Source organism: Novipirellula galeiformis (assembly GCF_007860095.1).
GTDB classification, from domain to species: domain Bacteria; phylum Planctomycetota; class Planctomycetia; order Pirellulales; family Pirellulaceae; genus Novipirellula; species Novipirellula galeiformis.
Map to the genome: position 1 here is coordinate 167,132 of NZ_SJPT01000008.1, position 115,343 is coordinate 282,474.

The window sequence follows — 115,343 nt, forward strand, 5'->3', positions numbered from 1 at the left end:
TGCGTTGTTGCGTGCCGACTTGAACGACGCGTCCGGTTTCCTTTTGGACTTTGCGAATCAGCTTGCCTTCATCGATCGTCAACGTCAGCGGTTTTTCGCAATAGACGTCTTTGCCCGCCAACATCGCTTCGACCAGCGGTTTGGTGTGCCAGTGGTCGGGCGTTGCGATGTGAATCACGTCGATATCGTCGCGCTCAATCAGCTCGCGGTAGTCTTCGTAGACATCGGCTTTGCCAGCGGCGAAGCGTTGGTTGAAGCTGTTGCGATGTCCTTGGTCGACATCGGCGATCGCAACGACATCGAGCCACTCTTTTGCCGTGTTGATGTTTCCCGATGCCATGCCGCCCGCGCCAATCACCCCGATCGTCATGCGGTCGTTCTTGGTTTTTGCATCCTCCGCAAACGTTTTCGGGTTCGAGAAAAAGTAAGGGGCCGAAGCCGCTGCCCCCGCAACTGCAGTCGACTTGAGGAAATCGCGGCGGGCGTTGGGGTGGCTGTTGCGACCGTTTGAGGGGGTGTTTTTTGAGTGATTCATGTACGCAAACCCTATCTGGAGCGATGGTGGGGTGGGGGGGATCGTCAGAGCAGTATACCCGCAATTGACAAAAAGGTGGATTCAAGTCACCCAAGAAGCCGATTGATGGCATGGATTGCGGTGTTAGCGGTTTTTGTCGGACTTATTTGCCGAGCTGCCGAGCTGCCGAGCTGCCCGGTGGGACGAGCGTCCGGGGGGGCAGTGAAATCCAAGGGCGGTTAAATCCCGCCCGATTCGCGGAGCGACGCCATGCCGAAGGGGGAGCCTCATTGTCGCTCCGAGCCCGTGTGTCGGGATTCGCTGGTACGGTTTCGCTGGGCATCTGATCTTCGCTGGGCATCTGATCAACAGTCGCTCGGCGTGATACACTACAGAATTGCCAATTCAGAGCATCTTTTCCGTTTCTTGAACTCATTACCGAGCCTCGCGTCCATGACTTTCCAATCCAATGTCCAAGCTTTGGATGCTGCGATCGCCGAACGCAACGCCCAAAAAATCCGTTCCATCCTGCTGAAGCTTGATTTCGTGTTGATCAATATTGACGACGAAGAGGAGGCTGATGGCGACGAAGAGAGCATGGGGGCATTGACCGCAGAGATCGAGGAGCACGATGTGCTTGTGGCCTTCTCGTCCGAAGAAAACGCCGGGCTTTTTGTAGGCGAAATGGGCGACCTGTTCACCGAAGAGGACGAAGTCCAAGGCTTCGTCGTGGACGGGGAAACGTTGCTGGAGTTCTTGCCTGAAGGATTCGGGTTGCTGATCAATCCCGAAACGGAATTCAAGCAAATTATCGATCCCGAATTGGCGACCGAAGTCCTTGAGTTGGGCGAACCGATGGAAGGTTAAGCAGCGGCTTGGTTTGCCGCGGAAGTTCTCTTTTCGCGGCAAAACCGACTCCAGCTACCGACGTTTTGCCCTCTTAACGTCATTGCTAACTCCCGATGCCACCGCCCATCATGCCACCGCCCAGCGCGGTGGGGTCGCGATGGCGTGGCATGGACTGCGGCGTCGTTTTTATGACGTCTGTTTCGGTTTTACTAAGCAGTGAAATCCCACGCAGGGCTCCTCCTCTTCTCGCTCGTCCGTTGCCGCTTGCAATAAATCTTGGACTTGCTGTAGCCGTGCGGGATTGAGCGCCGCGGAGACGACCCGTTGTTGGCCATCGTCGCCGACCACCACGGTCGTGATCACCGCCACGGTGTCTTCGTGCTGCAACGCTTGGATGATGTGCTCGCCGACTTGCTGCTCTGCATTCTTGATCGTGGTCACAAACTGGGCGATTTGATTTGAATCGACATTGTTGGTGACCTGTGCCAGCGACTGTGTCTCGGCAGCGTCGGGTGAGTCTGTGTCGGGTGAGTCTGTGTCGGGTGAGTCTGTGTCGGGGTCGTTCTCGGGCGGAAGGTCACTCGGGGTGGAGGCGTTCATGCAGTTGGAAATCCGGAGTTGCTAGCAATAAAAGGAGGAACTGGGGGGAGAGCCACGGGGATTTCCACATCCTAGCGGTTTTATTATTTGTTTGCCGAGTCCAGCGTTCGTTGCCCAATGCAAAAGTCGATGGGCCCGATTCAAAAGTCGATGGGGCGAAGCAATCGATGTTGACCGCGAGTTGGCGTATTTCGTAAATCTCAGCAGCATCCGATTTACGGTTCCGAGGCATCGTCGCCATTGGCAGATCGAGCCAAGCCCCCCCAGCTTTCGACAGGGAGTCGAGTGCATGATTCGAAGTTTTTCACAGTGGAAACGACAGCGGAAGGAACAACGCCGTCGACGTGAACTAAACGACCCCTCTCGATACCCTCTCGATATGCAGCGGGATGTCGTCAGTACCATGGTTGCCGTCAAAGACTACACGATGACCTCGGTCGACCGACTGCACGGACTATGCGAGGCGGTGCGTTATGTGTCCTCGGCCGGAATTCCTGGCGATATCGTCGAGTGCGGCGTGTGGCGAGGCGGCAGCATGATGGCGGTTGCGAACATGTTGGCCCAATTCGGTGATACCGAACGCCATTTGCATCTGTTCGACACCTTTAGCGGAATGAGCGAACCGACGAGCAAGGACGTCGCGGTCGATGGTCATGTCGCCGAGGAATTGCTCAAGATCGAATCCAAAGAAGACCCCAAATCGGTTTGGTGCGTTTCCGCGTTGGACGAAGTAAAAGCCAACATGAAACAAACCGGCTACGACGAAAGTCGAGTTCATTTTCACGAGGGGATGGTTGAAGAGACGATCCCAGGTCATGCGCCCGAGAAAATCGCACTGCTTCGCTTGGATACCGATTGGTACGAGTCGACACGGCACGAAATGGAACATTTGTTTCCTCGGCTTGCGGATGGCGGCGTTCTCATTATCGATGATTATGGTCATTGGGAAGGTGCCCGAAGGGCGGTCGATGAATACCTTTCCAAGCACGGCATCGGCATGATGTTGCACCGTCTCGATTACACCGGTCGCATTGGAATCCGTCACAATGCAGTGAAGCTGGCGGCGTCGCAACCGGATACCGGTGCAGGCACTAGCCTCGTTCATCAAGGATCTCGTCATGACGCAGCCTAGTGCGTATTTGAATGTCGGATGTGGGAACTGCTACCATCCCGATTGGACCAATGTGGATTTAGTCGCCAGTGGTCCAGAGGTGTATCAGTGTGACCTGCGTCGCGGCTTGCCTTACGAAGCTGAGCAGTTTGCAGCGGTGTACCATTCGCATGTGCTGGAGCATCTAACTCCCGACAATGCCGCGACCATGCTACGCGATTGTTTTCGCGTGCTGCGTCCAGGCGGGATTATTCGTGTCGTGGTGCCCGACTTGGAAGGGATCGCGACCGCCTACCTGCAAACGCTGAACGAAGCGGACGGAGGAGACGAGAAAGCCATCGCGAATCATCAATGGATGACGCTTGAACTTCTCGATCAAATGACGCGAGCGAGAAGCGGTGGTTTGATGAAGCTAGCGATGGAAAACCCCGCTCAGATCAACCGCGATTTCATCCGGTCGCGAATTGGCGCGGAAATGGATCCGGCAAAGAAGGCGAAGAGAACGTGGCGCAACCGTCTGTCGCGTTGGGGGCGTTCGACCAGGAAACAATTGGCTGCTACCGCGGTTGCGATCGTGCAAGGCAGGTCGGGACGCGATGCGTTCCGCGAAGGTAATTTCCGAGATTCAGGGGAAATCCATCGCTGGATGTATGACCGTGTTTCGCTTGCTCGATTGTTGCGAGAGGTGGGCTTCGAAAACGCGAGTGTTGTTTCTGCCAACGAAAGCCAAATCGAATTGTTTGATTCTTTTGAGCTCGATTATGTTGGTTCGTCACCGCGAAAGCCCGACTCGCTTTACATGGAAGCGACGCGTCCTCGAGATGCCAAACAAACGAACGTTGGTCTGTCCCGAGCGGCCTAACTTAGGTGTTGCGGCCTTGCGAATGCAGTGAGTTTCAGAGGACTCAAATATGATCGTTGACCAACTTTGCTATGGTGTTAGCGGCGGCGCCGCAGGTGCCGCCCAAAGGATCCATGCCGGACTATTGGCTGCTGGGGTCGATAGTCGGTATTGGCATTCACCCAAGCTCAGCCGTTCGGAAATGCCCGAGACGCAACCTCTTGTTTGGCCATCGAACACTGACGCTCGCCCTTTAAATCGAGCCTTCGACCGTCTCTCTCGTACCGCTTCGTTGACGTGGGCAAAACGCCGTCACCGTCCTGGGCCCAGTCCAACACGCGAGTATTTCAGCAGCGGAAGGCTGCGTCACGCAACCCCTTTTCCGACGTCCCAATTGACCGGTGACGTGCTGATGATCCACTGGGTCGGTAAGCTGTTTGACTATCCGACTTTTTTTCAATCGCTACCTAAACAGCGGCCGATCGTTTGGGTTTTGCATGACATGAATCCGTTTACCGGTGGATGTCATTTTTCAGCGGGTTGCGATCGCTTTGAAAGAGGGTGTGGAAGTTGTCCACAGCTGGATCATGCACATGCGTCGGATCCGTCGGCGCGAACGATGGCGATGAAGACCGAACTGTATCGTGAACTTGACTTGCATGTCGTCTCGGTGAGTCATTGGATGAGCGAGCAAGCGAAACGATCGATGCCGATGAGGAATGCGGCAAGTCATCACGTCATTCCGCTAGGAATCGACATCCAAGCGTTTGCTCCGATCGAAAAATCCCAAGCCAAAGCGGCGCTAGGGCTTCGTTCCGATCGAAAGGTGATTGCCTTTGGTGCCGACGTCGCGACGAATCGTCGCAAAGGGTTTCATTGTTTGATGGAAGCTTGGCCGAGACTTGATCCCAATCAAGTCCAAGGGATCATGTTCGGAGGAGGCGATGCTCCGCAGTTGCCGTCCAATGTCGCTTCGATTCGTCATTTTGGTTACATTCGTGACGCGCTGCAAAAGCAGTTGTTCTATTCAGCGGCCGACATGTTCGTGATGCCATCGCTCGAAGACAACTTGCCACAAACCGGGCTCGAAGCCTCGGCCTGCGGCACCCCAGTGGTCGCTTTCGATGCTGGCGGAATTCCAGATTATGTTCGGCATCACAACACGGGTTTGCTGGCTCCCACCGGCGACAGCGAAGCGTTAGCAGTGCAGATCAAGTGGATGCTTGACCATCCTGAGCAACGACTCGCGATGGGAGTCAAGGCGCGCGAGATGATGCAGCAGGAATTCACTGGCCCGCTCGAAACGTCTCGTTACCAAGCGTTACTGCAACAAGTCGTACGCGGGGCCTCGGCCGCGGGAAAACGGGTCGCATAGGAACCCCAGCGACAAATGGGTCGGCAACGTTGGTCGGCAAAGCAGATTCGGCATGAACCGCTGGTCACCAGCGGCGTGACGCCAAAATCGGTGACGGCAACTCGGTGACGGCAACTCGGTGACGGCAACTCGGCGACGACGTCGATTTGCTCTCGCTCGCCGAATTGATGGTCCAATCTTTTCGCCCACGGCCCCACGTTTTTTCCTGGGCCCACCGTGCGGGGGGGGGCTTCTGTGTCGCTGTGGGATGCTTCCGCGAGGTTTGGCGAGGGATTTCAGCGAGAAAAGTGGCGATAAAAATGTGAATCGTTCGCGAAAGGAAGCGAAGGGTGGTGTCGAGGCCCAGCATGGCTAGCAATTCGATGAGCAGGTCTTGTGGCTCAGCTTGTTTACGGTAGCCCATTTAAGCGTGATTCCCGCTCGTTGCTTTCGCAATTTTTGCTGGGTTTGCGTGCTGAGGTGGGGGATCCAGGGTGTTAGAATAGGGGTTTGGCGCATCCGGCGAGGTGTTGCAGGCTCTTTTTTAGGCGACCGAGAGCGTTTCAGACGGCTTGCATCGCGTAGCGGAGGCGAAGAAATGCGTGGCCGCAACCCGCCATTGGCCTCGACGATTCTGCGGTTTGCCTGCTACATTGCCCCGCTTGCCCAACACGGCGTCTTCCGACAATCCAATTCCATTCACAGGCCACCTCACGCCGTGATCGTCATTCTGCAAAGCAACGTTACGGACGAGCAAATCGATCACGTGCTTCAGCGTATCGAAGCGCTCGGGCTCCAGCACCACCTGAGTCGCGGTACGTTTCGTACGATTGTTGGCATTATCGGTGACGAAGAAAAGCTGCAAGCCGAGCCGCTCAACGCGATTCCTGGGGTCGCTCAGGTGATTGCGGTCATGCAGCCGTACAAGCTAGCCTCGCTCGAAGCTCACCCCGAACCGAGCATCATCGATGTTTCGGGCGTGAAGATCGGCAAGGGGCATCTCGGCATGATCGCGGGTCCGTGCAGCGTCGAAGATCGCGATCGCATGTTCCGGATCGCCGAAAGTGTTTGTGAATCGGGAGCCAATCTGTTTCGAGGCGGCGCCTACAAACCACGCACCAGCCCGTACGCGTTCCAGGGGCTCGGCGAAGCGGGGTTGAAACTGCTCCGCGAGGTCGGGGACAAATTCAATGTGCCCGTCGTCACGGAGGTCACCGATCCCCGATTGGTCGAATTGGTCGCCGAGCACGCCGATATGCTGCAAGTCGGTGCCCGAAACATGCAGAACTTTGCCTTGCTGACGGAAGTCGGCAAATCGCAACGTCCCGTGTTACTCAAGCGGGGGATGAGTGCGACGATCAACGACTTGTTGATGTGTGCCGAGTATATTTTATCGCAAGGCAATATGAACGTGGTGCTGTGCGAGCGTGGCGTGAAAGGCTTTGATAACGTCACCCGCAATTTGTTCGATGTGGCGGCCGTTCCGGTGCTGCATGGTTTGACCCATCTGCCTGTGATCGTCGATCCTTCGCATGCGACCGGTCGACCCGACTTGATTCCGGCCTGTGCGCTTGCCGGCTTGGCGGCGGGGGCCGATGGGGTGCATATCGAAGTTCACGATTGCCCCGAAGAAGCGAAGAGTGATGGGCCTCAAGCCCTACTACCCGATCAATATCGTCAGCTTGCGGTTCAAATGAAGGAACTCGCCAAGCTGTTTGGAAAAACCGTATCCCCTCTCCCGGAGAAAAAGGGTTGAGTCGTCAAACAATCATTGCTGGTAACTGGAAGATGAACACCCGTTGCGAAAGTGCCGTTGCACTCGCAAAGGGCGTCGTGGCTGCGGTGGGCGAAAAGCCGACCGTTCAAGTCGTGCTCTGTCCGCCTGCGGTTTACCTGCACACCGTTGCCGACGCGGTCGCGGGAACGGCCGTGGAGCTCGGAGCCCAAAACCTTTACGCGGCTGAGGATGGTGCCTTCACCGGCGAAGTCAATGCCGCGATGTTGACCGATGTCGGTTGCGGTTACGTGATCCTAGGGCATAGCGAGCGTCGCGCCCTGATGGGAGAAACCGATGCGGACGTTAGCACCAAGTTGCACGCCGCTTTGGCAGGCAATTTGGTGCCGATCGTGTGCGTAGGCGAAACGCTCCAAGACCGTGAAGCCAACCAGACCGAAGCGGTCATCGAAACCCAAATCCGCGGTTCGTTGGCGGGGCTCGACGAAGTTCGAGCGGCCGGCATCGTCGTCGCCTACGAGCCCGTCTGGGCGATCGGGACGGGAAAAACGGCATCGCCCGAACAAGCCGAAGAGGTTCACGCGTTCATTCGCTCCTTGTTGGGCGAGTTGTTCACAACCGACGTAGCGGCACAAATCCGTATTCAATACGGTGGCAGCGTCAAACCGAGTAACGCCAAGGAATTGCTTGGGCAACCGAATATCGACGGCGCCTTGGTTGGCGGAGCTAGCTTGAAAGCGGAAGACTTCGCTGGAATCATCGCGGCAGGTTGAGCTTGCTTCGCGAAACACACCCCTACACATCGTTTATTTGAAGGACGAACCTGTCATGACCGCTCTGCTCGTTGGTTTTTTGCTGCTTGCTTCTCTCGAGGGAGCCATTTTGGGCTTCTTGATGGGATTCCTGTCGTTGTTTTTGATTCTGTTGGTCTTGATCCAACGCGGAAAAGGGGGCGGGTTGACCGGAGCACTTGGGGGTCCCGGGGGACAAAGTGCATTCGGTAGCAAAGCGGGTGACACCTTCACCGTGATTACTGTCGTCGTGGCGACCGTGTGGGCGTTCTCATGTGCCTTTACGATGTGGTTGCTCGGCACTCACGCTCCATCGACGACCACGGTCGATTCTGCGGTTTCCGCGGTCGGAGACGACTCGGCGGCGAGCAGCGAAACCTTGAATTTGCCCTCGTTGGATGCGGACGGGCTGAGCGGCTTGGAAGCGGAGCTTTCGGGTGGTGACGATGCCAAAACCAATGCCGTTGAATTGACACCGGCAACCAGCGGCGACGCTCCGGCGATGGAAGCTCCTGCCGAGGAAGCTCCTGCTACGGAAGCTCCCGCTACAGAGAAACCTGCTGAGGAAACTCCTGCGGAGAAGAAGCCTGCTGAGGAGAAGCCCGCCGCGGAAGCGGCCGACGCGAGTGCAACCCCTGCACCTGAAACGCCCGCGGCAACCGAAAAAGCAGCAGAAGCGGCCGAGAGTGACGGCGACAAGTAGACAGCATGAGCTCTGTGATCATTGAAAACGCGCGCAGCATGACGGGCCAAGGTCATGCCACCCAGCAAACGGATCTCGGTACGTTTGTGGTGGAGGTGCGCACCGTGAATAACCGCGGCTTTAAGTGCGCCCTGAGGTCCACCGATTCGCTGTCGTCGTTTGACAGTCGGGTGGAGTCGCTGGTGCGAACCTTGATTCACCGCGGCAGTGTGAATCTAGCGATTAGTTGGAAGCGGCCGCCCGCAGAAACGCTTCCGCAAATCGACTCGGAAGTGTTGGGGGCTTACTTCTCGCAATTGCAAAACGCCAAGAATACCTTTGCTGGAGAAGGGGCCACGATCGATCTGGCTCAACTTGCAATGCTTCCAGGCGTCATTGTCCAGAAGACTCAAGATCGGCGTGACAACGCGGTCCTGTGGGAAACCGTTCAGCAAACGATCCGCGACGCCGTGCAGAGTCTGGATGTGATGCGGGCTCAAGAGGGAGCCAATATGGCTGCGAGTCTTCGCATGGATTGCGAGCTGATTCGTCAACACGTCGCTCAGATCGCGGAGCTTGCACCGCAAAGTGTGGACGCCTACCAAAAGCGGCTGGAGACAAAGATTCAGCGGGTCTTAGCGCAGCACGAGATCGATGTGCCAATGATCGATCTGTTGAGGGAAGTCCAAATCTATGCCGATCGTGTGGACTACAGCGAAGAGGTCATGCGGTTAGGCAGTCATTTGCAGTTGTTTGAGCAGACGCTTAGCGGCAAGGTCGCTGGCGATTCGCAGCCGCCCGCGAGCCAAACGGACGCAGGCCAGATTGACGCGAGCCAAGCTGACGCGGGCAACGATCGGGAGCCATCGGGCCGCAAGTTGGAGTTTATCGTTCAGGAGATGTTGCGAGAAACCAACACGATTGGCAGCAAGGCGTCGCAAACGGAGATTTCGGCGCATGTGGTCGAGATCAAGTGTGCGATCGAACGGATGCGAGAATTGGTCCAAAATCTCGAATAATCCTACGAAAGCAAAGTATGAGTGAGGAAGGGTGTGGTCGATTGGTCATTGTTTCGGGTCCGAGTGGGGCGGGGAAATCGACCGTCTTGCGCCGGCTGAGATCGGAATGCGAATTGCCGCTCCAAATGAGCGTGTCGGCGACCACCCGGCCGCCTCGCCCCGGTGAACGAGATGGAGTGGATTACTTTTTTCTTGATCACGAAGAGTTTGAACAGCGACGCCAAGTGGGTGATTTCCTCGAGTGCAAAGAGGTTTTTGGCCGCGGGCATTGGTATGGAACGTTAAACGAGCAGGTCGCCACTGGCCTGAATGCCGGAAAATGGGTTATTTTGGAGATCGATGTTCAAGGAGCGCTGGCAATCCTCGATCATCAAGAGTTCAATCCGATTACACTCTTCATTCACCCGGGCGGAACCGAGGAGCTTGAGCGGCGACTTCGCACGCGTGCAACGGAGTCCGAGGCTGCGATTGCGGCTCGGCTCGAAACAGCCTGTCGAGAGATGCAGTTCATGCATCGCTATCAATACGAAATCATCAACGAGTCGGTCGATCAAGCCGTCTTGGATATCTGCCAAATTTTGAAAGACCAAAAGGAAACAAAGCCATGCTCGAAGAGCTAAAAGAAGAAGAGATTGTCAACAAGGTCGGTGGCCGTTTTAAATTGAGCACGCTGATTCAAAAGCGATTGGTTCAATTGAACCAGGGGAGCCGGGCGCTCGTGAACGTCGACACCCACGACAAGATGACGATTGTTTTGCAAGAGATCATGCAGGACAAGATCGTCTTGAACATGGACAATGAGATCCAGACGCTCGAGGATCTGACCGCGGCAGCCGATGCCGCCTCGGACGGCCCCGATTTGGATGCATCCGATCTATGAGTAAGGAAGGGCGAGCGATCTTGCTCGCCGTCGGCGGTGGCATTGCAGCCTACAAGTCTGCGACCGTATGCAGTCGGCTCGTTCAATCGGGCTACGATCTGCGTACGGCGATGACTTCGTCGGCGACTCAGTTTATTGGCGCGGCAACCTTTGCGGCGCTCTCGGGAAAGCCGGTCGCCCAGGATTCGTTTGATTCCCCTCGTTTTCCGTTGGGAGCTCATATCGAGTGGACTCGCGACTTGGCATTGATGATTGTAGCGCCGGCCACCGCTAATCTTTTAGCCAAGTTTGCAACGGGGCTGGCCGACGATCTTATCAGTACGCTGTACCTGCAAGCGGAGTGTCCCGTGCTGCTCGCCCCGGCGATGAGTGCATCGATGTGGAGCAAACCGTCGGTCCAGCGGAATGTGGAAGTCCTGCGCGGCGATGGGTGCCATTTTGTCGGACCCGAGTCAGGTTGGTTAAGTTGTCGCGTTCGCGGAGAAGGACGCATGGCGGAGCCCAATTCCATCGTCGAATCGGCTATGCTTCGGATTGCTTCGCATTAGCTTGCTTGCTAAATGTGTGGATCCACTTCTAAATCTCTTTGCTGCGTTTCGCGGTTCGAGCTAAATCATGACTCTGTTTGTCTTTGGGCACCGCAATCCCGATACCGATGCGATTTGCAGTGCCATTGCGTACTCCGATTTCCTCAAGCAAACCAGTCGCCCGGATGCAATCGCCGCCTGTTGTGGTGCTCCGAATCAACGTACCGAGTTTGCCCTCCGCAAAGCCAAGTTGCCGCCGCCGCGGATCATCATGGACGTGCGTCCTGAGATCGAGGATGTGTGTCAGCGTAATGTGATCTTCGCGCGCCAAACCGAAGTCTTTTTCGAAGTCTACCAACGGATGAAAGAGCATGGGTTGAGCGCGATTCCGGTCTTGGATCATGACGACAAGGTGCTTGGGATTGTGACCTTGCTCGATCTGTTGGAGCTCGTGCTGCAAGGCGATGTGGATCCGGTTCACTCCCGCGAAGTGTGTAGCAATCTCAGCAAGGTCGCCTCGGTTCTCGATGGTGAGTTCCAACATAGCGTCAAGCCTGACCAGACCGACGAATTCGTCGTGATCGTGGGGGCGATGAGTGCGGAAGGATTCACCAAGCGAATGAAGCAATTTCCCGCTGACCGCTTGTTGGTGGTTAGCGGTGACCGTCCCACGATCCAGTTGCCAGCTCTGGAGATGGGCGTGCGAGCATTGGTGATCACGGGCGGCTACGAGTTGTCGAGTGGTTTGTTGCACTTGGCGGAAGCCCGAGGCGTTTCCGTGATCGTGAGCCCGTATGACACCGCCACGACCACGATGCGTATCAAGGCTGCGCGGTTGATCGATTCCGTCGTTAACGATGAGTTTATTTCGTTGCCAGCCAAGATGCCGGTCGCAACGGCGCGTCAACAAGTCTTTCGCACCATGCAAACCGTTTTTCCCGTGGTCGACAACGGCAAGCTATTTGGAGTGCTGAGTAAAAGTGATTTGGTGAATCCACCGATGCCTGAATTGGTGCTGGTCGATCACAACGAGTTGTCACAGGCGGTCCAAGGGGCGGAGGATGCGATCATCAGCGAAGTGCTTGATCATCATCGCCTCGGAGGTTCGCTGAAGTCATCCAATCCCATTCGTTTCACACTAGAACCAGTCGGGTCCACGTGCACGTTGGTCGCACGCAAGTTTCGTCAGGCGAACTTGGAACCCACTTCGGGGGTGGCGCTGTGCATGGCGTCAGGCATCATCAGCGATACGCTGTTTTTACGCTCGCCAACGACGACCGATGTGGATCGAGACATTTTGGCTTGGTTGCAACAATTTTGCACGCTTGATTTGAAAGAGTATGCGACGGAGTTCTTTGAGGTCGGGTCGGCACTGCGTAGCGGAGAAGCGGAACGCGTGGTGCGCGAGGATTGCAAAGAGTTTGAAGAGGCGGGAGTCAAGTTCTCCATTTCTCAGATTGAAGAAATCGGCTTTGATCTTTTCTGGGATCGTAAAGGCGAGCTTGTGGCCGCGCTGGAACAGCTCTCCAAGGAGAATCAGCTCGATTTTTCAGCGTTGTTGGTCACGGACATCGCCAGCAACGGCAGTTTGTTGTTGATGAGCCGCGAACCCGATGGCTGGGACGAGATCAACTATCCCGAGCTCGAAGAGAATCTGTACGAATTAGAAGAGGTGGTCAGCCGCAAAAAGCAACTGTTGCCCTTGATCATCAGTCTGTTGGATTCCGCGCCGGCATCGAGCAGGTAAAAAATCTCCTGGCCGTTCGAACCATTGATTATTCGCGAAACGATTGCATGGGAGTGACCTACGATCGACATCATTAATGAATCCATTTACGACCATCCAAAGTACTACGACCTCGTCTTTGGTGCCGATTGTGCAGCCGAAGTGAACTTCATCCAAGCTTGCGGAAGCGAGTGGATGGAGCGTGCGCCGAAGCGATTGTTCGAGCCTGCGTGTGGCACCGGACGGCTGTTGTACGCGTTGGTGAAAAAAGGCTTTCGAGTCGATGGTCTCGACTTGAATCCCAAAGCGGTTGAGTTTTGCAATGCAAGATTCCGCCGACACGGAGTGCGTGAATCGGCGTTTGTTGCTGACATGTCCGATTTTTCCACGACCTGGAAATGCGATCTGGCGTTCAACACGATCAACAGCTTTCGGCATCTCTGCAGCGAGCGAGAAGCACGCGGGCATTTGCAGTGCATGGGGCAGGTCGTTCGTCCCGGCGGGCTGTATTTGCTCGGCGTTCATCTAACGCCAACGACGGTCCCGCCGAGTGAGACGGAGTCGTGGTCCGCCCGCCGCGGACATTTGGCAATCAATACACACATGTGGACGAACGAGCGAGATACCGAGAGCCGTATTGAGCGATTTGGAATTCGTTTTGATATTCACAGTCCCTCGAAAAGTTTTCGCATCACGGATGAGCTCGTGCTGCGAAGCTATACCCCCAAGCAAATGAATCGATTGATTAAATCGAGCAAGTGTTGGGATGTCGCTGCAACCTATGACTTTGGATACGACGTACATCAGCCGATTGACGTCGACGCATCGACCGAAGATGTGGTTTACGTTCTGCGTCGCAAACCTGACGCGAGTTGAGTGGGTCGCGCGATCGCTTTCCGCGGCGCTAGCGATGGTTCGTGTGCAGCAAAGCGAAGCGGGGAAAGCGACGATACGCACCCCCCCCTTTTTTGGGTGGATGGCTTTGCCCGGCGCTGCGATCCCGGCGCTGCGAAGAGGTTTGCGGTCGCAATCGCCCGCGGCACCGCGATGCCCACGGTGGGCTTCGCGTACCAAGTGTCTTCTAGAGAGACGGCGAGCTACGGTCGTCGCGATCGTCCGGATGACGCAAAAAAAATGGCTCCGGCGAGCGTAAAAATTGAGATCCCTCCAGCGATCATGGCATTGTGGCCCCAGCCATCTTTGTCTTCCTGGATTTTCTTGTAGAGATAGGGCGAGGGAAGTTCCAGACTGGCCTCTTCCATCTGTTCGTACTCGCGGAGCAGTTCGGCGGGGTTCCGGGTGGGGTAGATTTCGCGGATCTCTTGGACGTGCCGTTGCGTCGTCATCGGGACCTCAATCGTGGCCCAGCGAATGCCGCAGTATCCGGCAATCAATAGACTTGCGGTGCAAATCAGCCCCAACGCAACCGTCCCAATTCGCTGGGCAAATCCAGGCTCCTCGAAGGGGGGGGCTTCGCGATCCGAGGAAGCGGTTTGGGCTTCGTCCTGGGGGAGCTGTCTGAGCTCACGGAGCCTTGGGATAGCGACCGTTTCGCCACAGGAGGGGCATTGCGTCTGGTCGCCCGCCTGGGAGGGAGAAACCGCAATGACGCTCTGGCAATGAGGGCAAGAAAGTTGGTACATGAAGATTAATTGAAAAAGAATTGAAGACGAAGTGGGTGGACCGATGAGGCAACCTGACTAAAATCCAAAGTGTGCAAACGGCGCCACCGCCAACCTATACCGCTCCCACCAGCTAACGGAGTCAACGTGCGACTTGTTCTCACTTCCTCCAGCCCTGTGTCGGACACCTTCTTCGGTGGCTCGCGGTAGCAATAGCGAACTGTTTTGTTCGTCCAGGTGAACCCGAAGGATCGGAATCCACCTACAAGAGTGGTTGTTTGCTGAATGCTGCTTGGATGGCAGTAAAAGCTGCAGGACTTCATTGGAGGTCATGAAGCTTGAGAAAGTATGGACGGGGGGAAACTCTTGATTACGGCATCACCGTTGTGTTGGTTCACATTGGGTGCGTTCTGGCAATCGAAGGTTGAGTGGACGGTGGAGATGTGGTCTGAATTCTCTGCGGTTTCACTGAGTTCGCTCCTGTCTGGCTGGTCTTATTGTGTCCCAATTCCGCTTCACGCTTGTGTTTCTCTACGTTGATCCATCTAAAACTCATTCCTGTGAATTGTTTCTGTAGCGGTTGATTTGCGATTAATGCAAACAACCTGTACATCTAGAAACTTCTTCCAATTGAAGTACTGTCGTAATAATGAGTTCACCATGGTGTAGAGTTAAGAAGCAACTTTGTTCTCAAGCAACTCGTCAACAATCAATCGGATGTGATTGAAAATTCGAATGACACCTCCGCTAATCACCTCGCTCATTCCAACTTAGATAGAATTTTCAAGATTGCCCTTCATCACATGATTGCTGGTTTCGTTTGAAATCATTCGAAACGCGTTTTTAGCCCTTATATCTCACAAACTGTTCCGCTAGGAGTTCCCCTTTGTTCGATACACTCTTGGACGAATTTGATGACGTAACCGTCCAAAGCACGGAAGCCGTGACAGGTAGTTTTCGCAAACTGCCTGTTGACGACAGCGATGATAATGACGCTGCCGTCGCCATGGCTTCCGCTGCAGATGGCGAAGTCCAACTCGAAAGTCCGGATGAACTGCTTGCTGGTGACGAAGCCGAGACGTGGTCCGATGACCCGGTTCGGATGTACTTGACCCAAATGGGCGAGATTCCACTGCTCACGCGAAAGCAAGAAATTGAGCTTGCCAAGCGCATCGAAGAAACTCGACGTCGATTCCGCACCAAACTGCTCGAAAACCATTACGTTCTTGTCGAAGCTTACAAGACACTCAAGAAGGTTTACCGCGGCCAATTGCCTTTCGACCGTACCGTTCAGGTTTCGGTGACCGACCATCTCGAGAAAGAGCAAATTGTGGGGCGTTTGCCTCATAATCTTCGGACGTTGCAAACATTGCTGCGTCGGAATCGTCACGATTGGAAAGTGTCGCTTAGCAAGGCGGCCTCGCAGCGTCGTCGCGTCGAAGCGTGGCGTTCGTTGGCGCGTCGTCGCCGTCGCGCGGTGCGTTTGATCGAAGAACTCGGTCTGCGTACTCAGCGAATCGAAACACGCATCGATCTGCTCGAAAAGTTCTCGCATCGGTTGTCCGAAATTGACGAGATGATCTCGGATCAGAAACGCACCAAACATGGGCGTGAAGTGCGAGACAAATTGCTTCATGAGCGACGTCAAATTTTGACCGCTTGCCAGGAAACACCAACCTCGCTTCGCAACCGGGTTGCGATGCTCAATAAGGTTTACGCAGAGTACCAACAAGCCAAACGCGAACTGAGCGAAGGTAACCTTCGTTTGGTCGTGTCGATCGCCAAAAAGTATCGCAACCGTGGTTTGTCCTTCTTGGATCTGATTCAAGAAGGTAACGCCGGTTTGATGCGAGCGGTCGACAAGTTCGAATACCGTCGTGGTTTCAAGTTCTGTACGTACGCGACTTGGTGGATTCGACAAGCGATCACGCGTGCGGTCGCAGACCAAAGCCGAACGATTCGTATTCCTGTTCACATGGTCGAAACGATGAGCCGCGTGCGGAACGTCGCTCGTCAATTGCTTCAGGAACTCGGACGTGAACCTACGATCGAGGAAACCGCACGTCGCGCCGACGTCACGGTCGAAGAGGCACGTCGTGTTTTGACGATGAGCCGTTTCCCGATTTCGTTGGATCGTCCCGTCGGTAATAGCGAAGACAGTCAATTTGGCGACCTGCTACCCGATGGAGCAGCAGAGAGCCCACAAATTGGGGCGACCCAGGAAATGCTGCGTGATCGCATCACAGGCGTCTTGAAGTCGTTGTCCTATCGTGAACGCGAAATCATCAAGTTGCGTTACGGACTTGGCGATGGTTACAGCTACACGCTCGAAGAGGTTGGTCACATCTTTAAGGTGACGCGAGAGCGGATTCGCCAAATTGAAGCCAAGGCGGTTCGCAAGCTTCAACAGCCAAGCCGGAGTCAAGATTTGGTCGGGTTCCTCGACTAGTCTCAACGTAATACGTTTGCATTAACAACTGATGGCGATGTGCTTGCTCAAGTACGTCGCCATTTTTTTTTGTAGATTGGGGCCATCGATCATTGCGTCCCCGAGGAGTTCAGAATCACGATGCCAAGCGTTCAGGAGTTGCTTCAGCAGGGTTGGCAGCGACATCAGTCCGGCCAGCTCGACGAGGCAATGCAAATCTATCGGCATGTGCTCGCTCATGCACCGCGGAATGCCGACGCGCTGGTGTATCTCGGGATCGCCTTTTTCGATCAGCGAGATTTTGAGCAATCTGTTGCTGCCTATCGCGATGCCCTGGCGATTCGTGCATCGTTCCCGATTGCTTGGAACAATCTCGGAAACTCATTGCGAATGCTGGGTCGGATTGACGAGGCGGAGCAAGCGTTGGCAACCGCACTGAAGCAGAAGCCGGGCTATCTCTCGGCGCTGAAGAATCGGGGGACGTTATGGATTTGGGCGGGGGAGATCGAGCGAGGGTTAAGGTGGTACGAAGAGGGGTTGGTCATCGATCCTCGGAACGCAGAGTTGCATCGAAATCTCGGCGTCATCAATCTGTTGTTGGGTAACGACGAAGTTGGCTGGCGCGAGTATCGTTGGCGCTGGGCGATGCCGGGAACGTATCGCCCCCAGGTGATGGCTCCGGTTTGGCAGGGCGAGGATTTAGGCGGAAAGTCGATCCTGTTGTATCCCGAGCAAGGGCGTGGGGATGCGATTCAGTTCGTTCGCGTTGCTGCGGTCTTGAAGCAATGCGGTGCCACTGTCTACGTCCAGTGCGCGGCCGAGATGATGCCGTTGATTGGATCCACCCCCGGCATCGAATTGTTGCTGCCCAGCGGTTCCGTGGTTCCCCCGATCGACTATCACGCATCGTTTCTCGACGTGGTTGACTTTTGGTATCAGCAAACAGGTGAGCTTGCCGTGGGCGCTGATCTTTTCGCGGAGAGTGCTGGCTACCTTTCCGCGAGCGGTGCCCAATGTGAGCGCTGGGCACAGTGGATGACGCAGCACGTCCCCCGTGGCGCCGGTTCCGCGCCGCGTCGCATTGGGATCAATTGGCAGGGCAATCCAGAGCATCATGCCGACGTTTATCGCAGCCTCTCGCTCGAATCGTTCAGACCGCTGACAACGCTCTCGGATTGCGCCCTTGTCAGTCTGCAGTTTGGGTATGGAACGGAGCAATTGAAGCGTTGTGATTTCGCAGATTCGATCGTGGGTTTACCGGCGGGGATCGATGCCACACAGGGGGCGTTTACCGATACCGCCGCGATTCTGAGGAACCTAGATGTGGTGGTGACTAGCGATACGGCGATCGCCCACTTGGCCGGCGCGTTGGGCGTCGAGGTGATCGTGATGTTAGGGAAGGTTCCCGATTGGCGTTGGCGCAATGTCGGGGAGCGAACGCCGTGGTATCCAAGTATGAAGCTGATGCGTCAAACCGAACTGGGGCAATGGTCAACGGTGATGGATCGCGTCGTGCAGCATTTGAGCGAAACGCGGTAGCCCGGAAATTGCATCGGACCGAGCAGAAATGTCTTAGCGGATTACTCAGCAACGTGTTAAGCATTTTAAATGCAGTGCGCAAACAAAATCACAGCCCGACGCGTTAGCGAGGGACCGAGTCAAGGGTGATCGTTCCCTCGCGTACGCTTCGGGTTATGGAATATTCGCGTTAGAGCCATTTGATAAATCATGTAGGATTCAAGCCGTAGCTGCGTTCGCAAGAACGCGGTCCACCGTCTAGCGAGTGGAGAGCTGATCGCGTCGGAGCAGCGTATGCCTTGTTCCGTAGACCTATTCCATAAAAAAACGCTCAAGAGGAGAAGCTCTTGAGCGTTTCGAGTTTCGCAGGATCAAGTTCGCCTAGGAATCGATTTCGACTCGTTCGCCCTGGGCGTCGCGGCAATCCATTTCGAGATGCTCGGGGAACAGGCCTTCGCTACCGAGAATCTGGACAGCCATCTTGCCGATGTCTTCGGCCTCCATCACATCGCGACGTTTTTTGTTGTTGAGGTATGCCGCAACTTCGTCGTTGACGCGGATTGTGACGCGCTCGATGTGAGTATTGCGGACGGCAAGGGCGAGCATGCGGATGACCTCGATCGACATGCTTTCGGCCGTTTTGACCAATCCGCGTCCTTGGCAACAAGGGCAATCGGTGTAGATGCTACGTTTGAGGCTCGGGCGAATTCGCTGGCGAGTCATCTCGATCAAGCCAAAGGGACTGGTTCGCAAGATCTTGGTTCGTGCTCGGTCGCTTGACATTGCATCGCGCAGGGCACGCTCGACCTTGCGGCGATAGCTTTCTTTTCGCATGTCAATGAAGTCATTGACGATCACGCCGCCGAGGTCACGCAAGCGGAGTTGGCGGGCAATTTCCTTGGCCGCAGCCATGTTGAGGCGGAACGCGTTTTCTTCGGCGGAGTCGTTGCCGCGGAAGCTGCCGCTGTTAACGTCAATCGCGACGAGTGCTTCGGTGGGGTCGATGACGATCGAACCTCCATCGGGCAATTGCACCGTGCGTTGATTGATCATCATGATTTCTTCTTCGAGCTTGTGCTTGTGGAACAGCGGTTCGCTGCCTTCGTAAAGCTTCAAGCGGTCGACCACTCGTGGCATGACCATCTTCAAGAATTCGCGTGCTTTCTCGTAAGACTCGGGTTCATCGATCAGGATCTGGTCGATTTCGTCGCAATAGATATCGCGGATCGTACGAATGATCAAGTCGCTCTCTTCGTAGAGCACGCCAGGTTCCGTTAGCGTTTTGACGCGACGAACAATGGCCTTCCAAAGTCGCAGCAAGTATTCCATATCACGCTGAAGTTCGATCTCGCTTCGCCCCGCACCGGCGGTTCGCACGATGAACCCAAGTCCCTTGGGTGGATTGAGCGAGAGTAAGCAGCGTTTGAGCCGTTTGCGATCGTCATCGTCTTCGATTTTGCGGCTGACCCCAACCCGGCAAAGTGCCGGCATCAAAACGAGGTAGCGACCGGGGATCGAAATGTAGGTGCTGAGGGTGGGCCCTTTGGTGCCGATGCCTTCTTTGATGACTTGCACGAGCACTTCGTCGCCACGACGGAAGATCTCTTGGATGGGCGGTTTGACGCGAGGGCGTCCCCCTTTGAATGCATGTTTGCGGCCGTGGCCGGAATCGCGAGCTCGCTTGGCTGCGGCTTCCGCCATCTCGTCCGATTCTCGCATTACCTCTTCGGGGTCGTAGCCACCTTGGCGAAAGTATTGAGGCTCGACATCGCTGATATGCAGGAAGCCGTTGCGGCCCACACCGAAGTCGACAAACGCGGCTTGAATGCTTGGTTCTAAGTTGACGATCTTGCCGCGATAGATGTTCCCAGCAAACGCTTCGACACTTTTCCGTTCGATGTACAACTCGTCGAGTCGGTCATCGGCTAACACTGCAATCCGACATTCTTCGGGTTGCAGTACGTTGATTAGCATTTCTTTCTTCATTAAAAGTCACCTTTCAGGTGGTTTTGTCAGCTGAGTGCAAACCAATCAGTTGCGTTCGCATGGACGCTGACATGGTTAGTATTCGGTTATTGTGTTGGTGCTGCGTGGGTCGCCGTGGCGACTTCGGCAGGGTGGTTTGAATGGAATTCGGTTTCCAGGATCACGTGCTCGCGGATCACCAGAGATCCGTTTTCGATCCAGTCATCGAACCCGAGCAAGTCCAGGACGTCGTGAGCCTTTAAGGATGCTGAATCGGATGCGGCAAGCGTTAGACGCAAGAGACCGTCGCACAATTTGAGCTCGGGGATTTGCTGGGCGACGTGGGCAACGAGTGTTTTGTTTTTGCGTTGGAACGAGACGGTGGTTTGGTTCCGTAGTTGCGTGATCGCGGTTTCGATGGAGCGAGTGTCCGCGTGCTCAGGCAGCGTGATGCTGAATTTACTTTCCTGTAATTGGCCTTTGCCAAATCCTTGGGGTAGACGGCTTACGCTGTTGATCGAGAGACCGGGTTGGTGGTCGTTTTCGAGTCGCTTGAGTAGTTCGCAAGGCGAAATGTTTTCCGCCAGCTCAAGTTCGACCACTTCGTCTAGACCTTCCACGCCGAGGGCCAGTGCCGAGGGGAAGCTGATCCGCGGTTTGGGATGGAATCCTTCCGTCATCGACAACTCAAGCATCGCACGTCGGGCAATTCGCTCCCAAAGGGCTGCTAGGTCTCGGTGGCTAATCCAGCGCAACAAGCCTGTTTTTTGAAAGCGAACGCGATACCGAATTCTCAACGGAGCCTGTTCCCTTGGCTCGGCGTTTGTCGATTTTTTTGGAGCGGGAGATTCAGTCACAATACGCATTCGGTTTCAGGGCGGGTCATCAATACGGGCGGCGAATCAATGAACGATCAACTCCGGGACGAGGTCGCTAAGCCGGTCTTGAAGGTAGAGATCGACATCGCGCGCCGAATCGAATGTCATCACGCGCTCGGCGATCTGGGTGCATTGTTTCAAAGTGACGCTGCGGATCGCCTTCTTCACGCGATGCAGCGATGACGGAGGGACGCTCAAGTTGCGAACGCCAAGACCGATCAGCAGTAATGCCCTCCCCGGATTGCTGCTCATCTCGCCACACACTGCGAGCGGCGTGTGGTTTGCATCGGCAATCTTGACGCTCGTGGCGATCAGCCGCAGGACCGCCGGGTCGCAGGACTGGTACAGGTCGGCGACATATTCGTTGCTGCGGTCCACCGCTAATGTGTATTGAGCGAGGTCGTTGGTGCCGATGCTTAGGAAGTCGATTTCCTTGACAAAGTGATCCAGCATGATGACGGCCGCGGGAACCTCAACCATCATGCCTACGGGAATGTCCGAGCGGTAAGGGATTCCCGATTCGCTGAGGTCTTCGGCGACAACGTTTAGTAGCATCCGAGCCTGACGCAGTTCCGCAATCGTCGTGATCAGCGGGAACATGACCCGCACATCGCCGTGTACGGCCGCGCGAAGTACAGCCCGAAGTTGAGGGCGGAAGAGATCCAGGTTTTTCAGGGACAGACGGATGCTGCGGAGCCCCAGGAATGGGTTGTGCTCTTGTTCGGCCAGCGGCCGGTGTCCCATCTTGTCCGCGCCTAGATCGAGTGTGCGGATGACGACCGGGCGGCCGTTCATCTCTCGGACGACTTGGCTGTAAGCTTCGTAGTGGTCTTCTTCGCTCGGTTCTTCGGAGCTTGAAAGGTAGAGGAACTCCGTTCGATAAAGGCCGATTCCGTCCGCACCACGTTCCAAGCAGGACTCGGTTTCGTACGGGAACTCGATGTTGGCGCTGAGTCCGATGCGTACCTTGTCCACCGTTTCGGTGGGTAGATCCTTTAGTTCGGCCAGTCGTGCCGAAAGCGATTCACGCTGCTGCAACCGCTCGGTGTATTGCAGGATCGTTGCTTCGTCGGGGTCGATGATCACGCGACCGCGGTCGCCATCGACGATCACGCACGCTGCGCTGCCTATGTTTTCCATGAACGGTCCAATGCCGACCACGGCGGGCAGTTCAAGTCCTTTGGCTACGATCGCAGTGTGCCCTCCGGGGCCGCCCGTTTCGGTGCAAAAACCATGCACGTAGCGGCGGTCAAGGCTGGCCGTTTCGCTGGGGGTCAAGGAGTGCGAAAGCACGATGACCGGCTCGGTCAACTCAGAGAGCGGTTGACGGGAGACCGCACCGAGTTGCAGTAGGAGTTGCTTTTCGATGTCGAGCACGTCTTCGGCGCGGTCGGCAAGCAACGGGTTGTCGAGTCGGCGTAGGGCGGCGGCGTAGTTGTGTAGCACACGGCTAACCGCATAGGCGGCCGCTTGGTGCTCCTCGCGGATGCGTCGCCCCAGTTCGGCATGCAGTCGCGGGTCGTGCAGCATTTGCAGTTGAGCAGCAAAAATATCGCCCGTGTTCACCCCGGCCACGGCCGACGTGTTCAAGCGATTCGTTTCCAGCAGCGCGGAGACTCCCTCCACGGCGGATTGTAGGCGCGTGAACTCGCTCTCCGCATCTTCTGCGGCAACGAGACACCTAGGGATTCTGTAGCCATCCGCGTCCAAGACGAGCGCAGGACCGATAGCCACGCCCGGTGAGACGGGAATGCCTTGTAGTTCGACCATCGTTGGCCGACGGATCGTTGACGAGACTCAAAGGGACGCTCGTGATGTCTTTTCGCGGAAGCTCCGCTTTTGCATCGTTGGTCAATCAGACGACCGGAGAGTCACTTGCAGTTTCGCAATACGATCCATCGTTATGTTCGGTTGAATTTGGGTTGATCAATTGAAGAGATCAAGCACTGTCCGCTCTAGGCTTGGGTTCGGGGTTCCGTTGGATTTTGTCCATCGGGTCCTGCCGCTCAAGCTTGAGGCATTGGCGTTGAGATGGTTTAAGGGTCTGCAACGGGCCTGACGTCTTCCTCGACTGTCTTTGCGGGTTCGTCGAATTTAGCTAGTTCGTCGAATCCGGCTTCGAATAGATCCGCAATCGCTTGAATCGCCGCTTCCGCATCCGGGCCATCGGCGCTGAGCGATAGCTCAGTGCCAGCGCTGGCGCCGAGCGTCAGCAGCGACAGGATGCTTTTGCAGTCGACTTGCTCGTTGCCCTTGCCGATCAAGATGACCGATTCAAACTGGCTAGCCAGTCGGACCAGCAGGTCTGCAGGGCGCGCGTGCAACCCTTGCGGGTTTTTGACGACAACGATTCGAGTAAATGGGGATGTGCTCATTAGCCAGATACGAACTGGTTGTCATCCGCTTCTTGCAGCAATTGACTGATGTCGTCTGGGGTTTTGCTTTGCTTTAGGAAGCGGCAAAAGTTTTCATCGCGAAGTTGGCGAGAAATGTTTTCCAGCGCTCGGAGGTGGTCGCCGGGGCGTTCTGGAGGGCTGATCAGCAAGAAAAAGAGCTGCACGCGTTCGCCATCGAGGGAGTCGAAATCGACCCCTTCAACGCTCACACCGACCGTGCCCACCAACTTTTGGACGCTAGGGTGTTTCGTGTGAGGAACCGCCACGCCACGTCCGATCCCGGTGCTACCGAGTTCTTCACGCTTCATGATCGCAGAAATGATGTCTTGTTGTTGGTCTGCGTCGATTTGGCCCGAATCCAGTAAGGACTGGACGAGTTCTTGGATGACCTCTTCCTTCGATACGGCCTTCAGGTCCGCACGAATGGCTTTGGTGCTGATAAAGTCTGCAAACTTCATGAGGATGTGATTCCTTTGTGAAATCAATTAGATAAATGTTTCAGGCAATCGAGGCGAATCATGGCGTTTTCAAACCAACCATGGTTGCCGATGCCGAGCGGTTGAAGCATAAGAAGACTGAAGCGGGCCGAGGAATTCGGTCAATTTCTCAGTCTTCGTCGGTGTCAACCGTTGTGTCGATGTGTTTGTGTCCCGTGGCGCGGTGCCCGGTTTTCTTCTCTTTGATTCTTCGCAGTTGTTGCTCCACCTTGGGAATCGCTGAATCCAACGCCGCGATCACGGTCGTGGCCTCAGCGGTCGCAACGCTTTCGTCAGCGTGTTCTGCAGAGACTCGGATTTCCACTCGGGGTTTGTCCAAGTTTTCTAAGTCGACGGTGACTTCGATCGCGTTAATTCGATCAAATAGTCTTCGCAGTTTTTCAGCTTTTTCAACGATAAGTTGCTGATCGCCTGGTTGAAGACTCCCGTGACGCGTCGAGACGCTAACCTGCATCGTGATGACTCTCCGTAAACGGTAGAAAAGTGGAAGTGCGGGGCTCAATCAAATGAGCGTGGGTGTTTGCTGACTAATATCTTACTGATCGTCACCCCGACCACAAACGATAAGCATACGCGAGAATTCGGAAAAAGAATAGCGATACTTTGCCGCTCGCAACGGCGAGGAGCATTTTTTTTCGCTCGCTCGCTGCCCCGGTGACAACTCGCTGCTTTCTGGTTACCCTAGCTAACGTAAATGATACCCGATTCGTTCCTCGCTACCCCTCATTTTTCACATGGCCCGAAAGGTCGTCAGTCGTAAAGCGAAAGCTGCAGAGGCAGAAGCTGCAGAAAAACTGGCTACGGCCAAGAAAAAAGCCAGTAAGAAAAAGGCTTCGACTCGGAAAAGCAAGAAAAAGCTGGCCGAAGACGTTCGCCTGAAACTCTACTGGGGCGTGTTCAGCCAGAATCTTAAACGCGTCGCGGTTTTCGAATTCGATCAGAAAGACGATGCCGAAAAGCGAGCGGTCGAGCTGAGCAAGGGGGGGAAATCGCCTCACTTCATTCAAAAAGTCAAAGAAGAAATCAAGTTCGAGTAGGTCGTTCTTGGACCACTGAACGGATTTCCAGGTGGAGTTCGCCGCTTGAATCGTCGCACGCCCGCTGAGTGGGAGCCGCAAGAGGCGGTCTGGCTCGCTTGGCCTCATAGCCTCGAAACTTGGCCCGGTCGGTTTGATCGGATGCCCCTATTCTTTGCGAACTGGGCTCGGCTGATGGCCGAAACGACCCCCGTGCGGATTCTTGTTCCTGAATCGCTGGCCAAAAGTGCTGCGCTCGTACTGCCGGGAAATCGTCGCATCGAATGGGTTGTCGCTCCCACCAATGATGCCTGGGTTCGTGACTATGGACCCACCTTTGTGCATGATGCCAGCCTCGGGGGGATGGTGGGAATCGATTGGCATTACAATGCATGGGGCGGAAAATATCCCCCTTGGGATGACGACGATGCGGCCGCGGCGCTGATGTGTAACGCGATCGGTATTCCACGAATTCGTAGCGAGTTGTGCCTCGAAGGGGGGGCAATCGAAACCGATGGCCGAGGACGGTTGCTGACCACGCCTGAATGTTTGATCACTGAAACGCGAAATCCAGGCTGGTCGAGCGAGAGGATCAGCGAAGAATTGTGCAAGCAAATGGGGGTGTCCGAGGTGGTCTGGCTCAGCGGCGGTGGCTTGGTGGGGGATGATACCGACGGGCATATTGATCAATTGGCTCGCTTTCTCGATCCTGAGAACATCGTGGTCGCAGTCTGTGACGACCCCAGTGACCCCAATCATGAGCCGCTTGAGGCAAATTATCGTCAGCTTTGTTTGTGGGGCAGTTCGACGGAGCCCCAGGTTCAAATCCATCGTTTGCCGATCCCCGCGCTGCGCGAAATTGATGGCCAACGAGTTCCCGAGAGCTATTGTAATTTTTTAATGTTGGGGCGTGAGCGATTGCTCGTTCCTAGCTTTGGTCAGCATCAAGCCGATGATCACGCTCGGTCGTTGTTGAGTGAATTGGCCGGAGGGGCGACCGTCGAGGCGATCGATTGCCAAGATTTGATTTGGGGCCTCGGGGCACTTCATTGTGCAAGTCGGGATCAGCCTAAGAGGCTCTAAGAGAGGCGATTGCGTAAGCTCGCTAGTCGCGTGCGGGGTTTCAGGAGTGCGAGGGTTCAGGGCTGCGAGGTTTCAGGAACGCAGTTTTCTTGCGGGAGCCGATTTTCCTGGTGCTGCGGCGGTCTCCGGCGGCGCGTTTACGATGCTTATGCGGTTTTGCAGCTACCTTCCCGTTTAGGCTTGACCCTCTCGGTTATCCGGGTCCTTCGTGAATGACGCCGCAAATTGCGACTCGAAATACCGGTTGCCTGAAAACTGCTCTTGTCACGAGGGGGTTGCTGCTTTTAGTGTGTTTCAGGAAAGGGTTGGCGGGATTCGCCATCCAGTACAGGAAAGCGAGCAATGTTCTTGAACCATCACCATCAAATAGCGAAGCAATCGAGCAGTTTTCTGCTGCTGGTCGCGTTGTTGGGAACGCTCGGTTGTAGCCAAAACCCTTACCTCGCAACTTCCGCGGGAAGTGTTTGGAATGGTTCTGGTGGAGTCGCGGCAGCCGTTGATCCCACCGAAGCGAGGCTTGCCGAGTTGAATCGACGTGTTCAGTTGCTGGACGATAACAACCGTCAACTCCACACCCAGCTCGCTCAGAGTGAACAACAGGCTTTGGTCTATCGAGACGAGCTTGATCTAGTTCGCCGTCAACTTTCCGATACCAGCTCGAAGCTGGAGTCAACGTCGATTGCCGCATCCGATGCCGAGAGTCGAGTGCGAGGGTTTCAGGCGTCGAGCCAGATGCGGGGTGGGGCTTCGATTCGGGCCAACACCGATTTGCTTCAAGCCGCCAGCAGGTTGAATCTTGGCGGAGTTCCGGTCGAGCAGAATGGCGATGTGATTCGCATTGTGGTCCCCGCGGACCAACTTTTTCAGCCAGGCACGTACCAGATGTTGCCGCAGGCATCGATGACACTCGATCCGATTGCGGCTCAGTTGCGGAGTTTGTTCCCGCGTCAACGGATTGGCATTGAAGGCTATACCGATGATTCGCCGCTGTACGGAGGCCAAGTTGCAACCAGTCATCAATTGGCCGCGGGGCAATCCGCCGCCGTGCTCGAATTGTTAACGCGTCGAGCGGGGATGCCGCCGAACCAGTTATTCACCGTGGCTCAGGGGGCCAATAATCCTCGCCAACCTAATACGACTGCGGCGGGGCGATCGGCAAATCGCCGAATCGAGCTCGTGATCTATCCCGACACGTTCTAGGTGACCCGCTAGCAGCGGAGGTCGTAGCTAAAGACTGCTGAATTGGGATGCAGCAGCGACCGGAAAAGTCAGCCTGTTTTCGGCGGGTACGATCATCGGAGACTCGTTTTCGGTTCGGCTGAGGCGGATCGCCCGCCATTTTGAGTCTTTTTGACAACGGTCGTGCTCTCGTGCGTCCAGTTCGCTAGCGGAGTGCAGGCGAGTGTAGTCACCGCCGCTTAATCGCTCTATCATGCGCTCATTCGCCTCACGCATGATTACTGGAGCTGTTTGACATGTTTACTCGAGTTCTTCTACTTGTTGTCGTTGTAGCCAGTCCTCTTTTTGCTTGGGCCGATGATCCTGCGGAGAGCGATCCGGTCGTCACGCCGGAGCAGCCATCGTCGGAGCAGCCATCGTCGGAGCAGCCATCGCCGGAGCAGAACGGCACGCCGCAGGATGCACCTGAGTTTGTGCTCCGCGATGACGTTCGCGATGTTCTGCAACCCTTTTTTGCCTCCATCGCTAATGCGGATGTGTCGCGAGTGACGGTGGAGATGTTGACCGAGTCGCTCGTGCAAGGCAAAGTCGTTGAGTCTCAGAAGGCGACTTATCAAATCGCTTCGAAGCATCCGAACAAGTTCACCATCTATCTAAAAGAAACCGAACAACGGACGCGGATTTACTGTGACGGCAAACAGATTGTCGTGGCGCTCTCTCCGGAGGCATACTTTCGCGTTGACGAATCGCTTGATTTGCAGGATGCCGTGGCGACGTTGCCGATTGCGATGGGGGCCTACCCCGAGCCGGTGATGGCGTTGTCGTTGGCCGGGGTCGATCCGTCGTTGAGTTTTTTGGGAGGAATGAAGTCGGTTGAAATCGTCAGCCGTGCCAAGTTCCGAGGACGCGTCCCCGCGATTCATGTTCATGGGGTCCAGAACGATGCGGTCAGTTGGGATTTGTGGCTAAGCGAAGAGGAGCCGACCAAACCTTTGCGGTTGCTTGTCGATTTGACTGCGATGCTGCGTGCGACCAAGCAAGTTCAAGTGCCACGAGATTTCAAGTATCAGATCCAATTTGACTTCCTTTCGTGGCGCATGACCGGAGAGGTCAATGATTCCTTGTTTGCGTATCGCCCGGCCGACGATGCCACCGAGTACAAGTCGCTAGCGGATTACATCGAATCGGTGGCGGGGGCGGTCGCGGTGCATCCGTTGCTAGGTGAGCCCGCGCCCGACTTCACGGGCGAGACGTTGGCGGGGAAGTCCGTCTCGCGGGATGCCGCGAAAGGCAAGGTCGTGGTGATGGACTTTTGGGCAACCTGGTGTGCACCCTGTACCGCAGCGACCCCTGTGATCACCGAAGTGACAGGCGAGTTCGCGGATAAAGAGGTTATCTTCCTGGCGGTGAATGTGGGGGAAGATGCGGGAGTCGTGAAGCGTTTTCTGGAGAAACAAAAGTTCGATTTGGATGTCGTGATGGATCCCAAGGGGAAAATTGCGGATTCGTTCCGCGCCGATGCGATCCCACAAACCGTTGTGATTGGAAAGTCGGGCATCATTGAATCCGTTCACATGGGGTTTCCCGGTGCGGATGAATTGAAGCAACGTCTCCGTGACGAGTTGAGCGTGTTGAGCGTCGGAGGCCGTATCGAGAGTGCTCGCCCGGAAGAGGGGGCCAAGGAGGACGTCGACGAGGGCGAGGACGCTGCCAAGGGCGAGGACGCTGCCAAGGGAGAGGGGGCGGAGGAAGAAGAGGGCCAGTCGCAGAATAAATAGGTTCTGCACTCCACTGCGGTTTAGAATCGGTGCCCCGTGAACTGATCGGGGAATACTGTTTTTTGCGACTTCCGGACGCTCTCGTCCGCACGTGCCGATCGTGCTTCGCAAGAAAATTCTTTTTTGGCTCACCGTGTTGACCAGACGTGTCATCGCTCCGGGTGATGCTGTCTTCCAACCTGTGATGACCCCGCTTGGAATGCCATTGGGGGCTTAGCTTGGACGCCCAGGCAGTCGCATGCGTGTGGGCTTCGACGGAACCACGGTCGGACGTCGGTCGAGCCAATGCTAGCGGTCATCATGGAAATCCTCGTTCGATGACTCTCTGAAGGAGCGTACTGATGACCGATTCGATTTTGGAACCTGTTTCGCAATCCCCGTCGCCGTCCCCGTCCCCGTCGCCGTTGCATCGGGGCGTCCCCGTGCCCTCCGAGGCCGTCTTCGTGAACTCCGAGGCAAGGTTTAGCCCCAATCGGCTAGACGGATTCTCGGTAGGGGTGCGTGGCGCGCTCAGAGCAATGTTTGCGGGGTGTGCGGTTCAATCGCGGCCTTACCAGCATCGTATCATTGAATCCGCGGTGCGTATGTTGGGGGGGACTTATCTCAAGCGTGACGGCCAACTTGCTGCGAAGGCATCGAGCGTGTTGATTGAAAGCCCCACCGGCAGTGGAAAAACGGTGATGGGGTTGGCGACCGCCGCGTTGATCCAACGTGTCACCGGGGCGCGTGTGGGATGGGTTGCCATGCGACGGAATTTGTTGGCGCAAGCCGAGGCCGAAAATCAAGCGCGCCGTTTCGGCGTGCGCATGCACATGATCAGCATGTTTGAAAAATCGCCTCCTGATGTTGATTTGCTGATTGTCGATGAGGCGCAGCATGATGCGGCAACCAGCATGGCTAATCTGCACAGTCAGATCCAACCGACGTGGACGCTCGGGCTCTCCGCGACACCCTATCGAAGCGATCGTATCAAACTCTGTTTTGATCAAGTCATTCGTGATGCCGGCATCGCGTCCTTGATTGCCGATGGGTATCTGAGTCCGTATCACCACTACACCATTCCCGAGTACACCCCCAACCGGATCGCAAAATTGTTGCTTCGCGATCCCCAGCGTTGGGGGCGATCGTTGGTCTTTTTTCATCGCCGAACCGAGTGTGATTTGTTGTACATGTTGTTACGCCAAGCCGGGGTGGCTTGTGAAGTTGTTACGGCAACAAGCAATCGTGAGCAACAAATCGAAGCCTTTGCCTCGGGGAAAACGCAGGTCTTGATCAACATGGCAATTCTGACCGAAGGTTTTGATTGTCCGGAGTTACAAACGGTGTTTTGTCGTCCCAGTGGAAAGGGGTGCACAATTCAAATGGCGGGGCGTGTATTGCGGCCCTGTCATCAAGTTCCCATCAAGCAAGTCGTCCAGTGCAATCGGACGCCGCATCCAATACTTCGCACCGCCCCGGCAGCCGAACAGTATTTGTGGACCCATGAAGGATGGCGAAGCATTCGCCCCAATCGGATGCTGGACCAGATGACCGCGATTGCTCGCAATCGTGTGGCCGAAGCGGAGGTTTCTCTCCCCAAGCTTGTGGCAATGCATCGCAGTAAAGCCACACGTTCATGGTTTTCACGCGTTCAATAGATCGCGTGACCTTTCTTCTTTTGTTCGCTTCTCGTCCACCGGAGTATGCTCGCGATGTCTTCTGTTATCACCCCACCTCAAATGCAGTCCTCAAAAGTTAGGCCCCGTTTTAGCTACGGGCTCGCCACCGTCTCCGATTTGAAGGTTCGTCAGGTCGAGCGTACCGAAAAGGGACGCGTGATGCTTCGCAATCTTGAGATTGATGGTCGCTTGGTGACTGCCTCGCGGCGGTTTTGGCGTTCCTTCTTTACCCGCTTTGGAATTGCCGAAAACGTGTTCCGATACTTTTCGCCCGAGGAAGTGTTTTCGCGGATCAGTCAGCAGAACTCGGATGATGCGTTCCGTTTTTGCATTGCGGAGCATGCTGGCGGGGAACGGGAAACCGAAGGCCACTTGTTGGCCGTTACCAACGTCAAACGTCCCGTGATACGTTATCACGAGATCGCTGAGTTGGTGGAGCGTTACGGCGGCCAGGATGTTCGCTACCACGAGGGGCTTGTGATTAGCACGCATGAGCCGCGCGGCGGTTCGCGTTCGCTGCAGATCGGCGGAGACCAATTTCACGATCGCTTTTGTTTAGAGACACCGGTCGATGGTTATGGGCACCCGCGACTATTCTTGTCGATGTTGAGACTGGTGTGTCAGAACGGCATGATTGGTTACGCCAAGGCCTTTCGGAGCGATATTCCGGTGGGTAAGCAAATGAATTACTGCATCGCGCGAGCGTTGGAGTCGTTTGACAACGGCGATGGCTACGCGGCGATTCGCCAACGGTTTGAATCGAGTCAGAATTCATGGGCATCGGTGCATGAGTGCTTGCAGCTTGGCGCCGTCTTAGACAAGGCAAAACGAGAGCAACAGCTGACATGTGATGGGTTGATGGGCCGTTTTCGCAACTTGGCTGGAGATCTAAGTGAGTTGTATGGCTTAGCCAATCTCGAAGCGCTGAGTGATAAGCGTCGCCGGATTTTGCCCAGCAAGGCGCGTGTCTACGACCTGATCAATTTTGCCAGCGAGGTGGCAACGCATCACGCGCTGCCCGAAGGAGCCAAGCGGCTTCAGGCCCACATTGGGTCGCTGATTTCCGATGAATACGACCTGGAGGGAACCGCCCAGGGAGCGCCCGATTTTGATGCTTTCTTTATCGAGGACGCGAGCGCGGGGGTGCGTCAAAGCTTGAACTAAGGATGCCTGGTCCCCTCTGGATTGCCGTGGTTGACTCGATGTTGATCAGGGGGGGGCAGGATAGCTTTATTTATTTCGCTTTTTATTGCTGGCTTGAGCGAGGCTTTTGTCGCCGTTATCTCGGTTCTGAGCGGTGAACGGTCGCCGTTGGCTTGGTTGGCATGCATCTTAAAGATTCCTTCATCATTCCCGCGCTGAAAAGCAACACTCACTCGCTTTAATTCCGCTCGTTGGTGTTGAAATATTGAATCAGTCTTGATCAAGGAATTTTTGAATGTGCGTTAGGCAGAATGAAGGCCAAGTTACCCAGGCCCGCTCACGGTCTGGTTTCACGCTTGTGGAATTGCTGGTGGTGATCGCCATCATTGGTGTGCTGGTGGGGTTGTTGTTGCCCGCCGTCCAAGCGGCTCGCGAAGCGGCTCGGCGGATGCAGTGCCAAAACAATATGAAACAATTTGGCTTGGCGATGCACAATCATATGTCCGCTTTTGGAGCATTCCCTCCGGGGAACGTTAACTACGACGAATCGAGTAACCGTTACAAAACCGGTGGTTGGCAACACGGACAAAACGAATTGGGATGGCATTGGTTGCCGATGTTATTTCCCTACATGGAACAGCCCGCGATGTGGGAATTGGTCCAAAGTTGTGAAGAGGATAAAGCATTCTCTCATGAACAAAATCCTTGTGATCACTGTGAAGCTTTAGCTTCGACGAATCATCTCGGTCGCGAGCAACTTGGTGCGTTCGCTCAGTGTCCTTCGGCTCCCGTAGTGACCGGTCAATTCTCGGACGGCAGCTATGGTCTCGAGGCGCTCGCCAAAGGCAATAACTATGCCGTCAGCTGGGGCTCCGGCGACATGTTGTCATGGGAGAGTCGAGAAACACGCGGTGCGTTTGGAACCTTTTGGACCACTCAAGAAAAGATTATCCCACAGCCGAGTGTCGCGGGGGATCGTTTCCAAAATCGCAATGGGATGAAAAGCCGAGACTTCCTCGACGGGCTGAGCAATACCATGGCGATGAGTGAAATCATTGCTGCGGAGTCAACGACCGATATTCGCGGCGTTTGGATGTCGCCCGCCATGGGAGGAACGATCTTCAGCGCATTCCAAAGTCCAAACTCGGACGAGAAGGATATTTTGGCCGCTTGTGGTAGCGATATCCCCGACGATAACTCGATGCCACGCTTGGCATGTGAAGAAGAGCGAGACACCGCGGCGATCTATGCCGCAGCGAGAAGCTATCACACCGGTGGAGTGAATGTCTTGATGGCCGATGGGGGAGTCCGCTTTGTCAGCGACTCGGTCGACAACCTCAATATATGGAGACCGATGAGTACGGCCCAAGGTGGTGAAGTGATTCAGGAATAGAAAGGGAACCGAAGGGAGGACGCGGTGACACGTTGCCGCGTTCTTGCACTTTCTTTGCTCATATCGAAACGGTGACCCACTGCCCTCGCTGCGATTGAATGTGGGGGCTTTTTAGTCCGCCTTCGTTGCGGAAAAACTACCTAGCTATTGGATTGAATAATGAAGTTGAAACGTTTGTTGGTGATCGCTCTGTCGTTGTGGCTGGTTCCGCTAGTTGGTTGTGGAGGCTCCGCTACCGTCAAGTTGACCGAAGAGCAGAACGCCTTTGCCAGCGTTGAAGGGTTGGGCGATCTTGCCGGTGATGATGCCATGTTTGCCAGTGCGTTTGTTGCCGGGGCCGCTCCTGAAAATCGTAAAGATTACGGAGAGCGAGGGTACCAGGTTGCTGGAGTGCCAACGTTTGACGGAGATAGTGTGACAGTTCCCGTCAAGATCTTTGGTGGAGTTTATTCGACATCGTCCCGAGATGGACGTCGCAGTAAAGCGAGTTCCGTTACCGAAACCGAGCAACTGTGGACGTTGCAGCGAGTCGATGGCCATTGGAAGCTCAAAGACGCTCCGCTTGGCTAGACGCTCCGCTTGGCTAAACGCTGATAAACAAAGGGGGGCGGTCCGTTCGGCCCGCCCCCCCCTGAGCACACAATCTGCTGGAGAACATTTCGATCAATCACGTTTCCCTTTCCTCGAGTCGAGCTTCTGTGAAGAGCATTCGTGTTCGCGCCTTGCTGGGATGGGGCGCGTTGGTGTTTGCGGGTATCGCCGCGGGTTTGTTGTGGATGGTGATTGATGCGTTTCAAGCTACCGTCGTGACCGCGGAGGCAATGCCCGGTATGAATCCTTCGGCGGAAAGTCCAACGGATGTTTCGCGACGTTTTTCCAGCAACTTACCGCCTCAGCTGCAGCAGGCGGTGGCGGGATGGAATCAGTTGATTTCAGCAAATTTCGCGGGCGATCAAGCGTGTGCCGAGTGTCATGAAAAAGAATTCCAGGCCCATCGTCGCTCGGGACACTCTCGCACGTTGACCCCGATTGATGAGTCGTCGTTGGCAAGCAAACTTGTCGAGTTGGGCCGTTATCAAGACCCACAGCGTGACCAGGTCTTTGAATTCTCACGGGCCAAAGACCCGTTGTTGGTTCGAGAGGTCACGAATGCCGCCGGCGTTGCGGTTCCCGTGACCTGGTTACTCGGTTCGGGAACGCACGCACAGACTCCGATCGCGGTCGACGAAAGGACGCAGAGCGGGGTGGAGTTGCGGTGGTCCTATTTTTCCTCGAATGATCAGCTGGGATTGACCCCAGATCATGAGCGTTTTGACAATTTTGCGTCGGGGACGATTGAATGTTTTGGGCGTCCAATGGATGCCGCCGACATTCGAGCGTGTTTGGGGTGCCACAGTACGCTGACGCCGCCACCATCGTTGCCGATCATGAAATCCTGGGTGGTTGCTAATGTGGGTTGTGAGCGTTGTCACGGGCCCCGGAAGAAACACGTCGAGCTCGCTCATCTCGGGCACGCTGAGGAAGCCAAACCGATGCTGCAATATGAAACCGCCGAGGCCTACATGGATGCTTGTAGCACTTGTCATCGCGATGAGTCTTCGGTCAAACCCGACGCAACGCCTAACGAATTGGTGCGTTTTCAACCGTATGGCATCAAACGCAGTCGCTGCTATCTAGAGTCTCCCGACAAAATGACCTGTTCCACCTGCCACGACCCGCACGATACCGTGTCGCACAATCGTGTCGTCTCGATTGATCAATGCAAACAATGTCATGGACATGCATCGTCGAGCGAGTGTTCGCATCAGCCTGTGGGTGATTGTATTGAGTGCCACATGCCGGCGGTCGAGTGGACGGCAGGGATCTCGTTTCACGATCACTGGATTCGGATCCCCGATGAGATCCCGGGCGAGTTCCGCGGCGTCGATTCCGCCGGCAGCCTCACTGCGAGCGATTCGCCGCACAATGACGGTGGGGAGTGATTGGATGATTGTTTCTCAACCCCAGCATCAATCACGTTCGACGGTACCCGCAGATGTGGACGAACGTGATCGCATGCCGAACACGGTCGACGTGGCGGAGCAAGTACGCCGTCGCGAGGCTTCGCCCTCGGTGCCGCGACGCACTCCGGTTGCGGCAGGATTTCTGTTCTCGCCCGCGATCGATTTGTTCTTTGTCGCCAACGCGTTTTGGCCGTTATTGTTGTTGGTCGACCGCTTGGGCGGGATTGCGACGCATCAAAGTTTGCTGTTTTGGCAAATCTATTTTGTGACCGCACCGCATCGCTGGATTACCCTGATTTTGGTCACGGTCGACCACCATAAAGGAATCGATCGACGTCGGCAATTTCTTGCGTTTGGCACCGCGATTCTGATCGCATGTCTCTGTTTAAAAATGGGCACCGGATCGCTGTTGTGTTTAGGCGTGATCGATTACATCTGGAACGCGTGGCATTTCGCGTCCCAGCATCACGGTGTGTTTCGCATTTATCAACGCAAATCTAAAGCGTCCACACCATCAAGTTCACCGGGGACATTCGGTTCGGTTGCGACGAAGCCCTTGGCACCGTCGCTCGAGAAAGCGGTGTTTCGTTGCTTCATGCTCTACGTGATCGCTCGCGTTGCCGGTTGGGGATGGAGTGAAGGTCCCTTCGACGGCTTTCAATGGGTTTCGTCGGTGGATTGGTTTGTCTTGTTGATTCCGGTGGCGTTTGTGGGGCGACAGTGTTATCAGTATGCCGTGACCGCTAAGGCGTCGTTGGCCAGTGTGGCCTATTTAACGAGTGTGATGACGTTGTTCGCGTCCCTTTTATTGGCTTCACATTATGAAAACAACCAATGGGTGGTTCAGCTAGCACTGGCCTCGGCGGTCTTTCATTCATTGGAATACATGTCGATCGTCACGTGGTCGATGAACGGGACGCGGTCTCCGGGCAACTCGAATGCGTTGGCGCGACTCTCCAAGATGTGGTTGCTGTTCTTGGTCATCTTTGTGGTCGTGATTGGACTGGGGAATTACCTGCTTTCGCGAGGCTATTTTGAATTGTGGGTATTCGTCAACATTGTGGTCGCATTTTGGCATTACTGTTTTGACGGCATGATTTGGAAGTCGCGTAAACCGTCACCGACTGCTTCCCCTTCAGCGGCGATCGCATCATGACACCCTCACCGTTTACGTTTCGTCCGGTCTGGCTCGTCCATTTTGGGATGACGATCGGAGCTGTGGTGATCTCTAGCATGCTGCTTGCCTCGGACGGTGTCGTGCAAGTGTTTGGACGTTGGGACGTGGTCGGCTGTGCCTTTTTGGCGGCGCTACCACTGGCGTTATGGGTGGCCCAGTCGTTTTGTGAACTTGCTCGTTGGCAGAAACTGGTCATCGCATTGGGGGGGATCGTCACCGCAATGGCGATTGCGGTGTTTGCCGCGTCGATCACTCAGCTTCCTGACCAAAGTGTCGTCACGCTGACGGTGTGCCGTGCCTCGATCGCAATCGTTGTGATGTTGTCCGTGGTGTTGATGGGGGCGGCCGTGATGACACCGCCCCGCTCACCCGTGTTGGTGAAGCAAGCGTGGCTGTCCGCTGCAATGCTCGGTGTATTGGCGTTGTTGGTTCCCGCGGCCTATGTGGATGCGGTTGCCGATGGGATCCGTATTGATCTCGAACGATCACTCGAAACGCGCCGTTTTGCCTTGGCGAATCAGCAAGCATCGCAGTTCGCCCAGTTGAATCCGGGTGGAACGGTCCATCAGAAATCGGTGCGAATGGTTCAGCAGGAGCTCTCAGCGATCGTGGCAAAGCTCAAGGCAGACGTGCGGCGGCCGATCGCTGCCGAAGCGTCGGTGGCTGCGTTGGGGAGTCGAATCACGGTGCTGATGCACTTGGATCGAAACCAGGAAGCGTTGCGGCTACTCGAGCCTTTGACTCATGGCGAGCGTTTCGAGCCGATCAGTCTGGATTATAAGGGGCTGTGCTACCAGAGACTGCAGCAGATGTCGGCGAGTTTAGAGGCGTACCAGGCGGCGGTGGCGTATTGGGAATCGCAACCCGCGAGCGACACGAAGCAATCAAGCCTCGCGAGTGCATGGAAGGGGATTGGGTTTGCCGCCAGACGACTGGATCAGCGAACGTTGGAGGAACAAGCGTATCGCGAGTTAGTCGAAGTCGCCCCGTCCGCGGAGAATCATTTGTTGTTAGCACAGTGTTACCGCGAGCATCAAAAGACACGCTTGGCGGCGGAGCATTCAACGATGGCGATGCAGTTAAATCCTGCCCTGCAATCGCAATCCGAATCGATTTTGTCGTCGATGTCGATGGATCATTTTGGATGTCTGCAAATCCCGCGTCGCTAGCGAACGCGTCAGGGTGTCATTTTTCTAAGCCCGACGTTTTCTAAGCCCGGCGTTTTCTAAGCCCGACGCTCACAGATGAAGACCCATCGTGGCCGGTGGGGATGCATGACCCTCTAGGCGTGATGGCGGACGCTCCCTATCAATGTCCATCACTGTGGTGTTCACGATCACCCTGGTGGTCTGATGCCGGCGAAATCAATGCCCGTCTTGCGTGAGAAGTATCACAGACAACGTCGGTCGCCCCGGCTTCAATGGTTCAAAAGGCTTGGGCGTTCCAACTCATCTCAAGGAGGCGTGTGTATGTTAATGTTGAAGCTAAAGCGTGGTGAAACGTGTGATGTCGTCGACGGTATCGAGATCGCGGTTGATCGGGTCGTTCCAGCGGAGGTGCGGTTGGTTCTGACGGTCACCGACGCGATGCATCCCGAGCGTGCTACGTCGACGTTGATGGGGGTTCGGTGCCAAGGGGTTTGTCACTGGTACTATCCTCTCGGGGGGCCACGTGCTTTAGTTCTGCGTTGTAAAACGGGGCAAAGTATTTCGTTTTCCGACGGGACAGAAATTCGACTGCTCAATGCGGTTAACGGTTGTGTCACCGTTCGGCTGGATCGACCGACACGGGAGCAAGCGAGAGAAACACCGTTGGTTTTTGGAGCGTTTTGTGTTGTAGGGCAGGGCGAAATGCAGGATGCGGAATTCGCTGCTTGTTAAAAACAAATTGCAAAACATGACAGAGCACGTGCCTTGGGTAGGGCTCGGCGGGTGGTGAGACCGTTCACCGTTCTTGAAATGATGACGAAGAAATGGCTGTGGGGTAAAATGCGGTGGCTGGCTCGCTCTTATCAAGGGAATCACCCGTGACAAACGATGGCATATTTATAGCCGTGGATTGACACGGCGAGAGACCTGCGGGGCGGGCGGGATCGAGACACGAAGGGTTTGCATTGTTTGCAACACTTTCTCAGGGGCCACATAACCATCCATGCGAGCCACCAAACGCCGATCGGGAGTGAAGATCAGCGTGGCGGGATAGCCGCTAATCTGCATTGATTTGATCAAATTGCGATGTTGATCGTCAGTTAGCTTTAGCGGCACATACTCCGATGCGATCGCCCTCGCCACCGTTGGGTTTCGCCAGACATCGCGATCCATCTTTTTGCAATAGTGACACCAAGATGCGCCCACCGATACGATGATCATTCGTTTCGATTGGTTTGCCCACTGAACCGCTTGCTCGGGCGAGTGTGTCCACTGAACATCCTGGGCGGACGCGGATTGAAACTGGCAGGCGAAAATGACTAGCAGCAGCACGATGGAAGTCTTTAGCTTATCAACATGGCTCATAGGGATTCCTTTGGCGATCTCTTCTTGTTGTTCAGGAAGGGCGACGACTTGTTGCAAGTCAAAACTGAAAAATCGCCCAGTGATGCAAGAAGAGGATCGTCTAATGGACAAGTCGAGTCAGTATGTTGGCTCACACGATGAATCAGAACCGCAGAGATTTTTTAGTGAGCTGTGCTCTGGGGGAAGCCTCGGTTATTCCAGGGCTGATGAAACGGAGGAGCTGCAGAAATTGGCACAATCTGCAAATTGTTGCTTCACTTGAGCACCATCCCGCGGTGGCGATGCTTAAATCGTTCGGTTTATGGGGTGCGGCGAATTGGCACACCGCGTGCATCCTCGCTAATTTCGCCGAGTTCTTGGACGGACTCGCTGCCGTGCGTTTGCCACACCCTCTTTGGAAAATAGGAAACCGCTATTATGTTTCGCTCTTCACTCGTTCTGTCGTTACTCACCGCGATGTTTGCTGCCGATGTCTCGCCTGTGTCCGCCTCGCCTCATGCCAACTCGGGTTCGACTCCGATGCAAACACAGAGCACGCCGGCCGAAGAGCCAAGCGAAGAAAAGAAGATCGTAAACGATGCTCGGCGAAGCCTCGGCCGCGAGCTGCGTAACTTGTGATCGAGTTGCGATTTGTTCCGTCACTTCGCCGGTCGAGGCGAGCGAGGGAGAGCGGGAGGACCAAGTTGGTAGATTCGGATTCGAGCTGGATGGCTGGGGATCTAGCTTGGAATGTTTAAACCTTTTGCTCGTTACCGATCGGGGGCCACGTACGATGCAAGAAGGTGTTTTTATTGCGGGGTGAGTGCTGCGTGCTAAGCGATTCGCATGCGACGGTAACGAACATGCTGGGACGTCACGACGTCGGATCGGCCAACTCGGAATTGGTTATGCTCTCGTTGGCGAGTGTCATCACACTCGGTATCGCGGCATCATCAGCGGATGCGGCGATCGATCTTGCTGGGTTGTAGCAATCGACATCGCAATGAAGGTGTCGCGAGTGGCATTGTTGGGCAACGGCTCCGATGCAAGCGATGCCGTGGGCGAGTCAGTGCGGGATGCCGAAGTCTCGAAAGAGTGAAAGCGTCTCGAAAGAGTGAAGATCATCGGAATAGGTCGCGGGGGCTATTCAGCGGCGAAGCGGATCTGACCGAAGCGACCTTGTCGATGGAGGTGGGGTCACCAACGTGATCATGGCCATCGCGGAGGTGTCGGTGTCCGCCGTGTTTGCACTTGGGCTCGGCAAAATGGGCAACCGCCCCGGACTCACGTCCGGGGCGGTTGCCTGTCGTCGCTTCGTGGCTCAAATCCAGTTGGGTTGCTGACTGGAAAATTGCCTGCGGCTCAAATTCAACACATGCTCACATGTGGGGACTACAGCCGGATCACTTCTTGTTCGTGAACGGTTTGCGATTTTTGCTCGCAGCGAGCGGCCAGTTCGAACTCGACACTCCAGCGACCATTTTCGTCGCCGGTGACAATCCAGTGAGGTTGCACGCAAACGCTTTGGTGGACAAGTTCGAACCCTGATTCGCTTTGACTAACCGTTTGAATCGGGAACGCCCAAATACTACTTGGACGATTGATCTCGAGTGCGACATCGATGCCGAGCCAGCGGTCCGATAGGCTCAGGCCAAGTGCATTTTCGAGGTCGAGTTCTTCACCGAGTTGTCCGAGGCGATCGCCGTTGACATCCGAGAAGTAACGATCATCGGCACCCGATGGCAGGCCGGCAAAGTTCATCTCGATGGCAAAGTGCAGCGGTTGATTTTGTGGCACGTTTTCAAGCAAGTAGGTGATCGTCAAGCGATCGCTCCCGGCGTACATGGTGACCGCTTTGGTCAACGTGATCGGAATTCCCCAGGCATTGCCATCGCGTCGCATTTGGACTTGAACGCGATCGGAGCCGCGCCGCAGTTTGGTTTCGAACGGAAGTTCTACAAAGTCGCCTCGTTCGGTCGCTTCACCGCGTGCGACGTTTTGAAGGTCGGCGTCGTTGTCGTAGAAATGGTCCATCAAACTCTTGCGAGCGAATCGATCGTATTGAAGTCGTTGATCGAGATCGGCTTGTTTGAAGACAACGCGGTCGTGGATGCTTGCCACTTGGTCACCGCCATCGTTGGGGCCTGCGAGCACTTTGCGATGGTAGCTTTCGGGCCGCCGTTGCAGCGTCGCCAACAAGTTGTGTTGAATGTCACGCACATCAAGTTCGTACATCCGTCCGCCGCGCCCCGGCGCGATCCAGGCACAGAGTCGGTTGTTGCTCAACCGGACTTCTTGGAGTCCGTCGAAATTATAATCGGCAGCGCTGGCTTCGATGGTTTGCTCGTTTGCGCCGCCCAAATGCTGGATTTGGTTATCAGCCGCAATCAAGTGTTGGAACACTGCGTTGCGCAAGTGAGGCAGGTAGATACCGCCAAACGCGCCGTGCCAGTAAGGGCAGTTGCATTGTCCGCGATACAAGTCGTCGCGAATTTGAGCGATCTCGCCAGTGCCGTGTCCGCTCGCTTCGAGTTCCGCAAGTTGGCGGCTGACGTGCATCATCCGCGCGTACATTTCATTGGTTTCTTCGTACTTGGTTTTAAAGTTGCGCCAGTAGCCTCCGCGTACAAAGTTTTTGAGTTCTGTCCACTGCGGTTGATCGTCCATCGCGTGGCTGACGTCGTCAAACGTTTCTTGAGCTTCCACCGGAAGGGCCCAGTCGGTCATTTCACGGTAACTGCAATCGGGCAGGTACACCTTGCCGACCGGCGCGGTTTGGCTAACCGCTTCTTCGAGGGTGACCGTTTTCAGCCATGCGGAATTTTCGCACAGCGATTCAAACAGCGAACGCAGCCATCCGTTTTCATAAACGTGAACTTTGGTGTCCGGCCATGTGCCGAATTTTTCACCGTCGTCGCCGAAGGTCAGGACCACGCCCGGCGAGCGGTGCGCTTGTTCGCGACAATGCTCAATCGTGGCGTCGACCGCTTGGAACGGGATCGTGTAACGAAGGGGTTCGGAGCCTGGGAAGACGCGCAGCACGCGGCCGTCATCTTCGGTCAAGTAATAGCCGGTGAGTTGCGGGTCGCGAAGGCCCGCGGCGCGGAAGTGGAAATCGTCAAGCACGGTGTACTCGATGCCTGCGTCAACGACATCGCTTGTCAGCGAAGATTCCCAGACGCGTTCGGGCGTCCACATCCCACGCGGGCGGACGCCGAGCGTTCGATGCAGCCAGTTGCCGTATGCCTGGATTTGCCCGATGCGATCGCGACGTGGCAACATCGCAAGGATCGGTTCATATTGCGGGCCACCGATAATCTCAACCCGTCCCGATTCGACAAGCATGCGCAAACGGTCGATGTACTCGGGGTGCCGATCGGCCAACCACATCATCAACGGGCCGGAGGTATGCAGCGAAATTCGTAGCGATTCAAAAGGCTCGAAAACCTCCAAGAACGGAAGGTAGCTGTCCTGGTAGGCTTGTTCGAAGACGCCATCGAAGTTGCCGATGGGTTGATGGTTGTGGAGAACCAAACACAGGTAAGCGTGCGGCGTCATTGGCTTGTTGATTGGGTTGGAGGGTCCGAGTCGATCAATGGCAATCGAGGTGCCCCGATTTGGCCCCAACGTTCGGTTTCACGAACGTTAGGCGGTGCGGTTCAACGAACCGCGGCACTCTTGATGCTTGTATCGGTCAGAACGATCCGATTCGTTTACCCAATCTGTGTTTTCGTTTTGGAACCGCAACGGGGTTCTCTACAGCACGCGTCGAGGATTCTCGGCGGCGACGCATTGGCGGTATTTTTCCGTTGCGACCTCCGGAAGTACCGTGTTGATCATGCATTGGCTGCTCCACTCGAAGCCTGCCACGCGTGAGATCCGCGGGAAGAACTCCAGCGACCAATGGAATGCGTCCGGGTTGCCGTGGGCACCCGGGGGACGTGTGTGAAGTAGCAGGTTGTAGGAGGCGTTGGGGACGAGCGATTCAAGCCAGCCCGTCATGCGTTGGATCAATCGAGCGAGTTCATCGAGCACGTCAAAAGGAAGTTGGTCAAAATGATCCAAGTGCTCCTTGGTCGTCACGCGAAGCAGCATCGGCAAATGGCTGGCATAAGGACAGTAAGCAACAAGCGAATCCGTCTGCGCCACGATCCGTTGTTTTTGCTTCAGTTCGGCGCGAACGATATCACACTGCAAACAGCAGCCCGTGCGGGCTTGGTGCGACCGCATCCGTTCGTTGATCGTTTCCACCGAATTGGGCATTTGGTCAGTGGCTAGCAATTGGCTGTGGCTGTGTTGAAGCGAAGCACCCGCATCGCCACCGACATTCTTGAACACGCTGATGTATTGGATGCCTGGCTGGTTTCGCCAGTATTGCAGACGCTGTTGGTAGGCAAACAGCATCAGTTTGATTTCCGGCAAATCCAATTCGCTGATCGATTGAACGTGGCTTGGTGATTCAATGATCACCTCGTGTCCGCCTACGACCTCGCGACTAAGAAACAACGGGTTGCTGCGTGCCGGGGGATCGTGGAGAGGTTCACGAGTCGCGGTGCCTGTTACCGCAGGGTATTTGTTGGGAACGACACGGACCGACCAATCCGCGATGTCGTATTGGGATGCGGGGCCATCGTTGGGTGAAGGAGCGAAAGCCTGAAAGCTTTCATCCGGGTTGATTTTGGCAACCCAAACCGGGGCTGGGGTGGAGAGTTCTTCGCCAGCACAAAACGGGCAATCGATTCCAACGCTGGGTGAGTTGCGAAGTTCGGATCCGAACTGATCCGGCCGCGAATCGCGATGAGGGGCAAAGATGGTCCAATCACCCGTGATTGGATCCATTCGCGATTGGGCACAGGCACGTGCATCCGTCGTGATCGCGGTTGCACTGCGAATACCGGTCACACTGCGAACCGATGCATCCATCTGCATCGTGCTTCGATTTCGGCTTCGCGTTTGGGCGTTGTCGATCAAAGTAACCGTTCCCGACTAGGTTCAAGTCTGCTGGCACCAGCCTCACATGGGGGTGCGTGGATCGAACGAGATCGTAACTGATTTTCCGGTGCATGGGCGCGATAAAATGAACGAAAACTAAATCAGTGCGTCGGAAGCTTCGCAGTCGGGTAAAGCTGTGCCTTTCTTAAGGGCAATCGTTCTTGCGTAAAGTTCAACGTATTGGTCCGCGCTGTTCCGCCAGGAGAAATCTTGCGCCATTCCGGTTTGGATAATTTGTTCCCATTTTTCTTTTTCATGATAACGCAAATGTAAAGCTCGCCCGATTGTTTCGTCTAGCGATGCTGCGTTCATCTCAGGCACGAAGAATCCCGTCGCGGTGCCGTCGGCGAGGGTCGCGTCGCTGCAATCGACCACGGTATTCGCTAATCCGCCCGTTCGCGTAACGACCGGAATGGTGCCATAACGAAGACTGTACAATTGGTTTAAGCCACACGGTTCGTACAAACTCGGCATCAGAAAGATGTCCGAGGCCGCTTCGATTTGATGAGCCAATTCGTCGCTGAATCCGAGGTACAGCGCAAAGTGCTTCGGGAAGGCTTGTGCTAGCTTACGAAGCTCTTCTTCGTAGCGGGCTTCTCCGCTACCCAATACAACCCATTGCGTTGGGCGATCTTCCGTTAGGTGCGATCGGATCACGGGTAAAATCATGTCCCAGCCTTTCTGGCTGGCGAGGCGTCCGACCAGCCCGAGCATGGGCAGCGACTCGTCGGGCTCTAGACCGAAGCGATGTTGGATGGCACGCTTGTTCGCGAGTTTGCCTTGTTTGTAAAACCGAGTGTCGTAAGTAGCGGCCAGCTTCTTGTCGGTTTCTGGGTTCCAAACGGCTTCATCGATCCCGTTAATGATTCCCGAAAGGCGCGACGAGCGTCCTCGCAGCACTTCGTCGAGACCACAGCCTTGCTCGGGTCCACAGATCTCGTCGGCGTATTTGGGGCTGACCGTCGTGATCATGTCAGCACTAATGATGCCGGTTTTTAAGAAGTTTAAGTGGTTGTAATACTCGAATTCATTGGAATTGAAGTGTTTCCAATCGAGTCCGGTCCAGCGAAACGCTTCGCGATCAAAATGTCCTTGATAGGCCAGATTGTGAACGGTGAAGATGGTGGCCGCGTTTTTGATCCAAGGGGACGCATCGGGCTGGGCCGCCATCATCGCGGGAATCAAGCCGGTTTGCCAATCATTGCAATGGACGATGTCGACCGGCCATTCAAGCCGCGCGATCGTTTGCAGAGCGGCTCGACAAAAGAAGGCAAATCGCTCGGCATTGTCCGGGTAGTCGCCTGTGGAGGTCCCATACAGCGATTCGCGGTCGAAATACTGTGGTTGGTCGATAAACCAAACCGGCACCTGCTGTTCGGGCAAGTGCGATTTGAGCAACCTCGCTCCCACGAGTTTTTGCCGACTCATGGGGACCGCAAAACTGGTGTCTGTCGACTCGATTGGCAATCCCGCGCTGCGAATGCTGCGAAAGGCCGGCATGATCACCGCCGTTTGATGCCCCAAGGCGGCGACCTTCGAGGGAAGGGTGCCGCACACGTCGGCAAGACCGCCCGTCTTGGCAAACGGGACGGCTTCAGTCGATAGGAAGACAATATTCAAGGTTAGCTCAACGGTGCATGTTCGTGGCGGGGGATCGGACTCGGGTTGCGTTCCTAAAATTCTAGCGGGATTCGAGGAAATGCTCTACGTTGGGCAACCGTGGACGCGGCCTGACGCTTGCCCACTTGGGTTGCCTGCTTCGATCGACCCGCTTCGATCGCCGCACGCGACCCGCCGTCGGCGCATCGCACACTACGATCGGCGAATCACGGGGCGGGGCTGTCCAAGATCGCTGTGTTTTCCGATCGGGGGGGTGTCAGCCATCCATCATGGTTTTCGCCACCGCTGCACGGCGGTCCCGTAGGGCGACCGCGGCACCCGCAGGCTAAGTGGACTTCGGGGCACTTGAATTGCGTTCACCATAGAAACGTGTTCCGGAAATGGCGTTTGTCGACCAAAATAAAGGCTCCCGCAAACCGTGGTCGGCTGAAAACGGCTGATCGATTAGACTATCTCGTGGTGGAAAGCGTTTTTCTTTCTCCCCGGTTCCTTCTCGACACTGAAATGTTGTTTATTCATGGCGGTCGCACTTAGCGAGTTCTGGACAAGGTTGGTTCGTAACGGCGTAACCGATGCGTCAGGCTGTAAGCGTTATGCAGCCGGTTACGCTGAGAAAACGGGTGGACTGCCTCCCGATGATGCCGTCTCCTTGGCAAAGTATTTGGTCAAGACGGGAGCGCTGACTCCGTTCCAAGCAAAGTCGCTACTGGGGTCCGAGGCGGTGCCGATTCTGCACGGACGTTACCTGCAAACCGCGTTGGCCGCCGCAGTTCCGTTGAGCCGTTGGTTGCCGGTGGTGCGCCAAGAAGCCGGCTCGGCCAAACCAGCCGTAGGCGTGCTGTTTCGTACCACACCGGAACAGCTCAGCGGCGGTCGTGACCAATGGGTTGCCGCCCATGCGGGGGTCACCAGCGATACACTCCAGTCCATCGAATTGGATTCGGTCGACGACAACATTGTCGTCTATTCACCGCTGCCTAGCGGTGCTTCGTTATCGGCATCGTTGAAAGCGGGGGCGAAGCTGAGTCCCAAAAAGGCTTGTGAGATCGCGATTGCGGTTTGCGATGCGTTAGCCGCTTTGCATGCGAGTTCGTTATGGCACGGCGAGGTGCGGACCGATCGTGTGTGGATTGGCAAAGATGGTTCGGTTCGGTTGTTGCGAGATCCATCGGGACCGGCGGTTTCACCGCAATTGGAGAACCCTTTTGCTTGGCTGGATCGCTCTGAATCACCGACCGCTTATGCCGCCCCCGAACTGACCGATCCCTCGGCTGCGTGCAGTGCCGCCAGCGACATTTATTCGTTGGGGTGTTTGATCTATCGCTTGGTGATTGGCGAATTGCCTTTCTCAGCCGATTCGCCTGCCGAGATGATGTCGCAGCATGCCACGGTGACCCCCGCGCCGATTGCCGCAGCGGTTGCCGCAGGTGAGTCAGGCGATCCACTGCTGCGCGTGGTGGCGTTCGCGATGGCCAGGAATCCAGCATCCCGCTTCGCCACGGTCTCGCAGTTCGCCGACGCGCTCCGCGCGACCGCCACGATGATCGAGTCTGCGGCGGCGGAGCCTGCGGCGGCGGAGCCGACTTCGTCATCAAGGCCGGTCGTCACCGAGACGGTAGCGCCAGCGTTGCTCACACCCACACCTGCACCCGCTCCCGCTCCCGCGATTCGCACGCAATCCGAAGCGGAGTCTGCGGAAACGCCCGTGGTTGCGATCGATCGAGACGACTCACCAGCCTCCCAGTCGCATGCTCCGCCGGTCGCGGTTTCTGAACCATCCGAGCCCGATTCGTCACCGTCCCTGCCTCGACGTCGACGCCGAAAGCGAAAGTCGAACAAAGCACCGTTCATCCTGGGCGGTTTGTGTGTTGCCGTTTTAATGCTGATGATCATGTTGCTTGTCGGAGGCACTGGCAAACAACAAACCGTTACAAAGAAACGCACCCGACCGCCGGTGCCCGATCGTGTTCCTTCGGTGACCGGAGCATCCCGCAATTCCGAAACAAAGCAGCCCGCCAAGTCTGCTGGAGTTCAAACGCCATCCGATACGTTGGGTTACCAAGTGGTTGACGATGATCGTTTGTTGTGGCTGCCGCCGTTTGCAACAGAGACGTCTGCGCCGTTGTCAATGTTGCCGCCGGGGCCTGCGGTGATTGTTTCGGTGAATCTCGCCTCGTTGCGCTCCAATCCCAAGGGCGCCTTGTTCTTGGATTCGCTCGCTCCGGATTTACAAGGGTTGCTCGATCAATCGGTTGCACGTGCGAAGGTTCCAATCGAAAAAATGAATCGGTTGTCGATGGCGATGCACAAAGGCAAAGAGGGGTGGCCCGAAGTCTCGCTGGCGGTAACACTTCGCGAACCCACACCGCTCGATTCTCTCGTCAAGGCGTGGGACGTTTCCGCCTCGCGTACGCCGGAGGGGGTGACCTTGTATGCAGGAGACGAAGTTGATTCCGATGCTTATTTTGTCGGGGATGTCGATGCCAACGGGAATCGTGTGACTGCGTTCGCCGTCGCATCGATTGCCCGAACCAAGGAGGTCGCGGAGAACGCCGGAGCCAATATTCTCTTGCCACGAAGCATGCAATCGCTGTGGGATGCGACCAGTGCGGAAACTGACTTTGTCGTGATCGCAACTCCAAATTTCCTGTTCGCCGATGCACGCAACTTGTTGCTTGATGGAGCACCGCGATTGGTCGCTCCGCTGAAGTCGTTTTTGATACCCAATGTTGCGGCCGCGATGATGCTCGCCCATTTTGACGACGAACGGCTTTATGCGGAGGTGCGTTTGTCACCTAGTGGCGGTATCAGCGAAGCGTCGTTGATGAAACACTTGAATGAAGCGGTCGATGCGACGCCGCAGTGGGCTAAAGACTTTGTGCTCGATGCCGTGCCTGACTCCTCATGGCGGCTGTTGGCGAACCAGTTGCCTGCGATGATGAGTTTTCTCAGCCGTTATGCTCGCTACGGTGTGGCGGATCGAGCCGCGATCGGCAACGCCTATTTGCCTGCCGATGCCGCCTCGCAAATCACGTTGGCGACGCTGTTTGCCATCAATACGACGGGTAATGCAACAGGGGTGGTGGCTGCGACGGCTTCCAAGAAGACGCTCACGGTGGAGGAGCTCCTCTCGCAAAAAATGTCGGTAACCTTTGAGCAGGAATCACTCGAGTTCGGGATCGATATTATTGCCGAACAATTCGCAGCCTTTCTGCCCGAGGGGACTGAAGTGCCACCGATGCGGATCATCGGGGGCGATTTGCAAAAAATGGGGATCACTCAGAATCAGCAAATTCGCGGCTTTGCGAAAAAGGATATGCCGTTTCGGCAAGTGTTGACCGATCTACTGCTGGGCGCAAATCCCGATAAGACCGCAACCGGCTCGCATGACGCGAAGCAGGCTTTGGTTTGGGTGGTCGCCGATGATCCCACTCGCCCTGGCAAGAAGGAACTCTTGGTCACGACACGGCAAGCGGCCGAGGGCAAGTATGAATTGCCCGCCGAATTCGTGCTCCAGCCTTAGCCCGCGGGAACCGCCGTTATCGCAACAGGCGTGCCAGCCGATCGGCTGCCGTTGCGATGGTTGGGATTTGTGCAAAGTTGCCTGCGCCGGCGAGCCGCATTCTGTTCTTCAAGCGATCAGCGGCTACAATCGCAAGCAGTTTACAGCAGCGGACTATTTCGATTCCAAGACAAAGCAGAGATTCTCATGCGAGTAATAGTGACAGGGTCAAGTGGATTGATCGGTTCTGCGGCCGTGCGTCATTGGGATGCGGCGGGCGACCAAGTGATCGGAATCGACAATGACATGCGGGCGACGTTTTTCGGCCCCGATGGCAGCACGCGATGGAATCAGAGCCAGCTTGAATCAGAAACCAAGAACTTTCGCACCGAGTCAATCGACATTCGCGATCGTGAGCCGATTCTCGATTTGTTTAAAAATGAGCCACCCGATTTGGTCATTCACTGCGCCGCTCAGCCATCGCATGACAAGGCTGCGGCGATCCCTTTCTTAGACTTCGAAGTTAATGCCGTTGGCACCTTGAATCTGCTTGAAGCGACGCGTCAATTTGCACCCGACGCAGTGTTTTGTCACATGAGTACCAATAAGGTCTACGGGGATGCGCCGAACGAGTTGTCGTTGAAGGAATTGGAGACGCGTTGGGAATACGCCAATCCCGAAGATTATAACGGCATCGATGAATCGTGTCGGATCGACCAAACGATGCACTCCTTGTTCGGTGCGTCCAAGACGGCCGCAGACGTGTTGGCGCAAGAGTACGGTAGGTATTTTGGGCTGAAAACCGGCGTGTTCCGAGGGGGATGTTTGACCGGAGCCAGCCATAGTGGAGTCGAGCTGCATGGTTTCCTTAGCTACTTGGTCCACGTCGCGGTGATCGGAAAACCTTACACCATCTTTGGTTACAAAGGGAAACAGGTCCGTGATCAAATTGAGTGCAGTGATGTCGTCAAGGCCTTCGAGGCCTTTGCCAAGGCTCCCCGCCCCGGCGAGGTTTACAACATCGGCGGTGGTCGCGACAACGCCGCAAGCGTGCTCGAGTGCATTGCACTGATTGAAGAGATTGGAGGCTATCAGCTGAACTTTTCGCTCGCCGACGACAACCGGAAAGGCGATCATATCTGTTATATCAGCGATTTGTCCAAGTTACGGGCTCATTATCCCGATTGGGATATACGGGTTTCACTGCGTGAAATTCTTGGACAAATGATTGCATCCGCAGAGCAAAAGGTGGCGTGATCGCAGCCTGATTTGCGAAAATGGCGGCCAGGGGACTTCGTTTTTTGTCTTCTCTGCTTCGCAAAATGGTCTGACGGGGAGGCGATGATATCGGCGGAGGGGGATCGAAAACCCGTAAATCCGTTGCTGGTGTCGCTTTCGGGACGCTTTTATTCGCGATGGATTCCGCTGATGGCGGGGGTTGGTGCGGGTTAAGACGATTGGGTATGACAAACATACCTAGACTGGTGGATAAACTTTGGCTTTCGAAGTAGAAGACACCGACCGTTGTGAACGTGCGTCCTAAGGTTTTATCGATGCCCTCGGGTGAGGGTGGCGATGAGAGTTTCATAGGCACATGTATCATGCTCGCTGTGGATTACCTACCGATTAGTGTCGCGACTTTGCTTCCCGCAAAGACGGTGGGACTCGATCTGTTCCAAAGGGAACAAGATTCAGGTCGGTACGTTCTATACCGTGGAGCAACTTACCCTCTGACGCTGGATGATCTTGAGCGACTACGCGGTCGCGGGATTCATCTGTTGTATATCGGGAAAGATTCCGGACCACGCTACCAAGCGTACCTCCGGCGTCTATTGGATACCGACTTGGGAGCCGTCGACGTCGCGCCCCAATTGCAAGCGGGCGCCTTGAATGAGGTGGTTCTCGATTCCCTGAGATCCGCATTTGGTAGTCGCGATTTAAATGAAGCTGTGGCAACGATTAGCCAACTAGGTGCTTTGACCGCCGAGATCATTACACGCGACGAATTCGCTGCGAGTGACCTGTTTCGTGTCCTCCATCACGACTACGCAACCTTTACTCATTCCACTAACGTCGCGTTTTATGCGGCGATGTTGGCGGCCGGTTTGGGGTACTCCGCAGAAGAGGTTGAGCAAATCACGACTGGCGGTCTGTTGCACGATCTCGGCAAGCTCGACATTGATGATCGAATCTTATCCAAGCCTGGGCGGCTCGATGAATGGGAGTTTCGACAAGTCAAGCGGCACCCCGGTTTGGGGTTTCGTAAGTTGGCCAAGCGAACCGATTTGAATGAGGGTCAATTGTTGATGGTCTATCAACATCACGAGCGAATGGATGGGCATGGGTATCCGGTAGGATGCGTCGGCTCGGAAATTCATCCATGGGCAAAGATTTGTGCGGTGGTGGATGTGTTTGAAGCATTGACCAGCCAGCGTCCTTACCGAAAACCTTTATCGCGTAACAAGGCCCTTGAGGTGCTTGAGCGAGAAGGTTCCGCGTCATTCGATCTCGAGGTGTTGGAATGTTGGAAGTCGATTATTCTCAGCGCCTAAATTTGCTGATAGAACAAGTGCAATGGGACATCCAGATGCCGGACGAATTGTCCCGTTACTTCGCGAGTAACGGTGAGGCGTCGGCGTCGTTTCCCAATGATGAGCGTAGCAATCAACGGATTAGCATTCGCACACGCTCGCTGGCTTGGTCCGAAGTTTCCTTGCCGTTCCGGCTGCGAGCGAGTGACCCGATTGGGATTTATACTCGAGATTTTTCCAGGACCGGAGCGGGGTTTTTAGCGTCCATCCAATTTTACCCCGAGGAAGAGTTGCGGATCGTGTTGCCCACATTTTGGGTGCGGGTGCGAATTACACGGGTGCGACGCATCAACGAGCAATGTTACGAAACCGGCGCGACGCTGCTGCGGAAGTACGATCCCAGCGCTGAGGCGTTTATGCCTAGGGAGGCGACGGTTGCTTAGCAACACCGCCGCCCATCGCCTGCGGATGAAATCAGCACTCGCTACGGGTTGGAAACCACCGTCACATTGTCGATGAAGATTTCCGCATTGGTGGCGTTACCAAACAACCCTGGGCTGCCCCTTCGGTTGGGAGCTTCATCGATTGCCGTTAACGTCCATTCGTTTGGCTCGCTTTGATCGCGTGGCCACACTTTGGCTCGAATGATTGCGTTGGTGCTTTCCACTTTGGTTTGCACCTTCAACGTGTACCAAGTGTCGGCTTTCCAGTCGAGCGATACGCTTTTCGCCATTCGCAGTTGCGCGGCCCAGGTGCGAATTTGTAGTTGCTGAGACTCGCCCATCAAATCGAGCGTGTAGCGTCCATTGATCAGACCGATGTCGGGCAGTTTCGCGGTGTTCGCGGCCGCTTTGACATCCGCCGTGACGGTGTAGTCATGTAGGTCCGCTGGCCCCATCCAGGTTTGGCTGCGGGTTCCTTTAGGGATCGTGGTGATTTTGACGATGGCGGGGTTGCCGTCGATTTTGCGTGCTTCATGGCGATAGCGAGCACCGATCCAAGTCACCGGAACTTCGTTCGATGCGAAGTCAAACTTCCAGGGCAGAGCCGGGATCACTCTTAGCCGAGCTTGTTGAGTGATTGCTCCACTTCGTACGGTGATGATCGCAGCTTGATGGGTGTTGGCGCCGGACGAATGGAATACGCCCTCCGAGTCGACCGTGCCACCATCGCCGGAAACCGCGAATTCGAGATCCGTAGGTAATGATTCGAGCCGTTGACCGAGGGTGTTAAACGCAACCACCTTTAAAGGCAGTTCGCTGCCTTGGCGAACGATCGCTTCGGCCGGAATCAGTTGCAATTGAGCGACTTGGGTGTCTTCGCTGGTGGCGACTTCGGCGGGGGCTGATTCGCTCGCCTCCGGACCCATTGCGGGTTTGAGGCCTTCGGATCCGAGACAGAACAAGCCGCCGGTGGTGGGCAAGTAAATTCGTCCATGGGACACGATTGGGGATCCGCCTACGTCGTGACCGCTGGGCAAGCGGACCTTGAACCGCGTCGTGACTCCGTCATCGCTGGGCTCTAACACGTAGAAATAGCCTGTTGCGGTGCAAGCATAAATTTTCCCATCGGCGTACAACAGACTGCCTCGCATCGCCGTACCAAGCTTCAGTGGCTTGCCAATTGCTTTACCGCTTTCGGCATCCAATACATGCAGCCGCGATGAATCTTCGACCACGTAAATCCGGTCGTTGACCTTCAGAGGTGAGCTCTTTCCAACCGTCAATTCTTCGGTGCGCCATCGTTCCGCCGATGCCGATTCGAGTGACGCGAACGGGGCATTGATTTGTACCACCGCTCCCATTGCGGTGCCGACGGGGTTCTCTTCACCATGAGCGGCGTAGACCTTGCCTTGGTGATCCACGGTGACGCTGGTGTTGACCCCGCGGCGCGAAAGCAATTCGTGCCAAAGCACCTTGCCGGTGCGAGGTTGGATTCCGTGAATCGTACCGTCGCCTGAACCGGTGACCAAAACTTGTTGCCCATTGATCACCGCGATGGTGGGAGTGCTATAGGTGGTGTCTTCGGGCAGCGGACGCGTGCTGGTGATCCAAACCAAGTCGCCGTTGGTTTTGTCAAAGGCCATGAATCGGTGTGCCGGTCGTGCGGTTTCGTCCCAGCCGGTGGTCACGCCGCTAATGATGACAAGGTTTTCAAACACGACCGGTGAGTTCGTGCGCCCACCGTAGGTGCTTAGCATTCCGTATTCTTCGCTCAACGAGCGTTCCCAGATCGTTTTTCCGGTTTCGCCATCGATGCAATTCAGTAAACAGCAAGCCCCCAGTGCGTAAACGCGATTGGTTTCGGGGTCGCCACAAACGTTGGACCATCCGACTCGTTCGGCCGGAACGTCCGAGAGAAAGACGTTGTAAATGTTCTCCCAGATCAACTCGCCCGTGACGGCATCGAGACAGATGACTTTCTCGGCGTCTTTGGGGGTGCCTGGTGAATCGCGAACGATCGTGTAAAGTCGTCCGTGCATCACGATCGGAGTGGAGATGCCTGCGGCCGCTTCGCTCTTCCACAGCACGTTGCTGCCCTTGCCGCCTTTGGGATTGAACTTTTCGATCAGCCCCGTTTCGCGGGAGGTGCTGTTTTGCTGAGGACCTCGCCAATTAGGCCAATCCATTGGGTCGATGTCCGCCGCGGATGCGGAAGGGGCGCCGAGCGTGATCGCAAACAGGGCGGCCGAGAGGGCGAGCGTGAAGCGGGTGGGAAAAAATCGCAGGTGGACGTGGTTGCGTTGCGACGCAAAAGTGTCCAAGAGATGCCAGTGAGCCACAGAACGGGTATCCGACAACATGGTGAGTGACGTGACGGAACGATTGCCGTCTCCACGCGAGCGCCGCGTGAACCAACCGGGGCCGCTTGTCAAGCGTTGTGCAAGCCCAGTCATCTTCGTCATTTGACGATTGATAATTGATGCGAGCGGTCGCAATGTCAAGGGAGCGAATCAAGAAACAAGGGAACTCAAGTGCAAAAACAATTTGACGTCATGGGAATCGGGGTCTCGGTCCTCGACACCGTCATGGTGGTCGATGGTTTTCCCGCCGAGGAATCGGTGGTGCGTGCTCAACAGCGAGCCGTAGGGATCGGTGGCGGCATTGCCGTAGCCACGGCGACCGTCGGAGCGCTCGGTGGTCGTGCCGCGTTTGCCGATTTGCTCGGGTTTGATCCGATGTCCGAGTCGATTTTGGCCGCGCTCCGCGCCGCTGCGGTGGATGTGCAATGGGTCCAACAAGTTGAGGGCCAAGCCGCTTCGGTGGCCACCATTTGGGTCAACGCCGCTTCGGCGTCCGCGTCGCGAACGATCGTCTTTGCACCGGCAAACGATCGGGAACTACCTTGGAGCGACGAATTGGCGAGAGGGGTGGCTGCAGCCAAAATCCTGCACCTCAATGGGCGACACTTGCAAACTTGTTTGCGGGCCATTGAGGTTGCCAAACAACACGGCACGTTGGTTTCGTTTGATGGCGGTGCCCATCGCTACCGCAACGAGGTCCTGCCGCTTGTCCGAGCGAGTGACCTTTTGATTGTGTCCGAGCATTTTGCTCACGCCCATTTCCATGCCCAGACAAAATCCAGCTGCCACGTTGCACCCGCCGAGCTTGTTGCGTTTCTGCAAGCGGAGTTCGGTTCACGTTGCGTGGGGGTGACATGTGGCGAGCGGGGCAGTTGGATTGCCCAGCGTGATGAGACGCCATGGCATCAACCGGCAACGCAGGTCACCTCGGTTCGAGACACGACCGGTTGTGGCGACACGTATCACGGTGCGTTTCTGTTCGCCTTCTCCAAGGGATTCTCGACGCGCGAGTGTGCTCGGGTCGCGTCGCTCGTTGCTGCGCAAAACGCGACCGAATTAGGAGCGTTTGCATTGGATGCCAAGCAGGTTTCCGCGATGCTGACGTCGCATGCAACGGAGGGACTGCAGCGGCGGTTGGGGAAACGGCATTAATCCAAGGGGGGCGCGATCCGAAATTGATCGTCGTTGCTATTGGGAATTTGCACCAGCGCGTGCCCCGTTACAAATGCTAGGGGGCTTGCCGAGTGCGGGCTTGCGAAGTGCTTTCGCCAACACTGACGCCTTTCGCTCCTCGCAAACATTCGTTAAATCAACGGTATCGCTCGGTTTTTGGGCAAAGGGGCGTTCGCAGCCGAATCGCGGGCCAGCGGAACCTGGGGACGCTTAGCGGGTTAAAACGAGCGATGGCCTCGCTGACTTGCACTTCATCTTTCTTGCTTTTGGGACTGTTTTTGTGAGATTACCCTATTTCATCGCGTCTGCTGCATCTGCCTTGATCGTTTGCATGGGCGTTCCCAGTTCGGCCCAGGAATTGGGTTGGCCGCGTTGGCGTGGACCCAATGCGTCGGGAGCGGCGAGCAATGGCAATCCGCCGATTCAGTGGAGCGAAACCGAGAACATCCGCTGGAAAATTGAGGTGCCCGGCGTGGGGAGCTCGACCCCGATTGTGCTCGGCGACCGCGTTTATGTCGCCACCGCGGTGAAGACCGGTCGGGTGAACGAAGGAGCGGACGCGACGGCGGCGGAAAGTGAATCCGGGGCGTCCGAATCGCAGCGAGCTGAGCGTAGTGACGCTCGTCCTGGTAGAGAGCGGGCCGGTAGAGAGCGGGCCGGTGGCGTTGGACGCGGCGGGCGTGGCGGCGGCGGACGTCGTTCCGGGGGTGGAGCGGCACCAAACCATTACTACGCGTTCATGGTTCTGGCTTACGAGCGAGCAACCGGAGCGGAGGTATGGCGGAGCACGCTTACTGAGCAAGTGCCTCACGAGGCGGGGCATAACACGAACACGTTTGCATCGGCGTCGCCGGTTAGCGACGGCGAGCGGTTGTATGTGTCCTTCGGGTCGCGCGGCGTGTACTGTTTGGATCTAAGCGGAAAAACATTGTGGACTCGCGATCTTGGCAAGATGCAGACACGATCCCAATTTGGCGAAGGAAGTTCGCCCGCGATTTTCCACGAAACGCTTGTGGTTCCCTTCGATCACGAAGGCGAATCGTTCATCGTGGCGCTCGATGCCAAATCGGGTGAAGAAAAGTGGCGTCAAAATCGCGACGAGCGAACGACTTGGGCGACCCCTTTGATCACCGAGTTTAACGGACGCACTCAAGTCATCACCAACGGCAGCAATCGGGTTCGCAGTTACGATTTGGCAACGGGAGAATTGATTTGGCAGTGTGGTGGCCAAGCGGGCAACCCGATTCCATCCCCGGTCCGATTTGAAGACAACGTGATTGTGATGACCGGGTTTCGGGGTTACGCGATTTACTCGATCCCGTTGAGCTCCAAAGGAGATATCACCGACAGCGAGACGATCACTTGGATCGAAGAAGACGCCGCGCCGTATGTGCCATCGCCGCTGCTGTATCAAGGCCAGCTCTATTTCGTCAAAGCCAACAACGGCGTACTGGTTTCACGCGATGCCAAAACGGGCGAATTGCGGATCGATCAAACCCGGCTGCCCGATATCTCGACCGTTTATGCGTCTCCCGTTGCGGCGAATGGCCATGTTTATCTGACCGGCCGTGACGGCATGACGTTGGTTTTGAAGCATGGTGATTCGTTTGAGGTGCTTGCCAAGAACAAGCTTGACGAAGAGATTGATGCCTCGGCGGCGATTGTCGGTGACGAGATCTTCTTTCGCGGCAAGCAGCACCTATACTGTGTCGCCAAGTAGGTGTCGCCAAGTAGGTGTCGCCAAATTGAAATGAGGGTTGCCTTTTGAGTTGCATGAAACTTTTGTGTTGCATGAAAGCGGTGCTCCCCATCAACGTCGCCTCACGCCTCACGCCTCACGCCTCACGATCTCGTGGGCGTTGTCCAATTTGTACTTCCATCGCTGTCAGAAACCGTAGATGAAAAAAACGATCCAAATCGAAGGTCTCTCGTTCACTCGTGGTGAGGATGGGGATGGCTGGTGTTGTGAAACGAGCCTGAACGGCTGGAACGGTCCCGAGAAGCCTTGCGATGTGGTGATCGAGATCGACACGGACGACGAGTTTTCCTGGGCGGCGTCGGACGTCGAGCGACAACCGACCGAGGCTCAGGTCGCGGCCGTGAAATTTTTGCTGGAAAATCAGTCGCGAATCATCGAGCGAGTGCTTGATGCGTCGTTGTGTTGGGCGCGTTATTTCATGCAAAACAACGAAGATTGGTTCGACGACGATGATGCCATCGAAAGTCTTGCGGATCTGCGCGACAACTTGGGGGGACTCGATATTTTGGTCCGTCCGCAAGCCGTTGATGGATTTGCCTGGATCGGCTTCAGTACCGACTGCGAATGGGACGAAGAGCACGGGCTTGGTATCGCGGTTTGGAAAGACATCGTGATCGATGTCGGGCAGGCTGATGTTTCGTTTTCAACGCCTTGTGGCGGATTTGACGAAGTGTTGCCCGTCGAAGAAAAGGAGATTCGTGAACATCTTTTGAGTTCGCTTGAAGAGCAGGAGCAGCAAGCCGAAGCGGCATACCTCGCGTCGCTTCCCGACAGCGTCAAGTTGGTCCATGCGATTTGTATCGGGGATGGCGACGAAGTGCAGCGGCTGAAGCAGGGCGGTGCCAAGGTCAGCGAGGTTCCCGCACAGTTTCCCGCACCCATCTTTATGGCGATTCAGTCGCAAGACCCCACGGTGGTTGCAGCAATCATCGACGAAGGGGCGTCGTTGTCGGTCAAAAACGAAGAGGGCCAGACGCCGGTCGAATTCGCAGAACAAATGGTGGAAAACTTCAAAATCACGGCGCGGATGCAAGCCGGGGATACCGATGCGATCAACGCCATGCTGGGCGGTTTGTTGGGTGGGGACAGCAGTGATCCGCTGCAATCGATCCAAGACACGCTCGATGAAATCCGTGGTCTCGGAGGTGAGTTTGCCGAAGCCGCCCAGGACATGGGTGAGTTGTTTGACGCATTGACCGGCGAATTGCCGTCCAGGGTTGACGGGGGACCGGCGCCGCGGGACGCATCGCATGATGATCCTCGGCAAGCCACGCTCGATACGCTTGAGCAATGGCAGCAAATTTTAAAAACGCTGAAGCAGTCAACGTAATTCGCGGCACGCGTAATGGGATAACCAAGCGTCGTGCGGTGAAGCTCGGTTGCGTTAGCGGGCGTCGGTTAGCTGCATGATGCGAATTGGATGCTCGGGATCGTCGGCCAATTCAATCTTGTGCTCGGTGTAAAGCCAATCGTGTTTTTGGATCCATTCGCGGAATTCATTCGCGATAAAACGGTAGGGATCGCTCAACAGTACCTGGCCACCGGGGGCGAGGTGTTGACGCAAGCAAACGTCGAGCTCGGGCCACAATTGACGCAGGTACGTCACGTCCGAGCCCAAAATGATCGGAAAGGATTGGTCTTCGATCTTGTCGATTCCGAATCGCAATCGTTGGATGGTGCATTGGTCTCGTTGTTCCCACACACTCATCCGGACAAGCAGCAAAGGGTCGTCAACGCCATCGGTTAGTGTGACTTGGGCACCTCGCAGCATCGCAGCGATTCCCGCATGTCCCGTGCCGCAACCCAGTTCAAGCACCGGAGTGTCTTTGATCTCCACTTGATCGAGGAAGCGGTCGAGCCCCGCAGCGGCTCGCCACGTGGTAGCCCAGAACGGGTCGATGACACCCTCTTCCCCCGCATCTTGACGCTCGCATGCGTCGATCAACATGGCATCGGGATCCGATGCAACGGCGAGTTTAAAAGGCTGGTCGGCAATGGAAATCTCGTCCCATTTCCAAGCAAATTTTTCGCTTACCGCTGAGGTCAATTGGTCGAGTGTCGTGTTTTCGAGATCGGAATTCATGATCATGTTATCGCGGGAATATGGCATTACGGTTGGAGCAGGCGTGCGGCTTCTTCGGCAAAGTAGGTCAGGACTCCATCGGCACCGGCGCGTTTGAACGCCAGCAAGCTTTCGAGAATCACTTTGTCACGATCGAGCCAGCCATGATTAGCGGCCGCGGAAAGCATCGCATACTCGCCACTGACTTGGTACGCGAACGTGGGAACGCCGAACGTTGACTTGACGCGATAGACAATGTCGAGATACGGCATGCCCGGCTTGACCATCACGGTGTCGGCGCCTTCGGCCAAATCGAGGGCCACTTCGTGCAGGGCTTCGTCGCTTTGGGCAGGGTCTTGTTGATAGGTGTTCTTGCTGGCCGTGCCAAGATTTCCCGACGAGCCAACGGCATCGCGAAACGGGCCATAGAACGCACTGGCGTACTTGGCTGCGTACGACATGATTTGCACGTTGGTCTTGCCCGCGCTTTCGAGCGTGTCGCGAATCGCTTTGATGCGGCCGTCCATCATGTCGCTCGGAGCAATGATGTCGCATCCCGCTTCGGCTTGCACCCGCGATTGTTGACACAAGACTTCGACTGTTTCGTCGTTGATCACGTAGGAATCACGCACCAACCCGTCTTGCCCATGACTGCTGTAGGGATCCAACGCAACGTCGCACAACACGCCGAGTGCATCGCCCGCTTCTTGCTTGATCTTGCGCACGGCCCGGCAAACCAAGTTGTCTGGATTGGTGGCCTCCGCCGCATCGGGCGTCTTGAGGTCACTGGGGGTGGCGGGAAAAATCGCGATCACGGGAATGCCCAAGCGGCACGCCGACTCCACCGTGGCGGGGATTTGATCCAGTCCGATGCGGTCGACACCGGGCAAGCTCTCAACGGGTTGGCGACCCTTGCCGTCAAACACGAAAATGGGCCAAATCAAGTCGTCGACGCTCAAATGGTTCTCGGCGACCAGTCGTCGCGACCAATCGTGACGGCGGACTCGGCGCATGCGGGTGGCAGGAAAATTGGCGCGTGAAAACTGGCTCATTTCGTGCAAGACTTTCTCGGGGACGGTTCGTTCGCAGAATCGGGGGTTTCTCGGGGACTCCGCTAGAATCGCATCGCAAAGGGAGTCGCGTCGCATCGGGGGGCGTATCCGATCAAGGGACCTATCTTAGGCAACCACCGCGGGTTGATATATCCCCAGCCGGATCGGGATACTCTCGCTTCCCCTCTTGAGAGCCTCGGGAGCCAAGTTCTTGATACAATGGGAAACCCTGTTAGGGCTCCGCGGACGAGCCCGCTTCGTGCCGATGGCCCGCTTCGTCCTGTTGTCCTGGGGGGGCCCGGAAACTCACTCTCCCGCACTTTCGAATGGAACCTGATGCGAATGATCCCCCGAAAACCGTTCTTTCAACGACTGCTGGTTTGTCTTGCGTTGGTGGCGAGTTTTGCTTCGCAGGCGTCTGCCGAAGAAAATTCGAAGATCCTTTCGGTCTTGTTGGTCGACGGTCAAAATAACCATCGCTGGCAAGAGACGACTCCGTTGATCAAGCAATCGCTTGAGGATTGTGGACGTTTCAAGGTCGATGTCGCCACGACGCCTGCGAAGGGGGAAGACATGAGCACGTTTGCTCCCAAATTCTCGGACTATGACGTCGTCGTGTCCAACTATAACGGCGAACCTTGGAGCGAATCGACGCAGCAAGCATTTGAAGATTACGTGGCCGGTGGCGGCGGTTTTGCCTGTGTCCACGCGGCCGATAATGCCTTTCCAAAATGGCCCGCCTATAACCGGATGATCGGGCTCGGCGGTTGGGGGGGACGCAACGAGAGCGATGGCCCGTATGTGCGTTGGAAAGAAGATCTGAAGCGGTTTACCCGTGATACCGCGCCGGGGGCCGGGGGCGCTCACGGAAAACGAGTTCCCTTTGTTGTCGTCGTGCGTGATGCCGAGCATCCGATCACCCGTGGCTTGCCCGGTTCGTTTATGCAAACCGAAGACGAGTTGTACGCAAAATTGCGCGGCCCCGCGGAGAACATGAACATTTTGGCGACCGGGTTTAGCACCAAAGAATCAGGCGGCACCGGCGAACACGAGCCGCTCTTGATGACGATCCAATTTGGTAAAGGACGCGTTTTTCATACCACCCTGGGGCATGACGCGAATGCGATCAAAGGACTTGCGTTTCAAGTCACCCTGCAACGTGGCACCGAGTGGGCCGCCACGGGCGACGTCACGCTGCCCGCGGTGGATGAGCAGACGCTTACCGCGGACCAGCCCGCACTGCGTGTTCCCGGAGTGACACGCGAGATTTCTTGGAACACGATTCCTGACATTGATGGCAAAGGTTGGGTTTCCTTGTTTAATGGCAAGGATACCAAGGGCTGGACCCAGAAAAACGGCACCGCAACCTATCGTGTTGAAAACGGGGCGGTGGTCGGAACCACGTCCGAAGGGAGTCCCAACTCGTTCCTCTGTACGAACGAGTCCTTTGGCGATTTTGAGTTGACCTTTGAAGTGAACGTTGACACCGGTTTGAACAGCGGAGTGCAAATCCGCTCGCTGAGCACCAAAGAATACAAAAACGGTCGGGTTCATGGTCCCCAAGTGGAGATCGAGTCGGCACCTGGTGAATCGGGGTATCTGTATAGTGAAGGTACGGGGCGCGGTTGGATCACCAAAGAGCAGCCCATCAAAGATGTGTACCAGAACGATCGTTGGAATCGTTTTGTGGTTCGAGCGGTGGGAGAGCGGGTTCAGACTTGGGTCAACGGCACAAAAATCGCCGATTTTTCCGACGCGGAATCGAGCAAAGAGGGCTTTGTTGGCCTGCAGGTGCACGGGATCGGCAAGGGGACCGGGCCTTTTCAAGTCCGTTGGAAAGATATTCGCGTGCGAATCGTGGAGTAAGGGGCGGTATCGCGCAGGTTGACGCGGTGAAAAAGACCAGGGAAACGGGGATTTTGGCTCAAGAAAATTGAGCTTGACGCCGACAGGCCGGTTTCCCACAATCCCTGGTCGCTCGTGAACGATGGCGGGGTTTGCCTGTTTTGATACAGAAACATCCCCCCCCTTCGTTGCGTTGCAATGGATTGCGTGATCGAAATTTGCCCGCTGCCTGTCCCCCATGGCTGGCGAAATCAGTGGTTCACCTGGTAGGTGCTTGCTGAGATGGGTCGACCGATCGGATACGTTTCGCCTGCTTGAATAGGCGAGATACCCAAGGAAGGGGTCCGCACCGAAATGGTTTCGGGATGTCGTGGCTTTCTTGTAGGGTGTCTTGTCACCAAGTGGTTCCTTTAACGGGAGTTGTCGCTTGTCCCTTCCTGTGGACTTCGACCTGAAAGAGCGAGTGCGCGCAAGCGTCGACATTGTCGACGTCGTCGGCCAGACGCTGGAGTTGCATCCGGCGGGTCGCAATATGGTTGCACGTTGTCCGTGGCACAACGATCGGCGACCCTCTTTGACCGTGAATCCCGAACGCCAGACATGGAAGTGCTGGGTTTGTGATATTGGTGGCGATATTTTTAGTTACGTGATGCAGCGTGACGGTCTGGATTTCCCATCGGCACTTCGAGTGTTAGCCGAACAGGCGGGGATCCCGATCGATGAGTTGCGCGGCGGCAAGAAGACCGAGCCGGGCAGCCCCGACGATAAACCGACTTTGTTCGCGGCGATGAAGTTGGTGGCGGATGCCTACTTCACGCAGCTCGAAAGTGGAACGAGCGACGATGCAAAGATCGCCCGAGATTACTTGGCCTCGCGCGGTATCGACGAAGAGAATCGCAAGCGTTTTCGCATCGGGTTTTCACCGGAGTCATGGAACTTCGCCGTCGATCTGCTACGCCAGCACGATTTCAGTGCAGAAGTTGCCGAAGCGGCGGGATTGGCGATCAAGCGAAACAGTGGCGAGGGCCATTACGATCGCTTTCGTGGTCGCTTGATGTTCCCGATTCATGATTTGCAAGATCGCCCCATTTCGTTAGGAGGGCGTTTGATTCCCGCAATCGCCCAGCGGCGTGGGAAAGACGCTGCGGGGGCAAAGTACATCAATGGCCCCGAAACCATGTTGTTTCGGAAATCGCACCAGCTCTATAACTTGCAACTCGCCCGTGAAGCGATTCGCCGCGGCGGTGACGCCTTGGTGATGGAAGGCTACACCGATGTCGTCGCCGCACGACAAGCGGGCGTTGAATCGGCGGTGGCCGTGCTGGGGACCGCGTTGGGGGAAGATCATATTCGCTTGTTAAAGCGGTTCGCCAAACGAGTCGTCTTGATTCTCGATGGAGATACCGCAGGCCAAACTCGCGCGGATCAAGTGCTTGAGTTGTTCGTGCGTGCCGATGTGGACATGCGTGTTTTGACTTTGCCCGATGGAAGTGATCCAGCCGATTTTTTGGCGTCGCAAGGGCGTGCTGCTTTCGATGCCTTGGTGGCCAGTGCACCTGATGCGTTGCAGCACAAACTCAATCGTTTGACCGATGGCGTCGATGTCACCCATGACACGCACAAGGTGACCCATGCGATCGAAGTATTGTTGGCGATCATTGCCCAAGCGCCACGCGGTACGAGCTTAAAAATTGACCAGCTGATCTTGCGCATGTCGCGAACGTTTGGCTTGCCATTGGAGCGGTTGAACGAACGGCTTGAAGAAGTTCGCAAGGCACACGCAAAGGCGATCGCGAAACGCCGCGACTCACGACCTCGCGGAACAGGCCAGGGAGTGGCGGTTTCAAAACGAACCGGGGCACCGGGGGCGACTCCGCAAAGGTCGGGCGGATCGGGGGCGGGCGGATCACGGTCGGACGCACCTCAATCGGGATCGAATCCAGCGGCGCCCGCAGGCCCCGCTACAACACCGTCGGGGCCCGCGTCGAACCAAGACTTTGCGCCGACGCCATCGTTTGACCCTAATCATGCGTTTGCCGAATCGGCTGAATTTGATGGTGATTTTACTGGGGATTTCGGCGGCTACGATGATTTCGGCGGCTACGAGGACGTTGGCGGCCCGGCGAGTTTCCGCAGTCAACCTGGGGCTCGCCGCAACGCTGGTTCTTCGGGGGCATCCGATGGTCGATCCTCCCAGCCGAATCGGCCTGAGCCGCTTAACGGAATCGATCGCGAGTTGTTCGAGACCTTGATTGAGTCGCCTGAACTCGCCGCGATGGCGGTCGAATCGATCGACCCCGATTGGCTCGATTCCAGTACAGCAAAAATGTTGTTGTCGGCCTACCAAGATTTAGATTTCGAAGGTCGGGATTTGACGCTCGAGTCGTTGTTGTCGATCCTCGAAAACGAAATGTTGAAGGAACAAGTGAGTGCACTCGAGCAACGTGTGCGTCGTCGTGAAGGTCAGTCCACCCAAACGACAGCAGAACGTTACGCTGGAGTTGTTTTGCGTTACCGTGAGCGAGAATTTTCGGCAGAAAAAACGCGGCAAATCGCAAAACTCGCTTCTTCGGGATTGGCAGAAGACGAAGAGGAGGCTCTATTGAAAGAGCTGTTTGACGCGGAGCGAGCACGTCACGAAATCAAGAAGAGCTGAGCCAAAAATGCTAGCTTTTACCACCCTATCACCGAGCCAAAAGATTTTAACGCGATAGCTGTTTCCAAGTCATTTAAGGAGTCACAGACACCCGCTCAAAGCTGTTCAAGACTGTCTCGATTCAATCGTTCAAGACGGTCCCGATTCAACATGCCGCACTGTTGATGCCTTCTTCAAAGGCTCCCGCCAACGGTGACTGATCAGAGGAGCTGATCACGTGCATGTTGTGTGAAATAGGAATTTTCAATCGACCCAGACGCCAGGATTCGGCGTTTTAAAGAAAAACATGAGGTTTTCAGATGCAATTGATGGACCAAGATCTTTCTCAGCTTATCGCTCGTGGAACCAAGGATGGATTCCTAACCTACGACGAAGTCAATGCTTACCTACCGGACGAAGACGTGAATCCGGAAAAGCTCGATCGCTTGATGTTGGCGATTGAGCGTCACGGCATCCAATTGGTCGAAAAGGCGGAAAAGAAAGCGATCGTTGCATCGGGGCGAACCCCCGAGCCACGCGTCAGCGAGATGCGGTTTAGTGACGACGACGCACCGTTGGTTTCGGCGGAATTGCCCAAGGCGAGTGATGATCCCATTCGCATGTATCTGAGTCAGATGGCGGAGATCCCGTTGCTCACTCGCGAGCAAGAGATTTCGCTTGCTAAGAAAATTGAAATCACGCGTCGTCAGTACCGACGGATGTTGTTGGAATCGGACTACGCCCTTCGTAGCACGGTGGAAACACTGCATCGAGTTCACAATGGCGAATTGCCCTTTGATCGTACGATCAAGGTTTCATTGACCGAGCGATTGACCAAAGAGCAGATCAGTGCTCGCATGCCTCACAACCTGCGAACGATCGATGTTTTGATCTCGCAGAGCAAGTCGGACTTCGAGCAACTGGTACGCAAGAGTGTTTCGCCTCGTTTGAAGGCGGAGATTCGTCGTCGTTTCATTCGTAATCGACGCAAATGCTTGCAGCTCGTCGAAGAGCTTTCGCTAAGAAGTCGTCGCGTGGTGCCATTGTTGGGCCAGCTTGAAAAGATCTCGGCACGGATGACGTTCATTCGCGATCGATTGTCGAACTTGGGTGAGGATGCGATGAGCCGCGACGAAGCGGCGGATCTGAAGCAAGAGCTACGTGAGTTGATGTTCGTGACTCAAGAGAGTCCTGAGAGTCTTCGCAACCGTATGGCCAAGGCACGTCGTCACTTCGATGAATACGAAGCGACCAAGCGTCAACTCAGCAGCGGTAATCTTCGCTTGGTCGTTTCGATCGCCAAAAAGTATCGCAATCGTGGTTTGTCGTTCTTGGATTTGATCCAAGAGGGTAACACTGGGTTGATGCGGGCGGTTGATAAGTATGAGTATCGTCGTGGGTTCAAGTTCAGCACGTATGCAACGTGGTGGATTCGTCAAGCGATCACGCGAGCGATCGCAGACCAAGCCCGCACGATCCGTATCCCCGTGCACATGATCGACGTGTTGAGCAAGCTGCGGCAAACACAGAAGCGTCTGACACAAGATTTGCGTCGTGAACCGACCTATGAAGAGATTGCCTTGGCAACCGAAGTGCCATTGGAAGAAGTGCGCCGCGTGATGGACATCGGTCGGCATCCTGTCAGTTTGGATCGTCCGGTTGGCGAAGGGGAAGACAGTAGCTTCGGCGAGTTCATTCAAGGCAGTGATGACGACAATCCCGTGCGAGCGGCCGCCGGAGGCATTCTGCGTAGCAAGATCGACGAATTGTTAAAAACGTTGACCTTCCGCGAGCGAGAAATCATCCGCCTGCGTTATGGTTTGGTGGATGGCTACAGCTACACGCTCGAAGAGTGTGGCCGGATTTTCAAGGTCACTCGAGAACGCGTTCGCCAGATTGAGGCCAAGGCGGTTGCGAAACTGCAAAGTCCTTCGCGAGCGGATCGCTTGAGCGAGTTCTTGAAAACCGCTGCCTAGTCGCACGGCGTCAACCCGCTCTGCCCCGTAGCTCATCCCGGGGTTCCTAGCTTTAAACGACGGACATCAAGGTCCGTCGTTTTTTTTTGATGCTTCAGCGCTCCTGAGCGAGTCGATGAGAGGCTCGCGGCCACGGCCGGGGGCACGGCCCCGGTGGCACCGATGCGGTCGTTCCGGTGGTGTCGGATCGCACTCCAAAGCGATATGCTAACGGGGGTTCGCTCTTCTTGCTTCGGTTCTCACGGGTCTTGTCGTTATGTCTACTGGTTCGAACATCGAAATCAGCGCCCCATTGCTTCGCACGCTTCACCGGATTCACCGTCAATTGACGGATTTGCGTGGCCGGATTTCGCGGGGACCTCGCCAAATCAAGGCTGGCGAAGCGATGGTGCTTAAGGTCCAAACGGACATGGATGATCTGCAGCAGAAACTCAAAAAGGCGAAGATTGCTTCGGACGAAAAACAGCTTCAGCTGCGGTCGCGCGAGGCCCGGATCGAGGAAATTAAAGTCAAGTTGAACACCGCGTCGAGCAATCGAGAATTCACGACGTGGAAGGAACAGATCGCGGCGGACGAGCAGGCCAATAGTGTGCTCAGTGACGAAATTCTCGAAGGGCTCGAGTCTCTCGATGAACTCGAAGCCGAGTTGAAGGCCCTCAAGTCCGAGCTGGAAAAGCAGGAATCAGAGCACGAGCAACGGGTGCAAGAGGTGCAAGCGAAGATGGAGTCGCTGCGTGGTGAGTTGGCACGAGTCGAAAACGAGCTCGTCGAAACCGAAAAGCAGATTCCCAGTGCGGTGCGAGCCGATTATGACCGGCTAACAAAGTCCAAAGGCGAAGAAGCATTGGCGCCGATCGACGGCGATTCGTGTGGTGGTTGCTATCAAACGCTGACGACCCAGGTGATGAGCCAATTGCAGCTATCGCGACTGGTTCGTTGTCCTAACTGTAACGCGTTCTTGTACTTACCTGAAAATCGCCGCGTAACCTAGTTACCATCCATGCACCGATGGCCCAGGGGGCATGCTCTTCCGGCGAGGGGGACGTTTCCGTTGCGCGGGCGGGTGAGAGTGCGTCTCACGGAGCAGTCCCAATGGAGCGAGGATTTTTCTGTTAGTGGGGCGGTTGGCGGGAGGAAATTAAAAAAATGCAAATTTTTTTTGTCCGATTCCTGTGCCGGTATCACCCTCGTTTTCGCCGTCGCGCAAGGGTTGAAGGCGGTTTTTACCTCCATTTTTGAGTGAATTTCGCATGCACATCGTTGGTATTGTGGGAGCTCCGGCGGGAGGGAAATCAACCGTTGCCCGCTATCTACAGGAGCTCGGGGCGACCTGGGTCAATGCGGACCTAATCGCTCGCGAGGTGCTCAATCGACCGCAGGTGGTGGCGAAGTTGGCGGAGCGATTTGGCGCCGAGATTGTCGATCATGAGGGGCAAATCAACCGATTGCGACTGGCTGCGTTGGTTTTCGGGGATGACGATGCGAGTCGCGCCGCATTAAACTATTTGGAGTCACTGACCCATCCGTCGACTCGCAACGAAATCCAAGAACAAATCCGGCAATCGGAGGCCCAGGGCGTCCGAGTTTTGGTTCTCGATGTTCCGCTTCTATTCGAATCCAAGTGGGATCGAGCTTGTGACGAGATCTGGTGCGTCGATTCGCCGTGGGCAGATCGGCTCAAACGAGCGGAGGAGCGGGGTTGGGATGCAGCTCAGCTCTCCAAACGCGAATCCAACCAACTTTCGATAGAAGAAAAACGTAGGCTTAGCCACCGCGTGATCTACAATGATGGATCCCTCAGCGATCTCCACGAGCAAGTTCGGTTGATCTACAGTAAGATAAATGATTGCAGTGGAGAGTCTTCCGAGGATTCACACGGTCGTGGTCTGGGGAATTCCTGAATCCGCCCTGAATCCGCCCTGAATCCGCCCTGAATCCGCCCTGAATCCGCCCTGCGTCTGAGTTCACTTTTCCCGCCTCAACGTCACTTCTGCTAACTCTTTTCCTTGCGACCTTTCCCCTTCCTTCCACCCTCTTTTCCTACCTTCCTTCCTGCTCATCCCGCGTGAGCGCGGTCTAATCATCATGCAATCCAATCGGCCATCTCGTGATCGCGATAATCGCGGCTCTAACGACAATAAGGGTCCGCGCGAGTATCGAAATTATCGGCAGCAAAACCATCGTCCTCGGCATCCCGATAAGGAGGTCGATCAGCGTATTCGGGAACTGGATGCGGAGCGCGATCCGCTCTCGTTGCCCGAGGAAATCGTTAGCGAAGCGAACAAGAGTGGCGAGAAGGTAGGGATCCCAAGCGGCGAACAAGATGCCCCTCCGTTGAACATCGCTCAGTTGCAACAGATGCCTTACGAGGCGCTGACTGCGATGGCCGAAGCCGGAGGGATCGCCGAGGTCAGCGGCGGAGGAAAGCAGGAGCTGATCTTTTCGATCCTGAAGCATCGAATGAAGGTCAACGGATTGATGTTCGGTGAAGGAACGCTGGAGATCTTGCCCGATGGGTTTGGCTTCTTACGAAGTGCGCAATACCACTACGTTTCCTGTCCTGACGACATTTATGTTTCACCGAGCCAGATCCGTCGATTTGGGTTGCAGACGGGCAGTCACGTCGCGGGGCAAATTCGTCCTCCCAAGGAAAACGAACGTTACTTTGCCTTGCTGCGAATCGAAGCGATCAATCGTCGTGATCCGATGACGCGGCAAGCTCAAATTCCGTTTGATGAGTTGACGCCACTGCATCCCGATCACCGCATCATGATGGAGCACAGTAGCAAAGAACTGAGTACGCGCGTCGTCGATATGTTGACTCCCGTCGGCTTTGGTCAGCGAGGTTTAATTGTCAGTCCGCCGCGAGCGGGCAAGACCATTCTGATGCAACAATTGGCACGGGCGGTGCTGAAGAATTATCCCGAAGCGTATGTCTTTGTGTTGTTGATCGACGAGCGACCCGAAGAGGTCACGGACATGGAACGCGAGGTCCGCGGTCCTCAGTGTGAGGTGATTAGCAGCACCTTTGACGAGCCTGCTCAGCGGCACATTCAAGTCGCTCAGATGGTGATCGAAAAAGCCAAGCGCATGGTCGAAGCGGGTACCGATGTGGTTATCTTCTTGGACTCGATCACGCGTTTGTCGAGGGCTCACAACAGCGAAGGGGAATCGACCGGCAAACTGCTCTCCGGAGGGTTGGATGCTGGCGCGCTGCAGAAGCCGAAGGCATTGTTCGGCTCGGCACGGAAGGTGGAGGAAGGGGGATCGCTAACGATCTTGGCCACCGCCCTTGTCGATACCGGAAGCCGAATGGACGATGTGATCTTCGAGGAATTCAAGGGAACGGGGAATTTGGAAATCGTGCTCGACCGCTCGCTGGTCGATCGCCGGATTTGGCCCGCCATCGATATCAGCCGTAGTGGCACCCGTCGTGAAGAGATGTTGATGGACCCCGAAGAATATCGCCGTATTTCAGCGATCCGCCGAGCTTTGGCTGAGCTATCGCCAGCCGACGCGATGCAAAACTTGATTTCTCAACTTGTAAAAACCCAGAATAACGCCGAATTTTTGATGAGTCTTAAGGATGTCGATTGAACTTAGTGGAGTGGACGGTCAGTTGCCTCAGGGGAAAATCGCGATCATCGCGAGCCGCTACAACGAATCGATTTGCGATTCCTTAGTCAAGGCTGCTGAAAACACGCTGTTGGAGGCTGGCTATGGCGCGGCAAGCATTGTGATCGTGCGGGTCCCCGGAGCTTGGGAATTGCCGCTCGTGGCTGCACAATTGCTGAAGCAACGTAAATGGCTTGCGGTGGTAACGCTGGGGTGCGTGATCAAGGGCGAGACGACGCATGACGAGCACATCAACCGTGCCGTCAGCGAGGCATTGATGCGGTTGTCAATCGAAACAGGTTCGCCAATTGGGTTCGGTTTGTTGACCTGCAACACGGTTGAGCAAGCGCTTCAACGCAGCGGCGGCAACGTCGGCAATAAAGGCGAAGAGGCCGCTGCCGCCGTACTGGAAATGCTCCGACTCGAGCAAAAGCTTTAAGTGCTGGGGAACATTCTGATTTTCTCTGGCTGCGTTAATCGTTGCTAATCAAGCTTCCCCACCATGTTGGATTCGGGCTCCAGTCCGGTTCCAGCATCTTGGCATGCGAACGCTCGAGTTTTTGCTTGCCCGTTGTTTGGATTTGCATGAACTTCTGTTCGGTTTTCGCGGGATCGTAGCGTGGGTCGGGTTCGGGAAACTTAGCGTTCACGCCCTGTAACCAATCGAGAAGTTGTTTTTGCATCCGCGCGGTTCTTATCGGCATGGCGAGCGAAAGATCGCTTTGCTCGGAGGGGTCATCGGCGAGGTTGTAAAGTTCGTTTCGCCCGTCCTCGTAGTAATGGATGAGTTTCCATTGTCCCAGTCGGATTAGCGAGCTCGGCTCTCCGCCTTGGTTGTCATAGTGCGGGTAGTGCCAATACAGCGGCCGCGGAGCAATGGATTCACCTTTCATTAGCGGCACCAAGCTAGTCCCACCCACGTGTTGCTGCCGCTCGAGCGGCAGGCCACACAATTCGAGCAGCGTGGGGAAGAAATCCGCTCCGGTGACCGGCGTCTCGGATGTCGATCCGGGAGTGATCCGTTGCGGATAGCGAATGTAGTACGGCTCGCGGATTCCCCCTTCCCATTGTCGTCCTTTGCCGCCCCGAAGCGGCAGGTTGCTGGTGGCGTAGGCGTCGCCCGACGAAACACCACCGTTGTCGCTGGTGAAGATCACGATCGTTGAATCACGTAGCCCTTTGCGGTCGAGCGTTGCTAGGACGTCGCCGACTGCATTGTCGAGCGACTCCATCATCCCGGCGTAGACCGGGTGATCTTGGATTTGACGAACGGGTAGGGTACGGTCGATGCGGAAACGGCTTTGCTCAGGTTTTAGCGCGGGGGCTTTGTCTCGATACTTCTTCCAAAGTGCTTGTGAAGTTTGCACCGGTGCGTGGACGCTATAGAACGACAGCATTGCAAAAAAGGGTTGGTCTCGTTCTTGCTCGATGAAATCGGAGGTCTCCTTGGCAAGTCGTTGCGGCAGCGACTCGCCTGCGGGGCCATCGTTCATTTTGGGGTTATTGAATGGAGCAAAAAAGCCTCCCGGAGGGCTGCCGGCGTGATGGCCACCCACGTTGATGTCATACCCGTGATCGGTAGGCAGCGACCCTTCACCGCCGAGGTGCCATTTCCCCGCAAAGAACGTTCGGTACCCCGCCTGACGCATTGCTTCGGCAATCGTCGTGTCTTCGGCGGGCAGCGCGTGGGCGTACTCCGCGGGTAAAAGCCGATCGTTGCGGTTCCACTTCATCCCTGACGCAGCGCCAATCCAATTGGTCACGCCATGGCGGGCGGTGAATTTACCAATCTGGATGCTGGCTCGCGATGGGCTGCAGACGCGGCTGTTTGCATAGCCGTGGGTGAATCGCATGCCATCGCGAGCGAGTTGGTCGATGTGCGGCGTCTCGTAAAACGTGCTGCCTTCGATCGAGAGATCGTGAAGACCGAGGTCGTCGACAAGGATGAACAACACATTGGGGCGGTTAACGTCGCCCGCAAATCCCAATCGAGTCGCCAGTAGCAGGCCAAGGCAAATCGCAAGTGTTCGCATGATGAATTCGCCGCAGGTTGGTGTCAGGGGCATTTCTACACAGCGGACACAAATGTAGCGTTTACTTCAGCAGTTGGCGAATTCGATCCACCAAGGTGGAGGGGGCATCGTGGCTGTACGTGATTTGTTCGGCTTGCTTTGTTTTCAGTAGCTTCAATTGGCATTGCCCTTCGTTCCACTCGTTGCCGCCGGCGATGATCGCCATTTCGAAGCCATGGTTGTCGGCGTACTTCAGCTGGGCTCCGAGCTTTTTGGCTTCGGGGTAGACTTCGGTGCCGATTCCTGCGGCTCGCAAGTTGCTGGCAAGTCGTAGGTAGTCGTCGCGATAGGCTTCGTCAAAGTAAGCAACAAAAACCGACGCGGGGGTGGAGACGGTCGGCAGCAAGTTCAATTGCTCCATCGCGGCGATCAAACGATCCAGACCAAGCGAGGCACCGATCCCAGGCAGGTGTTGTTTGGTGTACAGTTCGGCCAAGTTGTCGTAGCGTCCGCCGCTACAAACGCTACCGATGGCGGGCAGATCATCGAGCACGGTTTCAAAAATCACGCCGGTGTAGTAATCCAGCCCGCGGGCGATCGAAACGTCCAATCGTAGTCGGCGGCTGGGCACGCCCGATGCGAGCGCTCCTTCGTAAATGTTTTTAAGTCGTTCGATGCCCTGGGCCGCTTTCTCGTTGCCGCCGGTGATCTCGTGGAGTTTGGCAAAAACCGTATCTGCTTCACCGCTGCACTCGGCAAGCTGCAATACCGCCTCGGCTTGTTCGCTGTCGATCTCGGCGGTGCTGACCATTTCCTCGATCGTTTTCTCGCGACCGATTTTGGTCAATTTGTCGAGACTACGCAGCACCGGCACGCTGCGATCGGCCAAGCCGAGGTGATCGAGCAGACCGGTCAGGACGGCGCGGTTATTGATGCTGATTGTGAAGCGATCAAAACCAATCGTTTCGAGCAAGTTGTTGATGACCGCGACGGCTTCGATATCGGCCAACACGGACTCGGTTCCAATGGTGTCGAAATCGCATTGGATGAATTCGCGGTAGCGACCCGCTTGAGGGTTCTCGCCACGCCACACCGGAGCGATGTGGTAGCGTTTGAACGGTGTCCCCAGGGTGCCAATATGCTGGGCCGCAAATCGCGCCAGAGGAACGGTCAAGTCGAATCGCATTCCCACGTCGCGTTTGCCGTTGTCTTTGAAGCGATAGATCTGGCGGTCGGTCTCGTCGCTGCCCTTACCGGTTAGGATCTCCAAATGCTCCAGCGTCGGCGTGTCGATCGGTGCGAATCCGAAAGACCGAAATACCTCACGCGCCGTTTGCATGAGTTGCTCACGGGGGATCATGACCGCAGGGAGGTAATCGCGAAAACCTTTAAGTGTTCTTGGCTGGATGAGCGACATGGTTTGGATTGATTCGGATTAAGTTTGGGAGCCGTCTGTGTTCGCCAGACGGTGGTTGTAACAAAAGATTTTGTGGGAATTCGGCGCCGATGTTGCGACTACGCAATCACGGGCAACGATGTGGGGCGACGACTTCGCAACCAGTCTTGCTCCTTTCGGTCGGGCTCCGGAAATTGAGGCCCGAACATTGCGTCGGCATATTCGTCAATTTGTTCCGGAGTCTCGAAGTATTTTTCGTAGCACCAATCGTCTTCAAATTCGCATTCGTCGGTGGTGTAGTCCCGGCAAATTTGAGGGCGAGTTTCGTAGATGCCGCAGCGATAGTCGTCTTGTAAGTGTTTGCAGGTGCTGTAGACGAGCAAGTACCATGTTTCCCCCTCAACGAAGATCGTTGCCCCAGGGTGCACGAGGTACCAGCGGATGAAATCGAAATCTCGTCGATCGACCGGTTCGTCAATGGGCAAGGCAAAATAGTGGCAACATTTCGCGGTGCATTGTTCACACAGGTTGGCTCCTGCGGGAAATTGGCTGCGTCGTTTCCCGGTCGGAATTTGGATGCTGGGGCTCACTCGGGAGAATCTCCTCACGGATATGGTGTTTCGTTCTCGCTGCTCGATGCTGTAGAAACTACCAAAGCATCGATTGTTCAACAAAGCCCCTAGATTTGGTAAGGGCGTGTTTTAGGATAGTTCGGCTTTTAGCAGCCCTTGGGCTTTTGGAGAGATTAACCTGTGGAAGTTGTGATTACCGCACTGGGGCCCGATAACGTGGGTTTGGCCGATCCGATTATTCATCATGTCACCGGGCGTGGGGCTCGGATCGCCGAAATCCAGATGTACGACCACGACGAAGAGCATCTGTTCGCGATGCTGTGCCGGATCGATATTCCCGAAGCGGAATTCGATGGATTGTCCGACGCCATGCGTCAAATCGGTGAAGTGACGGGGCTTGCGATTCGTGTTTGGAGCAGTGAACGACGCGCCTCGCGGCCTCGCTTGGCGGTCTGTTGCACCTACCTTGAACACACCCCACGAGCCATTCTGCAGGCGGTCAAAGAGGGCACCATCAAAGCCGACGTCCCCGTGCTGATCTCGAATCGCAAAAAGCTCGCTCCCTTGGCCGAGGAGTTCGGGGCCGCGTTTGAGATGATTGGTGATGAGAATGGTGTTTCTGACGATGCTCAGATGGCCACGCTGCTCGACCGTTACGAAATCGACTATGTCATTTTGGCACGCTACATGCGAATCTTGCCCCCTGCGACGTGTTGGCAATTTGCCGGGGGACGAATTATCAATCTCCATCATGGATTGCTGCCCGGATTTCCAGGGTTTCGCCCTTATCATGATGCCTATGCCGCGCGGATGTTGACGTTCGGGGCAACGTGTCACTTCATTATCCCCGAACTCGATGCGGGGAACCAAACGATCAATCAACGCACCTTTTCGGTAGCCCCAGGGACCAAGCTCAACGAGGTGATCGACATCGGACAAACGGAGAACGAGCCAGCGTGTCTAACCGAAGGGGTTCGCCGCGTTGTCGATCGCGAAGTCTATTTGCATTTTCATCGCGTTGTCGCCCGCAATCGTTAAGTTAACGGGGGATTGGCTTCCAGCTTGGGTGACGCTCAGGAGGGTCTCCGTTTAGCTTGCGTCCTCGGGTTGCGGTCGGAAGTAGGGTCGTCGGTACGTAATGGAAACGCCGTCGCCTATGGCTCGTTGCTAATCACAGTGACGTTGCTGATCGTGGTGAAACGTGCGGATACGAGTTGGCATCCTGTTCCCAAACGCAGCAAGTGAAAAATGGAATTTAGGGGGGGCCGTTTGACGGCCATGTCGAGGTTGTGGAGATCTCGATGCCAAGGTTGCTCGAAGACGTTGTTTGCGTTCGTTAACGCCGAGGTGTTCCGCTCGCACGAAGGTGGTCGGCAACTCGCCACAATGATCGCGGTTCTCCAACGCGAGTGGCGACCGCCTCATCAGCTTGCAGACACATTCCAGTGCACCACCACCGTCTTGCACTTGCGATCGGCATGACGAATCGCTTGGCAAGAGGTGTCATCGCAAAATCGTAAAGGAAGTCGCGATGACTTTGGGTTGCGCGGATCGCACCTGCCGGAGGCTATTGTGCAGGGGGCTACTACTGCGCACGGTGGCTGTGATTCTCAGCAGGACGAAGCATCGACTCGGGCAGTTCGAGCGTTTTCGCTCGATCACCCCAGTGTTTTTCGATGAACGCATCGCGTCCAGACTTGTAACGGTAGAAGTCGTACTTGATCAAACTCTTGGAGTGGTAGTCCTGGTGATACGCTTCGGCAGGCCAAAACTTCTGCTCCGGTTGGACCGCGATCGCCAACTTTTTGTCGAACACATGCATGTCGTCTACCGCCTTGATGACTTTTTCAGTCACCTTCTTCTGGCGATCGTTCTGGTAGTACACCACGGGGCGGTAAGGGTGGCCGCGATCGACGAACGAGCCGTTAGGGTCGGTCGGATCGCTATGCTTAATCAACCATTCGACCAGGCCTGCGAAGTTCACCTTTGACGGATCATAAGTGATCTTAACGACTTCGATGTGTCCTCGAGCGGCATAGGTTGCATACGTCGGATTTCGCGACCTGCCACCGCTGTAGCCGGACACAACGTCCGTCACGCCAGGCAGTTTTTCAAAATCGGATTCGACGCACCAGAAACAGCCGCCACCGAGGATCGCGGTATTGTCTTCGGCGGTGCCTTCGCCTTCGCCGATGCTTTGGGTGGAAACATGCCGCATTTCTACCGGTTCATTGAGGGGCACCGGCTCGGTTTGGCAGCCCGCAAACACGAACAGCACCGCTAAGGAGACATATCTCTTCGTTTGCACAAACACTCAAGATCTCCGTTTTGACTGGGCATTCGTTTTGACTAGGCATTGGTTGTCGTCGTTGGACTGGCCAGAGTCCAGACGCAGCGCCAATCTCGATGTCCGGCGACACAGGCTACGGGAAGATGGGGCACCCAAAATGCTACCGCCGACCTGACGCTTCCGATGCCTCTCATGATCCGATGCCTCTCATGAACTGGGCGGTATCCAATGACGGGTGCAAAATCCAATAACGGGAGCAAATCTTGAGCCGGTTTTTTGGGGTCGATTGGACTTTCATGGTCCGGTGTATCGGTACGGCTGGTGAATCGGTACGCGTTTTGCGGCTTTATTCTCAATAGCGCTCGTCGCCGAACGCTTCGTCGCGATCGTCGAAATGTTTGGCGGCTTTCTCTTCAGGTTCGGCACTCGATTTGCTCAGTCGTGTGTCCACTGGTTCGACTCGATGACGCAAAGGATCGCCGAATGTTAGAAAAAAAAAGGCCCGAAGAAAGTGACTCAGACGTACCTCCTAGCGAACGCGGCAAAGGTGAGAATATGCCCTTGGACGAACGCTCACCGGACAGTGTGTTTGGGATTGTGGGACTAACGTATTTGCTGGTCCTGTTGCTTGTTGTCTTAGGGTTGGCATTGTGGATGTATCGATAGGGCAAACCACCAACGGAGAAACGATCATGCATGCGGCGTGTTTAGTTGCAGAATACGAGTCCCACAAAGGGGCAAAGATTGGTTTAGAAGTACTCCGAAAGTTTGACTTTCATGCCGATGCGGTTTCGGTTTGTTGGCGAGGGCATGTTAAAGCACTGGAGAAAGTGCATCGCAGTGACGAGGAGGAGGATAACTACGGCGCGGAAAAATCGATGGGCATCGGTGCCGCGATCGCCGCTCTCGCTGGCACTCCTTTGGCGGTTTCCTCCATCATGGGGCCGATCATGATCGCTGGGCCGTTGGCAGCGGCGGCTGGCGGAGCAGCGCTGGCTGCAATGGCATCCGAAGGAGACTCCCTTTCAACTTTGCACCACTCCTCCTCCGACCGTGTGGACTCACGGGGTTTGTTTGCGATGGCGAATCACTACGGGATCAACTCGCACAAGGCTGAGCACTACGAAGAGCGAATCCGTAACGGTGGGATCTTGATCATTGTCACAAGCACACCTCCTCGATTGGACGAAGCACAGCGAGGGTTGAAAACCACCAATCCCGCCAGCCTGCAGCGGTTCGCATATCGCCCCGCGGCCAATGCAGGGGAATAACGCGAACGTGTCGGCGTGCTCCACCGGTACGGGACTGTTTCAAGTAGAATGAATCGCTAGATGCGTTAACGCCAGACGTTCGCCAGCTCACGCGCATCATCGATGCGCGCCTTTGGCTCACCGAAGTCAACCGTGTTGTCGATGCCAACGTCAGACGCGCCCGTATCCCCGATGATCCGTATTCCCCGATGATCCGCATCCCCGATGGAACGATCGGCGGTATTTGGAGCTGACGGGGATTTGGGATTCGTCTCATGGCAAGGCAACTTCCTTGCCACAGTCTACTCGTGTCGCAACGCTTCGATCGGATTCATGCGTGCGGCGCGGATTGCGGGATAGAGCCCACTGATCAAACCCACCGCAACGGCGATCAAGACTGCTAACGGAATGGTGCCGTAGACGATCGTGGGTTCCGCTTGGCGAATCGCATCGGGTAGCGCCGCAAACTTGTCGGGAAAGCCTGTCTGGACTCCCCACATCATCGTGCTGTACATCGCGGGGCCGAGGAATCCAAGCAAGATCCCCAGCGTAGCGCCGGCGAAACTAAGCACGAGTGTTTCCGCCAAAAATTGACGGACGATGTCTCCGCGTTTTGCACCTAGGGCGCGTCGAATTCCAATCTCGCGAGTGCGTTCGGTTACGCTGGCTAACATGATGTTCATGATCCCGATGCCACCGACGATCAAGGAGATGCAGGCGATCAAGATACCAATTCCGAGGAACATGATGCGCAAGTTTCGGGCTTGTTCAAGTAGTTCCAAGGGGACAACCACCGCGATGTCGTTGGCCGACGCGTGTTTGGGTTCGAGCAGGTATTCGATCATGGCGGCGGTGCTGCGAACTTGATCGACCCGTTCGACTTGCAGGGTGATTTGGTTCAGTTCCATGATCTCGACTTGGAACTGGCCGCTTCGCCGCGTCACGATGGTATCGCCGACCCGTTTGCGGAGCGTTTGAATGGGGATGTAAATGTCCGCCGAGAAATCTTGAGAATCGAGCGATCCTCCGACCGCCGCGGAAGGATTGCGAGCTTCGAGCACTCCGACGATCTTGAAAAAATCGGAGCTCTCAGGCACGTAGACACGTTTGCCGAGCGGTTCTTCGTACGGGAACAAACGGTCCGCGACCCCAGCGGAAATGACACACACGGTCGCCGAGCGCAGACCATCGGCGTCGGACAAGAAACGTCCCCCGTTGCTACGGATCTTCAAATGGTTGATCTCATCGTAGAGCGGGGTGCAGCCCACCAAGCGACCATCGATCATCCGGTCTCGGAAGCTGAATTGACGTCGGATTTCGCGGATCGGAATTGCCGCTTGGACGGTTGGGACCGTTCCCAGGATCAAATCCAAATCGCTGCGCAATAGGCCGTATTTGCTGGCTGACATCCCCGTCATTTTTTCATCGGGCGGTTTGACGCTGCGGACGATGATCGTGTTGGCACCGAGCGATTCAATTTGCTTTTGAACTTGATCGCTCGCCCCTTGGCTGATCGCCGTTAAAACGATCACCGCCCATACGCCAATCAAGATCCCCAGCATCGTCAGACCGGTTCGCAACGGGTGCAGCGACAGGCTTTTGATTCCCAGTTGCCATGTTCTTAGCCAAAGCATGGTTATGACTGCCTTGCTAGAAGTTGGAGCACATTTTCATGCTGGGTTGCGCGTGCCGCCGCACGGGTTTCTTCACTGATGATTTCGTCGCGATCAAGCATGCCGTCTTTTAATCGGATGACTCGTTTTGCACGTTCGGCAACATCGTCTTCGTGAGTCACCAAAATGATCGTTCGGCCTTCGTTATTTAGCTCATCGAAAATCCCGAGAATTTCTTCGGTGGTAACGGAATCCAGGTTACCGGTCGGTTCGTCGGCGAGGATAAAGAAAGGATCGTTGATCAGACTTCTCGCGATCGCAACGCGTTGCTGCTGACCTCCCGAGAGCTGGGAAGGCCGATGCCCTAATCGATCCGCCAACCCGACGCGGGCCGCCATTTTTTTCGCCCGTTCCAACTCAGTGGCACCGAGGCGGCCTTGGTAATAGAGCGGGACTTGGATGTTTTCAACGACGCTCAATTGTTGGATCAAGTTGTAGGATTGGAACACGAATCCAATCCGTTGGCTGCGAATATCGGCAAGTTGGTCATCGGTCAACGTGATGATGTCATCGTCCCCTAACAACAGGCTGCCGGAGGTGGGTTGGTCGAGGCAACCGAGCAGGTTCAAGAGGGTACTTTTTCCACTTCCCGAGGGGCCCATGATCGCTACATAGTCGCCTTCGGGTACGTCAAAGGAGACACCACGCAGCGCTCGCACTGTCTCGCTTTTCAGTACGTACTCTTTTTTTAAGTTGCGGATTGACGTTGCCATCCGTCGCGTTGGCTCGCTCGCCACATCGATGGGCACCGTTTGAGCCGAGTAGGCATCCTTCGTGCTCATCGCGGTCCTCCGCCCCCTTGTGACATGCGTTTCCGCATCGATTCGGTTAACTCGGCTTGGGTGACGCTGCCATCACCATCGGCGTCCGCTTCGCTAATCGAGCTGCGGCGTCGCTCATCGTCCACGCCGTCAATTTCTTCTTTGGAAAGCTTGCCGTCGCCGTTGCGGTCGGCTTGTTCGATTCGCATCTTCGCGATCGTTGCAGGATCGGGACGCCCGCCTTCGGGGCCCGCTGCGCCACCACCCTGTTGAGGTCGCCCTCCTTCGGGTCGCCCTCCTTCAGGTCGTCCTCCTTCTCGGGGGCGACGACCGGCTTCGGGCGGTGCATCCTGGTCTGGCGTTGTGGCCTCCGAAGCGGTTCTCGCGGCCGCATCCTTAGCACGGTCGGCTGCGATTTCACGCATGTCGCTGTTGTCGCTCAGCTCGAGTTCTGGCAAATCCATGAGGGTCAAGTACGAACGTAGGTTCAAAACCACGGTCTCACCGGGCTCAAGCCCCTTGGTGATGCATGCCATCGTGTCATTGGTTGCGCGAATGGATACTTGACGCGTCTCAAACGACTGGGGCCCTGTTTGTACGAGCGAGTACATTTTACCGCCGTGTTCGTACAAGCCTTGGATCGGAATTTGAATGGCGTCAGGGATTTGTTCGACAAAAATTTGCACCTCCGCAGTCATGCCGGTGCGAATGTTATCCGGGGGCTCAATGATCTCAACCCAAGTCCCATATTCCTTGATCGACGAGCTGAAAAAACTGCTGGGTTCGGCGTAGCGATTGACTTTGACGACCGCACCACGCAAACGCAGGTCGGCCACCGATTCGACGGAAATCTTCGCGGGCATTCCAGCGGAGATCAGCGTAATTCGGGACTCGTTGATTTTGCATTTGACTTGCATTCGGGTTGGATCGGGCAAGCGAATGATCGCTTGACGTTCGCGGACGGTCGCACCGGCCTCGACCACGAACTCCGCATTGCCGCCACGCGAACTGTAGCGATTCGCGTGAACGACGACGCCATCCGACGGAGCGACAATGACGCAATTGTCTATTTGTCTTTGGACGTCCGCCAATTCCTGGCGTTCTTCGGACAACTCGCTTTCGACAGCGGCAAGTTTCGCCTTGGCTGCTTCGATATCGCTGTCAAACTGGACCAACATTTTTCGCTTGGTCAGATCTCGCAAAACTTGCAGTCGCCCCTCGGCCGAATCGAGCTTGTTGTGAGCGTTGGCAACAGCATACTTGTCCGCGTCGAGCTGCAGCGATTTAATCAGCCCCTTGGCGACGAGTCGCTCGCTGCTTTGCAGCGCCAATTGGTTTTGGAGAAGCTCTTGCTCGGCGATCGCCTTTTCACTCAAAATCGCCTTTTCTTCGGTTTTGAAGACCCCCTCAAGGTACTCCTCACGGGCGATCGTCGCTTGCTCCACCATCGCGCGAGCGGTCGCCACATTGGCCTCCGCCGTGATCACTTGAATTCGGGATTCTTTGAACGTCAGTTCAAGTTGAGAAGCGTCAAGTTCAACCAGTTTTTCACCAGCGGAAACCCGAGTCCCCTCATCAATGACCCATAAAATCGGGGTGCCTCCACCATTTCCACGCGATTCGACCTTGCAGGTCACTTCGATGTTGCTGCTGCTTTCGATTTCGCCCTGTTCTAAAACAATGTGGTCAAACGGAGCGGTGGTGACCTCGGCGACAATCAAATCCTTGGTCGAAATGCTCGCACTACGATTGGTCAGGTAGGAGTAGGCAAACCACCCCGTTGTCGCCGCAATCGCCAGGAATACGAGAAATCCGGCGAGCAAGCTCCCACGTCGATGGCGGGCCGAAGCCAAGCGTGAAGCACGTTTCATCATTGCGAACAGGTGGGAAAGAGAGGGGAATGGGCGTGTCACCAGCCCCGCTTAGCACGGGGGCCCGCGTAAAACGGGGGCACTGTTTAAACCGCGGCAAGGGGCGAAGGTATCGCCGCATCGCAGAATTCAACCTCTTTATTGTACTCAAGCGTCAAAATAGCGGTCCGCTTCAATCTGATAATTCGCGGGAATCTTCTCCGCGATTTGTTCGGGAAATAGCGAATATCGTGGATGGATCTCGACTTTCACACCCTCAGCCACCTGCGCTCCGGCCGCTTCAAGCCAACGTCGGTGTTGGGCCACCATCGCAGCTTTCGCCAAAGCGGGGGTATCATTCTCGGCGCCATCGGCATTTTTGACTGGCGCAAATCCCTCACTCGGCAGCACTTCGACAACGAAGGCATTGTTCGCACTGGGTAGCAAATCGAAAATGAATTTCTCGAATTTAACCGCATTGGGCTCGCTGGGCTCCACCAGTGTTTGCTGAGAATTCAGATAAGGGACCTTTTTCAAGGCGCGATGAAACGGTAGCGATCCGGCGTCCTGGCTGACTCGGCACAGGAATTCGACATCGATCACATGCACGCCAATGCTGCCTGCCCACAACTTGAATTGGCCGTCGGCGTCGGTCGCCTCGGCGGCTGATTGGGGTAGATCGCTGTACTCGATCACTTGGACTACGCCATTGGCCAAAGCAATGATCCCCACTTTCTCTAGCGCATAGCGTTTGCGAATCACCTGTGTCGTCATCTCGCTTTGCGCCAGCAAATGGTGACCAATCAGCGTCGGGTCACCAACGTTGACCAAGGGGTTGTCGACTTGGAAATAAGAGAGGCATTGGATGCCGCGTTTTTTAGCGTCCTCCAGACAACCGCTGCGAGCGAGCGCGCCCACCGTGCCGCCGTGACCATCGGGGCTAAGGGCTAGCGAACTTTTCGAGGTCATCAATAATTTACCGGAACTCGCATCCACGGCCGGCATCGTTCCTTGCCGAAAAATCCGCACATTCTCCGGTGCTAGGCCAAGGTAGTCATTGTCTTGAAAATAGGCTCGTGTTTCGGCGTCCGTTGCATCGCTGGTCATGATGTAGAACGGAATGGCCACGCCGTACATGTTGCCGATCGCCAGCAATCGATCTGCAAAGATTTGGAATAGCGTCCGATTCGAGATCGGGCCCAGCGGGAACATGCCTTTGGGAAGGTCGAAGCCTAAACGCGTGCCTTGGCCACCTGCGACAAGGATGGCTCCGACTTGGCCGGCTCGCAGTGCCGCCTCGCCGCGCTCTCGGGCTTGGTCGACCGTCCACTCCGCTCCGCTGCCATCGGCGCGAACCGAGGGGGGGGTTACCGCGTTTTGCGCCAGCGAGTCGAAGTCAATTTTCTCGTCCGCACCGGCAACTAGAGTTGCAAGAGTTTGCAAATCGATGTCCTCGATCTGTGCCTTCAAGTTTTGACGCTCGCTCTCGGAAAGTTCATCCCAGAATTGCAGGACATGCTCTTGAGAAAATTGAGCGAGTTTCGATTTCAAAGACTCGATATTCATTTTATGGAAGCAGGCAAAAGGAAGAGACGGGGAAGGGGGTGCTATGCGGGACGTTGACGGGGCAGCGGCCGCTAGTCAGCGAGCCGGTCGGGGTGAATCCCACCCAAATCGGCGGTGTACGCCAACACAAACCATGTGAAACCATGCAAACCTTAGACCGCTAACGCGAGAAATTCCATCCGGTATTCTCGTAACGCTCCTGACACAATGCATCGATGCGCTCTTGAGGAAGGCTCTCGTTCCACGTTTGGTGACCACCAAACACATCGATCAGGTCCGTTTTTAATTGCACGGGATCGACGTTGATATTTGTAATGAACTCGGCGTGTGCTCGTTCGGCACGGTAATCGGGTTGACGTGGCGCGTAACAAAGGCAGCGTGCAACGGTCGCTAGGTCAGCGTCGTACAGTAACGTGCCATGGTACAGCAAGTGATTCCGAGCCATACGCATGCTGTTTCCCGAGAACTTGCGATTGGCGAACGTCAAATCGCATGTGCCTTGAAATTGAGCCGTTTCCTCGGCGTCGCTAAATTGTCGATTCACCGCCGTTTGCAAATGTTGCATGACGAATTGGTGAGTCACATCAATTCTGGCCAAGGCGGGACGCAGGCTCAGGTCGAGCACCACGCTATACATTAAACATCCCGGGCCACCGACGACCGTCGCTCCTCCGCTGCAACGACGGAAAATTGGAATCGCTTGGATGCGGCAAAAATCAACGTCCACCTCATCGTTGACGCGCGAGGATCGTCCCACGATGACGGTGGGGTGATCGAATTCCCAGACGCGGATGAACTCAGACGCTCCTGCTTCGCTCGACGTGCGCTCTTCCGCGATCAGAAGTAACGCTTCGTCCAACGCAAGTTGATGCGCAGCCTGGGTGAGAGTAAAAGGAACAGTCCGCATTCGTTTTTAGTCTCCGCGTAGCGATTCAAGGAGTGGCATTTTTGCGACTTGGCGTACCGCTAATAATCCTGCGAGTAACCCGAAGACAACAATGCCTAGGACAATGAGTAGAGGTTCGATCCACGGTGGATTGATGCCGCTTAACCAGCCATAGGGCAACACGGCGAGCATTGCACAGCTCGATCCACAGCCAATGCCGATCAGCAGCAGGATTGCGGTTTCTTGCAACACGATCGCCGACAAGCGTTGACGCGTGAACCCAATCGCTCGCATCACGGCTAGTTCGCCTCGTCGCTCGAGCACGCTACGCAATTGAGCGATAGCGAGCCCCACCGTTCCGAGCAGCAAGCCGAGAGCTCCTAGGCTCTGGAACGTCCGCAGGTAGGTGTTTTGTACCGCCATCATGCTTGATAAAACCGTTTCGGTTTCCGAAACATCCATGCCGATATCGCCCAGCCGGTTTTCTAAGACCGCTGCGGTTTTGGAGATCGTTTGTGCGTCCGAATCAATCAAGAAATAACGGTAGCCGCTGATATTCGAGAACTGTTTTTCAAAATTGGCTTCGCCGATCATGAGCTTACCTTGCAAGAGCGTATTGGATAACAGCCCCACGACCTTGAAATAGATCGGTTGGCCCGGATCGAACTCAAACGCTTTTATTTCACCGATCCCCTGTTGCATCTGCAGGCTCCACATCGCCGTATTCAAATCAATGATCACAGGAATCGGGTCTTGTGGGGTCCCCTCGGCATTGCTCGATAACAGCTCCCACGGCGATTGCCCTTCGTCGAGTTTGGCAAATTTTGCCCACTCGAATCCCGGCAAGCGGTCGGGGTGTGCGCTGAAAAGAGGGGCAAAGGAGGCTGGGACACCAAGCACGGTCGGGCTGGTCGCTTGGTAAAGGTTGTTGCAGCTGGCGTCTTGTCCCGCTCGCATCCGCATCGGGGCGACGAGTGCCGCGGAGAGCTCGGCCGCATCGGGGCCCATCAATTCGGAGCGGATCCGAGGGTTGGCAAAGTCTCGATAGAGCGGTTGTGCGGTTTGCGCTACGAGATCAAATCCGCCGCTGCCCGCTTCGGTAGGGCGCAATCGAAATGCGGTGATCGCGATGATTAAAAAAGCCGCCGTCGCCATTAAGCCGATCGTCAAGGTGCTGCGCAAGGGATGTCGCGCCGCGTTGCGAGTCGCCAGCGAACGATACGAACCCAGCGTTGCGTCATGAGAGGACGTGCTCCAGCGTGGTTGCGTCAGTCGGCTGTAGACAAACGTCAATGCCGCGATCAAAAGCAGCATGCCACCGCCGACGAACCCACCCGCTGCCGCTTGGCCTCCCGCTTGCGCCCCCAACGCGGCAACCCCGACGGCGACGATGCCGATCGAGATCGCAATCCAACGCAGTCGCGATACGCGGTTCGGTTTTCCCGATTGATCCGACGCGGTCGCAGTTTGATCTTGGTCGGTCCCCGTTAACAAACTGCGGACGTTGACGCGCACGATCGAGCGAACCGTGACCGCGAGCGTGGTCATGGCAACGATCCAGCTCACGAGTGAACCGATCGCCAAACTTCGCAACGTCCAGTGGAATGTCAAAAACGGAACGGTGACCGCGCCAACCCACCACGACCGTAACGCCCACAGCACAAACATCGCATAGCCGATGCCTGCGGCGATCCCCAGCACAACGCCGATTGTTGCGATCAAGCCACCTTCGCTGAGCACCAGTCGTCCCAGACGCCGGGGCGTCCATCCGATCGCCAACAGGGTGCCGAACTGTTTTAGCCGTTGTGTCAGTCCGAGTCGGAACAGCATCGCGATCAACATCACTGCCGCTAAAATGACAAAGAAGCTCAGCGACAAGAACAGGGCATCAAACGGGGTGGTGCCTCGGGATGCGTTGAGTTGTTGCTCGCGAATGCGGTGAATCGACCAACCCAGGTCGTCAAACGTCGGTTGGAGCGCCGCGTGAATTTTGGCTTCCAATTGGACGTCGCTCTCGTCTGCGACCGCCTTGATGCGCAAGCCGGTGGTTTGACCGAACCGGCTACCGAACAAGCGTTGGCCATCGGCCAGCGGCAGGAACGCTTTGGGCGTCAAACGGAAATCGTTCCAATACTCGTCATCGGCGGACGAAATCTCTCGAGTCAGTTTGAAGGGCAGATCCCAATTGCTGATCGAATCTTGGTCCGTTACCCCAGGCACGGTGGGGGTCAAGTCCGGATCATTGTAAACCGTTGGCGGTTGGTCAAAGACCGCTTCGCGTGATCGGCGATAGGGTTTTGCCGGCCGCGTGATCGGCACAATGTCGGTCACGATGGCAGGAAAGGTACGCTCGATTTCGTTGCCGTTTTCCACTTCGGGTTCGTAGTAAGCGACGCGAAGCGGCGTGCCAATCTCCGCTTGCAATGCTTTCGCCGTCCAATCGTTCAGCACCAGTGGCACGATTTGCGAAGCGTTATCGGAGTCCGCGGGAAGGCGATTCGCGGTCGTAGGAAGCGAATAATTCAGCGGTAATTCAGCCGTCGAATCGATCGCGGTGATCGTGCTGTAGGGGACCGAAGCAATGACCTTTCCACTTTCATCCACACGCTCGATCGCGTTAGCCAGATAGGTGCACACGGGGGTAACCCGGGCACGGCCTAACGCGTTGATGACTGCGTCAACGGCTTTCTCAGGTAACAGCAATTGATCGCTTGTTAGCGATGCATAATGGAAAATCAGGTTGCCTTTGGCCGAGGCCTCAGCGTTGTCCGGGAAACTTCGTTTGATTTGCTTTAGATCGAGACCTAATGCATCCAACGTGATCGTCAAATCGGATTGTTTCACGGCCGAGTCAAATAGCAGTAGGTTGGCTTGCCCGTCGCGTTGTAGCGTTTCGGCAACGGTGGCGCGGCGCAGGTAGACGTTCATCGGTGCCGCTTGGCTGGGAGCGAGTGAGAATCGCCCCAGGCCTCGATCGGGAATGATGCTCAACACCTTCATTCGCGGCAGACCTTCGCTTTGCGTATCGCGGCGACCCAGCGGGCTGTCGGCCGGGACGGCCGCTTCGACCGGCAGTCGTACGGTGACCAAGTCTCCCATCGTTACGCCCAGTTCGGTCGCGGTCGCCTGGTTGAGCACGACTCCATCATCGCTTGGCAGCACGTCGGGACGAACGGCGTGCACGCCGAGGTCCCAGAAGTTGTCGTCGCATCCGATCAATTGAACCGATCCGGCACGACGGGCAATCTCACCCTGTTTGGATTGCGATTCGACAATGCCCGCAGGAAAAAAAATCAAAGCGACCGCTTCGGTCGATTCCCCCGGCACGGATTCAGCCGGCATGGATTCACCCGGCACGGATCGACTCGTCACTTCGGCACTGTTGAAAAAATGCCCTGGGGCGACCATCGAGTCGGTTTGTCCGAGCCGCTCGATGGTTAATTCGCGTAGGCTGCCGCGCATCGAATCGCCCACCAACAATGCACCCACGATCACGGCCGTCGCGGTGGCAACCCCGATCGCGACGCAAACGGAGACTCGCCACGAATGGCGTACCGAGCCGATGACCATCGTTTTCATGCCAAACGAGGTCGCAGGGATGCGGGCGGTCGCGGTTTCGTGTTCGATTTCCATGGTCATTTTGGCCCCGCAGGATCCCTCACAATTGGCACAATCGGTGTTTTCATCATGGTGACGGTTGTGCGGTGTTTAGCAATCCCGCATCTCGAGTTTGAGTCACGGTTGCCACGCAACCGATTTACCACAGCATACAGCGAAACGGATTTTGCTGATGCACCGGTACATGAGCCTCTCGTTTTAGATCGAGTCGCGGCCGGAGAACTACCCCCGATTTTGGGGAACTCGCGGCGAAAGGATGAGCCTCGCTTGGCAACACAGCAAGAAACGAAACGATGTCGCTTGAGCATCGCGCTCGGCTTGTTGATGATCAGCGGTGGCTGTGCCGGTGTCGATTCCGCTCGTCTTCCCAAAAAAAACTTGGGAGAATCGGTTCCGCGGTTCGGGCAAAATTCGCAGCCCCGCGCGATCGTAGCAGACTCGCCGTTTCAATTGGCCGGCCATCGCAGTGATCGCGATCCTACGTCAAGCCTCGAAATGTCGGACGACCTGAGGACGTTGACCGACCAAGTCGAAACGACGCTACGGCAATCCAGTTCCGTCGCCTTGGTCCACGAGTCACCGCGTCGCTTGGAAGCGGGGGAACACGCATTGCCACTCGCATCGCCACGCGAATGGCCACTCGCGGATCATTCACCCTTGCACTTATCCCCGCCTCAACAAGTCGAGGTCCGCCCCGCCCAACTTGATCCGTCGCCTTCGCAAGAATTGTCTCCGCCGCACGACGCCACTTCTCAAAACCGCGTTAGCAGCTTGGTAACGCGGTCGATCACCGAAAGTGAAATGTTGCAATGGGCATTGGCGCAAAGTCCGGTCCTTCGTCCTCTTGGGCTGCGGATCCTTGAGGCCCCCGAGGCGGCGGCGACGATATTTGATCGTAGCATTACCGCTAGCGATCCTTTCTTTGGTCCCCAGGCGGCGCTCGCCGCCTTCGATAGCTCGCTATTCGCCAATGCGACCGCCCAGAACAATGATCGCGTGTTCAACAACGCCACGCTCGGCGGCGATGTGCAAGAGTTGAATCAAGATTTCGTCAACTTCAACGCCGGGATCCAGAAACGAACCTACTCGGGGGCCACCTGGGATCTGACCAGCCGTAAGCAGTACGACGGAAACAATCGGGCTGGCAATCGCTTTCCCAATTACTGGGAAACTCAACTCGAAGCCGGAGTTCGCCAGCCGTTGTTGCGTGGGGCGGGAAAGCAATTCAATTCGATCGCGGGACCCAATGCGCAACCAGGTTTCAATTTTTCCAACGGGATCCTGATCGCGCGATTGAACGACCGCATCAGCGAAGCGGAATTTGAAGTGGCGATGCGCCGCTTTGTACGCGACCTGTATACGGTGTACTGGGACTTGAAACGGCAATACCGAAGTTACGAAAGTATCATTGCCGCACGCGATCTTGCCTATCGAACTTGGCAAAGCGCGTTGGCACGTCGCGAAGCCAATCTCGATGGCGGCGAGGCAAATAAAGAAGCTCAATCACGAGCGAAATATTACCGCTATTGCCGGGAAGCGGAGATTGCGTTGGGAGGCGGTGATTCGCAGAGTGGTTTGTGGGCGACCGAGCGGCGCTTGCGACGCATGATCGGTTTGCCGAGCGAAGAAGGGCAATTGTTGCGCCCCGCCGATGACGCGGTGGCCCCCGAGTTCCACTTTGATTTCGATAGCGTTTTTAGTCGCGCGTTGGCCAATCGAACCGAGTTGACTAAGCAAAGCTTGAAGGTCCAGCAACAACAGCTCAAACTCGTGGCGTCAAAGAACTTCTTGTTGCCGCAAATGGATCTGATTGGCCGTTATCGACTACGTGGCTTCGGCGATGATTTGACCGGCGATGGCGATCGATTTAGCAGTGCTTACCAGGACTTTTTCTCACTCGAGCATCAAGAGTGGGAATTTGGTCTCGAAATGGGGGTGACCGCAGGCCGCCGACAAGCCCACGCAGCAGTGCGCAATGCCACGTTGCAATTGAACAAAGAGCGGAGTCTTCTTGCCGAGCAACAGCGAACGCTGCACTTTGAAATCAAAGATGCGATCTCTGAGGTCCATTCCGCCTACGTCGCCTTGACGTTTTCGAAACTGCAATTCGAGGCCGCGCAGGACCGCTTGCGTTCCTCGCAGGTCCTATTCGAGTCGGACAAGATTCAAATTGAATTCTTGTTGGATGCTCAGGAAGAGCTTTTGCAGGTTCAGCGTCAATACGCGGCCGATCTGACTCGCTACTCACTCTCCCTTGTTTCCATCAGCGCCCAGTCGGGAACGCTGTTGCAAGACATCGGTATTTATCTGCAAAACGACTCGATCTAGTGACCATGCGTCTAGTGGCCATGCGTCGTATGCGGAACGGCATCGATGTGCGTGGTTGTGTGAGGAACCGCATCAATGTGGTTGCCATGTCGATAGTAATCGATGTGCGTTTGCGTGTGCGGCACGTAATCGATGTGTGTCGACGGATAGGTGGAGCGATACGTCGATTGAACTCCATTTGGAAGGCCGTAATAGGTTCGGTATCCACTGCGGTATTGCGGCTGGCCATATTGGATCACCGGACGTCGGCTCTGGTAGGGAACGCTGTTGTAGTGCGGCCCATTGTGATAGACCGGGTCGACGTGGGTGGTCGTGTGGGGCACCGCGTGCAGGTGATTTCCGTGGCGGTAGTAATCGATGTGCGTTTGCGTATGTGGCACGTAGTCAATGTGCCCCCATTGCGCAGCGGCCTGCTCGCTTGTGATCAGCATGGCTGAAACGGCTAGCGTTGCCAAAATGAAGTGTCTCATCCGATTGTCCTCGAAAAGGTGGATGGAAGGCGAGGGAACGCTCGGTCAGCGTTGAAATGGCTTCGTCCTCTATCCTCAGTTTAATGCTTTTCTAGCGTGGAAACGGCAATTTTTTCCTGAGTTACTGCTTTCATGAGCGGTGCCAACTCCTACGGTGATGGTTGCATGCCGCAGCTAGGTTTACGCCCTTTCGCCAACGCAGCCTGGTTCAAATCTGGGGCGGTGACCAGTGTTGAGCGGTTGGCAATGGGGAACATTTTTCCAGCGATCGAGCGAGATCGGTTGACCCGCCGGGATGCGGCTACTAGAATCCGCGTTAGCTTGTTGAGACTCGTTCTCAATAGGCAGGTCAAGCCAGCCAAATTTTAGAGCCAGCCAGACAGACCCTCCCGTTCGCAACCTTGATTGCGACTACGCCCCCTGTCACTCGCTCTAGAGATCTCTACCTATGGCTGCCAACGCCCCCGTTCCCAGCGCGGTGTCCCGCCGCGGATTTACGCTCGTCGAACTCCTTGTGGTTATCGCAATTATCGGCGTACTGGTCGGTTTATTGCTGCCTGCGGTGCAAGCGGCACGCGAAGCTGCTCGCCGTCTTCAATGCAAAAACAACGTCAAGCAGATCGCCTTGGGGATGTCGATGTTTGAACACACCTTCGGGCATTACCCCTATTCGCGAACGGGGTCGCTGTGGCGAATCATGGCCTTTGTCGAGCAGCCCGAGTTGGCCGAGAGGTTCAGTGCCGCAAGGCATCCGAACTTCAATGATCCCTCGGCGAGCGAGTACAAGTGGGGATACAACGGCAGCATGGCAACGGTGTGGAGTAATCAAGCCGTTTTAGAGGAGGTTGTGGGGACGCAATTGCCGGTATTTCAGTGCCCCAGTCGCACGGGCTCGGCAACCACGTTTGACGGCAGCATTGAGATGGGGGTTGCGGACTACACGACGCCTCGCATTCCCGCGCTTCGTCCCCAAGGACACCCGCTCTATTACCAAGGCGGGGAGCCACAGATGCAGTTCAGCACGGCAATGACTCCTGCCTCCGGGTCTCGAAATCGTGATCCGAACAACAAAGGCGGCAAGGCGCGTGATGTTACCGATGGCATGAGTAACACGTTGATGTACTACGAGTGCATTGGTAGCCCCGAGCTGTTTGTACGCGGCCAAGTGGTGGCGGCGACCGGTGGCGCAGGCCTCGCCTGGGCGGGCAGTGGCGACGGGGTGAAAATGCGAGCCTATACGGCCGACAACATGACCGCGGATACTTCCAATTCCAATCGCGGCAAGTCGACCTCCGGCAACCCCTCCATTCCGGATAGCCCCACGGATTGCAGCATGACCTCGGCGTGGGAGGCAACCATTGATACGTGTGGCACCTACCGAGCGCTGAACCACACCAATAAAAGCCAACCGTACAGCTTCCATTCGGGCACGGTGAACGTCGGGCTTTGCGATGGTTCTTCTCGCACGATCTCGGACTCGATCGATATCGGAGTCTTTCTGAATCTGATGTTACGTGACGACGGTCAAGTTTTAGGCGAATATTGAGCTTCCCGGCGGTGGGATTTGCTCTGTGTGTTGACGGTGAATGCGGTCAAGCCACATTCGATTCCAACGCAGAACGGTTGCACTCTATGTAACAATCGAACGCAACCGTGCGTGATGAATCGATTGCTGAAATCTCATTTTGTCTCTCCCTTTGAAGTCCAATCAATATTCCGTGACGAAACCACCAATCCAAGCGAATCCTAGCGGTACGAGCTTGCCAATCGCAACCAGCGAGCGAGGCTATCGACGTGGTTTTTGGATGCGCACGATGGTTCAATGGCATTGGATCAGCTCTGCGGTCTGTTTGGTCGCGATGTTGATGTTCGCGATCACGGGCATCACGCTCAACCATGCCGCTCAGATTGAAACCACACCCGTGGTGGAGAATCAAATCGTGACAGTACCCGAGTCGCTTTTGAGCGGTGCCACGCTCGACTCGGCGACCGAGGCGTCTCCCTTGCCATCCGAATTGGCGCAATGGTTAAGTGACCAATTGGCGATCTCGATCGGAACGCGTCAAGCGGAATGGAGTGAGGAGGAAATCTATTTGTCGATGCCCGCGCCGGGGAGCGACGCATGGCTGAGTATCGATCGCGCGAGCGGTGACGTTGAATATGAACGAACGAGCCGTGGATGGGTGGCGTTCTTTAATGATTTGCACAAAGGTCGCAACACGGGTGCCGCTTGGAAATGGTTGATGGATGTGTTTGCCGTGGCCACGCTTGTGTTCTGTTTTTCTGGTTTGTTCCTGCTCGTCGCTCATGCGCGTCAACGCCGCATGACATGGCCGTTGGTGGGGCTTGGTTTCGTCGTACCTGCCTTGGTCGTTTTGCTGTTGATTCACTAGCGATCGGTCGCTTCACCGTCCAACGATTCCGTTCCTTTTTTCAAAGAGTTTCACAACATGGTTCGCTGTTTTTTCTCTGCATTAGCAGGCTTGATGCTGGCGTATTGCTCCTGTGCCACAACCCAGGCTGAGCAGCTGAGTGTGTCGGTCGAGATTCCGCAGTTGAATGTTTCGGAATACCACCGTCCGTATGTGGCGATATGGATCGAAGAGCCAAGCTCAAAAACGGTTCGTGATCTTTCGGTTTGGTACCAAATGCGTCAAGGCAAAGAGGGGCATGGGACGAAGTGGTTACCCGATTTGCGGCAATGGTGGCGTCGCTCGGGACGTTACCTCGAAATGCCCGTCGATGGAGTCACGTCGGCAACGCGTCCGGTCGGCAAGCATGTGCTCGAATTTTCGCACGAGCAAGCACCGCTAAAGGATCTTCCCGCAGGTTCTTACACGCTTGTGGTGGAAGCGGTGCGCGAAGTTGGTGGCCGCGAACTGGTCAAAATCCCGTTCCAATGGCCTGTCGATGCGCCTCAGACCAAGGATGCAAAAGGCGATAGCGAACTCGGTGGGGTGTCACTCACGCTAAAGCCGTAGCAATTGCAAAGACTCCTTCGCGGAGGTCACCTGAAATCATTTCACTGGAATTCACTTCACCTGAATTCGCCCCCAATCTTGCTCTTTCCCCATCCTGCCCTCTCTCCCCTCTTATTTCACCCTTACTCGGATTACCAAAATGGTTCGTTTTTGCCTACTCACCATCGTGTTTGCTTGTCTGGTGCCGCTGACGGCATCGGCTCACAAAGTTTGGCTGCTTCCGTCGCAAACCACGCTTTCAGGAAATGATCCGTGGGTCACGGTGGATGCGGCGGTGTCCAACGACTTGTTCTATTTCAATCACGTTCCGCTGCGTCTGGACAATCTTCAGATCATTGCGCCCGACGGAAGTCCCGCGGAAGCTCAAAACCAAGCGACCGGAAAATATCGCAGCGTTTTTGATCTGCAATTGCAACAATCGGGAACCTACCGCATCGCGGTGGTGAACAACGGCTTGTTTGCGACTTGGGAGGTCGATGGCCAGCGCAAGCGATGGCGTGGGAATCGCGAAGCCTTTGCCAGCGAGGTCCCTCAGGATGCCAAGGATTTGAAAGTGACCGAAAGCGTGGGGCGAATCGAAACCTTTGTGACCAATGGCGTCCCCAATGAAACCGCACTTCAGCCTACGGGAGTCGGGATCGAGGTGGTCTCGTTGACTCACCCCAATGACCAATACGCTGGCGAGGAAAGTCGCTTTCGAGTGTTGGTTGACGGAGAACCCGCGGCCGGATTGGCGTTCGAAATTGTTCGTGGTGGAACGCGATATCGAAATGCCTTGGATGAGACCACGGTGACGACCGACGAAAAAGGCGAGTTCGCTGTAACGTGGGCCGAGCCCGGGATGTATTGGCTTGAAACCTCCAAGCAAGATAACAAGGTGCAAGGGACACTCGCTTCGACGCGTCGTTTGAGCTACGCAGCAACCTTGGAAGTATTGCCTCAGTGATTCCGTTATTGACCGACGCCCGTGTGCAACGCAACGCACCCCGATGGCGTTCGTTGCCCAAGTTGGGCAATGCAGCCGTTGTTTTGTTATTGGCATTCATCGCGGGGGTGTTGTGGCGTGCAACGAGCGGTCCGTGGTGGATTGCGATGCCGCTTGCCGAGCGTTGGTGGATGGCGGGAATGTTGGTGGTCGTTTATTTGCTCGGTTGCGGATGGATTTGGTTTCGCGATCCACGCCGCAGGGCCTCTTCGTTTGGTAGGGTAGCGATCGATGACACCTCGACGGTCGTGGTGGCTTATGCGAGCCAGACGGGGATGGCATTTGAGTTGGCGCAACAAACGGCCGAGGCATTAAATGCCGCCGGAATCTCAGCCTACTTTACCGCAATCGATCGCATCCATCGCGATCGGTTTGCCCAAGGAGGTCGCTTGTTGATTGTGGCCAGCACCACCGGCCAGGGAGACCCACCCGATCATGCGATCGGCTTTTTACGAGAGGTCATGGACCGGCCTCTCTCGCTCGAATCCTTGCGATATGCGGTGTTGGCATTGGGGGATCGTAGCTACGAGCAATTTTGTGCTTTCGGGCACCAATTGGATCGATGGTTACAAGCTCAGCAAGCCCAGCGATTGTTTCCTGTGGTCGAGGTCGACAATGCGGATCCGTTGGCGCTGCGGCATTGGCAAACGCAAGTTGCCGAGGTCTGCGAAGCCGATAATGGGATCGCATGGCAGTCGACGCAGTCGGATGATTGGTCGCTTGATTCACGCATCGAACTCAATGCAAACGGGTGCGCCAGCAGCGTCTTTCATCTGACAATGACGCCGCCCCAATCGAAGCTCCCGCAATGGCAGGCAGGCGATATTGCGGAGGTCTATCCTCGTCATTCGCCACGCTTGGTTGCCGAATGGTTAGAGACCATGGGTTTCGAGGGTGCCGCGATCGTTCAACGGCAGGGACGCAGGGTGACATTGGAGTCGGTGCTTGCGGAGTCACAGTTGCCGAAACTAAACTCCATCGGCGAAATTGGGGCGTTTGACGCACAATCGCTCGCGGATCGGTTACAACCGCTGCAATGTCGTGAATATTCGATCGCATCGCTCCCCAGCGAAGGCAATTTGCAACTATTGGTACGCCGTGCAGTGCGCGTCGATGGGACAATCGGCCTGTGCAGTGGATGGTTATGCGATTCGTTGCAACCGACGGAAAAGGTCAAGCTTCGCATTCGCAGCAATCCAAACTTTCATTCTCAAGCAAGTGATCGACCTTTGATTCTGATTGGAAACGGAACCGGGCTTGCGGGTTTACGTGGACATTTGTTGGAACGATTGGAGTCGGGGTATCATGAAAATTGGTTGCTGTTTGGCGAGCGCAATATGGCCCATGATTTCCATCTTCGCGAAGAGATCCAAGCGTGGCGGGACCAGGGAGTGATCAAACGTTTGGATCTCGCATTTTCGCGTGACCAAGCCGAACGCGTCTACGTACAAGACAAACTGCGAGAAGCCGCCGACGAGCTTCAGCAATGGGTTCGTAACGGTGCTGCGATCTACGTTTGTGGCAGCTTGGTAGGGATGGCTCCCGCAGTGGATTCCGTCCTGCGTCGCGTGCTTGGCGATGCGATAGTCGACGACCTGTTGGTTGACGGACGCTATCGACGAGATGTCTACTGACGCGGAACCATGGCGGCGTTTCTCGCCCAGTCCCTTGTTCCGTCGCGAATCAATGGTGTTCCGGGCATCAGTGGCTGTTTTGCACAAACCGTTCGCACCACTTTAGGAGTGCCTCGGATGCTGTGCCTTCCTCGCTCACGACGCTGTTCGCACCGGCTCGCCTCATCGCGGCGACATTGCCTTGGTAACGACAGCGTACGACGATGGTGGAATTTGAGTTCAGACTTCGTAGTGCACTGACGATTTCATTGGCGTTCTGGTCATCGGGAACACAGACGACCGACAAGTTACAGTTGCTCGCGTCAGCACGCTGCAGCACTTCTGGATCTCGAGCGTCCCCCGCCACGGTCTGAAAACCCTGTTGTGCGAACGGGTGCAAGTTGATGGAGCTGAAATCCAGCAGCCGAACATCGACTCCTTTCATTTCCAATTGGGAACTGATTTGCCGTCCGATCATCCCAATGCCAATCACGAGCGCGTGGCGGCCGAGATCGTGATGTAGCCCATGACCGTCCGCTTCATCGTGTTCGCTTTTTTCAGCGCCGGCCCTTTCATCACTGGTCCAACGGAGCCCATATCGGATCAACTGCGGTGTTAAGATCAGCGTTCCTAGTGCGATGAATAGCATGCGGTTGTAATTCGCGTGGCTAAACAACCCTTGCTTCACTCCTGCGGAGAGCAGTAGGAATGAAAATTCACCCATTTGAGCGAGACCTAGGCCCATGCCGATCGCGGCTTTGGGGTGAAGTCCGACGGAGCGAAGTGCGATCGCGGCCGCCGTGCCCTTGATCAAGATAATGAACACCAGACCGAAACTGAGCAGCAACGGTTCGTCGATGAATTGACCTGGATTGAGTAGCGTTCCGAGGGTGACAAAGAAAATCGCAGCAAAGATTTCGCGAAAGGGTAAAACGATCGTATCGATTTGTTTGCTAATTCGTGTGCCGCTCAGAATGATTCCGGCGGCCAAGGCTCCGACTGCCGATGGCAATCCCATCTGGTAAGCGGTCCAGCTAACGCCGCCTAGCAAGCAGACGGCAAACAAAATAACAAGCTCGACACTGCGAAGTCGTGCGAGCCCAGGAACGAGCCAGCGGCGGAAAATAGAGTGGACGCAGCAAACGCCAATCACAAAAACCAATGATTTGCCACCTAGAATTCCATAAGCGGCCAACGTTGGCGGTTCACCACTGTGGGTCAACAAGGGAACCAAGAGCATCAGCGGTACCAGCGCCACGTCTTGGAACAACAGAATGCCGATGGCGCGGCGGCCATGGGGAGATGCGGTTTGCCCCCATTCCGCAAGCGCCTTGAAGGTCAGCACCGTGGAGCTCAGGGCGACAGCGGAACCGGCCAACAACGACGCATTCAATTCCATGCCTAAGGCGATACAAACAAACGTCACTGGGATCGCCACCAGCGTCATTTGGATGATCCCACCAAGCAAAAAGAACCGGCTCAAGCGAATCAACTCTCCTAAGGAAAATTCAATGCCTACTGAAAACAGGAGCAGCAAGGCACCGAGGTGCGCGATTCGTTCGAGTTCGTGGTTTTCTTGATTGACAAAACCTAGAACCCCTTCGCCAATCAAACCACCCACAATCAAATAGCCGACCAGCATGGAAACGCCGATCCGTTTACAGACGGCACCCGCGATCAGCCCTGCGGTAAGCACGATCAGCAGATCAGCAGTGAGTTGAGAGATATCATCCATGGTGAGGATTGGTAGCGAGATCGTCGTTGGTGGCTGGTGGAAAAGAGGGGATACGATAAGTGTCGTGCAGGTTTCATGTTAGGAGTTGAGGGGAAATACCTTGGTTGTTTTTTCATGCTTTTGTCTCTTTTTTTTCTCCCGCTCCACGTCCCCCCGGAAGGCGGTCGTGTGGTGAGCCATCACGATGGACGCCTAGTCGATTGTGTTTACCAGGCCGTATGGCTCAGGGTGGGGCGCACCGACGCCAAAGCGATTCAGCGTGAACCGTAGCGATAATGGCCGGAATCCGAGCCGGATCGGATCGGGTTGGCTGGCACGAGCTCGACTCAATCGGCCGTTTCGGTTGTTTCAAAGAATTGGCGGGCGGCGCGATGAAATGCGAGGCCCTGCCACTCGGCGGCGTGTTTGCGTGGGATCATCCCGATGCATAAGGTCGGCGGTTCGTACAACGTTTGCAGCGTTGCCGTGACCAATTCGGACGGAGTGTCGGTTCGGGCCGCCAGAAACGCCGTGGTTCCGACCGATGCAATGCCTTCGGCGGGGATATCGATTCCCGGATAATCGCGGGACTCAATTGTCATCGGACGTAGGGTTGGGTGTTGCAGCGAGATTTGGATGGGAGTCGGGATCGACATTAGTTGCCAGCGATGGTGACGGATTAAGTTTGCGACCAATGGGCTGCCCAATCCAATGCAGATCACAGCCACATCGGGCGCGGTATCGGATTGAAGATCTTCCCACGCCAAGACTTCGCGAACCGCCATCTCGGGAGTGATGTTGAGCGATTCGAAGACCATCTCGGTCGTCGCTCGCGATCCGCTTCCCAATGGGCCGACCGCGACGCGATGTCCATTGAGATCGCTGAGCGTGTTGACGTTCGCGTCCTGACGCACCAAGAAGTGCACGACTTCGAAAAACAAAGGGGCGACGACGCACAGCGGATCTCCGCTGATTGCCGAAGCCTGCACGGGCGCAAGGTGAACCTCGCCACGAAGTAGACGCGTTCGATTGTCGAGAGATCCGTTGCTGCTAGCGACCGCCGTGGTCACTTTGTATTTAGCCTGCAATCGCTTGGCAATCGAGTTCGATACCGTGTTGTAAACGCCGTTTTCGTGTCCGCCTGCGAACCGCACAATGCGGGGCATCGATTCTTTGTGTTGTTGCCAAAGCAGGGCAAGGCCGGTGGCGATAAAGGGAGTCATTAAGAGCAGGAGCAGCATCGCGGCTTGGAAGCGACGATGTGACAACGATGCGCTGACCATGCGTCGGCCCGAGACCGCAGCAACCAAGGGGACGCCTTCGAGCCAATGCCATATTCTCACGGGCATCGACCGCGGTCGTGCCGTGATGGGACGATCGTCAAGAAATGCATCGAGGTCGTCGGCGAGTTGTCCTGCGGATGCGTAGCGCTTCTGTGGATTTTTTTCTAAGCACTTCGCAATGATCGTCTCCAGATCGACCGGGGCATCCGAGCGAAACGAACGCACCGGAGGCGCCGGATTGTGAACGACGTCCAGCAACGTTTGCATGACAGTCTCTGCGGCGATCGGAGGTCGCCCGGTCAGACAGGCGAATAGGATCGCACCCATGGCGTACACATCGCTCTGACGATTCGCCCGGTCGCTGAGTCCGCCAGCCTGCTCGGGAGCCATGTAATGAGGCGTTCCCAGAGCGGCCCCCGTTCCCGTCACGCTGCTATCGCCATCCATATGTTTGGCTAAACCAAAGTCGGTCACATGGACTTGGTCTTGTTCGTCAATCAGGACGTTAGCCGGTTTTAGATCGCGATGCAGGACGCCCTTGTGATGAGCGTGGTCAATCGCGCGGGCCACATCACGAACGTAGCGTGCGGCTTGTTTAGGGTCCAGGCATTCTGCGTACAACTTGCGCTGCAAGTCGCTGCCACAAATGTACGCCATGGAAAAGAAATGATGTCCCGCGCGTTGACCAAATTGATAGACCGGAACGATACCGGGATGGTTCAATCTCGCTACCGCCTGGGCTTCGGTATAGAAACGTCGCACATCGGATTCATCGGCTAGCATGCCGCCGCGAATCATTTTGACCGCCACCATCCGGTTCAATTGTTTCTGATTTGCCAAATAGACAATGCCCATCCCTCCTTTGCCGAGGACGTGTTGCAGTTCGTAGTCGCCCAGGTCAAACGGCAGCGTCGGTCCAGGATCGTTCTTGGCGCGCGGGGCCATCGGCAGCGTGATGGCGGGGTCGACGTTGGATTGTTCTCCCTCGGCGAGGTTGAGAGCAACCGTTTTGGCGCCGTGGTCGGCGACCCGTTGGCTGCTAGATAACCCTGATGCCAAGGTCACTTGGCCAAGCAAGTCAGCCGCTTCCATCAACTGCTTTAATTGGTCTGCGACACCGGGAAACTGCTTTAAAAAATCTTCTCGGCTTGTTAATTCACCCGCATCACATGATCGCAGATAGGCCGCAAAGGCCTCGTCAACAGGATCTGCAGTAGGGTCGTTCTCAGCCATAGCGGGTCGTGGCGTGTGAGGGGATAAAGGAGAGAGGCGTGCGGTCGATTCTAACGCAGGCACAAGCCGAAGCCCCAGCGGGGCGCTGCAATTGCAAGGAGGGATCCGCAGGGGGAGCTTTCCTTTCCTAGCCCGTTACGTCTCCGTAACCCGCTTGTTTAGAGCCAGGGGCTCATGTCTTGGTCTAAAATCGTACGAAGTTTTTGTAGCCCTCGTTTCAGTAAACCAGCCACGGCGGTGTCGCTCTTGCCCATGCGTTCGACAATTTCGGCTAAAGGAAGGCCTTCCATATAACGCAGACGAATCGCTTCGGCTTGAGTCTCCGGCAATTCGTGAAGTGCTTCTAATAACGCGATCGTGGCTTCGTCGCGAATCGCAACCCCACTCGGGCTGGTCGTGCTGCCGGGAAGCTGTTGAATCCAGCCAGCGCCACCGGAATCGTTGGGGGAGGGCCGGTTTCCGTCGACCTCGCGCCGGAGCGATCGCTTTTGCGTGGTGACATGGCGTGTGACGGCGGTAGCGACATTGTTTTTCAAGACACCGCGTAGCCAACCCGAAAATTCGGCGGGGCTGGTGCCGCGAAAGGACGCCAAATCCCGTTTGGCTTCTAAAAAGGTCAACTGGACGATGTCCGCAGGATCAATGCGACGGCGCAATCGTTCCGACAGGAAGCGATGGGCTAACATCAATAGGTATCCTCGGTAACGCTCCAAAAGGAGTCCAAGCGCATCGTTGTTGCCCTCTTTTGAGGCAACGACGAGTTGAGTAGTTGATTCGAATCGCTCCACGCTCAGATCGCCTGTCATTCGTTCCTCGAAAACCTTTGCTGGAAGGCTGTACACGCAACGCATCGACGTCGGTACAATCAGTTTCTCGCCGCCAACATCGTGCTTCGCTGCTGCCGCATGTGCTTTGCATGCGGCATGCATGGTGGGCACACGGAACCTGATTATAGAAGAATGAAAGAACCTCGGATGGCCAAGAATCAATTAAACAGTTGCTTTTCGCATTCTCGACCCAATCGCTTGAATTTACTGGCGTTGGCGATGGGGTTTGCCATCGTCGGGTGTGGAGAAAAGGGGACCGAAACGCCCGCCGATGCACCGACGCAAACCTCGGCGGTGGCACCATCGGAACCACAAACGGTGACCGAGGGCGCGGCCGCGACCGATTCGGGCAAGTCGCAGCAGGCGTCCGAAGCGCCTGGGAGTCTGGAATTGCCTCCGGGCGATCTGCCTGCGGCGGAACCGAATTCACCATCCCCCAAAGGTAGCGGGGGGATGGAGATGCCCGACGTCCAAGTCAGTCGCAAGCCGCCTCTGCAATCTTCCGCAGAATCCGCTGCCTCGGAGGTGGTCTATGGATCGTTACAAGAGGTCCAGGATCGGGTTGCCAAGACGGGCAAGGTAACCATCGTCGACTTTTGGTCGCTGTCCTGCCAACCCTGTTTGGAAGAGTTCCCAGGCTTGGTTCGTTTGCAGAAGCAGTTTCCTGCGAAAGTTCAATGTTTCTCCGTCGATATTGATTTTGATGGCCGGAAATCGCGTCCTCCAAAGTACTACGAAGAACGCGTTGCCGCGTTTGTTAGCAGCGTCGGAGCGACGTTTCCCAACTACATCAGCAGCACCCCGAGCGACGAAATTTATGCCAAGTTAGAGCTCGATTCGATCCCGGCGGTCTTGATCTACGATGCCGAAGGCAAGTTGGTCAAAAAGTTTGTCGATGCCGGCGATACCGCAGGTTTCAGCTATGACGACGATGTCATTCCGTTTGTCAAACAAATGATGGAATAAGCGAATCAGCGTGAATGATCGTTGATCACGCGACGATCGAAATGTCGGTTCACAGCACCAACGCCCTCACGCGTTTGGCGGCAACCGTTCGAACACGTACTCATTACATCCCCAGCCGTTGCCCACCGTTTTCAACGCGTTCAGGACGAACCCCTTGCGGCGTAACGGCACGATGATGTCCTCGGGCTTTGCCACTTCAAAAGGTAGCCCGCCGATCCAATCCACCCAGTCGTGCCAAGGCGACATGCCGCGATCCTCTCGTTTAGCTCGCCAATCGTTGAGGGGTGACGGGTTTTGAAAACGAGCCAATCTCGCCAACGCGAATTTGGCTTCGTACCACGAGGCGACCGCGATTACCAAACCGGGACGCACCCATCCAGGTAAACGATGGTAAGTCTGTTTGATTCGCAACCATCGGCGACTCGCTCCCCCTTGGTCGTTGTAAATCGCTAGAAAGAATTGGCCGCGAGGCTTGGTCGAATCGGCCGCGATTTCAATCGCTCGATGCATCTCACCGGTGTGATGCAAGACGCCCCACGAGTAGACGATGTCAAACGCGCCGAGCGATTCGATCCACGGCCGGTCCAATACCGATCCTTGAATGATCTGCCAACTCGTTTGGTCGTTTGCAAATCGCCGCTTCAGCTCTTCCGTGCATCCGACGCTGTCGTGGTCATAGTCGAGCGAAACCACTTCGGCGCCGAGCCGGTGTGCGGCGAGCGAGAACAAGCCGCTACCGCTGCCGATATCCAATAGCCGTTTACCCGCCAAGGAGTCGGTGCCGAGCATTTCTCTCAGCGATTTTTCGGCTTGCGAAATGCGCTCGTCATCAAGGTTTTCGAGGAATGAACGCCAATTTTTTCCAAACCTAAAACGTGGCTGTTCTTCTTCGCTGATCGCAGGGGTCGGTGACACAGAAACGCCTAGCATCAAAAGAGGGGGGAAGTGGATGTCAGTACCTCACCCACCCCACCCCCCGAGGCTTGTTTTTCAGAGGCATGTTTTTAATGGAGGGAAGCGGGATGTCGTGATCTTAGGACGGGTGAGAAAGACGGGTAAAACAGTGGAAGTATTTATTGGGGGGGAGTGCTCAACAGCCTCGAGGCGGGTGGCATTCGCTATGTCATGGCTAAGCGTTACAGGCAGGCTACAGCGATCAGCACCTAGCTCCGACACAGGGCCTATCATCCTTCACCCCAACCCTCAAGTCGACACGTTCTTGGCCAAAAAGCCCGCGGGGAAGGCTTTGCTGGATCGATAGCAGTAGGGTTGGAGTCCGCCTCGAGTTGAGAGCACACTGAAGGAATATCAAGCAAACAATGCGTAAGTTTTTAGCGTTCATTTTGTTGGTCGTCGCCACATCCGCCGCGCGTGAGGTGGACGCCCAGAGCACCATTAGCCAATCGCCCTTTGAGCTGACCGCCAGCACTGGGGGGTGGGTTGCATCGCTTCCCGATTATCAACTTGGCACCAGCGCCAGTGGTGGATCGGCGTTTCGCGACAATCTCGATGACTTGGGAGGCATCGTGCGAATCGATGCCGTTCGTCGTGCCTTGGGGACACGGACAAGTTTCGAAGCCAATCTTTTCTATGCGTTTGCCGATTCATCGAGTGACGGACGTGTTGGCGACATCGATCTTCCCAATCCTTCGAGCGGCGCGAGTGTCGCGCTGACGGGGGCCTCGCCACGACTCCACAGCGATGTCCAGCACTACGGTGGCGATTTGGTGATCCGCGACACCTGGAAAACTCGCTTTGGGGGACTGTCCGCCGGGGTGGCGTACAGCTTGATGGCGTTCGACCAAGACTTTGATCTCGATAACGGCTCGCTACGTCTATTCAACGAAGAGCTCGATACTGATTTCCAAGGTGGAAAAGTGGTCACCGGTTGGGATGGGTATCTGTTCGGGCGTGCAAGTAATCTGAACTTGAATGTCGGAATCTACGATATGAACGCCGACTATCGGGCAACCCCGTCCGCCGTCCCCACCAGCTATCGCGAGGAACTTAGCAAGACCACCTACACGATCGAGACCGCCTTTACGACTCGCGGCCAACTTCGCGGCTACGGAGTGGGGGCGACCGTCGGTGTCACTTACTTTGCTGACATGCCCACGATCAATCACAACGTCGGCTCGGCAGCAACGCTCGGAACCGACGACGCGGTGACCGTGTCGCTGATGTTCGACATCCTGTTGCGGTAGGCGCAGGAGTCTCTTGGGGGCTACTGCGATTGCTCTTTGTTGCAATGGTTGTCCATCGCAGTGGCTTCGCCCACGACATCCACCGGATGCGTGTACAGATAACGCCAAACATCTTCGTGCATGAATTCGCCGGTTGCTTTATCTTTGTAAGCCCGGCTGCCTGGCTGAACGCTGCTGTGAGCGGCGTTGGCATTGCCGTTGACATCAAAGTCGGTGACCAGCCGACGGGTGTTTTCGTAAGGGAATTTTACTTTGTCGACATTCACGATCGGGCCAAACTTGTGCATCCCGATCAACTCCCAGCTACGGCAATAGTGGTCGGCGGTCCAGCCACCATCGAGCACATGCGAGAAACCAAAGTAGCGGTTCTCAGGTGTTGCCGAAGGTAACGCTTGCCACGATTGATGTTGGTCTCGTGGACCGCATAAGGCAACGACGCGGGCCACCTTGACCTGTTTGGCAAACCGCGCCGCGGTGGTGGAGCCGTGGGACGACCCGGAAATGATCACCTTGTCCCAACGAAGGTCCTTGCCGTCTTCGCTAAGGAATTGTTCCCACTTGCCTTGCGGATGTTTTTTGGCCAGCCATTTCACGTATTGATAAGCACGCTCCATCATCCCATCGGGCTTGGGAATCTCCACCTCGTCGCTAAAGTCTTCACCGGTTGCGGCTTCCAATCGAATGTCGCCACGGCAATGATCGCTGACGGGTTTTTCTTGACAACAAATGCTGAACCACTTGTTGGCGTAGTGGACTTGCATCGCGTGCAGTCCATAGCCATTCAGCCGATCGAAGAGACCGCGGTTTGCCCCCATTAACCAAATCACCAATTCGCCTCGTGGGGCAACCCGAGTGTCGACCGATGCAAATTGCAGGTCGGCAGGTTTGCCTTGATCCGATTCAAGCAAAAAGTTGATTTCCGGATGCGATTGGACTCGCGGGTCAATCTCGCTAGCACGCGTCGAAAATTTGTAGTGTTGAGGATTTGGGTCGTCAAATGATGGCGGTGCTGCCATCCCGGTCGAATAACAAACGAGAAAACTCAGGGACGCAGCGATGCAGCAAAGTCTCATAAAACGCCTTGAACAAAGGGAGGCAATGGAAGGATTGGGGAGGGGGCGACCGCAGCAGCCCGTTGTTATTGGGTCTCTAAGGCTAACATCATAATCGCAAGGGGCGGAATGTTTAGCTCTAAGCTGAACGGGCGACCGTGACTCGCTTGGTCGTGTGTTGTCAATGAACCGGGGTTCCCGATGTTGCTGCCGCCGTAGACCTCCGCATCGCTATTGAGGATTTCGACATAGTTTCCAGACTCGGGGACTCCGACACGGTAATGGGTATGGGGCGTGGGGGTGAAATTCGCTACCACGACGATGGATTGCTGCGCACGCGATGTTCGACAAAACGTGTAGATGCTTTTTGCGGCATCGTCCGCGGCGATCCATGAAAAGCCGGTGGGATCGCAATCGAGTTCATGCAGGGCAGGGTGATCTTTGTAAAACCGGTTGAGATCGGCGACAAAGTGTTGCAAGCCTTCGTGCGGCGGGTACTGTTGCAGGGTCCAGTCGAGTTCGCCGTCATATTTCCATTCCGACCACTGACCAAACTCGCACCCCATGAAGATCAATTTCTTGCCTGGAATCGCATATTGGTATCCATAAAGTAAACGCAGGTTGGCAAACTTTTGCCAATCATCCCCTGGCATCCCCGAGATCAGTGACCCTTTGCCGTGTACGACTTCGTCATGAGACAGCGGTAACATGAAGTTTTCGCTATAGGCATAGACCGAGCGAAAGGTCAGTTCGTTTTGGTGGTACTTGCGATGGATGGGATCGCGTTTGATGTATCGCAACGTGTCGTGCATCCACCCCATGTCCCACTTGAAACTAAAGCCCAATCCACCGCTATACACGGGCCGTGACACACCGCCATACGACGTCGACTCTTCGGCAAACGTCATCACGCCAGGGAAGTCGGCATGCAGATGCGTGTTCAATTCTTTCATGAAATGAATAGCATCGAAATTTTCGTTGCCACCAAAGCAATTGGGCACCCACTCGCCATCGTTGCGTGAATAATCCAAGTACAACATCGAAGCGACGGCATCGACTCGAAGCCCATCGATGTGATACTCCTTGAGCCAAAAACGAGCGTTTGCGTTCAGGAAATCACGGACTTCATGGCGTCCGTAATTGAAAATGTGGGTTTGCCAATCGGGATGGAAACCTTGCTTCGGGTCATCGTGCTCGTAAAGCCCCGTGCCATCGAATCTCGCCAAGCCATGCGAGTCGTACGGAAAGTGCGCAGGCACCCAGTCCATGATCACGCCAATGTCGTGTTGGTGACAATAGTCGACGAAATAACGAAACTCATCCGGTTCACCGAATCGGCTTGTCGGTGCGAAATAGCTCGTCACTTGATAGCCCCACGAACCGTCGTAGGGAAACTCGGCAATCGGCATCAATTCGATGTGCGTGAAGCCAAGCGATTGAACGTACTCGACTAACATTTCGGCGAGTTCGCGATAACTATGGTAGCGTCGTCCATCCCAAGGACGTTTCCAAGAGGGAAGATGAACTTCGTAAATCGACACCGGGCTGTGGAGTGCGTCAGTGTCGCTACGCTTCCGCATCCATTGGGCATCGGACCATTGGTATCGATCCAGGTCATAGACGATCGATGCTGTCGCCGGAGGATGTTCGGCGTAAAACGAAAAGGGGTCAGCCTTGTGGAGTAGCTCGCCTTGCTTGGTGCGGATTCCGTACTTGTAGCTCGTGCCATGGGTCACGCCCGGTACAAAGCCGCTCCAGATCCCCGAGTCGCTACCGGAGAGCCAATCCGAACCGTGTTGCCATCCGTTGCCATCGGTCAACACACTCACTTCGGTTGCGTTGGGGGCCCACACCGCAAAGCGTGTTCCCGCAACATTGTCTTGGGTCTCGAGGTGGGCGCCGAGCCAGTGGTAACGCTCATCCGCCGCCACGCTGGAGTGGGCGACATCAACGCGTTGTACTGTATCACCGCGTTGCACAGTATCACCGGGGTGCACTGTATCACCGGGGTGTGCGGTAGGGTTCGTTTTTGCACCGGCAGCGGCTGGGGAAGAGGTTTGGGCTTGGGGCGTTGGCTTTTGCGTCATTACGGGAACTCTCATGCAAAAAGAGGGTTGAGCGTCAGTGGGGCAGTGGGGATGAGTGACCGATTGTGGGGGCGAGTGCCCGGTTTCCTGGCGTCATGGGGATAGGCGTGTTCGATACCGACCCTCTTAAAATAACGTTTTCCGCAGCGTTGCATGTAAAGAAAATGACCCGCTTTTGGACGGTCGAGATTTCGCCGCCATTGCGAAAGGGGAGAGTTCTGGAGCGTTTTCTTTGCTTGATCCCCCGATCCATCTGGTCCGTGGTACGCTTGACGCACCTGGCCTCTGAGCATTTTGATTTGAGGTTGGGATGTTTGAGCATGAAATGCTCGGTTCCCTGTTAGAATATGCCGCCATGCTATGGCGGTCGGGCGTGTCACGTTTTTACCATCACAGAGTGTTACGATGCCTGCTTTTCATGTTTCTCGATCGCTTGAGATTGCATCGCCACCCGAGGTGGTTTTTGATTATGTCGCCGATTTTGGGAACTGGACGAAGTGGTCGCCTTGGCTTGGTATCGATCCCGATGCGGTGGTCACTGTGAGCTCCAATCCAAATTCCGTCGGTTCGATTTACCGCTGGAAGGGAGATCTCGTTGGCCAAGGAGAGGTCGAACACTTGCACCTGGAGCCCGCTTGCCGAATCGAAGAAGAGATTCGGTTTGTGAAGCCGTTCAAGTCGAAGTCGAAAGTTCGTTTCGTATTTGAACCGGCTCCATCAGGCACCGTTGTGAGTTGGCAGATGGATGGCAAGTTGCCGTGGTTCATGTTCTGGATGCGGTCGAGCATGGAGACCTACGTTGGCATGGACTACGATCGCGGGCTGAAAATGTTGCGTGAGCAACTCGAAACGGGCGAGGTGCTCTCGAAAACGGAAGTTCACGGGGTCGAGTCGGTTCCGCCAATCGATTTTTACGGGCTTAGTGATACTTGCCCTATTAGTGAAGTCGGTCCCGCGATGGATCGCATTTTCTCCAAGATCCAGATGCGGCTCACCGAGGTTGATGTTGCGATCGATGCTTCGATGCTGAGCGCGTATCATCCCTGCGATTTGAAGCAGCATGAATTTCGATTCACCAGCGGATATGCGGTTGGCGAAGACGAGGGGATGGCAGCGGGGTTAGCGCATTGTCATTTGCGGGGTGGCAGCGCGCTGCACGTCCGGCATATCGGCAGCTACGAGAATCTAGGCAATGCGTGGAGCGGTGCGTATCAGTACGCTCGCTACAAAAAACTGAAGGTGCTTCGCCAGGATGCCTATGAAATCTATCGAAATGATCCACACTCGACGCCACCATGCGATCGGATTACCGATATCTACCTGCCCGTCAAGTCGTAAGGCAAACAAGTCGTAGCGTAAAAAGGGGCATTCATTGTTGCCACGCTAGCGGCTCGTGATCAGCATCAGCAGCAACGGGAATACGACAAGAAAGAACCAGCCCATCATGGATACGACGATCGGCGGCGACTTTTTATCGATGAAGGGCCCGTGAATGAAGCCGGTGTAGTTGCCCCAATATTCAGGGAACCCGATGAATGACAGCGGCCACAAGAGCACGAGCACAAAGGCGAAGGTTCCGCTGTAAATGGAGATTCCCACGGCGATGACGATCGCGACGATCTTCGCCGAGGTGAACCGAAATCGTTCGGTCATCATGAAAGGGTAGATGACGAGGCCCGCTACGCAGAACACAAAGACCACGAACAGCGCCCACGGATTATCGATTTGGATCACGGCACGCGTGGACCTTGCTCGTGTAACGGGAGAGGCGGTTGATCGTGAGTCGAGTGAAAGTCGTTGCCAGCCAGAAAAGTGTACAAGCAGACTTAGTCAGAAATCGACGCCTTGGTGGGTGACGCTTTGTCCGTTGCTGCAAACTGCTCTTTGTTCAGCGACCTTGCCCTCCCATCCGCAAACGCAACGTAGCCACCCGATGTCGGTACGTCTCTGTGATACGCCAAAATCACCGACTCATTTCGTTGAAGGTCTTCCGCAATATTGTAAGACCAGATAACCACGTAATTACCTGATCGAAGCGAGGTCGTGCACTGCGACGACACCGTTGCGTTCCCCTGCAACCAACCAAATGGGGCTTCGAATTCGGCAAGCTCGTCGATGTGGGTCGGTGGTTCCCGATGCTCGCCCACGTACTGGTGATATTGTAGGACAATCGAGCCGAGATCTGCCTTAGCTTGCGCACTTTCCGCAGGCGGCTTCGTACAACCCGTCAACGTCAAAATCACGAATGCGGATATGACTCTCATGCTTCGGCCTCAACAAGCTGAACCCATCACGGGAGGTTTTTACGTCACCGCCCTGAACGAAGCGAGGATGCCCTGAACTAGATTTGATTGTATAATGACAGCGAGCCCGACACCACATCGAAGGTGTGCCCGCAGGGCCTTTGCGTAAAAACCATGTTGTGTGACCCGGCAGCCCCAGTTGGAGGAATCGATGAATGTACAACTTAGCCCCGATTCGATGCAATTCGTAGAGGGCTTGGTGGCGTCAGGACAGTTCGAATCTACAGAGGCCGCGGTTGCCGCGGGCGTGCAGTTATTGAAGAGTCAGCAGCTGTTGCGAGCGGAAATTCAAAAGGGAATTGATGAACTAGACGCGGGTCAGGGAATCGACGGAGATGTCGTGTTCAGCGAACTGCGAGAGCGCGCAAAGAAGGCGATGGAGTCAGCCGAGTAATGCCGAGGTTGATAATTGCACCGTCCGCGCAACAGGACTTGTCGGACATCTGCGATTACATCGCACGCGACAAACCCATTGCGGCGGCTAATTGGGTCGAGAAAATCGAAGCGAAGTGCAATCTCATCGCGACAACGCCAGAATTAGGAGAACGGCGGCCTGAGTACGGTCGCGACATTCGCAGTAGTGTGGTTGGTCGCTACGTAATATTCTTCAGGCCAATCAAGGACGGTATCCAGGTCGCACGAGTGATCGCCGGGGACCGCGACATCCGTTCACTCTAGGGTCACACAACGGAAGGTTTTTACGACACCGCTTCTCTCCAAAGCCAATAAGCGTCGCAACACAAAACAGTTTACCAAAAAGAAACCGCGTTGCCAAAGAGTCGGTGTCCGCGGCGTGGCAAACCAAAACGCGTCACCGAAATGGAGCAACATGCCAAACCAAACGAGTCTCCAACGACGAAGCCGCGGCCTTGCGTAAAAACCATGTTGTGCGACCGGAACCTGACGGAGCGAGTTAGCCCCAGAGTCGATATGCAGCGATCCCCAGTGCGAAAATCGCCGACAGATAGGCAAACATCGCGAGCATATCGAAGGCCTGATGGAACCCGCGGAGAAACCAGCGTCGTCCAGTAACTGTCCAAACGACAACCACCGTAAGGGCCGCAAGGATTAGCCAGATGTTGTGTCGGAAATAGCACAAAAGGCCCAACGATGTGATGGAAACGATGAAGAGGAACCACAGGGCAAGCGTCGATGGCCGCCAAGCATGCGCGGTTTCGATTGTAGGGCGCTCGGCCATCACTGTATTTACGCTAGGTCACACAACGAGGTTATGTACGACAGGGTGTCGTACTATACGGAGGCGAGGATCCACGTTGGAAGCTCGTCGTTTTTATTCACGGATTGTAATCGAGTTTCCGCATACCTACGTCACTTGTTGCTGCAAAATGTTCGGCAACCGAAATCCCTTTTGGCGGGTAAGTCGTTGCGGCGACGAAGTGGAGCTCGCTTGTTGTAAGGACAAGGTTGAGACTGGACTTTTGCCGGCATTGCCTGCACTCGAGGGTTGCTCCTGCTGACGTGGGAGGCCAGTGCGGCAATCTCGCTTGGTAACCTCTTGAAATACTCGGCGGTCGCAAACCGCCCAAGCTGCCAGCAGGGTGAAGCGGCAGGGTGAAGCAGCAGGGTGAAGCAGCGGCGGGAGGGCAAGTGGGTTCGTCTTTACTCGTAGGGGTGCCTTTTTATATACCTGTCGATTGCCGCAGAAGAACGGCAATGGGGACTTCGCCAGTGGAGGTCTCCTGCATTCGATGGGTTAAGAAAGGATTCCGCTATGGTTGAAGGCACTGAGACGATCGTTCCCGAGGGTACCGCTACCGCTCCCCGCGTCAGTTTTTCTGAAGCGACCGAGCAAGTGATTGGGAATTTGACCAGCGGCGAGGGGGACATGGTGAGCGTGGTGGATTACGCGACCCAACATTTAGCTCCCCAGTTGTTTCTCGCTGCGATCGGCTTGGGCATTGTCTTTATTGGCTACCTAGCGGCGAGTTACTTGTCGCGTGTGATCAGCAAACCAATCTGTCGACGTGTTGATGAAACGTTTGGCATCTTCGTTGGCAAAATCGTTTTCTACAGCATCATGTTTGGAGTGGTCGGAGCGGTCTTGTCCAAGATGGGGGCTCCGCTCGGTGGTTTAGCAGCGATGCTGACCGCGGCTGGTTTTGCTATCGGTTTGGCGTTTCAGGGAACCCTTAGCAATTTCGCGTCGGGTGTATTGATGTTGGTGTTTCGTCCCTTCAAAGTCGGCGACGTGGTCAACGCGGCTGGCGTGATGGGAAAAGTCAACGAAATCGATCTATTTACCACCACTTTAGACACGCCGGACAATCGCCGCATCATCGTTCCGAACAGTTCGATTTCGGGCGGAACGATTGAAAATATCAGCCACCATGCTCATCGGCGCGTCGAAGTTCCGGTCGGAGTGGCTTACGCGGCCGATATCGACATGACTCGTGCCGCATTGACTGCTGCGGTGATGACGTTCGAGAGTGAGTTCATTCCGGGCGAGAAACGCGGGTATGCCGTGATTATGAGCAATTTGGGGGCAAGTTCCGTCGATTGGCTGGTGCGAATGTGGGTTCCATCGAAAGACTTTTTCCGGCTCAAAGAATCCTTGACGGTCGAAATCAAGCGTCAACTTGATGCTCACGAGATCAGCATTCCGTTCCCACAACTCGATGTGCATCTGCGTCGTGACGAGGGGGACGAGGAAGTGCTCTTCCAACGTCCCCGCGTCCGCCCAATGCGGCGAAACGCAGCGGAACCCTCGTTTCCGCATGCGTCGTAGCGATCTGTCTGAAAATGGCCTAAATGCCCTCTGCGAAAAATTTTCGAATGCCCAACCCGGCGTCCGCAGAAGCGATTATGATGACCCCGACTTAAAGTGGTTCACATAATCATCCATCGCTGAATCGTTTCATTTCACACCCTAGCGACGCTCGTTAGGACGCTGGGGAAACATCGCGATTGGAACAGGGACGAGGGAGCTAGACGAGCATGTGGCACACCAGCCGGGGGGATCGGACGCTACGAGGCAGCGAAGCAACATTAGTGAGTCTTGCCATCGATACGATGATCGATGCGTTGTTGGTTCATTTGGATGACGAAGATGATGCCTCGATGGCGCCGGAATGCCAATCGGGGATCGCCGTTTATGATGCCTTGGCCGCGTCGCAACGAATCGGCCTGTTGCACGATGTTGCACGCTATCTGTTGACCGAGACGGAATCGGTCCTACCGTTGTCCGCCGCGACCGAAGCTGCGATTGCCGCGATCTATGTTGAAGTGCGTGATCAGGTGGCGATCGAGATTGATCTTTACAGCGAGAATGCCGAGGGCGATTGCTTTAACGACGGGGCGACTTGGCGAAATTTGGTGTTGGATGCCTATCAATTACTCTTTCGCGAGGCGGAACCGGGGCAGGATTTTTATCGCGAATCGGACGCCTGCTTCGACCCGTCCTGGCAACCCGAGCCTACGTCGGATGACCTTGAGCATTGGGAGACGTTAATCGAACGGTTGACCGATGCGGTGTTGTGGGATCGCGATTTCGAAATGGCCGATTCCTTCCTGGATGTTGATCCTGGGGTCTCGGATCGTCGTCGACGATTGCTGGGGATCGACGCCGATTATTTTACCTACGTGGCTCCCGATCCACGTCCCGAGCAAATGATGCGTTTGGTTTGGGATACACGCGACATCGTGCGTTCCAAACCGCGGTAACCGGCGTTCCACGTTAGATTCATCTTGCCACCGCCCGTGGAAAGTCGGCACACTAAGCTGACGTCCCCCCTTCCGCATCTTCGGGCCTGTGTTTGGTTACCCGCTTGAGTTGCCAAAATGATGAATCCGCTACGTTCCCTGTTGCGCGCTACCCATTGTCGTAGCACGCACCATTTCTTTGCGCTTGACGCATTGCCGTTGGTGGCTACCCAAAGCGGTGAACGTCTCAAGCGTCTGTTGCTTCGTTACCATCATCGCTATTTAGTCGGCGCGACCGATCCAGACGTCCGCTTTCGCGACTTCCAAAATCACGTCGTTCACGTGAACGAGGGCTATTGGGGCGGAGCGCCGCGCGTGGCCCACCAATGGTACGACCGCTTGCAAAAGTATCTACGTACCGATCGTTGGGCGGATGCTGCTCATGCCGCGGGGGTGTTGAGTCACTATTTCACTGATCCAATGCAACCCTTGCACACCGCGCATTGCGACCGCGAGCGCATTCTGCATCGACCCATCGAGTGGAGTATTCGAGAATCCTATCGCGAGATTCACCAGTCTTGGGTGGACAGCGATTTGAGCGTGGTTTTTCAGCTTTCCGATCGCCCCGGTTGGCTTGGCGAGGCGATTCTTCACGGTGCTCGCCATGCGAATCAAAAATACGAGCTGCTGGTCAATCATTACCATTTAGACAAAGCGGTGCGTCATCGCCAGTCGGGATTCGACGAGGTCACACGCGACGTGCTGGTCGAATTGTTCGGGATCTCGATTACCGGTTGGGCGCGAGTTCTCGAGCGAGTTGCCATGGATGCAGAACGTACACGCGGCGAGCGATTGCCCACGTTCTCTTCGCTGCAACCGTTGTTGACGGCCACGCTCAAAACTCCCTTGCATTGGTGGATCGGCCGCGTTGAATCGAACTTGCTTCACGACAAGGTTAAGTGTCTGTATGAAGAGGTCGAGCGGACGGGACAGTTGCGCCGGCATCTGCCGACCGAAGTCGATATCGTTCATCGCGTCACCCAAATTCATCGGGACGAGCAGCGCTGGAATGAGCAGCGAGAGCAACGGCTTGCTTCACGCCACACTGCGATCGGGGTGGTCAAGCCGACCTCAGGGGACAAGCCGGCCGAAGCAGATGCGGAGACGCCGGTGTCGCTTCCCTTCATCCCGCAACTAACGCCCGCACTTCACTCAACCGGCGAGGAGGTTGCTGGGCTGTCTCACGCCGCTGAGATGATCCATGCCCCGTCGATGGATCCCGAAACAACGAGTCGACTAAGCGAGCTTGGGATTCGATCGGTCGCAGACTTTTTGGCGGCTTC

At 55.7% G+C, this 115,343-nt stretch carries 95 protein-coding genes (2 of these 95 running past the window's edge); 60 read left to right on the forward strand and 35 right to left on the reverse strand.

Features of this window, described 5'->3' with window-relative positions:
• Positions 1 to 535, reverse strand: partial view of a Gfo/Idh/MocA family protein gene (locus Pla52o_RS20300; RefSeq protein ID WP_146596464.1) — the beginning only. It extends 887 nt beyond the left edge of the window; only the first 535 of its 1,422 coding nucleotides appear in the window; it begins with the start codon at positions 533 to 535; its stop codon lies beyond the left edge, outside the window.
• 432 nt (positions 536 to 967) lie between these two features.
• Between Pla52o_RS20300 and Pla52o_RS20305 the strand changes: the two genes are divergently transcribed.
• The gene (locus Pla52o_RS20305; RefSeq protein ID WP_197169394.1) at positions 968 to 1,381 is read left to right on the forward strand and encodes an SseB family protein; all 414 of its coding nucleotides are present in this window, start codon (positions 968 to 970) and stop codon (positions 1,379 to 1,381) included.
• Between the two features lie 168 nt (positions 1,382 to 1,549).
• Here the strand turns inward: Pla52o_RS20305 and Pla52o_RS20310 are convergent, their stop codons facing one another.
• Positions 1,550 to 1,963: a hypothetical protein gene (locus tag Pla52o_RS20310; RefSeq protein WP_146596466.1), complete on the reverse strand. Its 414-nt coding sequence runs from the start codon at positions 1,961 to 1,963 to the stop codon at positions 1,550 to 1,552.
• Positions 1,964 to 2,252: 289 nt separating this feature from the next.
• Between Pla52o_RS20310 and Pla52o_RS20315 the strand changes: the two genes are divergently transcribed.
• From Pla52o_RS20315 to Pla52o_RS20370, 12 genes are all read left to right on the forward strand, one after another.
• Positions 2,253 to 3,095, forward strand: coding sequence for a TylF/MycF/NovP-related O-methyltransferase (locus Pla52o_RS20315; RefSeq protein ID WP_146596467.1), 843 nt, complete (start codon positions 2,253 to 2,255; stop codon positions 3,093 to 3,095).
• Positions 3,082 to 3,936 (forward strand): class I SAM-dependent methyltransferase, encoded by an 855-nt coding sequence (locus tag Pla52o_RS20320; RefSeq protein ID WP_146596468.1) that lies wholly within the window; start codon positions 3,082 to 3,084, stop codon positions 3,934 to 3,936. Before Pla52o_RS20315 ends, Pla52o_RS20320 begins: the two co-directional genes overlap by 14 nt.
• 49 nt (positions 3,937 to 3,985) lie before the next feature.
• Complete coding sequence (locus Pla52o_RS20325) at positions 3,986 to 5,290, forward strand: glycosyltransferase (protein ID WP_146596469.1); 1,305 nt, start codon at positions 3,986 to 3,988, stop codon at positions 5,288 to 5,290.
• A gap of 697 nt (positions 5,291 to 5,987) precedes the next feature.
• A complete protein-coding gene (gene aroF, locus Pla52o_RS20330) occupies positions 5,988 to 7,025 on the forward strand; it encodes a 3-deoxy-7-phosphoheptulonate synthase (RefSeq protein WP_146596603.1) in 1,038 nt (345 codons plus the stop codon).
• Positions 7,022 to 7,777 (forward strand): triose-phosphate isomerase, encoded by a 756-nt coding sequence (gene tpiA, locus Pla52o_RS20335; RefSeq protein WP_146596470.1) that lies wholly within the window; start codon positions 7,022 to 7,024, stop codon positions 7,775 to 7,777. The genes aroF and tpiA overlap by 4 nt, the downstream gene beginning before the upstream one ends.
• Positions 7,778 to 7,832: 55 nt before the next feature.
• Positions 7,833 to 8,498, forward strand: coding sequence for a preprotein translocase subunit SecG (gene secG, locus Pla52o_RS20340; RefSeq protein ID WP_197169396.1), 666 nt, complete (start codon positions 7,833 to 7,835; stop codon positions 8,496 to 8,498).
• A 5-nt stretch (positions 8,499 to 8,503) separates the two neighbouring features.
• Positions 8,504 to 9,496 carry a YicC family protein gene (locus Pla52o_RS20345; RefSeq protein ID WP_146596471.1) on the forward strand — a complete coding sequence of 331 codons (993 nt, stop codon included), beginning with the start codon at positions 8,504 to 8,506 and terminating at the stop codon, positions 9,494 to 9,496.
• 17 nt (positions 9,497 to 9,513) lie between these two features.
• Positions 9,514 to 10,116: a guanylate kinase gene (gene gmk / locus Pla52o_RS20350; RefSeq protein ID WP_146596472.1), complete on the forward strand. Its 603-nt coding sequence runs from the start codon at positions 9,514 to 9,516 to the stop codon at positions 10,114 to 10,116.
• The gene (locus tag Pla52o_RS20355; protein ID WP_146596473.1) at positions 10,101 to 10,376 is read left to right on the forward strand and encodes a DNA-directed RNA polymerase subunit omega; all 276 of its coding nucleotides are present in this window, start codon (positions 10,101 to 10,103) and stop codon (positions 10,374 to 10,376) included. Before gmk ends, Pla52o_RS20355 begins: the two co-directional genes overlap by 16 nt.
• On the forward strand, positions 10,373 to 10,924 hold the full coding sequence (locus Pla52o_RS20360; RefSeq protein WP_146596474.1) for a flavoprotein: 552 nt from the start codon (positions 10,373 to 10,375) through the stop codon (positions 10,922 to 10,924). Before Pla52o_RS20355 ends, Pla52o_RS20360 begins: the two co-directional genes overlap by 4 nt.
• Before the next feature lie 67 nt (positions 10,925 to 10,991).
• On the forward strand, positions 10,992 to 12,650 hold the full coding sequence (locus Pla52o_RS20365; protein ID WP_146596475.1) for a putative manganese-dependent inorganic diphosphatase: 1,659 nt from the start codon (positions 10,992 to 10,994) through the stop codon (positions 12,648 to 12,650).
• Positions 12,651 to 12,791: 141 nt separating this feature from the next.
• The gene (locus Pla52o_RS20370) at positions 12,792 to 13,505 is read left to right on the forward strand and encodes a class I SAM-dependent methyltransferase (RefSeq protein WP_231612503.1); all 714 of its coding nucleotides are present in this window, start codon (positions 12,792 to 12,794) and stop codon (positions 13,503 to 13,505) included.
• Positions 13,506 to 13,726: 221 nt separating this feature from the next.
• On the opposite strand, the gene Pla52o_RS20375 is transcribed toward Pla52o_RS20370, so the two are convergent.
• Positions 13,727 to 14,272 (reverse strand): hypothetical protein, encoded by a 546-nt coding sequence (locus Pla52o_RS20375; protein ID WP_146596477.1) that lies wholly within the window; start codon positions 14,270 to 14,272, stop codon positions 13,727 to 13,729.
• A gap of 865 nt (positions 14,273 to 15,137) precedes the next feature.
• Between Pla52o_RS20375 and Pla52o_RS20380 the strand changes: the two genes are divergently transcribed.
• Complete coding sequence (locus tag Pla52o_RS20380) at positions 15,138 to 16,700, forward strand: sigma-70 family RNA polymerase sigma factor (protein ID WP_146596478.1); 1,563 nt, start codon at positions 15,138 to 15,140, stop codon at positions 16,698 to 16,700.
• Positions 16,701 to 16,820: 120 nt separating this feature from the next.
• Positions 16,821 to 18,218 carry a tetratricopeptide repeat protein gene (locus tag Pla52o_RS20385; protein WP_146596479.1) on the forward strand — a complete coding sequence of 466 codons (1,398 nt, stop codon included), beginning with the start codon at positions 16,821 to 16,823 and terminating at the stop codon, positions 18,216 to 18,218.
• 360 nt (positions 18,219 to 18,578) lie between these two features.
• Here Pla52o_RS20385 and Pla52o_RS20390 read toward each other — a convergent pair whose 3' ends face one another.
• The 6 genes from Pla52o_RS20390 to hpf form a co-directional block, all read right to left on the reverse strand.
• Positions 18,579 to 20,183, reverse strand: a complete 1,605-nt coding sequence (locus tag Pla52o_RS20390) for an Rne/Rng family ribonuclease (RefSeq protein ID WP_146596480.1) — start codon at positions 20,181 to 20,183, stop codon at positions 18,579 to 18,581.
• An 86-nt stretch (positions 20,184 to 20,269) separates the two neighbouring features.
• A complete protein-coding gene (locus Pla52o_RS20395; protein WP_231612504.1) occupies positions 20,270 to 20,959 on the reverse strand; it encodes a TIGR03936 family radical SAM-associated protein in 690 nt (229 codons plus the stop codon).
• Positions 20,960 to 21,064: 105 nt separating this feature from the next.
• The gene (ptsP, locus tag Pla52o_RS20400; protein ID WP_197169397.1) at positions 21,065 to 22,810 is read right to left on the reverse strand and encodes a phosphoenolpyruvate--protein phosphotransferase; all 1,746 of its coding nucleotides are present in this window, start codon (positions 22,808 to 22,810) and stop codon (positions 21,065 to 21,067) included.
• Positions 22,811 to 23,076: 266 nt separating this feature from the next.
• On the reverse strand, positions 23,077 to 23,415 hold the full coding sequence (locus Pla52o_RS20405; RefSeq protein WP_146596483.1) for an HPr family phosphocarrier protein: 339 nt from the start codon (positions 23,413 to 23,415) through the stop codon (positions 23,077 to 23,079).
• Positions 23,415 to 23,894, reverse strand: a complete 480-nt coding sequence (locus Pla52o_RS20410) for a PTS sugar transporter subunit IIA (protein WP_146596484.1) — start codon at positions 23,892 to 23,894, stop codon at positions 23,415 to 23,417. Before Pla52o_RS20410 ends, Pla52o_RS20405 begins: the two co-directional genes overlap by 1 nt.
• Positions 23,895 to 24,042: 148 nt before the next feature.
• Positions 24,043 to 24,387: a ribosome hibernation-promoting factor, HPF/YfiA family gene (hpf, locus tag Pla52o_RS20415; RefSeq protein ID WP_146596485.1), complete on the reverse strand. Its 345-nt coding sequence runs from the start codon at positions 24,385 to 24,387 to the stop codon at positions 24,043 to 24,045.
• A 280-nt stretch (positions 24,388 to 24,667) separates the two neighbouring features.
• Between hpf and Pla52o_RS20420 the strand changes: the two genes are divergently transcribed.
• From Pla52o_RS20420 to Pla52o_RS20475, 12 genes are all read left to right on the forward strand, one after another.
• A complete protein-coding gene (locus Pla52o_RS20420; protein ID WP_146596486.1) occupies positions 24,668 to 24,970 on the forward strand; it encodes a hypothetical protein in 303 nt (100 codons plus the stop codon).
• 45 nt (positions 24,971 to 25,015) lie between these two features.
• Positions 25,016 to 26,032 carry an agmatine deiminase family protein gene (locus Pla52o_RS20425; protein ID WP_146596487.1) on the forward strand — a complete coding sequence of 339 codons (1,017 nt, stop codon included), beginning with the start codon at positions 25,016 to 25,018 and terminating at the stop codon, positions 26,030 to 26,032.
• 342 nt (positions 26,033 to 26,374) lie between these two features.
• The gene (locus Pla52o_RS20430; protein WP_146596488.1) at positions 26,375 to 27,232 is read left to right on the forward strand and encodes an OmpA/MotB family protein; all 858 of its coding nucleotides are present in this window, start codon (positions 26,375 to 26,377) and stop codon (positions 27,230 to 27,232) included.
• 275 nt (positions 27,233 to 27,507) lie between these two features.
• Positions 27,508 to 28,989 carry a redoxin domain-containing protein gene (locus Pla52o_RS20435; RefSeq protein ID WP_146596489.1) on the forward strand — a complete coding sequence of 494 codons (1,482 nt, stop codon included), beginning with the start codon at positions 27,508 to 27,510 and terminating at the stop codon, positions 28,987 to 28,989.
• Positions 28,990 to 29,330: 341 nt separating this feature from the next.
• On the forward strand, positions 29,331 to 30,626 hold the full coding sequence (locus Pla52o_RS20440; RefSeq protein ID WP_231612505.1) for a DEAD/DEAH box helicase: 1,296 nt from the start codon (positions 29,331 to 29,333) through the stop codon (positions 30,624 to 30,626).
• An 81-nt stretch (positions 30,627 to 30,707) separates the two neighbouring features.
• Positions 30,708 to 31,811, forward strand: a complete 1,104-nt coding sequence (locus Pla52o_RS20445; protein WP_231612506.1) for a DUF932 domain-containing protein — start codon at positions 30,708 to 30,710, stop codon at positions 31,809 to 31,811.
• Positions 31,812 to 32,085: 274 nt separating this feature from the next.
• Positions 32,086 to 33,183, forward strand: a complete 1,098-nt coding sequence (locus tag Pla52o_RS20450) for a DUF1559 family PulG-like putative transporter (RefSeq protein ID WP_146596491.1) — start codon at positions 32,086 to 32,088, stop codon at positions 33,181 to 33,183.
• 159 nt (positions 33,184 to 33,342) lie between these two features.
• Positions 33,343 to 33,753 carry a hypothetical protein gene (locus Pla52o_RS20455; RefSeq protein WP_146596492.1) on the forward strand — a complete coding sequence of 137 codons (411 nt, stop codon included), beginning with the start codon at positions 33,343 to 33,345 and terminating at the stop codon, positions 33,751 to 33,753.
• Positions 33,754 to 33,881: 128 nt separating this feature from the next.
• Entirely contained in the window at positions 33,882 to 35,165 is a 1,284-nt protein-coding gene (locus Pla52o_RS20460; protein WP_231612507.1) for a multiheme c-type cytochrome, read from the forward strand.
• Between the two features lie 4 nt (positions 35,166 to 35,169).
• Positions 35,170 to 36,342, forward strand: a complete 1,173-nt coding sequence (locus tag Pla52o_RS20465) for a hypothetical protein (RefSeq protein WP_231612508.1) — start codon at positions 35,170 to 35,172, stop codon at positions 36,340 to 36,342.
• On the forward strand, positions 36,339 to 37,532 hold the full coding sequence (locus Pla52o_RS20470) for a tetratricopeptide repeat protein (RefSeq protein ID WP_146596493.1): 1,194 nt from the start codon (positions 36,339 to 36,341) through the stop codon (positions 37,530 to 37,532). The genes Pla52o_RS20465 and Pla52o_RS20470 overlap by 4 nt, the downstream gene beginning before the upstream one ends.
• 300 nt (positions 37,533 to 37,832) lie before the next feature.
• Entirely contained in the window at positions 37,833 to 38,243 is a 411-nt protein-coding gene (locus Pla52o_RS20475; RefSeq protein WP_146596494.1) for a hypothetical protein, read from the forward strand.
• A 165-nt stretch (positions 38,244 to 38,408) separates the two neighbouring features.
• Here Pla52o_RS20475 and Pla52o_RS20480 read toward each other — a convergent pair whose 3' ends face one another.
• Entirely contained in the window at positions 38,409 to 38,876 is a 468-nt protein-coding gene (locus Pla52o_RS20480) for a thioredoxin family protein (RefSeq protein ID WP_146596495.1), read from the reverse strand.
• Positions 38,877 to 39,293: 417 nt separating this feature from the next.
• On the opposite strand from Pla52o_RS20480, the gene Pla52o_RS20485 reads away from it, so the two are divergent.
• A complete protein-coding gene (locus Pla52o_RS20485; protein WP_146596496.1) occupies positions 39,294 to 39,494 on the forward strand; it encodes a hypothetical protein in 201 nt (66 codons plus the stop codon).
• A gap of 164 nt (positions 39,495 to 39,658) precedes the next feature.
• Entirely contained in the window at positions 39,659 to 39,844 is a 186-nt protein-coding gene (locus Pla52o_RS20490; RefSeq protein ID WP_146596497.1) for a hypothetical protein, read from the forward strand.
• 403 nt (positions 39,845 to 40,247) lie between these two features.
• On the opposite strand, the gene Pla52o_RS20495 is transcribed toward Pla52o_RS20490, so the two are convergent.
• The 3 genes from Pla52o_RS20495 to glgA form a co-directional block, all read right to left on the reverse strand.
• Positions 40,248 to 42,413 carry an alpha-amylase/4-alpha-glucanotransferase domain-containing protein gene (locus tag Pla52o_RS20495; RefSeq protein ID WP_146596498.1) on the reverse strand — a complete coding sequence of 722 codons (2,166 nt, stop codon included), beginning with the start codon at positions 42,411 to 42,413 and terminating at the stop codon, positions 40,248 to 40,250.
• Between the two features lie 198 nt (positions 42,414 to 42,611).
• Positions 42,612 to 43,784: a galactose-1-phosphate uridylyltransferase gene (locus Pla52o_RS20500; RefSeq protein ID WP_146596499.1), complete on the reverse strand. Its 1,173-nt coding sequence runs from the start codon at positions 43,782 to 43,784 to the stop codon at positions 42,612 to 42,614.
• A 159-nt stretch (positions 43,785 to 43,943) separates the two neighbouring features.
• A complete protein-coding gene (glgA, locus tag Pla52o_RS20505) occupies positions 43,944 to 45,467 on the reverse strand; it encodes a glycogen synthase GlgA (protein WP_146596500.1) in 1,524 nt (507 codons plus the stop codon).
• Between the two features lie 517 nt (positions 45,468 to 45,984).
• Here glgA and Pla52o_RS20510 point away from each other — a divergent pair.
• The 4 genes from Pla52o_RS20510 to Pla52o_RS20525 all read left to right on the forward strand — a co-directional run bounded on the left by Pla52o_RS20510 (position 45,985) and on the right by Pla52o_RS20525 (position 51,943).
• On the forward strand, positions 45,985 to 48,990 hold the full coding sequence (locus tag Pla52o_RS20510) for a serine/threonine protein kinase (RefSeq protein WP_146596501.1): 3,006 nt from the start codon (positions 45,985 to 45,987) through the stop codon (positions 48,988 to 48,990).
• A 186-nt stretch (positions 48,991 to 49,176) separates the two neighbouring features.
• On the forward strand, positions 49,177 to 50,226 hold the full coding sequence (locus Pla52o_RS20515) for an NAD-dependent epimerase/dehydratase family protein (protein WP_146596502.1): 1,050 nt from the start codon (positions 49,177 to 49,179) through the stop codon (positions 50,224 to 50,226).
• A gap of 344 nt (positions 50,227 to 50,570) precedes the next feature.
• Positions 50,571 to 51,521, forward strand: a complete 951-nt coding sequence (locus Pla52o_RS20520; RefSeq protein WP_146596503.1) for an HD-GYP domain-containing protein — start codon at positions 50,571 to 50,573, stop codon at positions 51,519 to 51,521.
• Between the two features lie 17 nt (positions 51,522 to 51,538).
• Positions 51,539 to 51,943 carry a hypothetical protein gene (locus Pla52o_RS20525; protein ID WP_146596608.1) on the forward strand — a complete coding sequence of 135 codons (405 nt, stop codon included), beginning with the start codon at positions 51,539 to 51,541 and terminating at the stop codon, positions 51,941 to 51,943.
• A 41-nt stretch (positions 51,944 to 51,984) separates the two neighbouring features.
• Here Pla52o_RS20525 and Pla52o_RS20530 read toward each other — a convergent pair whose 3' ends face one another.
• The gene (locus tag Pla52o_RS20530) at positions 51,985 to 54,405 is read right to left on the reverse strand and encodes a PQQ-binding-like beta-propeller repeat protein (protein ID WP_390620905.1); all 2,421 of its coding nucleotides are present in this window, start codon (positions 54,403 to 54,405) and stop codon (positions 51,985 to 51,987) included.
• Positions 54,406 to 54,474: 69 nt separating this feature from the next.
• Between Pla52o_RS20530 and Pla52o_RS20535 the strand changes: the two genes are divergently transcribed.
• The 3 genes from Pla52o_RS20535 to Pla52o_RS20545 all read left to right on the forward strand — a co-directional run bounded on the left by Pla52o_RS20535 (position 54,475) and on the right by Pla52o_RS20545 (position 58,565).
• Entirely contained in the window at positions 54,475 to 55,455 is a 981-nt protein-coding gene (locus Pla52o_RS20535; RefSeq protein ID WP_146596504.1) for a carbohydrate kinase family protein, read from the forward strand.
• Positions 55,456 to 55,807: 352 nt separating this feature from the next.
• Positions 55,808 to 57,196: a PQQ-binding-like beta-propeller repeat protein gene (locus Pla52o_RS20540; RefSeq protein ID WP_146596610.1), complete on the forward strand. Its 1,389-nt coding sequence runs from the start codon at positions 55,808 to 55,810 to the stop codon at positions 57,194 to 57,196.
• A 178-nt stretch (positions 57,197 to 57,374) separates the two neighbouring features.
• Positions 57,375 to 58,565, forward strand: coding sequence for a DUF6985 domain-containing protein (locus tag Pla52o_RS20545; RefSeq protein ID WP_146596505.1), 1,191 nt, complete (start codon positions 57,375 to 57,377; stop codon positions 58,563 to 58,565).
• Positions 58,566 to 58,619: 54 nt separating this feature from the next.
• Here the strand turns inward: Pla52o_RS20545 and Pla52o_RS20550 are convergent, their stop codons facing one another.
• On the reverse strand, positions 58,620 to 59,318 hold the full coding sequence (locus Pla52o_RS20550; protein WP_231612509.1) for a class I SAM-dependent methyltransferase: 699 nt from the start codon (positions 59,316 to 59,318) through the stop codon (positions 58,620 to 58,622).
• Positions 59,319 to 59,344: 26 nt separating this feature from the next.
• A complete protein-coding gene (hemB, locus tag Pla52o_RS20555) occupies positions 59,345 to 60,349 on the reverse strand; it encodes a porphobilinogen synthase (RefSeq protein ID WP_231612510.1) in 1,005 nt (334 codons plus the stop codon).
• Between the two features lie 336 nt (positions 60,350 to 60,685).
• Here hemB and Pla52o_RS20560 point away from each other — a divergent pair, with 336 nt between their 5' ends.
• From Pla52o_RS20560 to ribH, 7 genes are all read left to right on the forward strand, one after another.
• The gene (locus tag Pla52o_RS20560) at positions 60,686 to 62,215 is read left to right on the forward strand and encodes a family 16 glycoside hydrolase (protein ID WP_231612511.1); all 1,530 of its coding nucleotides are present in this window, start codon (positions 60,686 to 60,688) and stop codon (positions 62,213 to 62,215) included.
• A gap of 406 nt (positions 62,216 to 62,621) precedes the next feature.
• Positions 62,622 to 64,850, forward strand: coding sequence for a DNA primase (gene dnaG, locus Pla52o_RS20565; RefSeq protein WP_231612512.1), 2,229 nt, complete (start codon positions 62,622 to 62,624; stop codon positions 64,848 to 64,850).
• Positions 64,851 to 65,149: 299 nt separating this feature from the next.
• On the forward strand, positions 65,150 to 66,805 hold the full coding sequence (locus Pla52o_RS20570) for a sigma-70 family RNA polymerase sigma factor (protein ID WP_146596507.1): 1,656 nt from the start codon (positions 65,150 to 65,152) through the stop codon (positions 66,803 to 66,805).
• Between the two features lie 256 nt (positions 66,806 to 67,061).
• Positions 67,062 to 67,796 carry a zinc ribbon domain-containing protein gene (locus Pla52o_RS20575; RefSeq protein ID WP_146596508.1) on the forward strand — a complete coding sequence of 245 codons (735 nt, stop codon included), beginning with the start codon at positions 67,062 to 67,064 and terminating at the stop codon, positions 67,794 to 67,796.
• Between the two features lie 259 nt (positions 67,797 to 68,055).
• Positions 68,056 to 68,706, forward strand: a complete 651-nt coding sequence (gene coaE / locus Pla52o_RS20580; protein WP_146596509.1) for a dephospho-CoA kinase — start codon at positions 68,056 to 68,058, stop codon at positions 68,704 to 68,706.
• A gap of 184 nt (positions 68,707 to 68,890) precedes the next feature.
• Positions 68,891 to 70,402 carry a transcription termination factor Rho gene (gene rho, locus Pla52o_RS20585; protein WP_449289962.1) on the forward strand — a complete coding sequence of 504 codons (1,512 nt, stop codon included), beginning with the start codon at positions 68,891 to 68,893 and terminating at the stop codon, positions 70,400 to 70,402.
• Positions 70,392 to 70,859 (forward strand): 6,7-dimethyl-8-ribityllumazine synthase, encoded by a 468-nt coding sequence (gene ribH, locus Pla52o_RS20590; RefSeq protein WP_146596510.1) that lies wholly within the window; start codon positions 70,392 to 70,394, stop codon positions 70,857 to 70,859. Before rho ends, ribH begins: the two co-directional genes overlap by 11 nt.
• A 34-nt stretch (positions 70,860 to 70,893) precedes the next feature.
• Here the strand turns inward: ribH and Pla52o_RS20595 are convergent, their stop codons facing one another.
• The 3 genes from Pla52o_RS20595 to Pla52o_RS20605 form a co-directional block, all read right to left on the reverse strand.
• Positions 70,894 to 72,453, reverse strand: coding sequence for a sulfatase (locus tag Pla52o_RS20595; protein WP_231612513.1), 1,560 nt, complete (start codon positions 72,451 to 72,453; stop codon positions 70,894 to 70,896).
• Positions 72,454 to 72,514: 61 nt separating this feature from the next.
• Positions 72,515 to 73,849, reverse strand: a complete 1,335-nt coding sequence (hisS, locus tag Pla52o_RS20600) for a histidine--tRNA ligase (RefSeq protein WP_146596512.1) — start codon at positions 73,847 to 73,849, stop codon at positions 72,515 to 72,517.
• 98 nt (positions 73,850 to 73,947) lie between these two features.
• A complete protein-coding gene (locus tag Pla52o_RS20605; RefSeq protein ID WP_231612514.1) occupies positions 73,948 to 74,418 on the reverse strand; it encodes a YkgJ family cysteine cluster protein in 471 nt (156 codons plus the stop codon).
• Positions 74,419 to 74,580: 162 nt separating this feature from the next.
• On the opposite strand from Pla52o_RS20605, the gene Pla52o_RS20610 reads away from it, so the two are divergent.
• A complete protein-coding gene (locus Pla52o_RS20610) occupies positions 74,581 to 75,438 on the forward strand; it encodes a formyltetrahydrofolate deformylase (protein ID WP_146596514.1) in 858 nt (285 codons plus the stop codon).
• Positions 75,439 to 75,985: 547 nt separating this feature from the next.
• On the opposite strand, the gene msrA is transcribed toward Pla52o_RS20610, so the two are convergent.
• Complete coding sequence (msrA, locus tag Pla52o_RS20615; protein ID WP_146596515.1) at positions 75,986 to 76,708, reverse strand: peptide-methionine (S)-S-oxide reductase MsrA; 723 nt, start codon at positions 76,706 to 76,708, stop codon at positions 75,986 to 75,988.
• A gap of 465 nt (positions 76,709 to 77,173) precedes the next feature.
• Between msrA and Pla52o_RS20620 the strand changes: the two genes are divergently transcribed.
• Positions 77,174 to 77,356, forward strand: coding sequence for a hypothetical protein (locus Pla52o_RS20620; protein ID WP_146596516.1), 183 nt, complete (start codon positions 77,174 to 77,176; stop codon positions 77,354 to 77,356).
• Positions 77,341 to 77,961 (forward strand): hypothetical protein, encoded by a 621-nt coding sequence (locus Pla52o_RS20625; RefSeq protein WP_146596517.1) that lies wholly within the window; start codon positions 77,341 to 77,343, stop codon positions 77,959 to 77,961. The genes Pla52o_RS20620 and Pla52o_RS20625 overlap by 16 nt, the downstream gene beginning before the upstream one ends.
• 281 nt (positions 77,962 to 78,242) lie before the next feature.
• Here Pla52o_RS20625 and Pla52o_RS20630 read toward each other — a convergent pair whose 3' ends face one another.
• The 6 genes from Pla52o_RS20630 to Pla52o_RS20655 form a co-directional block, all read right to left on the reverse strand.
• Complete coding sequence (locus tag Pla52o_RS20630; protein WP_146596518.1) at positions 78,243 to 79,574, reverse strand: ABC transporter permease; 1,332 nt, start codon at positions 79,572 to 79,574, stop codon at positions 78,243 to 78,245.
• Positions 79,575 to 79,576: 2 nt separating this feature from the next.
• Positions 79,577 to 80,395 carry an ABC transporter ATP-binding protein gene (locus tag Pla52o_RS20635; RefSeq protein WP_146596519.1) on the reverse strand — a complete coding sequence of 273 codons (819 nt, stop codon included), beginning with the start codon at positions 80,393 to 80,395 and terminating at the stop codon, positions 79,577 to 79,579.
• The gene (locus tag Pla52o_RS20640) at positions 80,392 to 82,248 is read right to left on the reverse strand and encodes an HlyD family efflux transporter periplasmic adaptor subunit (protein ID WP_146596520.1); all 1,857 of its coding nucleotides are present in this window, start codon (positions 82,246 to 82,248) and stop codon (positions 80,392 to 80,394) included. Before Pla52o_RS20640 ends, Pla52o_RS20635 begins: the two co-directional genes overlap by 4 nt.
• Positions 82,249 to 82,392: 144 nt before the next feature.
• A complete protein-coding gene (locus Pla52o_RS20645) occupies positions 82,393 to 83,790 on the reverse strand; it encodes a UTP--glucose-1-phosphate uridylyltransferase (protein ID WP_146596521.1) in 1,398 nt (465 codons plus the stop codon).
• A gap of 160 nt (positions 83,791 to 83,950) precedes the next feature.
• Positions 83,951 to 84,697 (reverse strand): lipoate--protein ligase family protein, encoded by a 747-nt coding sequence (locus Pla52o_RS20650; RefSeq protein WP_146596522.1) that lies wholly within the window; start codon positions 84,695 to 84,697, stop codon positions 83,951 to 83,953.
• 6 nt (positions 84,698 to 84,703) lie between these two features.
• A complete protein-coding gene (locus tag Pla52o_RS20655; protein WP_231612515.1) occupies positions 84,704 to 88,309 on the reverse strand; it encodes an FtsX-like permease family protein in 3,606 nt (1,201 codons plus the stop codon).
• Between the two features lie 252 nt (positions 88,310 to 88,561).
• On the opposite strand from Pla52o_RS20655, the gene Pla52o_RS20660 reads away from it, so the two are divergent.
• The gene (locus tag Pla52o_RS20660; RefSeq protein ID WP_231612516.1) at positions 88,562 to 90,622 is read left to right on the forward strand and encodes a TolC family protein; all 2,061 of its coding nucleotides are present in this window, start codon (positions 88,562 to 88,564) and stop codon (positions 90,620 to 90,622) included.
• 11 nt (positions 90,623 to 90,633) lie between these two features.
• Here the strand turns inward: Pla52o_RS20660 and Pla52o_RS20665 are convergent, their stop codons facing one another.
• A complete protein-coding gene (locus tag Pla52o_RS20665; protein ID WP_146596524.1) occupies positions 90,634 to 91,092 on the reverse strand; it encodes a hypothetical protein in 459 nt (152 codons plus the stop codon).
• 448 nt (positions 91,093 to 91,540) lie between these two features.
• Between Pla52o_RS20665 and Pla52o_RS20670 the strand changes: the two genes are divergently transcribed.
• The 5 genes from Pla52o_RS20670 to Pla52o_RS20690 all read left to right on the forward strand — a co-directional run bounded on the left by Pla52o_RS20670 (position 91,541) and on the right by Pla52o_RS20690 (position 96,692).
• Positions 91,541 to 92,638 (forward strand): DUF1559 domain-containing protein, encoded by a 1,098-nt coding sequence (locus Pla52o_RS20670; protein WP_146596525.1) that lies wholly within the window; start codon positions 91,541 to 91,543, stop codon positions 92,636 to 92,638.
• A gap of 214 nt (positions 92,639 to 92,852) precedes the next feature.
• A complete protein-coding gene (locus Pla52o_RS20675; RefSeq protein WP_390620910.1) occupies positions 92,853 to 93,485 on the forward strand; it encodes a PepSY-associated TM helix domain-containing protein in 633 nt (210 codons plus the stop codon).
• 57 nt (positions 93,486 to 93,542) lie between these two features.
• Positions 93,543 to 94,073, forward strand: a complete 531-nt coding sequence (locus Pla52o_RS20680) for a DUF2271 domain-containing protein (RefSeq protein ID WP_390620906.1) — start codon at positions 93,543 to 93,545, stop codon at positions 94,071 to 94,073.
• A gap of 139 nt (positions 94,074 to 94,212) precedes the next feature.
• A complete protein-coding gene (locus Pla52o_RS20685; protein ID WP_146596526.1) occupies positions 94,213 to 95,019 on the forward strand; it encodes a DUF4198 domain-containing protein in 807 nt (268 codons plus the stop codon).
• Positions 95,016 to 96,692, forward strand: coding sequence for a flavodoxin domain-containing protein (locus Pla52o_RS20690; protein ID WP_146596527.1), 1,677 nt, complete (start codon positions 95,016 to 95,018; stop codon positions 96,690 to 96,692). Before Pla52o_RS20685 ends, Pla52o_RS20690 begins: the two co-directional genes overlap by 4 nt.
• A 67-nt stretch (positions 96,693 to 96,759) precedes the next feature.
• Here the strand turns inward: Pla52o_RS20690 and Pla52o_RS20695 are convergent, their stop codons facing one another.
• The 3 genes from Pla52o_RS20695 to Pla52o_RS20705 all read right to left on the reverse strand — a co-directional run bounded on the left by Pla52o_RS20695 (position 96,760) and on the right by Pla52o_RS20705 (position 101,707).
• Positions 96,760 to 98,406, reverse strand: coding sequence for a cation:proton antiporter (locus tag Pla52o_RS20695; RefSeq protein ID WP_146596528.1), 1,647 nt, complete (start codon positions 98,404 to 98,406; stop codon positions 96,760 to 96,762).
• 326 nt (positions 98,407 to 98,732) lie between these two features.
• Positions 98,733 to 100,901 carry a serine/threonine-protein kinase gene (locus tag Pla52o_RS20700; protein ID WP_146596529.1) on the reverse strand — a complete coding sequence of 723 codons (2,169 nt, stop codon included), beginning with the start codon at positions 100,899 to 100,901 and terminating at the stop codon, positions 98,733 to 98,735.
• A gap of 158 nt (positions 100,902 to 101,059) precedes the next feature.
• Positions 101,060 to 101,707, reverse strand: a complete 648-nt coding sequence (locus Pla52o_RS20705) for a sigma-70 family RNA polymerase sigma factor (RefSeq protein WP_146596530.1) — start codon at positions 101,705 to 101,707, stop codon at positions 101,060 to 101,062.
• A 168-nt stretch (positions 101,708 to 101,875) separates the two neighbouring features.
• Here Pla52o_RS20705 and Pla52o_RS20710 point away from each other — a divergent pair, with 168 nt between their 5' ends.
• The gene (locus Pla52o_RS20710) at positions 101,876 to 102,694 is read left to right on the forward strand and encodes a TlpA family protein disulfide reductase (RefSeq protein WP_146596531.1); all 819 of its coding nucleotides are present in this window, start codon (positions 101,876 to 101,878) and stop codon (positions 102,692 to 102,694) included.
• Positions 102,695 to 102,760: 66 nt separating this feature from the next.
• Here Pla52o_RS20710 and Pla52o_RS20715 read toward each other — a convergent pair whose 3' ends face one another.
• Positions 102,761 to 103,624 (reverse strand): class I SAM-dependent methyltransferase, encoded by an 864-nt coding sequence (locus Pla52o_RS20715; protein WP_146596532.1) that lies wholly within the window; start codon positions 103,622 to 103,624, stop codon positions 102,761 to 102,763.
• Between the two features lie 389 nt (positions 103,625 to 104,013).
• Between Pla52o_RS20715 and Pla52o_RS20720 the strand changes: the two genes are divergently transcribed.
• Positions 104,014 to 104,898: a hypothetical protein gene (locus tag Pla52o_RS20720; protein ID WP_146596533.1), complete on the forward strand. Its 885-nt coding sequence runs from the start codon at positions 104,014 to 104,016 to the stop codon at positions 104,896 to 104,898.
• A 20-nt stretch (positions 104,899 to 104,918) separates the two neighbouring features.
• Here Pla52o_RS20720 and Pla52o_RS20725 read toward each other — a convergent pair whose 3' ends face one another.
• A complete protein-coding gene (locus Pla52o_RS20725) occupies positions 104,919 to 105,971 on the reverse strand; it encodes a BPSS1187 family protein (protein WP_231612518.1) in 1,053 nt (350 codons plus the stop codon).
• Between the two features lie 65 nt (positions 105,972 to 106,036).
• Positions 106,037 to 108,037 carry a 1,4-alpha-glucan branching protein GlgB gene (gene glgB, locus Pla52o_RS20730; protein ID WP_146596534.1) on the reverse strand — a complete coding sequence of 667 codons (2,001 nt, stop codon included), beginning with the start codon at positions 108,035 to 108,037 and terminating at the stop codon, positions 106,037 to 106,039.
• A 405-nt stretch (positions 108,038 to 108,442) separates the two neighbouring features.
• Between glgB and Pla52o_RS20735 the strand changes: the two genes are divergently transcribed.
• The gene (locus Pla52o_RS20735) at positions 108,443 to 109,375 is read left to right on the forward strand and encodes an SRPBCC family protein (protein ID WP_197169398.1); all 933 of its coding nucleotides are present in this window, start codon (positions 108,443 to 108,445) and stop codon (positions 109,373 to 109,375) included.
• 45 nt (positions 109,376 to 109,420) lie between these two features.
• Here Pla52o_RS20735 and Pla52o_RS20740 read toward each other — a convergent pair whose 3' ends face one another.
• On the reverse strand, positions 109,421 to 109,771 hold the full coding sequence (locus tag Pla52o_RS20740) for a hypothetical protein (RefSeq protein WP_146596536.1): 351 nt from the start codon (positions 109,769 to 109,771) through the stop codon (positions 109,421 to 109,423).
• A gap of 92 nt (positions 109,772 to 109,863) precedes the next feature.
• On the reverse strand, positions 109,864 to 110,301 hold the full coding sequence (locus tag Pla52o_RS20745) for a hypothetical protein (RefSeq protein ID WP_146596537.1): 438 nt from the start codon (positions 110,299 to 110,301) through the stop codon (positions 109,864 to 109,866).
• A gap of 190 nt (positions 110,302 to 110,491) precedes the next feature.
• Between Pla52o_RS20745 and Pla52o_RS20750 the strand changes: the two genes are divergently transcribed.
• The 5 genes from Pla52o_RS20750 to Pla52o_RS20770 form a co-directional block, all read left to right on the forward strand.
• Positions 110,492 to 110,734 (forward strand): ribbon-helix-helix domain-containing protein, encoded by a 243-nt coding sequence (locus Pla52o_RS20750; RefSeq protein ID WP_146596538.1) that lies wholly within the window; start codon positions 110,492 to 110,494, stop codon positions 110,732 to 110,734.
• A complete protein-coding gene (locus Pla52o_RS20755; RefSeq protein WP_231612519.1) occupies positions 110,734 to 111,018 on the forward strand; it encodes a type II toxin-antitoxin system RelE/ParE family toxin in 285 nt (94 codons plus the stop codon). Before Pla52o_RS20750 ends, Pla52o_RS20755 begins: the two co-directional genes overlap by 1 nt.
• A gap of 1,054 nt (positions 111,019 to 112,072) precedes the next feature.
• Entirely contained in the window at positions 112,073 to 113,086 is a 1,014-nt protein-coding gene (locus Pla52o_RS20760; RefSeq protein WP_146596539.1) for a mechanosensitive ion channel family protein, read from the forward strand.
• Between the two features lie 209 nt (positions 113,087 to 113,295).
• A complete protein-coding gene (locus tag Pla52o_RS20765; protein WP_146596540.1) occupies positions 113,296 to 114,021 on the forward strand; it encodes a hypothetical protein in 726 nt (241 codons plus the stop codon).
• A gap of 117 nt (positions 114,022 to 114,138) precedes the next feature.
• Positions 114,139 to 115,343, forward strand: partial view of a DUF4332 domain-containing protein gene (locus tag Pla52o_RS20770; RefSeq protein ID WP_146596541.1) — the 5' portion only. 379 nt of this gene lie beyond the right edge of the window; only the first 1,205 of its 1,584 coding nucleotides appear in the window; the start codon lies at positions 114,139 to 114,141; its stop codon lies off the right edge, out of view.

What these genes read in the sequence shown, in the direction of transcription:
- Pla52o_RS20325 (WP_146596469.1), top strand. Translation starts at nt 3,986, where the DNA reads ATGATCGTTGACCAACTTTGCTATGGTGTTAGCGGCGGCGCCGCAGGT.
- Pla52o_RS20725 (WP_231612518.1), bottom strand. Translation starts at nt 105,971, where the DNA reads ATGAGACTTTGCTGCATCGCTGCGTCCCTGAGTTTTCTCGTTTGTTAT.
- Pla52o_RS20470 (WP_146596493.1), top strand. Translation starts at nt 36,339, where the DNA reads ATGACACCCTCACCGTTTACGTTTCGTCCGGTCTGGCTCGTCCATTTT.
- Pla52o_RS20355 (WP_146596473.1), top strand. Translation starts at nt 10,101, where the DNA reads ATGCTCGAAGAGCTAAAAGAAGAAGAGATTGTCAACAAGGTCGGTGGC.
- Pla52o_RS20430 (WP_146596488.1), top strand. Translation starts at nt 26,375, where the DNA reads ATGTTCTTGAACCATCACCATCAAATAGCGAAGCAATCGAGCAGTTTT.
- Pla52o_RS20390 (WP_146596480.1), bottom strand. Translation starts at nt 20,183, where the DNA reads ATGAAGAAAGAAATGCTAATCAACGTACTGCAACCCGAAGAATGTCGG.
- Pla52o_RS20680 (WP_390620906.1), top strand. Translation starts at nt 93,543, where the DNA reads ATGGTTCGCTGTTTTTTCTCTGCATTAGCAGGCTTGATGCTGGCGTAT.
- ribH (WP_146596510.1), top strand. Translation starts at nt 70,392, where the DNA reads ATGTCGATTGAACTTAGTGGAGTGGACGGTCAGTTGCCTCAGGGGAAA.
- Pla52o_RS20620 (WP_146596516.1), top strand. Translation starts at nt 77,174, where the DNA reads ATGTTAGAAAAAAAAAGGCCCGAAGAAAGTGACTCAGACGTACCTCCT.
- Pla52o_RS20315 (WP_146596467.1), top strand. Translation starts at nt 2,253, where the DNA reads ATGATTCGAAGTTTTTCACAGTGGAAACGACAGCGGAAGGAACAACGC.
- Pla52o_RS20455 (WP_146596492.1), top strand. Translation starts at nt 33,343, where the DNA reads ATGAAGTTGAAACGTTTGTTGGTGATCGCTCTGTCGTTGTGGCTGGTT.
- Pla52o_RS20530 (WP_390620905.1), bottom strand. Translation starts at nt 54,405, where the DNA reads ATGACGAAGATGACTGGGCTTGCACAACGCTTGACAAGCGGCCCCGGT.
- Pla52o_RS20665 (WP_146596524.1), bottom strand. Translation starts at nt 91,092, where the DNA reads ATGAGACACTTCATTTTGGCAACGCTAGCCGTTTCAGCCATGCTGATC.
- Pla52o_RS20575 (WP_146596508.1), top strand. Translation starts at nt 67,062, where the DNA reads ATGTCTACTGGTTCGAACATCGAAATCAGCGCCCCATTGCTTCGCACG.
- hpf (WP_146596485.1), bottom strand. Translation starts at nt 24,387, where the DNA reads ATGCAGGTTAGCGTCTCGACGCGTCACGGGAGTCTTCAACCAGGCGAT.
- Pla52o_RS20485 (WP_146596496.1), top strand. Translation starts at nt 39,294, where the DNA reads ATGTTTCGCTCTTCACTCGTTCTGTCGTTACTCACCGCGATGTTTGCT.
- Pla52o_RS20450 (WP_146596491.1), top strand. Translation starts at nt 32,086, where the DNA reads ATGTGCGTTAGGCAGAATGAAGGCCAAGTTACCCAGGCCCGCTCACGG.
- Pla52o_RS20645 (WP_146596521.1), bottom strand. Translation starts at nt 83,790, where the DNA reads ATGAATATCGAGTCTTTGAAATCGAAACTCGCTCAATTTTCTCAAGAG.
- Pla52o_RS20495 (WP_146596498.1), bottom strand. Translation starts at nt 42,413, where the DNA reads ATGACGCCGCACGCTTACCTGTGTTTGGTTCTCCACAACCATCAACCC.
- Pla52o_RS20570 (WP_146596507.1), top strand. Translation starts at nt 65,150, where the DNA reads ATGCAATTGATGGACCAAGATCTTTCTCAGCTTATCGCTCGTGGAACC.
- Pla52o_RS20650 (WP_146596522.1), bottom strand. Translation starts at nt 84,697, where the DNA reads ATGCGGACTGTTCCTTTTACTCTCACCCAGGCTGCGCATCAACTTGCG.
- Pla52o_RS20345 (WP_146596471.1), top strand. Translation starts at nt 8,504, where the DNA reads ATGAGCTCTGTGATCATTGAAAACGCGCGCAGCATGACGGGCCAAGGT.
- Pla52o_RS20360 (WP_146596474.1), top strand. Translation starts at nt 10,373, where the DNA reads ATGAGTAAGGAAGGGCGAGCGATCTTGCTCGCCGTCGGCGGTGGCATT.
- Pla52o_RS20385 (WP_146596479.1), top strand. Translation starts at nt 16,821, where the DNA reads ATGCCAAGCGTTCAGGAGTTGCTTCAGCAGGGTTGGCAGCGACATCAG.
- Pla52o_RS20500 (WP_146596499.1), bottom strand. Translation starts at nt 43,784, where the DNA reads ATGCAGATGGATGCATCGGTTCGCAGTGTGACCGGTATTCGCAGTGCA.
- Pla52o_RS20710 (WP_146596531.1), top strand. Translation starts at nt 101,876, where the DNA reads ATGGCCAAGAATCAATTAAACAGTTGCTTTTCGCATTCTCGACCCAAT.
- Pla52o_RS20510 (WP_146596501.1), top strand. Translation starts at nt 45,985, where the DNA reads ATGGCGGTCGCACTTAGCGAGTTCTGGACAAGGTTGGTTCGTAACGGC.
- Pla52o_RS20760 (WP_146596539.1), top strand. Translation starts at nt 112,073, where the DNA reads ATGGTTGAAGGCACTGAGACGATCGTTCCCGAGGGTACCGCTACCGCT.
- Pla52o_RS20695 (WP_146596528.1), bottom strand. Translation starts at nt 98,406, where the DNA reads ATGGATGATATCTCTCAACTCACTGCTGATCTGCTGATCGTGCTTACC.
- Pla52o_RS20700 (WP_146596529.1), bottom strand. Translation starts at nt 100,901, where the DNA reads ATGGCTGAGAACGACCCTACTGCAGATCCTGTTGACGAGGCCTTTGCG.
- Pla52o_RS20670 (WP_146596525.1), top strand. Translation starts at nt 91,541, where the DNA reads ATGGCTGCCAACGCCCCCGTTCCCAGCGCGGTGTCCCGCCGCGGATTT.
- Pla52o_RS20550 (WP_231612509.1), bottom strand. Translation starts at nt 59,318, where the DNA reads ATGAATTCCGATCTCGAAAACACGACACTCGACCAATTGACCTCAGCG.
- Pla52o_RS20480 (WP_146596495.1), bottom strand. Translation starts at nt 38,876, where the DNA reads ATGAGCCATGTTGATAAGCTAAAGACTTCCATCGTGCTGCTGCTAGTC.
- Pla52o_RS20715 (WP_146596532.1), bottom strand. Translation starts at nt 103,624, where the DNA reads ATGCTAGGCGTTTCTGTGTCACCGACCCCTGCGATCAGCGAAGAAGAA.
- Pla52o_RS20765 (WP_146596540.1), top strand. Translation starts at nt 113,296, where the DNA reads ATGTGGCACACCAGCCGGGGGGATCGGACGCTACGAGGCAGCGAAGCA.
- Pla52o_RS20305 (WP_197169394.1), top strand. Translation starts at nt 968, where the DNA reads ATGACTTTCCAATCCAATGTCCAAGCTTTGGATGCTGCGATCGCCGAA.
- Pla52o_RS20515 (WP_146596502.1), top strand. Translation starts at nt 49,177, where the DNA reads ATGCGAGTAATAGTGACAGGGTCAAGTGGATTGATCGGTTCTGCGGCC.
- Pla52o_RS20440 (WP_231612505.1), top strand. Translation starts at nt 29,331, where the DNA reads ATGACCGATTCGATTTTGGAACCTGTTTCGCAATCCCCGTCGCCGTCC.
- Pla52o_RS20720 (WP_146596533.1), top strand. Translation starts at nt 104,014, where the DNA reads ATGCGTAAGTTTTTAGCGTTCATTTTGTTGGTCGTCGCCACATCCGCC.
- Pla52o_RS20475 (WP_146596494.1), top strand. Translation starts at nt 37,833, where the DNA reads ATGTTAATGTTGAAGCTAAAGCGTGGTGAAACGTGTGATGTCGTCGAC.
- Pla52o_RS20630 (WP_146596518.1), bottom strand. Translation starts at nt 79,574, where the DNA reads ATGCTTTGGCTAAGAACATGGCAACTGGGAATCAAAAGCCTGTCGCTG.
- Pla52o_RS20745 (WP_146596537.1), bottom strand. Translation starts at nt 110,301, where the DNA reads ATGAGAGTCATATCCGCATTCGTGATTTTGACGTTGACGGGTTGTACG.
- Pla52o_RS20705 (WP_146596530.1), bottom strand. Translation starts at nt 101,707, where the DNA reads ATGACAGGCGATCTGAGCGTGGAGCGATTCGAATCAACTACTCAACTC.
- Pla52o_RS20405 (WP_146596483.1), bottom strand. Translation starts at nt 23,415, where the DNA reads ATGAGCACATCCCCATTTACTCGAATCGTTGTCGTCAAAAACCCGCAA.
- Pla52o_RS20545 (WP_146596505.1), top strand. Translation starts at nt 57,375, where the DNA reads ATGAAAAAAACGATCCAAATCGAAGGTCTCTCGTTCACTCGTGGTGAG.
- rho (WP_449289962.1), top strand. Translation starts at nt 68,891, where the DNA reads ATGCAATCCAATCGGCCATCTCGTGATCGCGATAATCGCGGCTCTAAC.
- Pla52o_RS20375 (WP_146596477.1), bottom strand. Translation starts at nt 14,272, where the DNA reads ATGTACCAACTTTCTTGCCCTCATTGCCAGAGCGTCATTGCGGTTTCT.
- Pla52o_RS20435 (WP_146596489.1), top strand. Translation starts at nt 27,508, where the DNA reads ATGTTTACTCGAGTTCTTCTACTTGTTGTCGTTGTAGCCAGTCCTCTT.
- coaE (WP_146596509.1), top strand. Translation starts at nt 68,056, where the DNA reads ATGCACATCGTTGGTATTGTGGGAGCTCCGGCGGGAGGGAAATCAACC.
- Pla52o_RS20595 (WP_231612513.1), bottom strand. Translation starts at nt 72,453, where the DNA reads ATGCGAACACTTGCGATTTGCCTTGGCCTGCTACTGGCGACTCGATTG.
- hisS (WP_146596512.1), bottom strand. Translation starts at nt 73,849, where the DNA reads ATGTCGCTCATCCAGCCAAGAACACTTAAAGGTTTTCGCGATTACCTC.
- Pla52o_RS20655 (WP_231612515.1), bottom strand. Translation starts at nt 88,309, where the DNA reads ATGGAAATCGAACACGAAACCGCGACCGCCCGCATCCCTGCGACCTCG.
- Pla52o_RS20685 (WP_146596526.1), top strand. Translation starts at nt 94,213, where the DNA reads ATGGTTCGTTTTTGCCTACTCACCATCGTGTTTGCTTGTCTGGTGCCG.
- Pla52o_RS20310 (WP_146596466.1), bottom strand. Translation starts at nt 1,963, where the DNA reads ATGAACGCCTCCACCCCGAGTGACCTTCCGCCCGAGAACGACCCCGAC.
- glgB (WP_146596534.1), bottom strand. Translation starts at nt 108,037, where the DNA reads ATGACGCAAAAGCCAACGCCCCAAGCCCAAACCTCTTCCCCAGCCGCT.
- ptsP (WP_197169397.1), bottom strand. Translation starts at nt 22,810, where the DNA reads ATGGTCGAACTACAAGGCATTCCCGTCTCACCGGGCGTGGCTATCGGT.
- Pla52o_RS20560 (WP_231612511.1), top strand. Translation starts at nt 60,686, where the DNA reads ATGCGAATGATCCCCCGAAAACCGTTCTTTCAACGACTGCTGGTTTGT.
- Pla52o_RS20365 (WP_146596475.1), top strand. Translation starts at nt 10,992, where the DNA reads ATGACTCTGTTTGTCTTTGGGCACCGCAATCCCGATACCGATGCGATT.
- Pla52o_RS20410 (WP_146596484.1), bottom strand. Translation starts at nt 23,894, where the DNA reads ATGAAGTTTGCAGACTTTATCAGCACCAAAGCCATTCGTGCGGACCTG.
- secG (WP_197169396.1), top strand. Translation starts at nt 7,833, where the DNA reads ATGACCGCTCTGCTCGTTGGTTTTTTGCTGCTTGCTTCTCTCGAGGGA.
- Pla52o_RS20320 (WP_146596468.1), top strand. Translation starts at nt 3,082, where the DNA reads ATGACGCAGCCTAGTGCGTATTTGAATGTCGGATGTGGGAACTGCTAC.
- Pla52o_RS20520 (WP_146596503.1), top strand. Translation starts at nt 50,571, where the DNA reads ATGCTCGCTGTGGATTACCTACCGATTAGTGTCGCGACTTTGCTTCCC.
- Pla52o_RS20640 (WP_146596520.1), bottom strand. Translation starts at nt 82,248, where the DNA reads ATGATGAAACGTGCTTCACGCTTGGCTTCGGCCCGCCATCGACGTGGG.
- hemB (WP_231612510.1), bottom strand. Translation starts at nt 60,349, where the DNA reads ATGAGCCAGTTTTCACGCGCCAATTTTCCTGCCACCCGCATGCGCCGA.
- Pla52o_RS20755 (WP_231612519.1), top strand. Translation starts at nt 110,734, where the DNA reads ATGCCGAGGTTGATAATTGCACCGTCCGCGCAACAGGACTTGTCGGAC.
- Pla52o_RS20465 (WP_231612508.1), top strand. Translation starts at nt 35,170, where the DNA reads ATGATTGTTTCTCAACCCCAGCATCAATCACGTTCGACGGTACCCGCA.
- gmk (WP_146596472.1), top strand. Translation starts at nt 9,514, where the DNA reads ATGAGTGAGGAAGGGTGTGGTCGATTGGTCATTGTTTCGGGTCCGAGT.
- Pla52o_RS20735 (WP_197169398.1), top strand. Translation starts at nt 108,443, where the DNA reads ATGCCTGCTTTTCATGTTTCTCGATCGCTTGAGATTGCATCGCCACCC.
- Pla52o_RS20750 (WP_146596538.1), top strand. Translation starts at nt 110,492, where the DNA reads ATGAATGTACAACTTAGCCCCGATTCGATGCAATTCGTAGAGGGCTTG.
- Pla52o_RS20635 (WP_146596519.1), bottom strand. Translation starts at nt 80,395, where the DNA reads ATGAGCACGAAGGATGCCTACTCGGCTCAAACGGTGCCCATCGATGTG.
- Pla52o_RS20420 (WP_146596486.1), top strand. Translation starts at nt 24,668, where the DNA reads ATGGCCCGAAAGGTCGTCAGTCGTAAAGCGAAAGCTGCAGAGGCAGAA.
- Pla52o_RS20445 (WP_231612506.1), top strand. Translation starts at nt 30,708, where the DNA reads ATGCAGTCCTCAAAAGTTAGGCCCCGTTTTAGCTACGGGCTCGCCACC.
- Pla52o_RS20540 (WP_146596610.1), top strand. Translation starts at nt 55,808, where the DNA reads ATGGGCGTTCCCAGTTCGGCCCAGGAATTGGGTTGGCCGCGTTGGCGT.